The organism is Ancalomicrobiaceae bacterium S20 (assembly GCA_040269895.1).
Taxonomy (GTDB): Bacteria; Pseudomonadota; Alphaproteobacteria; order Rhizobiales; family Ancalomicrobiaceae; genus Methyloraptor; species Methyloraptor flagellatus.
Window position 1 is genome coordinate 1303449 of sequence record CP158568.1, and the last position, 114236, is coordinate 1417684.

Below are 114236 nucleotides of genomic sequence, written 5' to 3' on the forward strand. Positions count from 1 at the left end.
TGGTCGCGTCCTCGCTCTCGCCGAGGCGGGTAAACAGTTTCGAGGTCAGCGGCAGCGCTTCGGCCTTGAACTTGTCGCCCATGACCTTGTCGAACATCACATAGATGGTCTCTTCGGCGTCATGCTGGGCGAGCGCGACGCGCTCCGGGCCCGCGGCCTTCTGGGCGGCGACCACGGCGGCGCGATCAGCCATGTCCTCGGCGCTGCCGGCGACGGGCGGCGGCGGCAGGAAGTTCATCAGGTCGAGCGTCTTGGCGGTGATGTAGGGCTCCTCGCCCGCGCGCGCCGCCGGGGCGGGCAGGGCGGCGAACAGGGCGAAGGCAGCGGCGGTCGCGAGCAGGGTGCGGCGGGCGATCATCGGGCGGATCCTCAGGGCGGTAGGTGAAACGAGCGGCGCCGGCTCCGCCCGGCGCTGAGGCCCCGGCGTTCCGACGGTCCGGCGATCCGCGCGGCGGTCGCCGTGCGGATGCGGTCGCGCTCTAGCATCGGCTTCGTGGCGCTCTCGTGAAGCTCTTGTCACACTTGTCATGTTGGAGCGTCACGCCGCGTATTCCTCGCATTTTTCTTGCGAAGCCCGGCCGGATGGATCGGAATGCGCTGCGAGCCCGTGCCGACGCGACCGATCGGCGGGCCTGTGGATGCCGCCGACCAGACGCCGGCGAAGGACTTGCCCCGCCGGTCGAACACCCCTATAAGGCCCCCGTCAGCGCCCTTCGTCTATCGGTTAGGACGGCAGCCTTTCACGTTGCAGAGACGGGTTCGACTCCCGTAGGGCGCGCCACAGACACTTCTTCCTGCACGATTTCGCTTCTGGACGATGTCCGCTCGACCGCGCCTCGCCAAGACGCGCTCGCGGCCTCGCTCACGTATCCACCCGTAGCGTCAAACTTCCCGAGGGCAGCACCGCCGTGCCGAGCAGGATCGGCGTGCCGGTCGCGTCGCTGTCGACATAGCTCATCACCATGACCGGCTGGTCGGTGGGCACGCCGAGGGCCTCGGCCTCGATGCGGCGCGGCATGCGGCAGTCGATCCAGGTCGAGGTGCGGAAGAAGCGCGGGATGCCGAAGGACGTGATCGCGGCGGTGAAGCTGCGGCGCTCGGCGAAGCGGGCGCCGATGCCGTCGAAACGGGCGGCTTCGAAGGCGTGATAACCGTAGGTCGTCACGCGCGCGGTGGCGCTGCGGACCGATTCGAGCACGATCAGCTCGGTGCCCTCGGCAAGGTGCAGCTGCGCGGCGATGCGGCCGGTCGCCTTGCGGCGGTATTCCGCGATCAGACGCCCGGCCGGCTCGGCCGCCATCGCGGCCTCGATCTCGCTCCACTTGGTGTCGCGGTTGATCGCGTATTCGGGCGGGCGTTCGGCGACGAACACGCCGGCGCCCCGCCGGGCGACGACCAGCCCCTGTTCGGCGAGCCGCGCGAAGGCGGCGCGCACCGTGTGGCGGTTCACGCCGAAACGCTCGGCCAGCTCGTGTTCGGACGGCAGTTTCGCGCCGACGCCGATCAGGCCGGAGCGGATCTCGTGTTCGAGCTCCATCCGGATCATATGCCAGACCGGCATCGCCGCTGGGCCGCGCGAGCCGCTGCGGCGGACGGGTGCCTCGTTTTCCTCTTCGGTCATGCGAGCGGGTCCGGATTGGGCCAGTGGTCGACAGGTTGGTGGTCGGATTCACGAGACGGGCGGGATCCATCCGTCTCGACCGAACCACCGGGGCGGGCACACACGCCGGTGCGGCCGAGGGCGGCGCGGCCGCGGGCGGCGGGGCCGCGAAACTGCCCGACTTCGATGTCCGGCGGAAGACAGTCGCGCTTCTCTGGCATGCCACCGGGCGGCTCCTACCACCGGGAGTGCCGCGCGGGCTGCCGCTGCCCGCGACCCGTGTTCATGGCGCTGTTATCGAGGCGAACTAGACAACTCCGGCCGAGGGATGGCCGAAAGCGGGAAACTGCCGGGTGCCGCCCGCCCAGCCGGGGACCAGTGCCATGCCGCATCCGATCGTCGTCACCGTGATCTGCGACGGCAACCGTCCGGATTTCGTCTCCGATGCGACCACGCCGACCATGGCGGCGCTGCGCCGCGCCGGCACCTGGTTCGCCGACCATCGCGGCATCTTCCCGTCGGCGACGCGCGCCTCGTCGGCCTCGATCGCGACCGGTTCGCATCCGGTTTCGCACGGCCTGCGCGGCAACTCGATCGGCCTGCCGATCCCCGGTGGCCACGCGTTCCACGACGTCGGCCTGCCGGAATTCTACGAGACCTACAAGCGCCAGTACGGCCGGCTCCTGACGCGCCCCGCGCTCGCCGAACGCGTCGCGGCCGTCGGCGGCGCGGTGCTCGCCTCCAACGTGTCGCCGGGGGCGGCCTATTTCCACGATGCCGGCGGCCACGGCCACCTGTTCCACCGCGAACTCTGCTACGGCCCCGGCCGGGTGCCGACCGGCGAGGTCGTGCGCGCCAGCAAGGACGCGGCCGGTGACATCGTGATGACGGACCGGTTCATCCGCGCGCTCGACGAAATGCGTCCTGCGGCGGCGACGCTGTGGCTCTGCGAGCCGGATACCTCGATGCACGCCGCGCCGCTCGGCGGCGACGTGCATCTGGCCGCGCTGCGCCATGCCGATAACCAGGTCGCGCGCGTCGCCGAGGCCGTCGACCGGCTGCGCGACGCGGGCCACGACGTGCTGTTCCTGATCGGCTCCGATCACGGCCACGAGGCGGTGACCGAGGTGATCCCGGTCGAGCGACGGCTCCACGAGGCCGGGTTCAAGCGCGAACTCGACGGTCCGGAGATCGTGGTCGCGCCGCAGGGCTCGGCCGCCTTCATCCATTTCGGCGGCGCCGCGCTCGATCGCATCGACGAGGCGGCCGCCTGGCTCGGCGAGCAGCGCTGGGTCGGCGCCGTGTTCCGCGGGGACGATCTGCCGGCGCTCGGCCAGATCCCCGGCGACGACGTGATCGCGATCGATCTCGCCAAGACCGAGGGGGCGAACGTCAACGGCGTGCCGGGCCTGACCGCCATGGCGGTGCGCTTCTCGGAGGCCGAGGACGACGTGCGCCGCGACTGCGGCATGCATGGTGGGCGCGGCGAGCGCGAGACCAACCCGACGCTGATCGCCGTCGGCCATGGCTTCGAGATGGGGCGGACGGTCAGCGAACGTTCCAGCATCACCGATATCGCGCCGACCGCGCTCGCCCATCTCGGCCTCGGCTGGGACGGGCTCGACGGCCGGCCGCTGCAGCCATCCTTGCGGGTGGCCTGAAGTCGAGACAAAGTTGCCGTGCGTCACTCAAGCGTAATGCAAGGGGCGTATGGTCTTGTTCAATCCCAATATTATGGTGGCATGATCATGTCGGAAGAACTTCCGGTAATTGGCGCGGCTCTCGCTTCGCGTATGCTCGAAATTCATCGTGATTGGATTCTGGAGCGCCAGCGCGATCTCGAGATCCAGGACTTCTTTTCCGCCGAAGTGCTCGATTCCGACTGGTCGCCGATCGCCGAGAAGATCAAGGGTCTGCTTGATGGCTACACCGGTCGCCTCGGCATCCACGGCCCGTTCTGGGGCTTCAAGATCGACAGCCAGGATCCGCTGATCCGCGCGGTCGTGACCAAGCGCCTGATGCAGGGCCTCGACGCCTGCGAGGCGATCGGCGCGACGCAGATGGTCGTGCATTCGCCCTACACGACCTGGGACTACCAGAACCTCGACAACAATCCCGGCTCGCGCGATCAGCTGATCGAGCGCGTGCACCAGACGCTTGATCCGGTCGTGGCGCGCGCCGAGGATCAGGGCGTCGAGCTGGTGATCGAGAACATCGAAGACATGGATCCGAACGATCGCGTCGAGCTGGTCTACAGCTTCGACAGTCAGGCGGTCCGCGTCTCGATCGACACCGGCCACGCCCATCTCGCCCATTCGACCCATGGCGCGCCGCCGGTCGACTACTATGTCGACGCCGCCGCCGAGATGCTCGCCCATATCCATGTCCAGGACGTCGACGGCTACGCCGATCGTCACTGGCTGCCGGGCGAGGGCACGATCAACTGGCGCGCGGTGTTCCGCGCCGTCGGTCGGCTCAAGGTGAAGCCGCGCCTGATCATCGAGGTCAAGGATCAGGTGAACCTGCGCCGCGGCGCGGCGCATCTCGAGGCGCTCGGTCTCGTCGTCTGAAGGCTCACGGGGCGGCGCGATCGGATCGCGCCGCCCCGCTCGCATCTCGACCCGTTCTCGTCGTTCGAAACAAACCCGTCGGTCCCGCCGCGCCGGGACGTCCGCTGGAGGATCATCCATGATTCCGGTGTCGCGTCGTCATGTCCTCGGGGCCGGTCTTGCCGGCGCCGGTTCGCTCATCCTGCCGCGTTTCGCCATTGCGCAGGCGGACAACCGGCCGTCGATCAACATCGCGGTCCAGAAGGTCGCCAACTCCAACACGCTCGATAACCTGCGCGAGCAGTCGAACGTCGGCGAGCGCGTGTTCTTCTCCTCGATCTGGGAGCCGCTGATCGGCAAGGACTGGATCGGCGGCCTGAAGCGCGTGCCGCAGCTCGCGACCGAGTGGCGCCGCATCGACGCCCAGACGGTCGAGCTGAAGCTGCGCCAGGGCGTGAAGTTCCACAACGGCGAGGAAATGACCGCCGACGACGTGGTCTTCACCTTCTCGCGCGAGCGCATGTTCGGTGCGACCGAGGCCAAGAACCGGTCGACCCTGAAGGCGAGCGAGAACATCCCGTCGCCGCGGCCGGGCAAGGAACTGCCGCCCGAAGTCTCCGCCACCGCCCGCCGCGCCTGGCCGGACCTGATCCGCGTCGAGGCGGTCGACAAGTACACGGTGCGCTTCGTCAACGCGACGCCGGACGTCACGCTCGAGGGCCGCCTGTCGCGCTACGGCTCGGACATCATGAGCCGCAAGGGCTGGGACGATGCGGCGTCCTATCTCGACTGGGCGCGCAAGCCGATCACCACCGGTCCCTACAAGATCGTCGAATACAAGCCCGACACCTATCTGGTGCTCGAGGCGCATGATGAATATTGGGGCGGCCGGCCGCCGGTGAAGCGCATCCGCTTCGTCGAGGTGCCGGAGGTCGCGAGCCGCGTCAACGGGCTCCTGTCGGGCGAGTTCCAGTTCGCCTGCGACATCCCGCCGGACCAGATCCCCGGCATCGAGAAGAACGCCGGCTTCGAGGTGCAGGGCGGCACGATCCTGAACCACCGCCTGACCGTGTTCGACAAGAACTTCCCCGTGCTCGCCAACCCGCTGGTCCGCCGCGCCATGACGCATGCGATCGACCGGCAGGCGATCGTCGAGAGCCTGTGGGCCGGCCGCACCAAGGTGCCGAAGGGCCTGCAGTGGGACTATTACGACGACATGTTCATCGCCGACTGGGATGTCCCGGCCTACGATCCGAAGGTCGCGCAGGATCTCCTCAAGCAGGCCGGCTACAAGGGCGATCCGATCCCGTACCGACTGCTCAACAATTACTACACCAACCAGGTGCCGACGGCGCAGGTGCTGGTGGAGATGTGGAACGCGGTCGGTCTCAACGTGAAGATCGAGACCAAGGAGAACTGGACGCAGATCATGGAGCGCTCGCCGACCCGGGCGGTGCGCGACTGGTCGAACTCCGCGCCGTTCAACGATCCGGTGTCCTCGATCGTCGCCCAGCACGGGCCGAATGGCCAGCAGCAGCAGATCGGCGAATGGACCAACGAGGAGGCCAACAAGATGGCCGAAGTCCTCGAAACCTCGACCGATCACGCCACGCGCCGCAAGGCATTCCGGCGCATGCTGGAGATCTGCGAGCGCGAGGATCCGGCCTACACGGTCCTGCACCAGAACGCGACCTTCACCGCCAAGCCGAAGTCGATCAAGTGGAAGGCCGCCCCGGCCTTCGCGATGGACTTCCGCGCCGGCAATTTCGCGCTCTGATCCGAAGCTGGCCCGGCCCGGCGAGGGCGGGGCGCACGCGACCGACGATCGGGCCGCTCGCCGCGGCCCGATCGAACGACGTGACCTCGGAACGATCCCAAGACGGAGACGCGGCGATGAGCAGTGGCACGACGGCGTTCACGCGACGCGATGCGTTCAAGCTGGCGGGCGGCGCCGTCGCCGGTCTCGCGATGGCGACTTCGGCGCGGTCCGAGGCGCGCGGCCGCCGCGTCGTGGTGGCGATGCCGAATTCGCCGCAGGTCGCGACGCTCGAACCGGTGCGCGACTACGGCAATGTCTCGTTCCGGATGGGCTACAATCTCTACGACAACCTGTTGCGCGTCGACTATCGCGACGGCGGCAAGCTCCTGCCGGGTCTGGCGACGCGCTGGGAGCGGGTATCGGATACCGCGGTCGACTTCGTGCTGCGCGAGGGGGTCGTCTTCCATGACGGCAGCGCCATGATCGCGGAGGACGTCGCGTTCAGCTTCGGGCCCGAGCGCATGTCGTCGCCGGAGGCGCCGGGCTACAAGCAGAGCCGGCCGTTCCTGCCGACGATCGAGCGGGTCGAGGCGACCGGGCCAATGACCGTGCGGGTGACGACCAAGGGCGCCGATCCGCTGCTCCTGAAGCGGCTGGCCGGCTGGGCCGGGCAGATCGTCTCCAAGCGCGCCTTCCTCGCCGCGCCGAGTTTCGCGGCCTGGGAGAAGGCGCCGGTCGCGACCGGGCCGTTCAAGGTCAAGGAATTCTCCTACGACCGCCGTTTCGTCTTCGCCGCTCATGACGCCCATTGGGCCGGGCGGCCGGTGATCGACGAGTTGGAGTTCCGCATCGTGCCGGAGCTCGCCGGCCGTATGAACCAGCTCGCCACCGGCGAGGCCGACATCATCACGGAAGTCTCGCCCGATCAGCTCGGCCCGATCGCCGCCATGACCGGCCGCGAGGTCGCCGGCGGGCCGATCCAGAATGTCCGCGTGGTGCTGTTCAACAAGTTCGATCCCGCGCTCGCCGATCCGCGCGTGCGCCGGGCGCTCGCCCTGTCGATCGACCGGCAGGCGATCGTGGACAGTCTCTACGGCGGGCGTACCTGGGTGCCGAACGGCCATCAGGACAAGAGCTACGGCGACCTCTACCTCGCCGACTACGCCGGTCCGGGCTACGACCCCGACGCGGCGAAGGCGCTCTTGAAGGCCGCCGGCTACGACGGCCGCCGGATCGCGTACCGCGTTCTCAACAACTACTACACCTTGCAGATCCAGACCGCTCAGATCCTTCAGGAAATGTGGCATGCGGTCGGGCTGAAGGTCGAGATCGAGACCAAGGAGAACTGGGCGCAGGTCTACGAGCCGGGCCTCGGCATCTTCGACGGCTCCGACACGATCTTCTGGCAGGATCCGGTCGGCGCCATGGTCCGCCGCTATGGTCCGGCCGGCAACGTGCAGGCGGTCGCCAAGACCTGGGCCAACGACGAATTCAACAAGCTCGGCCCGGTGTTGCAGACCTCGCTCGATGCCGAGGAGCGCAAGCGCACCTTCCGACGCATGCTCGAGATCTACGACCGCGACGATCCGCCGGGGACGGCCCTGCACGACCTGACCATGTTCTACGGCAAGCGCAAGGATCTCGCCTGGAATGCCTATCCGGCCGAGTTCATGGACTTCCGGGCCGACAACATGAGGGCGCTGCCGTGAGCGCCTCGGACATGAAGGTGCCCCTCGTCACGATCGAGGGCCTCAGCGTCGCCTTCGACGGCGTGACCGTGCTGCGCGGCATCGATCTCGCGGTCGGCCGGGGCGAGGCGGTCGGGCTCGTGGGCGAGTCCGGCTCGGGGAAATCGGTGACCTGGCTCGCCGCGCTCGGCCTCCTGCCGGGCCATGCCGCGATCGGCGGCCGGGTGCTGCTCGACGGCCAGGATCTGCTGACCGCCTCGAAGCGCACGCTCGAAGACGTGCGCGGCGGGCGGATCGCGATGATCTTCCAGGATCCTGCGTCGAGCCTCAATCCGGTGCTGTCGATCCGCCGGCAACTCGCCGAGAGCCTCGCGCTGCATCGCGGCCTGTCGGGGACCGCGATCAAGGCCGAGGCGAAGCGGCTGCTCGACCTAGTCGGCATTCCCGACGCCGAACGGCGGCTCTCGGCCTTCCCGCATGAGTTCTCCGGCGGTCAGAACCAGCGCATCATGATCGCCATGGCGCTCGCCGGCCGGCCGGATCTGCTCGTCGCCGACGAGCCGACGACCGCGCTCGACACCACGATCCAGTCGCAGATCCTCGATCTGTTGCAGTCGATCCGGCGCGAGATGGACATGGCCCTCGTGCTGATCAGCCACGATCTCGGCATCGTGGCGGAGAACTGCGACCGGGTCGCGGTCATGTATGCCGGCCGCATCGTGGAAGAAGCGCCGGCGACGACGCTGTTCGACGATCCGCGCCACCCCTACACGCGCGGCCTCCTCGGCGCGCTGCCGCCGATCGACGGGCCGCGCCGGCGGCTGACCGCGATCCCGGGCGTCGTGCCGGATCCGCGCGATATGCCGGCCGGCTGCGCCTTCGGGCCGCGCTGCCTGCACGCCGACCGGCGCTGCCAGAGCGCGATGCCGGCGCTCGACCGCATCGGCGAGGGGCGGCGCGTCGCCTGCGTGCTCGACGGCGCGCGCGCCGCCGCGCCGACCCTGCCGGCCACCGCCACCTCGATCGGAGCCACCGCATGACCGAACCGCTCGTCACGGCCACGGGCCTCGTCCGGCGCTATCGCGGCCGGGCCGGCATGTTCGGCAAGGAGACCGAGGTGCGCGCGCTCGACGGCGTGTCGCTGGCGCTCATGCGCGGCGAGACGCTCGGTCTCGTCGGCGAATCCGGGTCGGGCAAATCGACAACCGGCCGCATCGTGCTCGGGCTCGACCGGGCCGACGAGGGCGAGGTGCGTTTCGACGGCGCGCCGATGCCGGCCTTCGCGACGCCGGCCTGGCGCGCCTCGCGCCGGCGCATGCAGATGATCTTCCAGGACCCGCTCGGCGCGCTCGACCGGCGCATCGCGGTCGCCGAACAGATCCGCGAGCCGCTCGACATCCACGAGATCGGCGCCGCATCCGAACGGGCGAAGCGCGTCGAGACGCTGCTCGATGCGGTGGGCCTCAGCCGTGCGCAGGGGGCGCGTTTCCCGCATGAGCTCTCCGGCGGTCAGCGCCAGCGCGTCGTGCTCGCGCGGGCCCTGGCGCTCGGGCCGGAGCTGCTCGTCTGCGACGAGCCGGTCTCGGCGCTCGACGTCTCGATCCAGGCGCAGGTGGTCAATCTGCTGATCGACCTGCAGGCCGAACTCGGGCTCGCCATGCTGTTCATCAGCCACGACCTGCGCGTCGTGCGGCAGATCAGCCGGCGCATCGCGGTCATGTATCTCGGCCGCATCGTGGAAGAAGGCGACGCCGACGACCTGTTCGCCGCGCCGCTGCACCCCTACACGCGTGCGCTCGTCTCGGCCTCGCCGGTGCCGGGCCATCGTGGCCGCGAACGCATCGTGCTTGTCGGCGATCCGCCGAACCCCGCGATGCGGCCGGCGGGCTGCGCGTTCCATCCGCGCTGTCCGATGGCGATGGCGCGCTGCCGGGTCGAGGCGCCGGCGCTGGTCGCGGTCGCCGGGGCGGGGCAGGGCACTGCGGGGCAGGGCGCTGCCGGTGAGGGTGCTGTCGGCGAGGGTGCTATCGGGCAGGGCCGCTCCGTTGCCTGTCATCTGGTCGATCAGACCGCGAACCGTCCGGCCCAAGGTGCACGAGGGGAGGCCGCCTGATGCTGCGCTATTTCTCGATCCGGCTCCTGCGCGCGTTCATCACGATCGCGCTCGTCGTGACCTTCGCCTTCGTCGTGCTGCGCATGTCGGGCGATCCGGCCCTGATCATCATGGGACCGGAGGCGCCGCCCGAGGTGATCGCGGCCTTCCGCAAGGCTTGGGGGCTCGATCAGCCGATTTGGCTGCAATACGTGCATTATTTCGGCGCCATCGCCGAGGGCGAGCTCGGCCGTTCGATGCGCGACGGCCGGCCGGCGATCGATCTGGTGCTCGAGCGCGTGCCGGCGACGCTGGCGCTGACCATTCCGGCGCTGTTGATCAAGGTCGGCATCGGCGTACCCTCGGGCATCTATGCCGCGCTCCATCGCGGCAGCGCCATCGACCGCACGGTCATGGCGCTCGCGGTCGCCGGCTTCACGGTGCCGAGCTTCGTGCTCGGTCTCGTGCTGGTGCTGATCTTCGCCGTGCAGCTCGGCTGGCTGCCGTCGGGCGGTCAGGACTCGTGGCGCCACGCGATCCTGCCGATCGTCACGCTCGGCGTCGGCGGCGCGGCGATCCTCGCCCGCTTCACCCGTTCCGCCATGCTCGAGGTGCTCGGCCAGCCCTATATCCGCACGGCCTCGGCCAAGGGCCTCGCCTGGGCGCGCGTCGTCGCCGACCACGCGCTGCCGAACGCGGCGATCCCGACCGTCACCATCGTCGGCTTCATGGTCGGCTCGCTGATCGCCGGCGCGGTCGTGGTCGAGAGCGTGTTCTCCTGGCCGGGCGTCGGGCGCCTCCTGGTCGTCGCGGTCGCCAACCGCGATCTCGCGGTCGTGCAGTGCATCTTGCTTCTGGTCGCGGCGACCATGGTCGTGTCGAACCTGATCGTCGACTTCCTCTACGGCTTCCTCGACCCGCGGCTGCGCACCGGCGCGGCGGCCGGCGCGCATTAGAGCAAGGCCCGCTCGGAGGATCGCTCCGAGCGGAGAAGACTTGCGCAAACAGGAAACACAGCGCGTGTCGCCGACCCGATCGGCGAGCGCTGACGGAGACAAGGGCCATGGCCGACATCGCCGCTTCCGCCCCGGCCGCACCCGGCGCCGCGCCTGGCGCGGCCCCACGCCGGAGCCGCCGTATCCCGACGGGTGTGACGATCGCGCTCGTCTGGCTCCTTGCCATGCTGGCGATCGCCGCGCTCGCCGATGTCGTCGCGCCCTATGCGATGACCAAGATGGACCTGCGCGCGCGTCTCGCCGCGCCCGGCACCTGGGCGCACTGGCTCGGCACCGACGAACTCGGCCGCGACGTGCTCTCGCGGCTGATCTTCTCGATCCGGATCTCGCTCGCGATCGCCTTCGGGGCGACGGTGATCTCGGCCGTGCTCGGCACCGCGCTCGGCTTTCTGGCCGCGCATTTTCGCGGCCTTGTCGAGCAGGCGGTGCTGATGCTCGCCGACTTCCAGGCCAGCATGCCGTTCCTGATCATGGCGTTGGCGGTGCTCGCCTTCTTCGGCTCGTCGCTACCACTGCTGATCATGCTGATGGGCTTCTTCGGCTGGGAGCGCTATGCCCGCATCGCGCGCGGCCTCGCCATCGCCGCCCAGGCGCAGGGCTATGCCGCCGCGATCCGCCAGCTCGGCGCGCGGCCGTCGCGGCTCTATTTCGCGCACATCCTGCCGAACATCGCCTCGACGCTGATCGTGTCGATGACGCTGGTGTTCCCGGAGATCATCCTGCTCGAATCCGGCCTGTCGTTCCTCGGTCTCGGCGTGCAGCCGCCGATGACCAGCCTCGGCAACATGGTCGGCTACGGCCGCGAGTACCTGACCAGCGCCCCCTGGATCATGCTGGCGCCGGCCTCGACGATCGTGCTGACGACGCTGTCGGTCTCGGTGGTCGGCGATTACTTGCGCGACCGGCTCGATCCGACGCTGCGGTGAGCCGGTCGGCCGGATCGAGCGGCCGGGTTCAGCCGGCCGGGTTGATCTCGATGAGCCCGGCGGCGCCCATGCCGCCGGCGATGCACATGGTCACGACCGCATAGCGCACGCCGCGACGGCGGCCTTCGAGAAGCGCGTGGCCGACGAGCCGCGCGCCGCTCATGCCGAAGGGGTGGCCGATCGCGATGGCGCCGCCGTTGACGTTGACGATCGCCGGATCGATCCCCAGCGTCTCGATGCAGTAGATCGACTGCGAGGCGAAGGCCTCGTTCAGTTCCCAGAGGCCGATGTCGGCGATCGTGAGCCCCTGCCGCTTCAGGAGCCGGGGCACGGCGAAGACCGGGCCGATGCCCATCTCGTCGGGCTCGCAGCCGGCGGTGGCGAAGCCGCGGAAGATGCCGAGCGGTTCGAGACCCCGCCGCGCGGCCTCGTCGGAGGCCATCAGCACGCAGGCCGAGGCGCCGTCGGAGAGCTGGCTCGCATTGCCCGCGGTGACGAAGCCGCCCTCGCGCACCGGCTTCAGCCTGGCGAGCGCCTCGAGCGTCGTATCGGGGCGGTTGCCCTCGTCGGCGGCGAGCGTCGTCTGCTCGGTCGAGGTGGCGCCGGTCGCCTTGTCGGTGACGGCGCGGGTGGTGGTGATCGGCACGATCTCGTCGTCGAAGCGGCCGGCCGCTTGCGCGGCCGCCGTGCGGCGCTGGCTTTCGAGCGAGAAGGCGTCCTGCGCCGCGCGCGTCACGCCGTAGCGCTCGGCGACGATGTCGGCGGTCTCGATCATGCTCGTGTAGATCGTCGGCTTGTGGGCGGTCAGCCAGTCGTTCTTGTAGAGCGCGCGGTCGACCGTCGGCTGGACCAGCGAGATCGACTCCACGCCGCCGGCGATCGCGACCGGCACCTTGTCCATGACGATCCGCTTGGCGGCACCGGCGATCGCCTCGAGCCCCGAGGCGCAGAAGCGGCTGACCGTCACGCCCGCCGCGGTCACCGGCAGGCCGGCGACGAGGCCGGCGTGGCGGGCGACATTGCCGCCGGTCGCCGCCTCCGGATAGCCGCAGCCGAGCACGACCTCTTCAACAGCCTCGGCCTCGACTTTGGCGCGGGCGAGCGCGTGGCGGATCGCGTGGGCGGCCATGTCGGCGCCGCGGGTCAGGTTCAGCGCGCCGCGATGGGCCTTGCCCACGGGCGTGCGCGCGGTGGAGACGATCACGGCGTCGGTCATTCGGGGGCTCTCCGGGCGGGATTGGCGGGGACGGGGCGGGGCTGACGGTAGGAGGACCGGGGGCGCTTGAGATCAGCCGGTGAAGCCGCCACCCTCGGCGGCGCGCTTCGCCAGGAGGGACGCGGGGCGCAGCGTTTCGTCGCCGGTCTCGGCGGCGAGCCGGTCGAGCGCTTCGACGATGACGGGCAGGCCGATCCGGTCGGCCCAGTACATCGGGCCGCCGCGCCAGGCCGGCCAGTTGTAGCCGGCGAGCCAGACGACATCGATGTCGCTCGCTCGGAGCGCGATCTTCTCTTCGAGAATGCGCGCGCCCTCGTTGACCATCGGGTAGAACAGCCGCGCGATGATCTCCTCGGCCGAGAAGGCGCGGCGGGCGATGCCGGCCGCGGCGGCAGTCTCGGCGATCAACGCCTCGACCTCTGGATCACGGACGCCGGCGCGCGCACCTTCGGGGTAGAGATAGAAGCCGCGACCGGTCTTTTGGCCGAAACGGCCCTGTTCGCACAAGGCATCGGCGATCGGCGCGCTGCCGCCGGTCGCCTTGCGCACACGCCAGCCGATATCGAGGCCGGCGAGATCGAGCATGGCAAAGGGGCCCATGCGAAAGCCGAAGCCGGTCACGGCGGCATCGACCTCGTGCGGCAAGGCGCCGTCGAGCAGCAGGCGTTCGGCGGCGCGGCCGCGGCGGGCGAGCATGCGATTGCCGACGAAGCCATGGCAGACGCCGACGGTCACCGCGAGCTTGCCGATCTTGCGGGCGAGGTCGAGTGCGGTCGCCAGCACCTCCGGTGCGGTCTTCTCGGCGCGCACGACCTCGATCAGGCGCATGACATTGGCCGGGCTGAAGAAATGCAGGCCGAGCACGCGCTCGGGCCGGGTCGTGGCGCGGGCGATCTCGTCGATGTCCAGATAGGACGTGTTGGTGGCGAGGATCGCATCCGGCGCGACCCGGTCGAGCGTGCCGAAGATCTCGCGCTTGACGCCCATGTCCTCGAAGGCCGCCTCGATGACCAGATCGGCGGCGGCGGCGCGGTCGAGGCCGATCGCGCCCTCGATCAGGGCGACGCGCCGGTCGCGGGCTTCGGCGGTCAGCGAGCCGCGCTTGACCGAGCCGTCGTAGAGGCCGCGGATGCGATCGAGGCCGCGGGTCAGCGCCGCTTCCTCCTGTTCGATCACGGTCACGGGGATATCGGCGTTGGCGAAGCACATGGCGATGCCGCCGCCCATGGTGCCGGCGCCGATCACTGCGACGCGGGCTATCGCGCGCCGGGGCGTGTCCTTGGCCAAGCCGGGCACGCGCGCGGCCTCGCGTTCGGCGAAGAAGGCATAGCGCAACGCCTTGGAGCGCGGATCGTCGAGGAGGGTGCGGAAACGGGTGCGTTCGAGCGCCTGACCCTCGTCGAAGGGCAGGTCGAAGGCGGCGCGCAGGGTATCGGCGAGTGCCGCGAGGTTCGGCATGTCCGGGTCGCGGCGCAGCGCTTCGGAGGCGGCCGCCTTGACGGCAGCGCGGGCGTCGGCCGTCAGCCGGTCCGTGCGGTCGCGCGTGCGCGGCGGGGGGCGGCCGCGGCCAGCGCCTTCGCCTTGGTCACGGCAGCCGCGATCAGATCGGCGCCGTCGGTGCCCTCGGCGAGGCCGAGCGCGACCGCCTCGGCCGCGTCGATGGGTGTGCCGTCACGCATCATCGCGAAGGCGCGGGCCGGATCGATCAGGCGCGGCAGGCGCTGCGTGCCGCCGGCGCCCGGGATCAGCCCGAGCTTAACCTCCGGCAGGCCGAGGCTCGCGGCGGAGCCGACGACGCGGGCGTGGGCGGCGAGCGTCAGTTCAAGGCCGCCGCCGAGCGCCGCACCGCCGATCGCGGCAACGATCGGCTTCGGGCTCGCTTCGATCGTATCGAGCAGGTCGGGCAGGGCGGGCGGCAGCGGCGGCTTGCCGAACTCGGTGATGTCGGCGCCGGCGACGAAGACCTTGCCTTCGGCGGCGATCACAATTGCCGAGACGCCCGGATCGGCCATTGCGGTCGCGATCGCCTCGGCGAGGCCGGCGCGCACGGCGGCGCCGAGCGCGTTGACCGGCGGATTGGCGATGGTGACGATCGCGACCGTGTCGCGCTGCTCCGTTCGCACCGAGGTCATGGCTCCGCTCCCGCTCGCTCGCCCGCACGGCCCGTCCGGCCGCGATCCGGCTCCGAGGTGGTCCGTGCCGGGCGGGCTTGTCAACGAGGGGCGGGCCATTTCGGGCCGAACTTCATCCGATGGTCGGAGGATCTCGGCCGTCGCGAGCCGCGATGCGGCCGGTCGCGACCGCCGAGGAGGATCCGGTCCGGCCCGTCACTGCGCCCGCAGGATCGCGGCGATGCGCTCCGCCGTCGGGGCGAGGTCGCGGGACGGCAGCCAGACCAGCCACAGCGGCAGCCAGACGTCGAGCGCCAGCCATTCGATGTCGCCGCCGATGCCGTTGACCGAGGGCTGCGGCAGCACCGACACGAAGCCATGGTCGCGGATCAGATTGATGATCACCGGCAGCGAGTCGACCTCGCTGAAATTGGCCGGCGTCCGGTCGAACCGCGTGCCGTCCGGCATCGGACCGCCATGGCCCGGCCGGAGACCCTCCAGCATCGACCGGACCAGCGAGCGCAAGCCGCTGCGGGCGCTCGGCACCGCGACGCGCTCGTCGAGCAGGATGTCGAGCGGCTCGCGGCCGCGGGCGAAGCCGCGCGGGCCGACGAGGCAGAGCGGCGAGGCGCCGATCGGGATGCCGGCGAGGCCCATCGCCTCGGCGGAGGCGTCGACCAGCGAGAAGTCGAGCCGGCGCGCCTTCAGGTCCGCGACCAGCTCCTCGGCCGTTCCCGAACTCAGGAACAGCGGCCGCTGCACCTCGGCCGGCCGGCCCGGACGGGGCGTGGCCGCCGGCGTCGCCGATCCCGCTTTCGACGACCCGACCGATCCGGCGGCGCCGTTCTCCCAATGGGCGAGTAGATTGGCGAGCATGCGGGCGATCTGGCTCTCGTGGCCGAGGGGCACGATCGAGCCGAAGCGGATCGTGCGGTCGCGGCGCCGGAAGTCGCGCGCGGCGGTGGCGATCAGTCCCTGCCATTCGGTCAGCAGCTCCGCCGCGAGATCGGCGATGCGCCGGCCTTCGGGCGTGGCGCGCGAGCCGTCCTGATGGCGTTCGACCAGGTCGCGGCCGAAATGCTGTTCGAGGCGCTTCAATTGCCGGGCGAGCTGCGGCTGGCCCATGCCGATCCGCAGCGCCGCACCCCGGATGCTGCCGGCCTCGATTGTCACGCAGAGGTGCCTCAGCGCGGCGAGCGGCACGGCGGTCGCCGCCGCCCGGCGCAGAGGGGCGTCGGGCGCGGGGTGGCGCCGTCCTCGGTGCCGAACATGGTCAGAACCCCGTCGCGAAGGCGCGCGAAGGTGTCGGCCAGCCGGCGGGCTTCGAGCGTGATCGACAGACTGTTGCCCTCGCCCTGGACGAGGTCGACCGAGAGATCCGCCTCGATCCGGCGCACCGCGCTCGCGACCGTCGCCACGGGTCGGCCGAGTTTCCGCGCGGCGCCGCGGAACGATCGCTCGGCGAGCACGATATCGCAGGTAACGAGGGCAGCGGTGTCCATGCGGGCGGGATCTCCTTGCTCAATGGATGAGCAGGCGCGTTGCGGATGCATAAGGTGTACAGAATATGGGATATCCTGCCAACGCGACGGCTCCGCTAAGGTCTTCCCCGGATCGACCTCCCACTCAACCGCCAGTCGGACCTCCGATGAAGCCGCGCACGACCGTCATTCTCGAAGGCCAGCCGCTCGACTACCGGACGCTCGCGCGCATCGGCCGCGGCGACGTCGAGGTGGTTGCGGCGCCGGAGGCGCTGGAGCGCGTGCGGCGGGGCCGGGCGGCGCTCGATGCGGCGATCGCGGCCGGCGTGCCGGTCTACGGCGCCAACACCGGCGTCGGCGCGATGCGCGACGTGACCTTCACCGCCGACGAGCTCGATGCCTTCAACGCCGGTCTCGTGCGCGCCCATCACTTCGGCACCGGCGAGCCCTTCGCGCCGGAAGTCGTGCGCAAGGCGATCGCGATCCGCATCAACAGCGCGCTCGCCGGCCGCACCGGCTGCACGGAGACGCTGGTCCGCGGCTATCTCGATCTTCTCAATCGTTCGGTCGTGCCGATCGTGCACCGGACCGGCTCGATCGGTTGCGCGGACATCGGGCTCATGGGCCAGATCGGCGCGGTGCTGATCGGTGTTGGCGAAGCGATGCACGGCGGTCGCCGGCTTCCGGCGGCCGAGGCGCTCGCGGCTGCTGGGCTGGCGCCGATCCGCCTCAGGCCCAAGGACGGGCTCGCGGCGGTGTCGAGCAACGCGGTCGGCTTCGCGGCCGCCGGGCATGCACTCCGGCGCGGCGCCGGCGCCTTGCGCACGCTGATGGCGAGCGCCATGGCCAACGCGACCGCGATGGGCGCCTCGCGGGCGCCCTGGCTCGCGGCCGAGGTGGTCGGCACGCCGGTTCAGCAGGTGGTCGCGCGCTGGCTCGTGCATCAGGCGACCGAAGCGAATGTCGCGGTCGACCGGGTCGTGCACGATCCGCTGTCGCTCCGGATGATGGCGCAGGTGTTCGCGGCCGGCGTCGATGCGCTGACCCGCGCGGCCGAGACCGGGCTCGCGATGACCGCGCTCGTCGACGACAATCCGGTCGTCGACGGCGAATGCGTGCTGACCTCCGGCGGCTCGCTGCCGCTCGACATCACGATCGCGCTGCAGGCGGCGGGGCTCGCGTTCGCGCATCTCGCCCGCAACAGCTTCAATCGCTGTGTCCTGATCGGCAACGGCCGCCGCCGCGACCTGCCGATCAATCTCGTGGCGCCGGACGTTCCGGCGACGGGTTTCGGCCCGATCATGAAGCTCGCCGGCGAACTCTTCGCGCGCACGCTGTCGCTCGCCCAGCCGATCTCGGCGCAGTCGCTGGTGGTCGCCGACGGAATCGAGGACGAGGCGGCGTTCCTGCCCCTGGTCGTCGAGCGGTTCGAGCGGCAGGTCGAGGCGGTCCGCCGCTTGGCCGCGCTCGAAAGCCTGCTCGCCGCGCAGGCGCTCGATCTGATGGGGGACAGGCCGGGCGGCCTTGTTTCGCTCGTGCATGAGATCGTTCGGCGTCATTCCGCGTTCTATCGCGAGGACCGGCCGCTCTCGGCCGAGGTCGAAGCGATCGAACAGGCGTTGTCGTCGCCGCCGGTGATGCGGCGCCTGCTCGAAGCCGCGCCGCTCGCGGAATTCGATGCGTTCTTTTCGCTCGACCTCGGCTTTTGAGAAAGCCGGTTCTCTCGGCGCGTGATCGCGCGCCGTAGCATCGCAGTCCTTCGAACCGGCCGCGGCAAGGCGGCCCGACAGCAAGGGGAATTCGCCATGCGTCTACCGGTTTTCATCGCCGCCGCGCTCCTGGCCGGCACGCTCGCCACGGCCGCTTCCGCGAAAGTGGTCGTCTCCTCGAAGATCGACACCGAGGGCGGCGTGCTCGGCAACGTCATCCTGCTCGCGCTCAAGGCCAACGGCGTCGAGGTCGAGGATCGGACCCAACTCGGCGGCACGCCGGTCGTCCGCAAGGCGATCGCCGCCGGCGAGATCGACATCTATCCAGAGTACACGGGCAACGCGGCGTTCTTCTTCTCGAAGGCCGAGGACCCGGTCTGGAAGGACGGCGCCAAGGGCTACGAGGCGGCCAAGACGCTCGACTACGACGCCAACAAGATCGTCTGGCTGACGCCGTCGCCGGCCAACAACACCTGGGCGATCGCGCTGCGCAAGGAGGTCGCGAGCTCGGCCAAGCTGAAGACGCTGTCGGACTTCGGCAAGTGGGTCTCGGGTGGCGGCAAAGCGAAGCTCGCGGCGTCCGCCGAGTTCGTGAACTCCGCCGCCGCGCTGCCAGCCTTCCAGGCGACCTACGGCTTCAAGCTCACGCCTGATCAGCTGATCGTGCTCTCGGGCGGCGACACCGCAGCCACCATCAAGGCCGCGGCCGAGCAGACCAACGGCGCCAATGCCGCGATGGTCTACGGCACCGACGGCGCGATCCAGCCCTCGGGTCTCGTCGTGCTCGACGACGACAAGGGCGTGCAGCCGGTCTATCGCCCGGCGCCGATCGTGCGCGAGGCGGTGCTGAAGGCCAATCCGAAGATCGCCGAGGTGCTGAAGCCGATCTTCGAGAGCCTGACGCTCGAGACGCTGCAGGATCTCAACGGCCGCGTGCAGGTCGGCGGCGAGCCGGCCAAGGCGGTCGCCGAAGACTATCTGAAGTCCAAGGGCTTTCTGAAGTGAGCGTCTGAACCCGCGATCCGGCGGGGCTGACGTGCCGCCGGATCGCCGCCGATCGATCTTTCGCTCCGACTTTTTGCAGCCGCCATGCCGGACAAGCGCTTGTCGCGCCGGTCCGTGCCGGGAGCATGCCATGACAGCCTCTGCCGTCCGGACCGCACGTCTCGCGAGCCTCGGCGTCGACAAGCTCGGCGTGGTGGTCGCGGCGCTGATTGCGATCGGCGCGGGATCGCCTTTCGTGGTGTTCCGCGCCAACCGGATCGTCGCCGGCGAGGCGAGGGCCTTCCATGAGGCGTTGCCGCTGCCGCTCGCGGCCGCCTTGGTCGCGGTGGTGCTCGGCGCGGCGCTAATCGCGCTGTTCCGGACGCCGGAACGGCTGCGGCTCGTCGCGGCGATCGTCATGGCGCTGGCGCTGGCCTTCCTTGTCGGCGCGGCGGCGGATCACCTGACGCCACCCGGCAACCGCTATGCCCGCGTCGCGCCGGCCTCCGGCTTCTGGGTGCTGACCTTCGCGACGACGATCCTATTCGCCGACAGCGTCGTGCGGCTCAGGCTCGGGCCGCTCGCCCGGATCCTGGCGCTCACGATCGGCGCCGCCGTCTTCGCGCTGGTGCTCTGGTCGGGGATTTGGAACGGCCTGTCGATCCTCAAGGAATACGCCACACGCTCGGATGTGTTCTGGCGCGAGGCGGGCGCGCACATGATGCTGGCGCTCGGGTCGCTTGCGGCGGCGGTCGTGGTCGGCCTGCCGCTCGGCATCGTGATCGAGCGCAAGGCGAGCCTGCGCGCCCCGGTGCTGAACACGCTCAATGCCGTGCAGACGATACCCTCGATCGCGTTGTTCGGCATCCTGATCGGCCCGCTCGGCTGGCTGGCCGCGCATGTGCCGGGCGCGGCGGCGCTCGGCATCCGGGGCATCGGCATGGCGCCGGCCTTCATCGCGCTGTTCCTCTATTCGCTGCTGCCGATGGTCGCCAACACGGTCGTCGGGCTCACCCAGGTGCCGCGCGACGCGGTCGAGGCGGCGCGCGGCATGGGCATGACCGACCGCCAGCGGCTCGTCTCGGTCGAGCTGCCCTTGGCGCTGCCGGTGATCCTGACCGGCGTGCGCATCGTGCTCGTGCAGAACATCGGCCTCGCCACGATCGCCGCGCTGATCGGCGGCGGCGGCTTCGGCGTGTTCGTCTTCCTCGGCATCGGCCAGACCGCGCCGGACCTGATCCTGCTCGGCGCCGTGCCGACCGTCCTTCTCGCCTTCGCCGCCGCCGTCGTGCTCGACGCGGCCGTCGACCTCGTCACCGGAGCGCGGCCATGATCGAGATCGAGCATCTGACCCGGACCTACGGCCCGTTCACCGCGGTCGACGACGTCAGCCTCACCATCGAGGCCGGCACGATCACGGTGATCGTCGGCACCTCGGGCTCCGGCAAGTCGACGCTGATGCGCATGGTCAACCGGCTGGTCGAGCCGACGGCGGGCCGCGTGCTGATCGACGGCGAGGACACCGCGACGCTCGCCGTCCACGAACTGCGCCGCCGCATCGGCTACGCGATCCAGAACCACGGTCTGTTCCCGCATCGGACCGTCGCGCAGAACATCGCCACCGTGCCGGCGCTGCTCGGCTGGGACAGGGCCCGCATCGCCGCCCGCGTCGAGGAGCTCCTCACGCTGTTTCAGCTCGATCCGGCCCAGTTCGGTCGGCGTTATCCGCACGAGCTCTCGGGCGGCCAACAGCAGCGCGTCGGCGTCGCCCGCGCGCTGGCGGCCGAACCGAAACTGATGCTGATGGACGAGCCGTTCGGCGCGCTCGATCCGGTCATCCGCGCCAAGGCGCAGGACGATCTCAAGGATATCCAGCGCAAGCTCGGCACCACGATCCTGCTCGTCACCCACGACATGGAGGAGGCCATCCGGCTGGGCGACCGGATCGCGGTGATGGACGGCGGCAGGCTCCTGCAATGCGCGCCGCCGGCCGAGATCCTGATCCATCCTGCCACGGCCTTCGTCGGCGAACTGATCGGCACCGGCGACCGGCCGTTCCGGCTCCTGTCGCTCGCGACCGCGGCCGAGATGGTCGAGCCCGGCGCGGCGGAAGGCACGGCCGTGGCGGCGAGCGCGGACCTGCGCGACGTCTTCGCCGAACTCCTGTGGTCGCGCCGGCCGGCGGCGCCGGTCGTCGATGCGGCCGGCAACGGGCTCGGCCGGGTGACGCTGGAGGCGCTGATCGCGCGCGCCGGGAGGCCGGCATGACCCGCGCCGACGTCTCTGCCTGGCTGCCGACGATCGTCCGCGCGGCTGTGGTCGCCGCGCTCGTGACCTTCCTCGTCGCGCCGGAGCTGTTCCGGCCGTTGCTCGCCCCGCTCGCCGAGACGGGGCAGCCGGTGATCTACGATCGCGCGAGCCTCTTCGACCTGACCGTCTCGCACCTGACCACGGTGACGATCGCGATCGTCGCCGCCACGGTCGTCGGCGTCGGGCTGGCGATCCTGGTGACGCGGCCGATCGGGGCGGAGTTTCTGCCGCTCTCGCGCTCGATCGTGAACGTCGGCCAGACGTTCCCGCCGGTCGCGGTGCTGGCGCTCGCGGTGCCGATCGTCGGCTTCGGCGAGAAGCCGACGCTGATCGCGCTGTTTCTCTATGGCCTCTTGCCGATCTTCGAGAACGCGCTGACCGGGCTGACGCGCCTGCCGCCGGCCGTGGTCGAGGCGGCGCGCGGCATGGGCATGACCGATGCGCAGCGGCTCGTGAAGGTCGAGCTGCCGCTCGCGCTGCCGGTGATCCTCGAAGGTGTCAGGCTGTCGGTCGTGATCGCGCTCGCCACCGCGACCATCGGCTCGACGGTCGCCGCCAAGGGCCTCGGCGAGGTCATCGTCGCCGGGCTCCTCTCGAACAACCTCGCCTACATCGTGCAGGGCGGCCTCGTCGTCGCCGTGCTCGCCGTCACCCTCTACGACGCGCTCTCCGCCCTGGAACGCGTCCTGGCCCGCCGCGCGGGTCGCATCGAGCGGGAGAACGCCTGATGTCCGATTTCGATCTCGTGCTCGCCGGCACCGTCGTGCTGCCGGATCGGGTGGTGCCGCAGGGGTTCGTCGCGGTGCAGGGGGGCAAGGTCGCGCTGGTCGGGCAGGGCGAGCCGCCGGCCGCGCGCGAAAGGCATCTGCTCGGCCGCGCGCTGATCCTGCCCGGCGCGATCGACGCGCAGGTCCATTCGCTGTCGCAGAAGAACCAGGAGGACTTCGTCTGGTCGACGCGCTCGGCGGCGGCCGGCGGCGTCACGACCATCGTCGACATGCCCTATGACGAGGGTAACCTCGTCTGCTCGGCCGCCGCGGTCGAGCGCAAGGTCGTCCATGCGAGCGGCCAGGCGCGGGTCGATTTCGCGCTCTATGGCACGATCGACCCCGAGGAAGGATCGGCGCGGATCCTCGAACAGGTCGAGGCCGGCGTCGCGGCGTTCAAGTTCTCGACCTTCGGCACCGATCCGAAGCGCTTCCCGCGCATCCCGCCGCATCTGCTCAACGCCGTGTTCGCCGCGATCGCGCCGACGGGCCTGACCGCCGGCGTCCACAACGAGATCCACGAGATGGTCGACGCCTACCTCGCCGAGGTCCGCGCGGCCGGGATCACCGACTGGCGCGCCCACGGCGCCTCGCGGCCGCCGATCACCGAAGTGCTCGCCATGGCCGAGATCTACGAGACCGGTGCCGCCACCGGCTGTCCCGCCCATGTCGTGCATTGCTCGGTCGGGCGCGGCTACGAACTCGCCGCCCGCTATCGCGGCGAGGGCCACGCCGCGACGGTGGAGGCCTGCATCCACTATCTGACGCTCGACGAGGAGCACGACGTCGCCCGGCTCGGCGGCAAGGCCAAGATCAACCCGCCGATCCGGCCGCGCGCCGAGGTCGAGACGCTCTGGCGCCATGTCGCGGCGGGCAACGTGACGCTGGTCTCGACCGACCATGTGTCGTGGTCGGAGGACCGCAAGACCGATCCGGAGATGCTGAAGAACGCCTCCGGCGTGCCGGGGCTGGAAGTCATGGTGCCCCTGTTCGTCAAGGGCGCGCTCGAACGCGGCGTGCCGCTGACATGGGCGGCGCGGCTGATGGCGGAAAACCCGGCGCGGCATTTCCGCATCGACCACGTCAAGGGCGCGCTGACCGTCGGCCGCGACGCCGACATCACCGTGCTGACGCCCGAGCCGCTCGTCTACGACGCGGCGGCGAGCGGGCACAACGTGGTCGGCTGGTCGCCATACAACGGTATCCGGCTGCCCTGGCGCACGGCGGGCACATGGGTGGGCGGCCGGCAGGTGTTCGACGGGACGCGCGTCCTCGCCGAGCCCGGCTCCGGCGCCTTCGTGCGACCGCCTGTCACCCGGCCGATCGCGGAGCGCTCGGCATGAGCGCGAAGCCCCGCAACCTATCGCCCCGCAATCTCTCGGTCAGCGGCCCGCGCATCGCCGCCGACATCGACGCATTGGCGCGGCTCACCGATCCCGACCGTCCCTGGACGCGGCGGGCTTTCACGCCGCGCTTTCTGGAGGGCCGCACCTGGGTCGCCGAGGCGATGCGGCGCGCGGGGCTGGAAACCCGGATCGACGCGGCCGGCAACCTGATCGGCCGGCGTGCCGGCCGCGACCCGGCCAAGGGCGTCATCGCGATCGGCTCGCATTCCGACACGGTGCCGGACGGCGGCCGGTTCGACGGCATCGCCGGCGTGGTCGCCGGCCTCGAGATCGCCCGCGCGCTCGCCGATCGCGGCATCGCCCTCGACCACGACTTCGAAGTGATCGATTGCCTCGCCGAGGAAGTGTCGATCTTCGGCGTCTCCTGCATCGGCTCGCGCGCCATCGCCGGCGTGCTCCCGGCCGACTGGCTCGACCGCATCGCCGCCGACAAGACGCTGCGCGCCGGAATCGCCGAGGTCGGCGGCGCCCCTGATAGGCTCGCCGAGGCGAAGCGCGAGGATATCCGCGCGTTTCTGGAGCTGCACATCGAACAGGGACCGGTGCTCGAAGCCGAGCGCATCGACGTCGGCGTCGTGACCGCGATCTCGGGCATCACACGGATCGAGATCGAGGTCGACGGCCGCGCCGACCATGCCGGCACCACGCCGATGGGGCGCCGCGCCGACGCGCTGGTCGCCGCCAGCGTCATCGTCGGCGCGGTCGAGCGGCTCGCGACCGAGCGCGCGGCGCGGGGCGAGGGCCATTTCGCGGCCACCGTCGGCGAATTCCGGATCGAACCCAACGCGGCCAACGTCGTGCCGTCCCACGCGCGGCTGCTGATCGACGCGCGTGCCGAGCGGCGGCCGGCGATGGACGGCTTTCTCCACGACATCAGCGCCTTAGCCGGCGAGGGCGTGCGCGGGCTGCCCGCGCCGCCGCGGCTGCGCGTCGTCTCCGATAACCCGCCGACGCCGTCCGATCCGCGTCTCCTCGCCGAAATCGAGGCGGCGGCGGACGGCCTCGGCATCTCGCACCGGCGCATGGCGTCGGGGGCCGGCCACGACATGGCGTTCTTCGCCCGTGTGGCGCCGGCCGCGATGGTGTTCGTGCCGTGTCGCGACGGGCGCAGCCACGCGCCGGACGAATGGGCCGAGACCGACGCGCTCGCGCTCGGCACCGAAGTGCTGCTCGAAACCGTGCTGCGCCTCGATCGCGCCGCGACCGGCAAGGACGCAGCCGCCGAGGGTGCACAGACCTGATCACGAGTTCTCGTCCCGGGTCCGTCACGGCCGGGACGCCACATTCACGAAGGAGACCTCACGGATGGGCCGGATTCTGACCGAAAAGGACGTCGAGGCCGCGGTGCGCGGCGGTTCGGTCTATGCGGCGGGCGGCGGCGGCTGGGCCGATCACGGCCGCATGCTCGGCGGCGCGGCGGTGCGCATGGGCCGGCCGGAACTCGTCTCGGTCGACGAGCTCGATCCGGAGGCGATCGTCGCGACCGCCGCCGCGATCGGCGCACCGGCCGGCACCACCGCCTGGGAGATGCAGGGCATCGACTATGTGAAGGCCGCCCGCCTGCTCGCCGAGGCGCTGGGCAAGCCGATCGCGGGCTTCATGGTCGGCCAGAACGGCCGCTCCTCGACGCTCAACGGCTGGCTGCCGGCGGTCGCGCTCGGCGCCAAGGTCGTCGACGCGGTCGGCGACGTTCGCGCGCATCCGACCGGCGACATGGGCTCGATCGGCCTCGCCGCACTGCCCGACGAGACGATCCAGACCGCCGTCGGCGGCAACCGCGCCGAAAACCGCTACATCGAACTCGTCGTGCGCGGCGCGACCGCCAAGGTCTCGCCGATCCTGCGCACGGCGTCCGATCAATCGGGCGGCTTCATCGCGAGCTGTCGTTCGCCGGTGACCGCGGCCTACGTCAAGGCCAACGCCGCGCTCGGGGGCATTTCGCTGGCGCTGACCCTCGGCGAGGCGATCCTCAAGGCCGAGCCGAAGGGTGGCACGGCGATCGTCGACACGATCTGCGCGACCACCGGCGGCACGATCCTCGCCGACGGCGTGATCTCGGCCAAGAACGTCGTGTACACCAAGGAAGCCTACGACATCGGCACGATCACGGTCGGCACCGGGCCGAAGGCGATCACACTGCATCTCATGAACGAGTACATGGCCGTCGATGACGCCGACGGACGCCGGCTCGCGACCTTCCCGGACGTGCTGACCACGCTCGACCCGAGCGGCGAGCCGCTGTCGGCCGGGCAGCTGCGCGAGGGCATGCGCATCCTCGTGCTGCACGTGCCGAAGACGATCATCCCGCTCGGTGCCGGCGTGCTCGATCCGGCCGTCTATCCGCCGGTCGAGAAGGCGCTGGGCATCGAGATCGCCCGGTACGCGCTCGGCACCGCCGCCTGACGTCCTCGAACGGGAGAGATCCGATGCCCAATGCCCGTTTTCCCGTGCCCGGCGGGCCGGCGCTGCGCGCGCGGCTGGCGCCAGGAGGCGCTGCTCCGGCTGCTCGAGAATGTGCTGTCGGTCGGCGAGAACCCGGACGATCTCGTCGTCTACGCCGCGCTCGGCAAGGCGGCGCGGAACTGGGCCGCGCACGACCGCATCGTCGAGACGCTGAAGACCATGGCCGAGGACGAGACGCTGCTGATCCAGTCCGGCAAGCCGATCGGGCTCATCAAGACGCATGTCGACGCGCCGTTGGTGATCATGGCCAACTGCAACATCGTGGGGCAGTGGGCCAAAGCGGAGGTGTTCTACGAACTGGAGAAAAAGGGTCTGATCTGCTGGGGCGGGCTCACCGCCGGCGCCTGGCAGTACATCGGCAGCCAGGGCGTGATCCAGGGCACTTACGAGATCTTCATGCGCATCGCCGAAAAGCGCTACGGCGGCACGCTCGCCGGCCGCTTCGTGCTGACGGCGGGGCTCGGCGGCATGGGCGGCGCCCAGCCGCTCGCCGGCCGGATGGCGGGCGCGGCGATCCTGTGCGTCGAGGTCGATCCGGAACGCGCCGAGAAGCGCCGGGCGATCGGCTATCTCGATGCGGTCGCGCCGGATCTCGACGCCGCGCTCGCGATGATCGACGAGGCAAAGTGCGCGGGCCGGGCGCTGTCGGTCGCGGTGATCGGCAACGCCGCCGAGATCTATCCGGAGATCGTCCGGCGCGGCATCGTCCCCGATGTCGTCACCGACCAGACCGCCGCGCACGACCTCGTCTACGGCTACGTCCCCAAGGGCTTTTCGCTCGACGAGGTGCGGAGCTTGCGCAAGACCGACCCGGCCCGGCTGATGGCCGAGAGCCGGGCGTCGATCGTCGACCATGTTCGCGCGATGCTCGCCTTCCAGGCGGCCGGCGCGGAGGTGTTCGACAACGGCAATCTGATCCGCACCCACGCCCGCGACGGCGGCGTCGCGAACGCCTTCGACATTCCGATCTTCACGGAAGCCTATCTCAGGCCGCTGTTCGCGCGTGCGATCGGGCCCTTCCGCTGGATGGCGCTATCCGGCGATCCCGAGGACATCAGGAAGATCGACGAGCTCGTGCTGGAGCGTTTCCCGGACAACCGGATCGTCACCAACTGGATCCGGCTCGCGCGCGAGAACGTGCCGTTCGAAGGCCTGCCGGCGCGCATCGCCTGGCTCGGCCACGGCGTGCGCACCGAATTGGCGATCGCCGTCAACAATATGGTGCGCGACGGCACGCTCGCCGGTCCGGTCGCCTTCTCGCGCGATCACCTCGACGCCGGTGCCATGGCGCACCCGAACATCATGACCGAGAACATGCGCGACGGTTCCGACGCCATCGCCGACTGGCCGCTGATCGACGCGATGGCGCTGTGCGCGTCGCGGGCGGATCTGGTCGTGGTGCATTCGGGTGGCGGCGGCTATGCCGGGTTCATGACCTCGGCCGGCGTCACGCTGGTCGCCGACGGCACCGATGCGGCCGACCGTCGGCTCAGCTCGGCGCTGACCAACGACACTTCGATTGGTGTCATGCGCTATGCCGACGCGGGCTACGAGGAGGCGGCCGACGAGGCGCGCGCCAAGAGCATCGGCTGGTTCGACCTGCGCTGATCGCGGGGACGGCCGGAACAGGCGAGGACGGACCCGGGCAGGTGACCCAGGGGCTCAGCCGGCGCGGCGGAGCGCGTAGACCTTCTGGATCCTGCGCAGGTTGTCCAGGCTCGACTGGACATGCGCCCGCGCCGCGGCCGCCGCCCGCACGGGATCGCGGGCATAGATCGCCTCGGCGATCGCCGTGTGCTCTGTGATCGCCAGATCGCTGAGTTCGACCCAGACGATTTCCAGAAGCAGGGCGACTTGCAGTTGTTCGTAGATCTGGTCGATGAACCGGATCAGCGCGACGTTGCGGGTCGCCTCGGCGATCACGCGGTGGATCAGCAGCCCGAGTTCGAGCTGCTTGACGGCTTCGACCGGCTGTGTCGAGGCCGTCGCGGTCAGTTTTTCCATCTCGGTGATGATGGCGCGGATGCGGGCGAGATCGTCGTCGGTCGCGGTCTCACAGGCGATCTCGGCCGCCTTGACGTCGAGCGCCTCGCGCACCACGAGCAGATCGCAGATGGTCTGCAGATCGAAATCGGCGACCGAATAGCCGACGTTGCGCTGGCCGACGACCAGCCCTTCCTTTTCGAGCTTCATCAACGCCTCGCGCAGCGGCGTGCGGCTGACGCCGATTCGCTCGGCGAGGCGGCTCTCGGAAATGCGCTCCGACGGCCGCAACTGTCCGGTCAGGATCAGATCCTTCAGTTCCTGATAGGTCTTCTGCCGAATCGACGGGGTTTCGGCCGCCTTCCGGGTCAATGCTCTCGCCACGCTCAATGCTCCTGCCGGGCTCGCCCGTTGCCCTCTGATTATCGCTGCCCACGATCAAGGCACAAGTGCGCTTGTCGTGGAATGCGATATTGGATACAATTTTATATCCATTTAGAAACGGCACAAAAAATCACTATGTACCAGTAGGTTGGATCGATATCGGAAGAGGTTTCCGATCCTGTGGTGCCGCGCTGCCCCAGCCCGTTGACGAGAGGCTCTGATGTTCAGACATGTGATTGGCGCCCTCGGAATCATGTTTGTCGGGATGACCGCGGCGGCGGCCGACGACAAGCCGACGGCGATCACCATCGCCACGGAAGGCGCTTACGAGCCGTGGAACTTCACCGGGCCGGGCGGCAAGCTCGAAGGGCTCGAGATCGATCTCGCCAACGATCGCTGCGCCCGCATGAAGGTGAAGTGCACCATCGTCGCGCAGGACTGGGACGGGCTGATCCCGTCGCTCAACGCCAAGACATTCGACGCGATCATGGCCTCGATGATCGTGACCGAGAAGCGTTTGGCGGTGATCGCCTTTAGCGAGCCCTACGTGCCGACATCCGCCGCGATCTCGCGGCGCGCATCGAGCGCGCTCGACGACACGATGACCTGGCCCGCCGAGACCGACGCGGCGCGCTGAGCGCGCCAACCCTCCTTCGAACGAACGCCTATCCGGCCCGGTGTCGTCGCCGACGCAGGGCCCATGCGGAGACCATCATGCGGGATTTCGAACAGCCGGGGCGCTCGGTCGCCGTCGCCCGGAACGGCATGGCCGCCACCTCCCATCCGACCGCGACGCTGACGGCGGTCGAGATCCTGAAAGCGGGCGGCAATGCCGTCGATGCGGCGATCGCGGCCTGCGCGGTGCAATGCGTGGTCGAGGCCGGCTCGACCGGCATCGGCGGCGACTGCTTTGCGATGATCGCCCCGAGGGGCGGCACCGAGATCATTGCATACAACGGCTCGGGTCGGACGCCGGCCGGGCTCACGCTCGACCGGCTGCGCGCCGCCGGGGTCGAGACGATCGGCCGCTCGTCGCCGCATGCGGTGACCGTGCCGGGCGCGGTCGACGCTTGGTGCCGGCTCAATGCCGATCATGGCCGGATGCCGATGATCGACATCCTGGCGCCGGCGGTCGCGATCGCGCGCGAGGGCTATGCGATCACGCCGCGCGTGGCGGCCGATCTCGGCAAGCAGGTCAGTCTGCTCGCCGCCGATCCCGCCGCGCGCGCGACCTTCCTCATTGATGGCGCGGCGCCCGCCGTCGGCGATGTCCAGCATCAGCCGGCGCTCGCCGAGACGCTGGAGGCGATCGGCCGCGACGGGCGCGACGCCTTCTATCGCGGGCCGGTCGCCGACGACATGCTGGCGCGGTTGCGTGAGGCCGGCGGCTTCCACGAGGCGGCCGATTTCGCCTCGGCTGTCGGCGAGTATGTCGTGCCGATCCACGCGACCTATCGCGGCCGTACCGTCTACGAGATCCCGCCGAACGGGCAGGGGATCGTCGCGCTGTTGATCCTGGCGATCCTGTCGCGTTTCGAGATCGGCCGCCATCCTGCGGATGCGGACGAGACTCATTCCTCGTCGAGGCGACCCGGCTCGCCTATGCCGCGCGCGACGCCTATGTCGCCGATGGCGGCACACCGGCCGCGGCGACGGCGCATCTGCTGGCGCCGGCCTTCGTCGACCGGCTCGCCGCCAGCATCGATCCGGCACGCGCGAGCCCGCCTCAGGCGGTGGCCGAGACGGTCGAGCACAAGGACACGGTCTATATCGCGGTCGTCGATCGCGATCGGACCGCGATCAGCTTCATCAACTCGATCTTCCATCCCTACGGCAGCGGCCTGATGGCGCCGCGTTCGGGCGTCCTGTTCCACAATCGCGGCCAGAGCTTCTCGTTGGTCGCCGGGCATCCGAACGCGATCGGTCCGGGCAAGCGGCCGATGCACACGATCATTCCCGGCATGGTCGCCGAGGGAGACCGGGTCGTGATGCCGTTCGGCGTGATGGGCGGCCACTATCAGGCGATGGGCCACGCCCATTTCCTGTCGCGGCTCTACGATCATCACCTCGATCTGCAGAGCGCGATGGACCTGCCGCGGCTGTTCCCGCTGCCGGGGACGGCCACGATCGAGGCCGAGGCGCGGATCCGCGCCGATCTCGGCCCCCAGCTCACACGCCGCGGCTTCTCGGTGAAGCCGCCGCAATGGGCGATCGGCGGGGCGCAGGCGATCGAGATCGACTGGACGTGCGGCGTGCTCGTCGGCGCCTCCGACCACCGCAAGGACGGCATGGCCCTGGGCTACTGACGTCGCTTCCCTCGATCCGGCCTTTGCGCCCGGAACCGGCACGCCGGAGGTCGGCGGGCTGACCTCACTGCAGGCGCTGACCGTCCTGTGCGGCCTCGGCGGTCTCGACGTGATCGGCGGCGACGTGGTCGAGGTCGCGCCGCAATACGATCCGACCACCAGCAAGGCCCAGATCGCCGCGCAGGTTCTGTTCGAGATCCTGTGCCTAATCGGAGCGGCCGGGTGACCGCCGGGGGGCGGTCAGGCGCTGCCGGCGAGGGCGAGCGTCAGCGCGTGGTCGAGGATGACCAGTTTCAGGGCCTGTGCGCGGGCGTATTCGTCGACGAAGGCCTGTGAGATCCAGATCGGCGACCGGCCGCGCTTCTCGGTCCAGCCGAGGCCGCCGATCGCTTCCGCGGCGGCGAGCTTGCCGCTCGTGTGGGCGCGCGACAGGTGGACGTGCTCGGCGAGATGGGTGATCGCGACGACGTCGGTCAGGTAGCGGCCCCTGTCCAGCGGCGCGTCGAGATCCGCTCCGGCGACGAGGCGGTCCATGATCAGGCCGCCGGCGTCGGCCCAGGTGAAGATCGCATAGTGCGGCCCCGGCACCCGGACCAGCGGGTCGCTGAGCAGATGGTCGGCGACGATCGGCTGCGCCAGCGGCAGGATCTCCATCGGCCCGGCCATGAAGCGCGTCGCGCGGTCGCCAGCGTCGATCAGGTCGAATGCCTGCAGATGCAGTGCGTACCATTGGCCGACCAGGGTCAGGATCTCGGGCGTCGGCTCGACCACGTCGCGGGCGGCGGTCTTTGCCGCCATCGCATATTTGACCACCTCCTCGAAGAAGGCGATCGCGGTATTGCGGCTGGCGATGCCATGCGTAACCGCCAGCTTCCAGAACTCCTGCCGAGAGATCGACGGCCGGCCCTCGCGGGCGGCCCGGAAATAGTGCGCCAGCGCGGCGTGGCAGAGCAGCCAGCGCTGCTGGGTCGCGAAGAGGGCCGCCGGCCGCGGACGCAACTCGTGAATGCCCACGAAGCTGCGGGCGAGATACTGCGCCACGCGCGGCAGGGCGCCCGAGCGCGCGAGAGCTTCGACCGCCGGTCCCAACGCGAGCGCGCGTTCCGTACCCTGCATCGCCGTTCTGCCTCGATCTCGATGGTTCCGCGCGAGCTTTAGCACGACTGCCGACTCCAACAATCGTCGCTGTATGACGCATATTGCGCATATATATTCTTTTTGTGAAACACGTCGGTGTCGAGCGCATGGTCGAGATCCGGGAGCGCGCGTCGTCGCTGGTCCGCACCGGGAAGCACCTGACCGCGGAGGTCGGCCACGAGGAAACGCAAGTGGTCCGGAAGCCGCCGGCGCGCAAAATGCGAGCGCGCAGCCCGAGCGTCTGGCTGCGGCCGGATCTTGTCCGCCGACCGTGCCGTGCCGGTGTCGGCCGACACAGTGGGTTCATCTCCGGTCCACACCGCTTGACGGCGGCTCGATCCGGCGGGAAGGGAGAGAGCCGCCGTGACGGACCGGTCGGCGGATGAGATCGAGGGACGAGACCGTGACCGATGCCGAGCGCGCCGCGAGACTGCGCACTGCCAATCTGCTCGGCGCCCTCGCGCTCGAAGTCACGCAGCGCGCCGAACAGAGCGCGAAGCGGCATCCGAACGAGACCCTGTCGTCGTCGGCCGCACTCAACGTGATCGGCTTCTACGACGGCTGCTCGAACAACACGCTCGCCCAGGCGCTCGGCCTGTCGCATACGGCGACCGTCCGGCTGGTCGACAAGCTCGAGGCGGCCGGGCTGGTGACCAGCGAGACCGGCACCGACCGGCGCTCGGTCGCGCTGAAGCTGACGACGAGCGGGCGGGAGCGCGCCCGCGACATCGTCGCGGAGCGCTGCCGCCAGATCTGCGATGTGCTCGACATGCTGCCGGAGGCGGACCTCCAGCATCTCGAGCGGATCACCGAGACCCTGCTGCGCGGGATGGTCGATGCCGCCGGCGACGCCGACCATATCTGCCGGCTCTGCGACGAGACCGTCTGCGTGCCCGACCGCTGCCCGGTCCATGGCCGCGCGATGGTGCTGAAGGCCACGGACCGGGTCTGAGCGGCGCGCGCTTGCCCGATACCCGGAGAATGCACCGCGCCAGCGGGAATTTCCGGTCGTTCAGGGCACCAGCACGATCTTGCCACGCGTCTCGCGCGCCTCCAGTGCGCGATGCGCCTCGGCTGCCTGCGCCAGCGGATAGGTGCCGCCGATCGTTACCTTGAGGCGGCCGCTAGCGACCGCGGCGAACAGATTGTCGAGGCTCTGGCGCAGCGTTTCGGCGCTGAGCAACGGCACGGCGGCGAAGCCGGTGAGGCTCTGGTTGCGGAAGATCAGGCCGAGCAGGTCCGGCACGCCGAGCTCGAAGTCGAGAATGTTCAGCGAACCGTAGAGGACGATCTGCCCGAGCGGAGCCAGCGCCGTCAGCGCCTGCCGGGTCACCGCGCCGCCAACGGACTCGAAGATCACATCCGCGCCGTGGCCGCCCGTCAGCCCGGCAAGGGCCTGCGGCCAGTCGGGGGCGGTGTAGTCGATGGTCGCGTCGGCGCCGAGCGTGCGGGCGAAGTCCCGCTTCTCTGCCGTGCTCGCGGCCGCGATCACGCTTTGCGCTCCGGCGGAACGAGCGAGTTGGACGAGCAGGCTGCCGACACCGCCCGCCGCGGCCGAGATCAGCACGATCTTGCCCGCGACCGGGGCGCGTTCGACCAGCAACGCGGCCGTCAGACCTTGCACCATCAGCGCCACGGCCTGTTCGAATGAAATTGTCGCCGGGATTCTTGTCACGAATGCCGCCTCGCAGACGACAAACTCAGCATAGCCGCCGAAATGGCGTCCGGCGGCGAACAGCGCTGCCGCGACCCGGTCGCCGACCGTGAAGCCTTCGACGCCGGGGCCGATCGCCTCGACGGTGCCGGCGACCTCGCTGCCGAGCACGCTCGGCAGCGGCGGGGTCATCGCATAGCGGTTCCGGCGCATGGCGGTCTCGGCGAAGTTCACGCCCGAGGCGGCGACCCGGATCCGGATCTCGCCGGCTGCGACGGCGGGAACCGGTATGTCGACCAGTTGCAGAACGTCGGGGTCTCCGAATGTCGAGAGTTGTACGGCCTTCATGGCGATCTCCGATGCATCGAATTGGGTTCTGGGGGGCTAAGTGAAAGTCGGCTTCGATGCGTGCGGGGTTCCTGCCAGAGGAAGTCCAGACGGCGATACAGACAAGTTTCTCCCATACTGACCGGGAGGTGTGCATGAACACCGTGATGAAAGATCTTCCCGCCTTGCCGGCGGAACGGGCGTTGAGGGTGATCTCCGGGCGTTGGAAGCCGGTCATTCTCTATCATCTGTTGTCCGGACCGCTCAGACTGTCGGAGCTGAACCGGCTGATGCCGGCGATCTCGCAGAAGGTGCTGATCCAGCAGCTGCGGGAGATGGAGGCGCATCGGATCGTGCGGCGGACCGTGTTCGCGCAGGTGCCGCCGCGCGTCGATTACGCGGCGACCGAGCTCGGGCAGAGCCTCGCGCCGGTGCTCGCCGCCCTCTGCGAGTGGGGTCGGCGGCATGCCGCCGAACTCGACGAACTCGACCGGCTCGCCGATTGCGCCCGGGTTTCGATCACCGACCGCGTGGAGGGCGCACACGTAGAGACGCACGCGGCCACGGCTCCGCTCACGGCAACTTGACTGGTCGTTGCGCGGCGATCGCTTAGATATATGCGTGCAACACGCACTTAAAATAAGGAGCGCCACCATGAAACCCTTTGCCTACGTCCTCGCTGCTGCCGTCCTGGTCGGCGCCGCGGTGCCGGCCTTCGCGGGCGATGCCCAGAACCTCATCGACGGCGTCGCCATCCACGGCTTCGATCCGGTCGCCTATTTCGTGCAGAAAAAGCCGCTCAAGGGCGATCCGGGCATCGTCGCCACCTACAAGGGCGCGACTTACGAGTTCGCGAGCGCCGAGAACAAGGCGTCGTTCGAGAAGGATCCGGAGAAGTATGTGCCGCAGTACGGCGGCTTCTGCGCCTTCGCGGCCGCCAATGGCGCCAAGGCCGACGTCGATCCGCATGCCTATGTGGTGCGCGGGGGCAAGCTCTACCTGAACTTCAGCGAGGCCAAGAACCAGGTCTTCTCTGAGAAGTTCGGCGAGCTCAGCGTCGCGGCCGATCGCAACTGGTCGAGCGTCAAGGGCCAGGACAAGGTCTACCGCTGATCGGCATCGATCGGCAGGGCCGTCGCCCAGCGTCTGTGCAACGCGTTGCGCCTGCGCGACGTGCTGCGGGCCGGCGATCCTGCCCACCTGCGACGTCCCGGCTTCCGTCCCGACCTCTCCGGGACGGGTCCGGGGCGTCGTCCGTTTCGGGGCTCATTCGTAGAGCGGGGCCTCGCGCAGTCGCGGCACCGCGAAGTCGACGAAGGCGCGCACCTTGGCGGCCGCGAGTCGCGCTTCGGGGTAGACGAGATGCACCGGCATCTCCGGCGGCTCGAAGTCGCGCAGCAGCACGACCAGCCGTCCGGACCGGACGTGGTCGGCGATCTGGTAGGACAGCACGCAGGTCACGCCCTTGCCCTCGAGCGCGGAATCGATCGCCGCTTCGGCGCTGTTGACGGCGAGACGGGTGCGGATCGGCACCTGGGCCCGGCCTTGCGGCGCGGGAAAGCCCCAGGTCTGGCCATCCGCGATCTGGCCGAAGGCGATGCACGGCACGGTGGTCAGATCCTCCGGCCGCTCGATCGCCGGTGCGTGCGCGAGGAAGTCCGGCGAGGCGCAGACCACGCGCCTGATCCGGCCGACCTTGGTGGCGATCAGGGTCGAGTCGGGCAGGTGGCCGATGCGCAGCGCGACGTCGATGCCTTCGTCGACGAGGTTGACCACCCGATCGAGCAGCAGCAGCTTCGCCTGCACGGTCTGGTGCGCGTCGAGAAAGGCGTCGATGACCGGGCGGACATGACGGCGGCCGAATACGGCCGGCGCCGTCACGGTCAGAATACCGCGCGGCACCGACTTTTCGCCGGCTGCGAGTGCATGGGCCTCGTCGAAGTCGGCCAGGATGCGCCGGCAGCTCTCCAGGAAGCGTTCGCCGGCCTCGGTCGGGCTCGAACTGCGCGTCGTTCGGCGCAAGAGCCGGGTGCCGACCTGCTCCTCGAGAAAGGCGATGGCGCGCGTCACCGCGGCCGGAGAGCGGCCGAGCCGGCGGGCAGCGGTCGCGAGCCCGCCGCCGTCGACCGCCAGCACGAAGGCCCGCATCGCATCGATCCTGTCCATGGCCGCTCCTGTCATTGCATTTAATGAAACAATCTCTTGCACAGTATCGCCGTTCTGCGCAACGGCGAACCGGCTTATCTCCAGGGGCCCGCGACGGGGCACCCAGACAATGGAGAACAACATGTCCCGTATTCCCGCCCTCGACCCCGCCGCCGTTCAGGGCAAGGCCGGCGATCTGCTCGGCGCCGTGCAGAAGAGCCTCGGTCTGACGCCGAACCTGTTCCGCGTGCTCGCCAACGCCCCGGCGGCGCTGGAAGGCGTGCTCGGCCTCAACGGTGCGCTGAGCGGCGGCCGCCTGCCGGCCCGGTCGCGCGAGGCGATCGCGATCACCGTCGCCGAGATGAACGGCTGCGACTACTGCCTGTCGGCCCACACCGCGATCGGCAAGAACCTCGGCCTCGGCGAGGCCCAGGTCTCGGCCGCCCGCCAGGGTCTGTCGGAGGATCCGAAGCTGCAGGCCGCGCTGGTCTTCGCCCGCACGGTCGTGCTGTCGAAGGGCCGCGTCAGCGATGCCGAGGTCAACCGCGTTCGGGCCGCGGGCCTCGATGACGGCGCGATCGTCGAGATCGTCGCCCATGTCGCGATGAACATCCTCACCAACTACCTCAACAACGTCGCCGAGACCGAGATCGACTTCCCGGTCGTGCGGGCCGGCACCGTCCACGCCGCCTGAGACGGGTCGCCGCGTCACGATGCGGGGCGGCGGCCATCGGTCGCCGCCCCGTCGTTCCCACGGGACCCGAGCCGCTCCCGCTCCGGAGACTTGCCATGAGCCAACGATCTCACCCCTTCCGCCCGAGCGATGTGGCCTTCACGCCCTCGGTCAAGGCCGAGCAGAGCCGGCGCGGCTCGCGCGCGCACTATGCCCGTTTCGAGGAGGCCGGCGGCTTCCAGACCGGCCTAGCCGAGTTCCCGGTCGATTTTCTCTCCCGTATCGACACGGCCTATCTCGGTACGGCCAATGCCGACGGCCAGCCCTACATCCAGCATCGCGGCGGCCCGCGCGGCTTCATCCGGGTCGTTGGACCGCGCACGCTGGCCTTCGCCGACCGGCGCGGCAATCGCCAGTACATTTCGACCGGCAATCTCGCCGACAATCCCAAGGCGTTCCTGTTCCTGATGGATTACGAGGCGCGAGCGCGCATCAAGATCTGGGGCGAGGCGCGGTTCAGCGACGACGTCGCCGCCTTCGCCGGGCCGCTCGACATCGCCGCCGACGACCGGACGGTCGAGCGGATCGTGCTGTTCGATGTGGTCGCCTGGGACGTCAACTGCCCGAAGTACATCCCGGTCAAGATCGACGCCGCGCAGGTCGCGGAGGTGGTCCGCGACCTGCGCGAGCGGATCGCCTGGCTCGAGCAGGAAAACGACCGTTTGCGGGGCGGTCCGACGGGCGGTGGGCCAACGCGTGGCGGGCGGTCATGAAACCGATCGCCGCCGCGCGTCCCGTGGTCCGGCCGTCACGACACCGGTCGGACGTATCGTTGCAGGAGGCGCGCCAGCGCCTCCGGGTCGTCGGTGTGTGGGATCAGCGTCGCGAAGCTGCCGTCCGGCCGCATGAGGAAGGTCAGCGTGCCGTGGTCGACGATGTAGGCGCCGGCCACGTTGCGCAGCGGCGCCGCCTCGGGACTGTCGAGCGGCAGCTTGCGGCGGTGGACCTTGTAGGCCGCCGCCATCTTGGCGATCGCGGCATCCGGTCCGGTCAGGCCGACCGTGCCGGTCCGGAAGCCGGAGAGGAACTCCTTCAGCACCGCCGGCGTGTCGCGTGCTGGATCGACCGTCACGAAGATCGACACGACCTTGCTTGCGTCGGCGCCGAGCTTGTCGATCGCCGCGCCGTGGAGCGTGAGATCGAGCGGGCAGACGTCGACGCAATGCGTGTAGCCGAAATAGACCAGCATGAACCGGCCGCGGAAGTCGCGGTCGGTGACGGTCTTGCCGTCCTGGTCGACCAGTTCGAACGGACCGCCGAAGCGACCGGCGAGCGGATCGGCCGGGCTGGACGGCGCCGCCGCGGCGGCCGCGGCCGGATCCTCTGCCGCCGCGCCGTGATGATCGTGGCCCGGCCCGTGGGCGCGGGCGCCCGGGGCCGCCAAGAGGCTCGCGGCGAGAAGGCCGAGCGCGAGCGGGCCGGCGAGGCTGCGAAGGCGGGACCGTTTGGTCATTTCGCCGGCTCCAGTCCCTTGATGCCGAACACGCCGTCGGCGGCGATCACGGTCTTCACGTCCGGATCCTTGCGGAACCATTCGTCCGCCTTGCCATGCTTCTTCGTCCATTGGTCGCCAAAGGCCTCGGCAGCCTTGAACTCCTTGTCGCCCGGACCCTTCAGCTTCTGCACGAACAGCAGACGCATGCGCGGGCTCTCGATGACCAGCGCATCGGCCTCGACGGTCTTGCCGCAGAACGGCAGGAGGTCGACGACCGCGCCGGCGAACAGCGTGTTGCTCTTCGCGGCCGGCAGGAGCTTGCCGTCGGCGTCGATGAGGCCGAGCTGGCGGGTGCCGCCGCCGCAGTCCGGGGCGCAGCGGCCGGAGATCTCGCACAGGAGATCGACGACCTTGCCCTTCACGATCGCGGCGCGCTCGCCCTCGATGCCCCAGCTCTCCGCGCCCTGGGCGCGGGGCGCTGCGAACACGGCGAGCGCGCTCGCGAGCACGGCGGTCGTTATCGTACGGGGGGCGGAGAGCACTCTCGGAGCGTCGAGCGCCGGCGTGCTCGCGGCGTTTTGCGGCCGGCGGCCGATCCTTGCGAAGTCGCGTGTCATCGGCTCACTCCCCGAACGGCACGATGCCGTTGTCGTCATGGGTCAGGTTCACGATGCCCTTGTCGTCGGCGACCTTGTCGACGAGCAGGTAGCGGACGCCGTCGCGCTCGATCAGCTCGCCGTCGACGGTCACCTGGTGGGTCTGGATCTTGACGATCTTCGGATTGGCGACCGAAACGTCGTCGTCGCCGACCCTGAGGACGAGATAGGTCTTGTCGTCCTTGTCCTTGATGCTGACCGGGATGCCGCCGACGGCGCACCAGATCGCGCATTGGTGATGGGCGGTGCCGGTGGCGAACATGATGCCGGTGACCGAGCACCAGGTATCGACCAGTTCGCCTTCTACGGTGACGCGCTGGCCGGCCTTGGTCTCGGCGGCGGCCGGCGAGGGACTGACGCCGAGCGCGAAGCCCGACAGGATCAGGGACGTGGAAAGCACGATACGGCGGAACATCGCGGCCTCCGGTTCGGTGGACGGGGCGGCGCGCCGTCCGGCCGGCCGGGTTCGGCTCCGGGTCCGCGATCACGCCGCGGCGATCGCGGATTGCGGGCGATCACCTACTCTTTAGTTTCGGCTTGCGCCGGTTCGTTACACGGTGCGTCATCGGTTTTGACTGACGCGGCGGTATTGCAATGTCGGCTCGGGGCTCGCGTGTGGGGACGCGGGCCTGCGAGAGACGTGCGGGGGACAGGTTGATGCTTTCGTTTTCCTTCTGGTTCGCTGCGGCGGGCTTCGGCGCGCGCATCATGCTCGATCGCGCCTTCGTCGACCGGCTCAAGGCCAAGGAGCCGGCGGCGCTGCGCGATCTGGTCGCCAAGCACCACGGCGCGCTCGTCGGTCTCGCCGGCACGATCGTGAAGAACCGGGCGCTGGCCGAGGATGTCGCGCAGGAAACGTGGATCGCGGTCATGGCCAACATCGACCGCTTCGACGGGCGGGCGGCGCTGTCGACTTGGATCATCGCGATCCTCATGAACAAGGCGAAGACCGCGCTGCGCAAGGAGAAGCGCTTCGTCCAGCTCGACATCGACGGGTCGCTGGAGAGCGGCGAGCCGGTGGTCGAGGCCTCGCGCTTCGCCGCCGACGGTCACTGGGCGACGCCGCCGGCCGAGCTCGACGGGCTCGACCCCGAGCGGATTGTGGTCGGCCGGCAGCTCTGGCGCACGGTCAAGGACTTCATCGAGACGCTGCCCGACGGACAGCGCGCCGTCGTACTCATGCGCGATGTCGAGGGGTTGAGCGCCGAGGAGACCTGCACGGCGCTGTCGATCTCGGCCGAGAACCAGCGGGTGCTCCTGCACCGCGCCCGCTCCAAGCTGCGCAACTTCGTCGAAGCGACACTGTCGCGCGAACCGCAGGGCGGGATGGCGCTCGCGAAATCGTGAACAGCATACCGGGTAACATCGGGCGGGGCCGGCGACTCCCACGGGCAGACCCACCGGTCCGAACAAGCTGTGAGACGCGAACCCATGCTTCAGTGCCGTGACATCCCCGACCGGGCGAACGCCTACATCGACCGCGAAGGGTCGATGGCCTCGCTCGCCGCGGTGGCGCTGCATCTGACGGCCTGTACGAACTGCCGACGCTATATGCGTGGTCTTCGTGCGGTCCGTCGGCTGGCGGCGGCGAGCTTCCGCGCGGAATCCCCCGATGCGGCCCTTGCGGCGCTCGGACTCGGTGATCGTTCCAACACCGAGCCCGACCAGGGGGCGTGACACATGAGCCATGACATTTTCGGCCTCGACTCTTCGGTCGAGGATGCGAACGCGCGCGCCGCGTTTGAAGAAGCGGTCCACGGGGTCGGCGCTCACGGGCCGAATGTCGGTGCCGCGCTCGGCCGCAGCCTCGCCGCCGATCCGCTCAATGTGCCGGCGCTGGCTCTGAGGGGCTTCGCCAACCTGATCCTTGCCCGCGAGGAGCTCGAACCGCCGGCCGCGGCGGCTTGCGTCGAGGCGGAGCGGGCGCTCGGCCTCAGGGACGGCGGCACGCGCGACGAGCGGATCCTCGTCCGGGCCTTGCGCGCCGCGGTCGACGGCAGCTTCCGGCGGGCGATCGACATCCTCGACAATGGCTTCATCGACCGGCCGGCGGTGTTCCTGCCGTTCAAGCTCGCGCATGCGCTGCGCTTCATGGCCGGCGACGGCGCCGGCATGCTGCGCGCCTCGGAGCGCATGCTGTCCGGCTGGGACGAGGCCAATCCGGCCGCCGGTTTCCTGCTTGGCTGTCACGCCTTCGCGCTCGAGGAACATGGCCAGTACGAGGCGGCGGAGCACTACGGCCGCCGCGCGGTCGCGCTCCAGCCGGACGATTCCTGGGGGCTGCACGCGGTCGCCCATGTGTTCGAGATGCGCGGCGAGACGCGGCAGGGCATCGAATGGCTCGAAGCCGGACGCCGGCACTGGTCGCGCTGCAACAATTTCTCGTTCCACATGGCCTGGCACATCGCGCTGATGCGCCTCGAGTGCGGCGAGCACGACCGGGTGCTCGACCTCTACGACGCCGAGGTCCGGCCGCGGCAGACCGACGATTTCCGCGACATGGCCAATGCGGTGTCGCTGCTCTGGCGGCTCGATCGCTCGGGCGTCGATGTCGGCGAGCGCTGGTCGGATCTCGCCGAGATCGCGCGGCGGCGCCGGACGGATTCGACACTGATCTTCGCCATGCTGCACACGCTGGTGGCGTTGGTCGCGCTCGAGGACGCCGACGGGGTGCTCGACCTGATCGCGACGCTGGAGGCCAAGGCCGCCAGCATGGGCGACCAGGCCGAGGTGGCGCGGGCCGTCGGCCTGCCGGTCGCCCGCATCATCGCCGGGCTCGGCAATCGCGGCGGCACTGAAGCGCTCGACCGGCTGGCGCTCGACCTGCCGCGGATCGGCGGCAGCAACGCGCAGCGCGACCTCTTCATGCTCCACCTCGCCGAGATCGCGTCGCGTCAGGGCGACGAGCGGGCGCGGGCCAGCATCCACATGACGCGCCACCGCCTCAAGGCGGAGGACCACCTGATCGCCGCCGTCGACCGCCGTGCGCGGGCGGGACGGTCCGCCGGTGTGAACTTCTGATCCGAACCTTTTCAGAATACGGAGATTTTCGATGTCCGCGATGCATGACATGCCGGGGCAGATGGCCCGGCCGAACCTGTTGCCGACCTTCGATGCGCGTCTCGCGATCACAGCCGTGCTCGCCGGCGTCGCGGCCGACGCGTCCTGGGAGATCTGGGCGCGGCTGATCACGCCGCTCCTGGTCGGCGGGCCGCTCGAACCGGCGGCGCTGGTCCAGTCGGTGTTCGGGCTCCAGAGCCGGTTCCTGGCCGAGGTGATCCATGGCGCGGTCGGCGTCTTCGCCTATCCGATCGGCTATCTCTACATCGCCCGGCCGCTGCAGCGGCTCATCCTGCCGAGCCTGCCGCTGGTCCTGACCGGCGCCGGCTTCGGAGTCGGGCTCTGGGTGTTCGCTCTCTATGTGATGGCGCATCTCTTCGCCGGCCTCGAACCGTTCCTCGGCTTCGAGCCGATCGCCTTCGCCTCGCTCGGCGGCCACATTCTGTTCGGCCTCGTGGTCGCGTTCGTCGTCGCGTTCCGGGAGCGGACCGATGAACGCTGAGCCGGGGCGGATGGTCGGCCTCGTCCGCACGGCCGATGTGGTCGCGGCAGCGCTTGCCGCGCAGGGTGTGCGCCATGCCTTCGGCATGCCGGGCGGCGAGGTGGTCGAGATCCTCGATGCGCTCGGGCGGGTCGGCATCGCCTTCACGCTGGCGCGGCACGAGACCGCCGCGGCGGCGATGGCGGCGGGATCCTGGCTCGCGACCGGCCGGCCGCCGCTCCTTCTCACCACGATCGGACCGGGGCTCGCCAATGCGATCGACGGCATTGCGGATGCCTCGCAGGAGCGGGTGCCGCTGATCGTGCTCTCCGGCGTGGTCGATCGCGCCTTGCGCGGTCGGTTCACGCATCAGGTGGTCGATCACGCGGCGATGCTCCGGCCGTTCGTGAAGGCGAGCTTCGAGATCGACGCGGCCGCGCCGGGCGCGACCGTCGCCCGCGCGATCGGGCTTGCGACCGCCGGTCTCTGCGGCCCGGTGCATCTCGATCTCGCGCCGGGCGTCGCCGCCGCGGCTGCCGGCGATACGGCGGTGCCGGGCCCTGTCCTGGTCAAGCGGCCTGTGCCGTCGCCGCGTGATCCGGCGATCGAGGCGCTCGCGGCACGGCTCGCCAACAGCCGTCGGCCGCTGATCCTCGCCGGCTTCACCGCGGCGCGTTGTCCGCGCTCGACCGGCATCGTGCGGCTCGCCGAGCGGCTCGGAGCGCCGGTCGTGACCACCTACAAGGCCAAGGGCGTGATCCGCGAGGATCATCCGCTCGCGCTCGGCGGCGCCGGCCTGTCGCCGGCGGCCGATCACATCCTGCAGGGGGCCGTGCGGCAGTCCGATCTCGTGCTGACCTTCGGCTACGACCCGATCGAGATGCGTGCCGGCTGGCTCGATGTGCCGGGCTTGCAGGACCAGGTGGTCGACATCACGCCGGTGCCGATCGATCACGGCATGTACTTCCCCAGCCTCAGGATCGAGGCCGAATGCGGCGCGACCGCCTTTGCGCTCGCCGAGGCGCTGGACAGCCATGAGGGTTGGCCGCCGAGCGTGGTCGCCTCGATCCGCACCGCGCTCGCCGAGCGTTTCGCCTCGCCGCCGGGCTTCGGCCCGCACGCGATCATCGACGCGCTGCAGGCCCATGTCGGGCCGGAGGATCTGGTCACCGTCGACAGCGGCGCGCACCGGATTCTGCTGTCGCAGAAGTGGGTCGCGCGGCGGCCGCTGTCGCTCGTCCAGTCGGCCGGGTTCTGCACCATGGCGACGGCGCTGCCGACCGCGATCGGTGCCAAGATCGCGGTGCCGGGGCGGCGCGTGGTCGCCGTGCTCGGCGACGGCGGCCTCGAAATGGGCCTCGGCGAGCTCGCCACGCTGCGCGACAGCGGCCTGCAGGTGACGGTCGTGGTGTTCCAGGACCAGAGTCTCGCGCTGATCGAGCTGAAACAGGCCGCGGCGCGGTTGCCGCGGGCCGGCGTCACGCTCGGCGAGACCGACTTCGCCCGCATCGCCGAGGCGTTCGGCGGTCATGGCGTCAATGTCGAGACGCTTCCCGATCTCGAACGCGAATTCGTCGCCGCGGCGTCCCGCCCGGTCTTCTCCCTCATCGCCTGCCGGTTCTCGTCCCATGAATATGACGGTGCGTTCTGACGCCGTGGTGCCGGCGGTGACGGTCGCGGCGCCCGCGAAAGCGCGGGTCCGCGACCCGCGGCTCGATTTCTTCCGCGGCTACGGCATGTACGTGATCCTGATCGCGCACATTCCGCTCGACCCCTGGGACTTCTGGATCCCGCCGCGGTTCGGGTTCAGCGATTCCACCGAGATCTTCGTGTTCCTGTCGGGCATAGCCTCGGCGATCGCGTTCGGCTCGACCTTCGACCGCCGCGGTTTCTGGCTCGGGCTGGCGCGGGTCGCCTTCCGGATCTGGCAGGTCTACTGGGTGCATGTCGGGGTATTCGTGGCCGGCGTCGCGGTGCTCGCGGCCGCCGGAACGATGCCGGGCGGCATCTCCTACCTGCACGACCGCAATCTCGACTTTCTGACAGCGAGCCCGGGTGCGGCGATCGCGCAGTTCCTGGCGCTCGTCTGGGTGCCGAACTACTTCGACATCCTGCCGATGTATCTGGTCCTGCTCGCGATGATGCCGGTCATGCTGGCGCTCGAGAAGCTCGATCGCAAGCTGCCGATCGCCGTTTCGGCCGCGCTCTGGCTCGCGGTCCAGACCGGCGCGCTCGACCTGCCGGGCGAGGGCGGCGAACAGCAGAACTGGTTCTTCAACCCGTTCGCCTGGCAGGTGCTGTTCTACACCGGCTTCTTCCTCAAGCGCGGCGCGATCCCGGCGCCGCCGCGGAGCCGGGCGCTGCTCGTGGCGGCGGGCGTCTTCCTGGTCGGGTCGATCCCCTTCGCGTGGAAGGGAATCGTCGACGGTTCGGACTTCTTCGGCGCCGTGTTCGAGGCGCTCGAGCCGATCACCGACAAGACGCGCTTCGCCGTGCTCCGGCCGCTGCACTTCGCCGCGATCGCCTATCTCGCCTACCACTTCGTGCCGCCGACGAGCCGGCTGTTGCATGCGCGGTTCGCCGGCGTAGTGCGCACGGTCGGCCAGCAGTCGCTGGCGGTGTTTGCGTCGAGCATCGTGCTCGCCCAGATCCTCGGCGTCGCGCTGGACCTGACCGGCCGGACCGACGTCGCGGCGGTCGCGGCGGTGAACATCGCAGGTCTCGCCGTCCTCACCGCGGTCGCCTTCACGGCCGCATGGTTCAAGTCCGCACCGTGGAAGGCGTGAAAGCCATGTCCCTGGCTTCGACGGCGACGTTCTGGCGGCCGACCCTGTCGGTGCGGCTGCCCCGAGCCCTGAAAGTGGCGGCCGTGATCACGGCCGGGTTTCTGGCGGCGATGCTGTCGGATCTCGCCTTTGCCGCGGAAAGACCGCAGCCGGCATCCTTCGCGGCGGCTGCGTCGCGACCGGCCTGCGGCGGCGAGGTCGCGTGCACGGTGCCGCTCGGCGCCTACCGGATCGCGCTACCGCCCGACGGCCGCGTCGAAGGTGCCTATGTCTTCTTCCATGGCTATCGCAGTTCGGCTGCAGAGCAGATGGGCGCGACCGATCTCGTGGCGGTGGCGCATGCCCACCATCTCGCCTTCGTCGCCCCGGACGGGCTGAACGGCACGTGGTCGCACGACAATGCCGTGCGCCACGACCGCGACGAGACCGCGTTCGCCCGTCAGGTGTTCGACGATCTGACCGGTCGTTGGCACGTGCCGGCCGATCGGCTGATCGTCGGCGGCTTTTCGCAGGGCGCCTCCACGGCCTGGCACGTGGTCTGCCACGCCGGCGACCGGGTCGCCGCCGCGGTGACCTTCTCGGGCGTGTTCTGGAATCCGCTGCCGGCACCCGCCGACTGCGCGACGACCCCGCCGCCGATGATCCATTTCCATGGCACGGCCGACCAGACCTTTCCGCTCGCCGGCCGGGCGATCGGCGATCGCTGGCATCAGGGCGACATGTACCTGAGCCTCGACATCGTCCGCGCCCGCGCGGCGTGCCCGGTGGCCCCGCGCGTGCGCCGGATCGTCGCCGGCATCGACTGCATCGAGACCGACGGCTGCGATCGCGGTCCGATCCTCGCCTGCGTTCACGACGCCGGCCACGAAGTGCGCGCCGGCTGGCTCGCCGGCGCGCTCGACACCTTGCTTGCCCCTCCGGTGCCCTGGCGCGTGTCAGCGCCGGCCGCGCCGTGAAGACCGCCAATCCCGCATCCTCGCCCGATGGAGCGACCCGATGACCAGACTGTCGACCCTCGCACTCGCTGGCGCCGCCTTGCTCGGCGCCGTCGCTCCGGCCGCCGCCGAGCGGCCGGTGGTGGTCGAGTTGTTCACCTCGCAGGGCTGCTCGTCCTGCCCGCCGGCCGATCGGTTCCTGACCGAGCTGTCGCGGGAGCGGTCGGACGTGCTGCCGCTCGCCTTCCACGTCACCTACTGGAACGGGCTCGGCTGGACCGACCCGTTCTCTTTCGAGGCCGCGACGCGCCGGCAGGCCGCCTACGGTGCGCGCTTCGGCGACGGATCCTACACGCCCGAGATGGTCATCGACGGCCGGCTCGGCGTCGTCGGCTCCGACCGTCTGCGGGCGACGGCCGCGATCGAGGCGGCGCGGGCAGCGCAATCGGCCGCGCCGGACATCTCCGTCCGTCGCGGCCGGACCGGTGTCGAGGTGCGCGTCGGCGCCGGTGAGGGCGCCGGTCGTGTCGTGCTGGTCGGCTACGACCGTCAGCATGAAACCTCGATCGGACGCGGCGAGAACCGCGGCCGCACGCTGACCGAATCGAACATCGTCCGCTCCTTCGTGCCGGTCGGCACGTGGACCGGCGCCCGCGCCGCCTTCGAAGTGCCGGTGCCGCCGGGCGAGGCGTTCGCCGTGCTGGTCGAGCGCGACGGTGGCGGCATTCTCGGCGCCGCACGTGCCGAACCGGTCGCGGGTCACTGAGCCGACCGCCTCGATCCGTCGACATCGCTCACAACCCGCCGGCCCCCGCCGGCGGCGATCCACCGACCGCAGGTCGCCGTCTCGGCCTGCAGGCGGTTCCCCCGCGCGCGCTGATGACCCGCGCCCCATCCGGGAGAGATCCTTGATCCGCTTCTATTTCCACCCGACGCCGAACCCGGCGAAGATCGCGCTGTTTCTCGAGGAGGCCGGGCTCGCCTACGAGGTCGTGCCGGTCGATACGAGCAAGGGCGAGCAGCACGCCCCTGAATTCCGGGCGATCAACCCGAACGGCAAGGTGCCGGCGATCGTCGATACCCACGGTCCCGGCGGCCGGTCGGTCCGTGTCTTCGACTCGACCGCGATCCTGCTCTATCTCGCCGAGAAGACCGGCCGTTTCGACGTGGCGGTCGAGGATCGCGGCGAGCTCCTGTCGTGGCTCCTGTTCATCGCCTCCGGCCTCGGGCCGTTCTCCGGGCAGGCGGTGCATTTCCAGTACGCCGCGCCGGACGGGCTCGACTATGCCGTGAACCGCTACCGGCGCGAGGTCGAGCGCCACTATCAGGTACTCGACACGCATCTCGCCGGTCGCGACTGGATCGTCGGTGACGAGTATTCGATCGCCGACATGTCGGCCTGGGGCTGGCTCGGCCGGGCGAGCCGTGTCCTGAAGGGCGCGGAAGATCCTTTCGCCGCCTATCCGAACCTGAAGCGTCTGATGGCGGCGATCGATGCGCGGCCGGCGGCGGCACGCGCCCGCGCGGTCGGCGCCAGTCACCCGTTCAAGACCATCAACGACGAGGAGACCAAGCGCGCGCTGTTCCCCTCGAACTATCCGCCGGCGGCGTGAGGGAGGGCAGCATGCAGATGGAAGGCAAACGGGTTCTGGTGACGGGCGGATCGAGCGGCATCGGCCGCGAGATCGCCCGCTCGCTCCTGAAGCGTGGCGCCAAGGTCGTGATCAGCGGTCGTCGGCAGGGCATGCTCGACGAAGCCCTCGCGGACCTGCGCGCGGTCACGCCCTCGGTCTGGGCGGTCGCGGCCGACGTCGTTTCGGCCGAGGGGCGCGAGGCGACCTTGCGGGCGGCGGTCGATTGCCTCGGCGGGCTCGACATTCTGGTCAACAACGCCGGCGGCGTGCGCGCCGGCCGGCTGGAACGGACGGGCGAGGACGAGATCCTCGCCATGATCGCGGTTGATCTGACCGCGCCGATCCTGCTGACCCGCGCCGCGCTGCCGGAGCTGCGCCGGTCCGGCGATGCGGTGGTGGTCAACGTGACCTCGGGCATCGCGCTCGTCGGGGTGCCGTTCTATGCGACCTATGCCGCGGTCAAGGCCGGGCTCGCCCATTTCGGCGAGGCGCTGCGGCGCGAGCTGAAGGGCGAGGGCGTCCATGTGCTGACCGCCTATCCGACCGGCACCGACACGCCGATGATGCGGACCAACCGCGCCGGCCCGGACATCGGCTTTCCGCGCGAGAATGCCGGCGACGTCGCCGAGGCGATCGTCGGCGGCATCGAGGCGCGGGCGGTGTCGGTCATCCGCGGCGGCGAGGCGCGCGTGCAGACGATCGCGCTCAATCGGCACGATCCGCTCGCGCTCGACGAGCGCTTCCTCGGCCTGAAGCCCGCGCTCGAAGCGGCGGTCAGCGACCACGCTGCGCTCTGAGCGAAAAGGGCCGGGTCGCCGTCCGGCGACCCGGCCGGATACGGTTCGGGGGCCTCGGCCCCGGTGCGCGCGAGGCCGTCGCGCCTTGGCCCTGAGCGATCTCAGTCGCGGGCCGCGCGGCGCAGTTCCTCGAGCAGGTCCGACACCTCCCGGGCGAGGCTCTCGGACCGGGACGACAGATCCGCGGAGGCGCGCTCGAGGTCACCGGCAGCCTCGACGCCGGTCCGGACCGTGGCCGGCAGTGCCGCGATCGTCTCGCGCGCCTGTGCCGCACCGGTCGCGACCCGCGAGACGCTGGAACGCATCTCCGCCGATGACCGGTTCTGTGCCTCGACCGCGGCGGCGACGGCCTTGGCGGCGAGGTTGATCCGGTCGATCAGGCCTCCGATGCCGTCGATCGCCTTGGCGACTTCGTCGGCGATCTCGCGCGACGCCTTGAGGTTCTCGTCGATCTCCTCGGTCGCGCGGGTCGTCTGGGTGGCGAGCTGCTTCACCTCCGATGCGACGACCGCGAAGCCGCGGCCGGCTTCCCCGGCACGCGAGGCTTCGATGGTCGCGTTGAGGGCGAGCAGGTTGGTCTGATCGGCGATCTGGTTGATGACCTCGGCCATGCCGGCGATGCGTGCGGTCTGCTCGACCAGCCGGCCGGCCAGCGTGCGCGCGCCCGTCGCCTGGCCCGCGGCGAGCTCGGTGTCGCGCGTGGCGCTGACTGCCTCCTCGGCGACCCGGCCGATCGCGCTCGTCAGCGTCTCGATCTCGGTCCGGACGGTGTCGAGGTGATCGGCGACGCGGGCGAGCTCGGCGGCCGCGCCATCGGCATCGCCAAGCGTGGTGGTCGCGGCGCGGGAGACCGTCCCGACTGTGCCGCCGATATGGGCGATGGCCGAGCCGAGCGCCTCGACCACGCCGCCGACCGAACGATCGATCCGATCGGAGACGGATTCGAGCGTCCGGCGCTGGCTCGCGCCGATCGCGCGCTCCTTGTCCGTCTCGAAGCGCTTCGCGCAGCCGCTCGCCGGTGCGGCGGTTGTAATAGCCGACGGCGCGGGCGATCCGGCCGATCTCGTCGCCGGCCTCGTCCTGAAGCGCCTCCGCCGCCGGCTGGTCGGCGAGGTCGTGGATTCGGCTTTCGAGGCCGACGATGCGGACCACGATCGACCGCGACAGCGAGACCGCGAAGCCGACGGCGCCGAGGGCGACCAGCAGCGCGAGGCCGACCGACAGGGTGAGGTCGCGGACCAGCATGGCATGGCGCGCATCGAGGTGATCGCGATAGGCGGTCGCCGCTTCACGCCAGACGGCATCGATCGCTGCGGTGAAGGCCTTGTAGCGGGTATCGAAGGCGTCGCGGTCGGCCGCGGTCGACGCGCGACCGGCGGCCATCGCCTCGACCAGGGCCGCGGCGCGGTCCTGATAGGCGACATTGGCGCCGGCCAGCGTATCGAGCAACGGCTTCAACGTCTTGGCCGCGGTCGGGCCGACGATCATGTCGAGCCGGTCGTCGTCGAGCTGGTCGATCCCGTCGGCGAGGAACTTGAACGCGCCGGCATCGACCAGGAAGCCGAGCGACTGATCGAAGCCGACCCGCTCCGACTGTGCCACCGCATCGCCCTTCGCCTTCATCGACACGAGCTGGACGAGCAGGTCGGGCAGCCGGCGCACGAGGATGTCCGAGAGGTAGCTGCCGGCGACATCCGGGTTCGAATTGAGCTGACCGGCGTCGGCGACGACCCGGATCGTCTCGCGCAGCGCGCCGATCCGCGCCGTACCCTGCGCCTTGCGCAGATCGGCGACCGGATCGGTGTCACCGTGGTTCGCTTTCAGAAACGCCTCGATGGCATCGACAGCGGCCGCTTCGGGGCGGACGGCCGCACCGGTTTGCGCGCCGGTACCGGTTGTGGCTTCCGCCAGGCCCGGCCACGTCGAGGTGAGCCGATCGAGCCCGGCACGGGCGCGGTCGGTCATGCGGACCTCGTCGACCGCGCGGCGGGCGGCCAGTGCCGACAGGCCGACGATCGGGACGAGAAGAAGCGCGGTGATCGCGCCGAGTTTGGATCTGATCGACCACCGCACCGCCATGGGCCGTTTCCCCTTTTTCGTCGTTTAGGTGCCCGTCGCGCCCCCGCGGCGCCGACGGGCGGTTGTCACCGCCGGACGTCCTCGGCGATGGCCATTTCGTGGGCGACCGCCGTGACCGAGGCGGGCGGATCGCCGGACGGCATGTCGGGCATGACCCATGGCGCGGTTGCCCAGCGCCGCAGATGGATGCCGACGCGGCTGCCGGCGAGGGCGGCCAGCGCCCAGATCCAGCCGGACATGCTGCCGGACGCGATCGCGCTGAAATAGGCGCCGATGTTGCAACCGTCGGCGAGCCGGGCGCCGTAACCCATCATCAAGCCGCCGAGCGCCGCCGCCGCCCAGGCGCGTGCGTCGCCGCCGAGCGTCGGCCGGAATCGGCCGACGATCACCGCCGCGGCGAAGGCGCCGAGCAGGATCGAGAAATCCATGAGCGAGGTGATGTCGGCGAAGATGCTCGCCCTGAGCCCGTCGCCGCCGCGCCAGAACGCCCAGGTCTCTGGCGTAAAGCCCAGGTGCGCGGCGATCTTGGAGCCCCACAGCGCGAAGCCGTAGGTCTCCGACCACGGCCGGCCGGCGACCACGAGCGTCGCGGTGTTGAGAAGGGCGAGCCCGACCGCACCGAGCCAGAGCGCGCGCGGAACCGGCCGGGCGCGCGGCAGCGCGAGGGCGGCAATCAGCAGCAGGCAGATTTCCTGCGTGAGCAAGGTCGGCCACTTGTCGGCATCGGACAGGACCACGGGCTCGAAAGCGGGCAGGGCGCGCCAGAATGCGATGTGGGCGGCGCCGATCGTCGAGCCGACGATGAAGAAGAGCAGCGTGGCGGCGAACTTCATATCGCCACCGCCGAGCATGAACAGCGTGCCGGAGGCGCAGCCGCCGGAGAGTTGCATGCCGATGCCGAACAGCGCGCCGCCGATGACGAGCGCTATGCCGATCGGGGTCGCGAAGCCATAGACCTCCTGCCCGAAGATCGAGCCGGCCGCGATGACCGGCACCATCAGGGCGCTGGCGATCGCGAACATCAGCGCGTGGGCGCGGTAGACCGAGAAGTCGCCCTCGGCGGCGCGGCGGAACGCCGAGGCGAAGCCGAAGCGGGTCGAGAACAGCACGGCGCCGATCGCGACACCGATGCCGACGATCCCGACGCGGCGCAGGCTGCCGTCACCGGCCGCGAAGGCGGCGACGCCGAGCGCGATCACCCCGAAACACGCCAGCGCGATCGCGATCGGCCGGCCGGGTCGCATTGCCATGGTCCGCATCAGAGCCTCGCATCGGACGGTTCGCTTCCGGTGCTTGGACGCGCGGGTACGCGGCTTCGTTACAGCTGAAACGGCGCGCAGACGGCCTTCGCATCCGTTCGGGAGAAAAATCGAAAAGCGCGGGAATAACCCGCCGCCGGGTCGCGTCTCGGCCTGTGTGGGGCCTGTGGCGCTCCACGCCGAACCAGTGGCGGGTGCGGATCATGCCCGCCGGGAAACGAGGTTGCCGAGATCGGGGCCGTCGCGGATCGCGTCGGGCGCACGATCGAGAAGCGGAGCGAGACCATGCGAAATCACGACGATGAAGCGCCGCGGCCGGATGCCGACGGCATCGACCGGCGCGGCTTTCTGGAGTGCATGACCTGGGCCGGGACAGGCGTCCTGTGGAGCCTCGCCGGCGGTCTGCCGAGCGCCGTCGGCCTCGGCACGGCGCTCGCGGCCGAGACGCCGGCCGCCAAGCCCTTCACCTTCCTGCAGATCTCCGACAGCCATGTCGGCTTCGACAAGCCGGCCAATCCGGACGCGTTGTCGACGCTGCGCGAGGCGGTGGCGCGGATCAAGACCCTGCCGGTGAAGCCGGCCTTCATGATCCACACCGGCGACATCAGCCATCTCTCGAAGGACAAGGAATTCGACGATGCCGACCAGATCATCCGAGAGGCCGGCATCCCGGTGTTCTATGTGCCAGGCGAGCACGACCTGCTCGACGAGGGCCAAGGCAAGGCCTACCTCGACCGGTACGGCAAGGGCAGCCGCGGTGCCGGCTGGTACAGTTTCGACCTCAACGGCGTCCACTACGTCGGTCTCGTCAATGTCGTGAACCTCAAGGCCGGCGGCCTCGGCAACCTCGGGACGGACCAGCTCGAATGGCTGGAGAAGGACCTGGCCGGCCTGTCGTCGTCGACGCCGATCGTGGTCTTCGCCCATATCCCGCTGTGGACCGTCTATCCGGAGTGGGGCTGGGGCACTGCCGACGGAGCCGAGGCGCTCGGCTACCTGAAGCGCTTCGGCTCGGTGACGATCCTGAACGGCCACATCCACCAGGTCATGCAGAAGGTCGAGGGCAACATCGCCTTCCACACCGCCCGCTCGACCGCGTTCCCGCAGCCGGTGCCGGGCACGGCACCCTCGCCGGGACCGATGAAGGTGCCGGCCGGCGACCTGCGCAAGTATCTCGGCATTGCGACGGTCGACTTCGTCCGCGGCACCGAGCCGCTCGCCATCATCGATCGGCCGCTCGCCGGCTGACCCCCGGCGGCGGCCGCCCGGGAGCGACGGTCCCCACGCGGCGTTCCTGGAAAATTCTTCGTCACGGATCGGGATGTCGCGTGTCCAACCCATGACGTTGCGTCTCCCGATCCTCACACAAGGTCTTTCGTCGTGTCCGAATTCGATCTCTCGTCCGCCATCGCCGGCGCCGTGTTCCGCTTGTCCCTGCTCGCCGCCGGCGCCTGCCTCGCGCCCGGACCACTCGCGGCAATGGATGCGGCAGCGCATGCCGCCGCGCATGGCGTGTTCACCCAGACAGAACCTGCCCAGACCCGCACGGCCGAAGCGCCGGCCGTCGCGATCCCTGTCGCCGCCGCGCAGACCATGGTCAGCATCGACAATTTCACCTTCGGTCCGGCCGAGATCACGGTCGCGCCGGGGACGACGGTGACCTGGGTCAACAACGACGACATTCCGCACACGGTCGTCGCCACCGACAAGAGCTTCAAGTCCAAGGTGCTCGATACCGAGGGGGCGTTCTCCTACACGTTCACCTCGGTCGGCGAGTTCCAGTACTTCTGCTCGCTGCATCCGCACATGACCGGCATGGTCCGGGTGAAGGTACCTTGAGCGGGTCGGTTGCGGCCGGGCGGGTGAGCGGGAGCGACAGGCAATGTCCAACGGGCAGGCGATCCTCCGGATGATGGTGCGGCCGATCGGTTTCGGGCGATCGGTGATGCCGGTGCGCGTCGACGCGATGGACGCCGCTGTGCCGCGAGACCGGGCGGGGAGGAGCCTTTCCGCAACCGCGTGGACGACCCGGGTCGAGCCGTTGGTCGCGCCTCTGGTCTACGCCATGCGCGCCTTCGCGGCGCGGCTGCTGCCCGGCCGCACCACCGCCGAGACGGCGGAGACCGAGCCGCGGCGTGGCTTCGAGGCGGAGATGCTGCCGCATCTCGACGCCGCCTATCGTCTGGCCCGCTATCTGGCGCGCAGCGAGGATGCGGCCGAGGACATCGTGCAGGACGCCTATCTGCGCGCGTTCCGGGGCTTCGAGACGTTCCGGGGCGACAACGCCAGGGCCTGGATCCTGACCATCGTCCGCAACTGCCACCTGAACTGGCGCCGGCAAGCGGCGCAGGGGCCGCGCGGCGGTGCCGACCGGCGCTGGCGGCCTCGACATCGAGGACGATACCGATCCGCTGGCGATGATCGCGGCCGAGGGCGATCCGGAACAGGATCTGATGCGGCTCAGCGAAGCGGAGGCGGTCCGGCGCGTGCTCATGACGCTCGAAGAGCCGGTCCGCGCGATCCTCGTGCTGCGCGATCTGGAGGATTGCAGCTACCGCGACATCGCCGAGATCCTGGACGTGCCGCTCGGCACGGTCATGTCGCGGCTGGCGCGGGCGCGGAAGCGCTTCGAGGTGGCGTGGATCGCCGCCTTCGGGGAAGGAGAGGGACAATGACCGACCGGACCGCTTCGGACGACGGCTGCGCGGATTGGCTGCCGCTGCTGGCGGCCTACCTGGACGGTGAGCTCGATGCCGTGCATGCGCGCGACTGCGAGCGTCATGTCGCGACCTGCGCGGCCTGTGCGCGGGATTTCCAGATCATGGCGCGGGTGCGCCGGCGGCTCGCGATCCCGGAGGTGGTCGAGCCGGCGCCGGACCGGCTGCGAGCCCGGGTGCTCGCGAGCCTCGCGGCCGAGCGGCGCGGGGCTTCGGCGCTCGCGTCGGATCGTCTGCGGCCGGTCGCGACCGTGCGCCGGCTTTTCGATCGCATGGGGCAGTGGGCGGTGCTGCCGTCCCTGGCCGCGGCTGCGCTGGCGGTCGTGCTGTTCGTGGCGCCGCGCGGCGAGGACGAATTGCGCGGCGATCTGGTCGGCAGCCATGTCCGCTCGCTGCTCGCCACGCACCTGACCGACGTCGCGACTTCCGACCGGCACACGGTCAAGCCCTGGTTCGCCGGCAAGGTCGATTTCTCCCCGCCGGTGGTCGATCTCGTCGATCGCGGCTTTCCGCTGGTCGGCGGCCGGCTCGACTATGTCCGCGGCCGGGTGGTCGCGGCGCTGGTCTACCGGCGCCACGACCACATCATCAACCTGTTCGTCTGGCCGGGCAGCGAGCCGGGCCACGAGGCGGCGACGCGGGACGGCTACAATCTGATGCGCTGGGGCCAGACCGGCCTGGTGTTCTGGGCAGTGTCCGACCTGAACCCGGTCGAGTTGCGTGAGTTCCAGGAGGATTTCTCGGAGGCGGCGCCGCGCTGAAGGGCCGGCGGCGTGGATGGGCGAGGGGAGGCAGAGGATCACGCGAATGCGATCTGGCGTGGGGCGGGGCGGCGAAACGCCGGCGACGTTGCCCACGTCCAATCGGTGACGGCGGCCGGAGCCTCGGCCGCCCCTCTCATCCGATGGAGCCAATATGTCGCCGAAGTCTCTGCCTCTGATTGCCTCGAAGCCCGTTCCCGCGATCGTCGCCGCCGTCCTGCTCGTCGCCTCGACCGCTGTCGCGCGTACCGAATCCAGCCGGCAGGTCATTCTCCCGGCCGCGGATGGCGTCGCCGTGTCGGCGACCTTGTCCTCGGCCGAGGTCGGAGCGGGCAACAGCGGCGGCGGGCGGCCGATCGTGGTGCTGTTCCATCAGGCGGGCGGCAGCGGCGCCGAATATGATGCGATCGTGCCGCATCTCCTGAAGTCGGGGTTCGAGACGCTCGCCGTCGACCAGCGTTCCGGCGGCTCCGGCTTCGGGCGCGCGAACCGGACGGCGGAGCGGCTCGGCCGGCCCGCCAGCTTCCTCGAAGCGCTGCCGGACCTGAAGGCGGCGGTCGCCTGGGCCGAGGCCCGCGCCGCCGGGCGCCCGGTGGTGATCTGGGGCTCGAGCTATTCGGCCTCGCTGGTCTTCCTGGTCGCGGCTGCCGATCCGAAGGTCGCCGGCGTGGTGTCGTTCTCGCCGGGCGAATATTTCGGTCGCTCCGCGCCGGTCGCAGAGGCGGCCGCGCATGTGTCGCAGCCGATCTTCGTGTCCTCGGCGAGCGATCGCGGCGAGGTCGCCGCCGCGCGGGCGATCCTCGCGGCCGCGCCGGCCAAGGACAAGGTGCAGGTGGTGCCGAAGAATGCCGGTCACGGCTCGATCGCGCTCGCCGGCAGCGGCGGCGCCGACGTCTGGCCGGCGCTCGACCGGTTCCTCGCCCGCTTCCGCTGACGTTCGAAAGTCGTCCCGGCCGTGGATGGCTCAGCCGTCCCGGCCGTGGCGGGAGCGGAAGCGCGCGACCTTGTCGCGGTTGCCGCAGAGGCTCATCGTGCACCAGCGGCGCCGGTTGTTCTTGCCCTGGTCGTAGAACACCATCGAGCAGGCGGGATTGGCGCAGCGCTTCAGGCGTGGCGCCTCGTAGTCGCAGACGAAACGGGCGAAATCCACGGCGAGCGCGTCGAGCGGGCCGCCGTCGAGCCGCTCGACGACCTTCAAACCATCCTCGCTATGGACGAGATCGAGACCGAGCCGGACATCGGCGAGGCTCCGCTCGACCGTGTCGAGCGCTGCACCTTCAGGAGGACCGCCGGCGCTCATCGTCTCGAACAGCGTGTCGAACGCGGCGCGCAGCTTGTGCGACCGGGCATGGTCGGCCTCGCCCGGCGTGCCGATGCCGGCAAGCGCGGTCCAGCGCGCGAAGTCCGCCGGGGTGGCGATCAGGTCGACGGGTTCGGGCGGGCTGCCGAGCACCGGGCGCGTGTTGACGAGGTCGATCCAGAGCCGGCCACCGAGAAACGGCACGCCGTCGCGGAAGTCGCCGCGCGCAGGCTTTTCGTCTGGTTCGTCCGTGGTCGCAGTCGATGCGGCAGCTGTCGTCACGGCGGTTCCTCGGGGGTTGGCGAGAGGGGGGCTGCGCCATTGGCGCGTAAGCACTGTCGAAGTGTAACCGCGAAAATAAGGCGTCACCAGTTTCGCGACAAGCGGGACGGCGCGAGGAGGCGAGCGGTTAGGGTCGGAACGACGATCACATTCGCGTATAACCGATGAATTTCATTTTCATAGGTTACGATCTCGGGCTATGCCAATGGACATCACCCCTTCAAGGAGTTTCATCGTGATCAATCTCTCCACCACCTCCTCCTCCACCGTCGCTGCCCCGCAGTCTCGCCGCCGCTCGATCCGCCGCCTGTGGCGCGGACCTGCGGTCGCCGCCGCGACGGCGCTGCTGCTCGGCCTGCTCGATCAGGCGGCCGAGGCGCAGGTCCGCCGGTCCGGCTACGACCTGCCCGCCACGCTCGCCGTCGAGGCGGCATCGGAAGCGGTACGGGTCTGCGCCGAGCGCGGCTACCCGGTTTCGGCCGCGGTGGTCGATCCGAGCGGCGAGATCAAGGCCTTCGTGAAGGGCGATCACAGCACGGTCCACACCAAGACTTCGAGCTTCCGCAAGGCCTACACGGTCGTCACGCTCGGGCCGGTGTTCGGGTTCGAGGCGCTCGGTGCCTTCGTCGAGAAGACGCGCGGCGGTCCCAACACCGCCGCGCTCGCCTCGCTGCCGGACGTGCTCCTGCTCGCCGGCGGCGTGGCGATCCGGGCCAAGGGCGAGACGATCGCCGCGATCGGCGTCGGCGGTGCGCCGGGCGGCGAGAAGGACGAGGTCTGCGCCGCGGCCGGGGCCGCGAAGATCGGCGATCGCCTGCCGCAGTAACAAGAAGGAGGGGCGGATCGCTCCGCCCCTCCTCGTTTCTTTGCTTGTGGTCTTGCTATCGGTGCCGGCTCAGCGCGGCGCCTTGGCGAGGAAGGTCAGCATCGCCTCGGCGATCTCGTCGACATGGGTCTCGAGCGCGAAGTGGCCGGCATCGTAGAGATGCACCTCGACGCCCGGCAGCAGCGACTTGAAGTACTCGACGCCATTCAGGGTGAAGAACGGATCGTTCTTGCCCCAGACGATCAGCATGCGCGGCTTGTGGGTGGTCAGATAGGTCTTCCAGGCCGGGTACTGCGCGACGTTGTCCTGGTAGTTGTACAGGTACTCGAGCTGGATCGCGACGTTGCCCGGCTTGTCGAGATTGGCCTGGTCATGGACCCAGGCATCGGGCGACACGCGCTCGGTGCGGTTCGCCCCGTGCGTATACTGGAACTTGGTCGTCTCGGCGGTCAGGATGCCGCGCACCGGCTTTTCGGTCTCGGCGTTCCGGTTCTGCCAGTAGGGCGCGAACTGCTTGACCACGTCGGGGTTCCAGCTCTCGACGCTGGCGACGGCGTTCTGGACCACGATGCCGCGGACGCGTTCGGGGTGCTTCACGGCCAGGCGGAAGCCGACCGGGCCGCCGTAGTCCTGCATGAAGATCACGTAGTCCTTGGCGCCGACGGCGGTGGTGAAACCGTCGATCAGGTCGGTCAGCGCCGCGAAGGTGTACGGGAAGGCGCCGATCGCCGGGGCGGCGCTGGCGCCGAAGCCCGGATAATCCGGCGCGATGACGCGATACTTGCCGGCGAGCGCCGGGATCAGTTCGCGGAACATATGCGAGGACGACGGGAAGCCGTGCAGCAGCAGCACGACCGGGCCGTCCTTCGGGCCGGCTTCGCGATAGGCGATCTCGATGCCGTTGACGACGACGCTACGCGACAGCGTGCGGGTCGCGGCGGCGGTAGAGGCCGACGGCGTCGACTGGGCGGCATGGGTGGGAACGGGCATGGAAGCAACTCCGAAAGCGAGGGTGGCGGCGGCGAGGCCGGCGCGCAGTTGGGGCCACATGATGATCTCCTGACCGGTTATTGGCGCGATCATTGGTTACAGGTGAATACGTAACCGATCAACGCGTATTTTATCGGCGCAGGGGCGGCCGCGCTGGGCGGAACGGTGGTCATGAGCGCAGAGAAGCGGCGCCGGAGAGCGACGAGCTGATTTCGATAAGTATTGGAAAAAATTGAATTTTCACGGACTTCCGTCCGACTTGGTGCAGCCTCTCGTTTCATCGGCCGAGGCCGCTCGGCGGCGATTGTTGCAGCCGGCGAAAGGCTGTCTTTTGCGACCCGCCGGTATCGGGCGCTCGCGCCGATCTCTAAGCCTGCCGTCAAGGTAGACAGCGCGCCCGGCGGGTTGGCCGGCGGCGCAAGCACGAAGGAGATCCCGCCATGACCGCAGCCATGCCCGAGCAGCGCCCGCCGTTCCCGCCTTTCGACGAGGCGGCCGCGACCGTGAAGGTCCGCATGGCCGAGAACGCCTGGAACACGCGTGATCCCGCGCGGGTCGCGCTCGCCTATACGCCCGACAGCGTTTGGCGCAATCGCGCGGAGTTCTTCGAAGGCCGGGCCGCGATCGAGGCGTTCCTGACCCGCAAGTGGGGCGCCGAGGGGGAGTACCGACTGATCAAGGAGCTGTTCGCCTTCGGCCCGGACCGGATCGCGGTGCGCTTCGCCTACGAGTGGCGCTCGGACAAGGGCTCGTGGTTCCGCAGCCACGGCAACGAGCTCTGGCGCTTCGACGGCAACGGCCTGATGCGCCGTCGCGAGGCGTCGATCAACGATCTGCCGATCCTGGAGACCGAGCGGCTGTTCCGCTGGGCGCTCGGCCCGCGGCCGGAGGATCATCCGGGATTGACCGACCTCGGTCTCTGACGGGACCGGTGCTCGGCGCCGGTGCAGCGGCACCGGCGAGCCCATTCGAACGGCGCAGGCGGCGCGGCCTGCGCCGGGCCGGGTTGCGGTTCGAACCGGCGCTGCCGTGATAACCGATCCCTATAGGCCAAGTCCTATTTTTCATTATCTCATTATCGCGCGCCGCATTATTGGTTTCCTCCAGTCACAACCAGATAACGACGACCGCGATGGTCCCGATCACGGGCCAATCGTCGGCGGTGGAGGAAAGCTCATGAAATTGTTGCGTTTCGGCGCTGCCGGCGCCGAGCGGCCGGGCATGCTCGATGCCGAGGGCCGGATCCGCGATCTGTCGGGCGTCGTCGCCGATATCGCCGGCGCCGCACTGACGCCGGACGGGCTCGCGCGGCTCGCCGCGGTCGATCCCGCGACGCTTCCTCTCATTGAAGGCACGCCGCGCATCGGACCCTGCGTCGGCGCGGTCGGCAAGTTCGTCTGCATCGGCCTCAACTATTCCGACCACGCGGCGGAATCCGGGCTGCCGGTGCCGAGCGAGCCGGTCGTGTTCATGAAGGCGACGAGCGCGATCACCGGTCCCAACGATCCGGTCGAGATCCCGCGCGGCTCGGAGAAGACAGATTGGGAGGTCGAGCTCGGCGTCGTGATCGGCAAACCGGCCAAGTATGTCACCGAGGTGCAGGCGCTCGACCATGTCGCCGGCTATTGCGTGATCAACGACGTGTCCGAACGTGCCTTCCAGATCGAGCGCGGCGGCACCTGGGACAAGGGCAAGGGCCACGACACCTTCGGCCCGATCGGCCCCTGGCTCGTGACCCGCGACGAGGTTCCGGACCCGCAGGCGCTCGACCTCTGGCTCGAGGTCGACGGCCGCCGGTTCCAGAACGGGTCGACGGCGACCATGATCTTCACGGTCGCGCATATCGTCTCCTACGTCAGCCAGTTCATGAGCCTGCAGCCCGGCGATGTGATCTCGACCGGCACGCCGCCCGGCGTCGGCATGGGGCAGAAGCCGCCGCTCTACCTGAAGGCCGGCCAGACCATGCGCCTCGGCATCGCCGGTCTCGGCGAGCAGCGGCAGACCACGATCTCGGCTTGAAGGTGAGGGCGACGTCATGAACACCATCGATCTTGCCGGTCGCGTCGCGATCGTCACCGGCGGCGCGCGCGGCATCGGCTATGCGGTCGCCGAGCGCATGCTGAAGTCGGGCGCCTCGGTCGCGCTCTGGGACATCGACGCCGGGCGCCTCGCCACGGCGGCTGCGGACCTCGGCGCTTTCGGCCGCGTGACCACCGCCGCCATCGACCTGACCAGCGAGGCCGCGGTCGCGGCAGCCACGGCGGATGTCGTCGCGGCCCATGGCGGCGTCGACATCCTGGTCAACAACGCCGGCATCACCGGCGGCAACGGCAAGCTCTGGGAGCTCGAACCGGCCGTGTGGCGGCAGGTCGTCGAGGTCAACCTGATCGCGCCGTACCTGACCTGCCGGGCGATCGTGCCGGAGATGTTGAAGCGTGGCTACGGCCGCATCGTCAACGTCGCCTCGATCGCCGGCAAGGAGGGCAATCCGAACGCCTCGCACTATTCGGCCTCCAAGGCCGGCCTGATCGCGCTGACCAAGTCGCTCGGCAAGGAACTGGCCACCGCCGGCATCCTGGTCAACTGCATCACGCCGGCGGCCGCCAAGACCGAGATCTTCGACCAGATGAAGCAGGAGCACATCGACTTCATGCTGTCGCGGATCCCGATGGGCCGGTTCCTGAAGGTCGACGAGGTCGCCGCCATGGTGGCCTGGCTCGCCTCGGAGGATTGTGCCTTCACGACCGGCGCGGTCTTCGACATTTCCGGCGGCCGCGCGACCTACTGATCGGCGGTTCGCCGCTTCCAGCCATCCCGACTGCCCGACCGAACGCGAAGCCGCGTCCGGAATGCCCCGTCGTGCGCCTTCGCGCGCCCGGCGGGGCGAAAAAGAACGGCAGCGGACCTCATTCTCCACGGGAGGAGACCATGACTGCCATTCCGACACCGGCGGACGATCTCGCGACCACCGTCGCCAAGGTCACGCGCCGCCTGCTGCCGTTTCTGCTGCTGATGTATGTGCTGGCTTTTCTCGACCGCGCCAACATCGGCTTCGCCAAGAAGGCGTTCCAGGCCGATGCCGGCATCGGCGATGCCGCCTTCGCCTTCGGGGCGGGCATCTTCTTCATCGGCTACGCGCTGTTCGAAGTGCCGTCCAACCTGATCATGCACCGTGTCGGCGCGCGCGCCTGGATGTGCCGGATCATGGTGACATGGGGGCTCGTCTCGGCGGCGATGATGTTCGCCCGGGGCGAGATGGCCTTCTATGTCCTGCGCTTTCTGCTCGGCGTGGCGGAGGCCGGGTTCTTTCCCGGCGTGATCCTCTACCTGACCTACTGGTTCCCGAACGCCATGCGGGGCAAGGCGATGGGCCTGTTCTATTTCGGCGCGCCGCTGGCCTTCATCTTCGGTGGTCCGCTGTCGGGCCTGCTGCTCGAACTCCATGGCAGCTTCGGTCTCAACGGCTGGCAGTGGATGTTCCTGGTTGAGGGCCTGCTCGCGACCATCGTCGGCATCTGGGCCTATTTCTATCTCGACGATCGTCCGGCCGACGCCCGCTGGCTCGACGCGGCCGATAAGCGGCGCCTCGCGGCGGCGATCGGTGCGGAGGAGACGCACAAGGCCGCGCACGGACCGACCGGCACGCTCGCCGCGCTCGCCAATCCGAAGGTGCTCTATTTTTCCGCGATCTACTTCGTGATCCAGATGAGCGTCTACGGCCTCGTGTTCTATCTGCCGACGCAGGTTGCCGGGCTGCTCGGCAAGTCGGTCGGGTTCGAGGTCGGTCTGGTCACGGCGGTGCCGTGGATCGCCGCCTTGGCCGCGGCCTTCGTTCTGCCGCGGCTCGCCGATGCGACCGGTCGCCAGCGCTCGGTCGCTGCCGCCACCCTCGCGATGGCCGGCCTCGGGCTCGGACTGTCGGTCTCGACGGCGTCGCCGCTGATCTCGCTCGTCGCGCTGTGCGTCGCGGCGGCCGGCTTCATCGCGGTGCAGCCGATCTTCTGGACGTTTCCGACCAGCTATCTCGGCGGTGTCGCGGCCGCCGGCGGGCTCGCGCTGATCAACTCGCTCGGGGCGCTCGGCGGTTTCGTTGCGCCGAACGTCAAGACCTGGGCCGAAACCGCCTTCGTCTCGAAGACGGCCGGCCTCTACCTGCTGACCGGCACGACGTTTCTCGGCGCGGCGATGATCCTGGCGATCGGCGTCGCGGGCCTGCGGGCTGCGGCCCCCGTGGCCAAGCGCTCCGGCGCGGCGATCTGACCCGCATCTCGGCAGCCGCGATCCGGCACGGACGCGGCTTCCTCCTCCATCAACCAACGAGACCTGCCATGACCATGCCGACCATCAAGCATGTCCGCGCCTTCACCGTTCGTGGCGGGGGGGCCGACTATCACGACCAGCAAGGCTATCACTGGATCGACGATCACATCGCGACCCCGATGGCGCGCTATCCGGAGTATCGCCAGAGCCGGCAGAGCTTCGGCATCAACGTGCTCGGCACGCTGGTGGTCGAGATCGAGGCGAGCGACGGCACCGTCGGCTTCGCGGTGACGACCGCCGGCGAGATCGGCGCCTACATCGTCGAGAAGCATTTGGCGCGCTTCCTCGAGGGGCGCCCGGTCACCGAGATCGAGAAGATCTGGGACCAGATGTATTTCTCGACCCAGTATTACGGCCGCAAGGGCGTCGTGCTCAACACGATCTCCGGCGTCGATCTCGCGCTCTGGGATCTCCTCGGCAAGATCCGCGACGAGCCCGTCCATGCGATGATCGGCGGCCCGGTGCGCGACGAACTGACCTTCTACGCGACCGGCGCGCGCCCGGACCTCGCCAAGGGCCTCGGCTTCGTCGGCGGCAAGCTGCCGCTGCACCATGGTCCGGCCGAGGGCGTCGAGGGCTTGAAGAAGAACCTCGAGGAGATCGCCGAGATGCGATCGCGGGTCGGCGACGACTTCTGGCTCATGCTCGACTGCTGGATGAGCCTCGACCTCGATTATGCGACGCGGCTCGCCAAGGGGGCAGGGGAGTTCGGCCTGAAGTGGATCGAGGAGGCGCTGTCGCCCGACGACTACTGGGGCTATGCCGCACTGCGCAAGGCGGTGCCGGCCGGCATGCTGGTGACCACCGGCGAGCACGAGGCGACGCGCTGGGGCTTTCGCATGCTGCTCGAAATGGGCTGCTGCGACATCATCCAGCCGGATGTCGGCTGGTGCGGCGGCCTGACCGAGCTGATCAAGATCTCGGCGCTCGCCGACGCCCATGGCGCGCTCGTCGTGCCGCACGGATCGAGCGTCTACAGCTACCATTTCGTCGTCACGCGGACGAACAGCCCCTTCGCCGAGTTCCTGATGATGGCGCCGGAGGCCGACAAGGTCGTGCCGATGTTCACGCCGCTGCTGCTCGACGAGCCGGTGCCGGTCAATGGCCGGATCCGCACCAGCGCGCTCGACAAGCCGGGCTTCGGCGTGCGGCTCAATCCGGATTGCACGCTGGTGCGGCCCTACGCGCGCTGAGCTCCCTGCCTGACCGACTTGGCGCCTGTCGCGGCCCCTCGCGGCGGGCGTCCTTCTTTTTGGGGTCGGCCGTTGGCCGCCCCGGCGCATGAGGGGGCCTCAGACCGCCTTGGCGGCAGCCTCCCGTTCCAGGTCGCGCGTGGTCTCGCGCAGGATGGCGGCGAACAGCTTGGTGTTCTCGCTCGGCGCGTCGCCGCGGCGGGTGACGATGCCGTAGTTCTCCAGGCTGCGCGGCAGCCTGACCGGCAGGCGGACAAATTCACCGGCGACGACGCCCTCCTCGACGATGGTCTTCGGCAGCGCCGCCAGCATGTCGGTGTGGCCGACGATCTTGAGCGTGGCATAGACCGAGGTCGTCTCGATCCAGTTCGGCAGCGCGCCGATGCCGCCGTCCGCGAACGAGGCCTGCAAGAGCTGGCGCAGCGGGCTCATCGGCGATTGCAGCACCCAGGGCTCGTCGGCGAGTTCGGTCAGTTCGATCGCCTCGCGCGACGCCAGCGGATGCCCGGCGCGGGCGAAGATCCAGATCTCCTCGTCGACCAGCGGTTCGAACTCGAACACGCTGTTCTGCTGCGGATCGATCAGGCGGGCGAGCGCGAGGTCGATCGTGCGGTTGTTCAGCGCCTCGAGCAGCTGGTCGCTGGTCGCGGCGATCAGATGGATCGTCATGAGCGGCCGGCGCGCCTTCAGCGTGCTCAGCGCGCGCGGCACGATCGAGCTCATGCCGGCCATCAGCGCGCCGAAGGCGAGGCTGCCGTAGCCGCCGAGCTTCAGGTTGGTGACGAGCCCCGCCAGCCGCTCGACGTCGCTGACGCTCTTGCGCGCGAAGTCGATCACCGCGCGGCCGATCGGTGTCGGCGTGATGCCGGTGGAGCGGCGCTCGAACAGCGACACGCCCAGGATGTCCTCGATGTCCTGCAGGATCTTCGTGACAGCCGGCTGAGTGAGGTTCAGCTCCTGCGCCGCCGCCCGCATGCTCTCGACCCGCCCCAAAACTTCAAGCGTGCGCAAATGCTTGGCGCGCAGCCTGAGCAGCAGTGTGTTGGAGAGTGGGTCCATGACGGCGATAACCGATTGGAATTAGGCCTGCACGTTATTTCATTTTCGGGAAATGTCCAGTTAGGGCAGACTGCCCCTCGTGAACAAAGCACGCTCGTTCAAGAGGCCGTGCGAAAAGGGTTGGAAACTCTGGTCAGACCGGTGCCGGTCGGACCAGCCGGAGGGATTCCCGATGAGAACCAGTTTCGCCGTGGCGACCGCCACGGCCGTGATCTCGTGGCTCGGCGCCAGCGCGGCCTTGGCCGAGAGCGCCGCCGACCGCGCCGTCGAGGCCGCGAAGAAATATTCCGGCACGACGATCACCGTGCTCTACGAGGCCGGTCTTCAGCCGCTCGATCCGAAGAACTTCTCCGGGCCGATGTGGGAGAAGCTGACCGGCATCAAGGTCAACGTCGTCGAGGCGCCGATCGATCAGATCTTCACCAAGACGATGCTGGCCCACAAGGCCGGCACCGGCGCCTACGACATCCTGAACGTGATCCCGAACCAGATGCCGGACCTCGCGTTCTCCGGCGCGCTCGAGCCGCTCGACGCCTATGTCGACAAGTACGGCTACCGCAAGGAGCTGGAGACGATCGCGCCGGTGTTCCGCGACAACTGGATGAAGGTCGAGGGCAAGATCTACGGTCTGCCGGACGATGGCGACGCGCTGATCCTCTATTACCGCAAGGACGTTTTCGATAACGCCGACAACAAGGCGGCGTTCAAGGCCAAGTACGGCTACGATCTCGCGCCGCCGAAGACGTGGAAGCAGTTCTACGAGATCACCCAGTTCATTACCGAGAAGTTCGGCCCGACCATGTACGGCGCCGGCATGCTGCGGCAGCCCGGCAATGCGCAGTACATGTTCCAGGAGCGCTTCCGCGTCGAGGGCGGCAAGTTCTTCGATCCGGAGACGATGAAGGCGACCGTCAATTCGCCGATCGGCGTCAAGGTGTTCGAGGCCATGCGCGCCGAGAACAAGCTGATGCCGCCGGGCGTCGAGCAGTGGGGCTTCATCGAGGCGTTCAACGCCTTCCTGTCCGGCCAGATCGCCATGACGATCTCCTGGCCGCCGGTCGGCCGCTGGGCCGCCGGCTACGGCAAGGGCACCGAGGCGCTGTCGTGGATCCCGGAGACCAAGGTGGTCGACAAGGTCGGCTATGCGCTGCCGCCGGGCGGCCATCCGGAACTCGCGGTCGGCTTCTCGCTGTCGGTTTCTGCGGACAGCAAGAACAAGGAAGCGGCCTATCTGTTCATGCAGTGGCTGAACAGTGAGGACATCTCGGTCCAGCGCGTGCAGCTGCCCTACACGCTGCGTGACCCGTTCCGCGCCAACCACTATTCGAGCGCCGAATACCGCGGACGCTGGAAGGATGCGCCGGCCTATCTCGACACGCTGAAGCTCGCCGGCGAGACCGGCATGCTCGACCTGTCGCTGATCCAGACCGACCGTTACGAGGAAGCCCTGCGCCAGGCGATCAGCCGGCTGTGGGCGGGCGAGGACGCCAAGAAGATCCTCGACGATCTCGCCGCGCAGTGGGACCAGCTGACCGATCGCATCGGCCGCGACAAGCAGAAGCGCGCCTATCTCGACTGGTCGAAGAAGCCCAACGCCTATCCGGCGCCCTGAGGCGATCCCGACATGGGGTCTCCGCCGGCCGCTCCGGCGGGGGCCCTTCTTCCCTGAAGACATGATCGCTCGATCCTGGCCGGCCGGGTCGCCGCCGACCGGATCGCCGCCCCCGCCGCATCGCGGACGTCCGTCCGTGGCCGGGTTCATTCGCGCGGTCCGCGCGTTGCGGCCGCCCATTTCGCCGAGGATCTTCCCTTGCAAGCGACACCCGAGACGATGCCGCTCCGGATCGCGCGGCGCCGGCCGTCCGGCCATGCGGCCCTGCGCTACGGCCTCGTCGCGCCGGCCGTGTTCATCCTGCTGCTGATCGGCCTCTATCCGTTCGTGAAGCTGCTCGTCACCAGCGTCCAGAACATCTCGATGATGGACGACGACACGAGCTTCCAGGGCCTGATGCAGTTCCAGCGCCTCGCCGGCGACGGGCGGCTCTGGTGGTCGCTCGTCCGGACGCTCCTGTTCGCTGCGGTCGCGCTGCCGCTCGAGCTCCTGTTCGGCTTCGTGCTGGCGTTGATGTTCCTCGGCCGCGTGCCGCTGCGCCAGCTCTTCATCGGCATCATCCTGATGCCGACCATCATCTCGCCGATCGTCGCCGGCTCGACCTGGCGGCTGATGTTCGATCAGCGCTTCGGGCCGATCAACCAGATGATCGGCTGGGTCGCCGGCGCCGACTTCAAGCTCTTGTGGACCATCGATCCGACCTTCGTCTGGCCGGCGGTGATGGTCGCCGAGGTCTGGCAGTGGACGCCCTTCATGTTCCTGCTGCTGCTCGCGGCGCTGTCGAACCTCGATCGCGAGCAGCTCGAATCCGCCGCGCTCGACGGCGCGCCGATCACCATGGTGTTCCGTCGCATCGTGCTGCCGGCGATCCTGCCGGTCATGTTCATCGCGATCCTGATCCGCGCGCTCGATCTGGTCCGCGTCTTCGACGTGATCTGGACCATGACGCAGGGCGGGCCGGGCACGATGACCGAGACGCTGTCGATCTATGCCTATCAGCTGGCGTTCCGCGAGTTCGACGTCAGCTATTCGGCGGCGATCGCGCTCCTGGTGATCGTGGTGCTGACCGCGCTCGTGATGTGGGTTCTCTCCCGGGTGGAGGTCGCGCGATGAAGAACTGGGAACGCGGCTGGCGCCATGGCCTGCGGATCGCGGCGATCGTCCTCGCCGCCGTCATGTTCGCCTTTCCGATCTACTGGCTCGCCGCCATTTCGGTGAAGTCGCCGGACGAGGTCTTCGCCTATCCGCCGGTGTGGGTGCCCGCGCATCCGCAGCTGTCGAGCTACATCACGCTGTTCCGCGACGGCGACGTCGTCTCGATCCTGAACAGCCTGATCGCGGCGACCGGCAGCACCGTGCTCGCGGTCGTGCTCGGGTCCGCGGCGGCCTATTCGATCGTGCGCTACAAGACCGGCGGCTCGCACCTGACCACCTGGATCATCTCTCAGCGCATGGTGCCGCCGATCACGATCGCCTTTCCGGTGTTCCTGCTGTTCACCGGCGCGAAGCTCGTCGACACGCACGTCGGCCTGATCATCCTCTACACGGCGTTCAACCTGCCGTACGTGATCTGGATGATGCGCGGCTACATCCAGGAAGTGCCGATCGAGCTCGAGCAGAGCGCCATGATCGACGGCCTGTCGCGCTGGCAGGTGCTGCCGAAGGTGGTGCTGCCGATGGTCAAGGGCGGCCTGTTCGCGACCGCCGTGTTCACCTTCCTGTTCGCCTGGAACGAGTTCCTGTTCGCCCTGGTGCTGACCCGCTCCGAGGTCGTCACCTATCCGGTCCAGGTCACGGGCTATTTCGGTTCGCAGTCGACGTTCTGGTCGAAGATCGGCGCCATGAGCATGCTCGGGCTCATCCCGATCGCGATCGTCGTCGGCACCATGCAGCGCTTCATCGTGCGCGGCATTTCCATGGGCGCGGTCAAGGGCTGACCGGCGCCGGAACAACGATCTCCGAGGTACTTGGGCGATGGCCGATCTGGAAATCAACCGTCTCGAAAAATACTACGGCGCCTTCCACGCCGTGAAGGGCGTCGACCTGAAGGTGACCGCCGGCGAGTTCCTGGTGCTGGTCGGCCCGTCGGGTTGCGGGAAGTCGACGCTGCTCAGGATGATCGCCGGCCTCGAGGACGTCTCGTCGGGCGACATCGTGCTCAAGGGCCGCGGCATCACCCATGCCGAGCCCAAGGACCGCAACATTGCCATGGTGTTCCAGAGCTACGCGCTCTACCCCTATCTGACGGTCTACGAGAACATCGCCTTCGGTCTGCGCGCCCGGCGCGTTCCGGCCGAGGAGATCGACCGGCGCGTCCGGCAGGCGGCGGAGACGCTGCACATTTCGGCCGTGCTCGATCGGCATCCGCGCGCGCTCTCCGGCGGTCAGCGCCAGCGCGTGGCGATCGGCCGGGCGATCGTGCGCGATGCCGATCTCTACCTCTTCGACGAGCCGCTCTCCAACCTCGACGCCAAGCTGCGCGACGGCATGCGCGAGGAGCTGAAGCGGCTGCATCAGGAGATCGGCAAGACCTTCATCTATGTCACCCACGACCAGATCGAGGCGATGACGCTCGCCGACCGGATCGTGCTGCTCAACGACGGCGTGATCGCGCAGTCGGGCGCGCCGCTCGACTTGTTCGAGCGGCCGGTCGATCGCTTCGTCGCCGGCTTCCTCGGCTCGCCGCAGATGAACATCTTGCCGGTCACGGTCACGTCCGACCGCGAGGGCGTCGCGCTCGCCGACGGCCGCGTCGTTCCGTTCGGCTCGAGCCATCGGCTGTCGCGACCGGAACCCGGCCGGCGCTGCCAGCTCGGCGTCCGACCGGAGCATTTCCGGACCGGCGGCGCCGATGGCTTCGACGTCACGGTGGAGGTCGTGCAGCCGACCGGCTCGCGCAGCTACGCGAGTTTCGGGCTCGCGGGAACGCCTGTCGTCGCCGAGCTCGATGCCCATGCCGTGGCCCGGCCGGGCGAGCGGCTGCCGCTGACGATCGCGATGGAGCGCACGGTGCTGTTCGATGCCGCGAGCGGGCGCGCCGTTTCCCACGGGTCCGCGGGCGGGGAGCGCTGATCCCATGACCGAGCAAACCGGACTCACGGCGGCGCGACCCCTCGATCGCGAACCGCGGATCTTCGAGACCGGCACGACCGAGATCGCAGCCGCGCCGCTCACGTTCCGGACCGGCGCGATCAGCTTTTCGATCGACGGCGGCGCGCTCCGGCGATTGGCGCTCGGGGCGGTCGAACTCGTCCGGCAGATCGACTTTCCGATCCGCGATCGCAACTGGGCGACGCTGCCGCCCGAGGTCACCTACGAGGGCCAGGAGGAGACCGAGACCGGCGTCCGTTACGAACGGCGCTTCTCGGTCGACGAGGGCGCGCTCGTCTGCCGGGTCGTCTACGAGATCGACCGTGCGGGCCTGATCACCGCAACCGGCGAGGCGCGGGCGACGCGCGATTTCGTCACCAACCGCAGCGGATTCACGGTGCTGCATCCGATCGCGGGCGTCGCCGGCCGGCCGGTGCGCGTCACCGCGCCGGACGGCGGCGTGCGCGAGACCGTGATGCCGGAGCTGATTTCGCCGGCGCAGCCGGTGCGCGACATCGCGGGCCTCGCCTTCGAGATCGAAGGCATCGCGGTCGAGCTCGGTTTCGACGGCGAGGTCTTCGAGATGGAGGACCAGCGCAACTGGTCCGACGCCTCGTTCAAGACCTATTGCCGGCCGCTGGTCGAGCCCTTCGCCTACGTGATCGCGGCCGGATCGACGATCCGTCAGCAGATCCGCGTCAGCGTTGCGGGCGACGGGGTCGGGAAAGCGGCTCGGGCGGAGGCAGCGGTCGCGATCGGCGCCGCGACGGGCGAGGCGCTGCCGGAACTGCTGCTGGCAGGCGAGGGCGGTTGGCTGCCCGATGCGGCGGGCGCGGCGCTCGTCGCCGAGAGTGGCGTCCAGACCCTGCTGCTGCGCGTCACGCCGGATGACGTGGCCGCGCGCCTCGATGAGGCCGCGCCGCTGCTCGCTGCGACCGGCGGCATGCTCGATCTGGAGATCGTGCTCGGCGACGACAGTGCGGCGGAGCCGCAGCTCGCCGGTGTCGCGGTCGCGTGCCGGGCGGCCGGCGTGGCGCCACGCCATGTCATCGCGCTGCCGGCCGCCTACCTGGCGAGCTACCAGCCCACGGGCCGGTGGCCGAGCGGGCTCTCGCCGGCCGCGGCCTTCGCGGCGGCGCGGGCGGCGTTCCCCGAGGCGCGGGTCGGCGCGGGCGTGCTGACCAACTTCACCGAGTTCAACCGCTGCCGGCCGGATGGGCTCGCCTGCGACTACGTCAGCCACGGCACGGCGGCGACCGTGCACGCGGCGGACGATCTCAGCGTCGTGCAGACGCTCGAGGCGCTGCCGGACATTTTCCGCAGCGCGCGGGCGATCGGTGGCGCGGCTGCGTATCGGCTCGGCCTTGTGGCGATCGGCATGCGCTCGAACCCCTATGGCGACACGGTCTCGGCCAATCCCGACCAGCGCCGCCTGACCATGTCGACGTGGGATCCGCGCGCCCGCGGCCTGCTCGGCGCCGCCTGGGCCGTCGGCGCCTTGGCTGCGACCGAAGCCTGCGGCGTCGAGGCGATCGCGCTCGCCGGTCCGGCCGGTCCGTTCGGCATCATCGCGACGCCGGGCGCAGTCGCGCGGCCCTGGTGGGACGCGCATGCCGAAGCGCGGGTCTATCCGATCTTCCATGTGCTGCGCGCATTGGGCGGCGCCGGTGTGCGGCATCGCCTGTCCGGATTGCCGGACGGCGTCGTCGGGCTCGCCTTCGCCACCGAGCGCGGTCTGCGGCTCGTCGCCGCCAACCTCGGCCCCGAGACGCAGCGCCTCGGGCTCGCGCCGGGCGACCGGCTCGCCGTGCTCGACACGACCACCTTCGCGGCGGCCGCGGCCGATCCGCGCTGGCTCGATCATGCGCTGACGCCGGTGGCGGCGCCGGCCGCGACGCTCGATCCGGCCGCCATCCTGTTCCTGGATCGATCGCTCTGATCCGCAACGCCCGTTCCGAGATTTCCATGTCCGATCCGACGCGTATCGAAGCCGACTATCTGATCGAAACGGCGGCCGAGCCGGCCGCCGCGGCCGAGGCCATGGCCGGCGAGCAATCGTCCGGCACCTTCGTCGCGGTGCCCGGCGAGACGCCCGAGCTCAAGGCGCGCGCCGCCGCGCGGGTCGAGGCGCTCGAGGTCGTCGGCACGGTCGATGCGCCGTCGCTGCCGGGGGCGGTCGCGCCCAAGGCCGGCGGCGGCTGGCAGCGCGCCCGGGTGACGCTGTCCTGGCCGCTCGACAATATCGGCCCCTCGCTGCCGAACCTCGTGGCAACAGTCGCCGGCAACCTGTTTGAACTGAGGGCTTTCTCGGGGCTGCGTCTGCTCGATCTGCGCCTGCCGACGGCTTTCGCGGACCGCTATGCCGGGCCGAAGTTCGGTGTCGCCGGCACGCGGCGCCTCGCAGGCGTCGAGGGCCGGCCGCTGATCGGCACGATCGTCAAGCCGAGCGTCGGCCTCTCGTCGGCGGCGACCGCCGAACTGGTCGGCACGCTCGCCGACGCCGGTATCGACTTCGTCAAGGACGACGAGCTGCAGTCCGACGGGCCGAGCTGCCCGTTCGAAGCGCGGGTCGAGGCGGTGATGCGCGTGGTCGAGCGCGCCGCCGACCGGCACGGCCGCAAGTGCATGGTCGCCTTCAACCTGACCGGCGACATCGACGAGATGCGGCGCCGGCACGATTTCGTGTTCGCCAAGGGCGGCACCTGCATCATGGCGAGCCTCAACGCGGTCGGCTTCGCCGGTATTGTCGAACTCGCCCGCCACACCGCGCTGCCGCTGCATGCCCATCGCAACGGCTGGGGCGCGCTCAGCCGCGCGCCGGCGCTCGGCTGGTCGTTTCCGGCCTGGTCGAAGCTCTGGCGGCTCGCGGGCTGCGACCACATGCATGTCAACGGCCTCGCCAACAAGTTCAGCGAGAGCGACGACAGCGTGATCGTCTCGGCGCGGTCGCTCGGGGATTCGCTGTTCGAGGCATCGCCGATGCGCGCCATGCCGGTGTTTTCGTCCGGCCAGACGGTCCGGCAGGTCGCCGGCACCTGGGCCGCGCTCGGCTCGCCGGATCTGATCTATGCGGCCGGCGGCGGCATCGTGGCTCACCCGCACGGGGTTGCCGCGGGCGTCACGGCGCTGCGCGAGGCGTGGGACGCGGCGATGGCCGGCATCCCGATCGAAACCCATGCCCAGACGCGGCCGGCGCTCGCCGCCGCGCTCGGCGCCTACAAGGCGTGAGGCGCGCCATGGCCGCGCCGCTCCTGTCCTTCTACGGCGACGACTTCACCGGCTCCTCCGCCGTGATGGAAGTCCTGACCTTCGCCGGCGTTCCGACGGCGATGTTCCTGGCGCCGCCGTCGCCGGAGACCTTGTCTCGATTTGAAGGGCTGCGCGCGATCGGCATCGCCGGCGTCGCCCGCTCGCGCGATCCGGACTGGATGGCGGCGAACCTGCCGGCGGCCTTCGCCGCGCTCGCGCGGTTCGGCGCGCCGGTCGCCCACTACAAGGTCTGCTCGACCTTCGATTCCTCGCCGGCCTGCGGCTCGATCGGCAAAGCGATCGATCTCGGGGCGCCGATCCTCGGCGGCGCCTGGCATCCGCTCGTGGTCGGCGCGCCGGCGATCCGGCGCTATCAGGCGTTCGGGCATTTGTTCGCGGGTACGGACGACGGCGTGTTCCGGCTCGATCGGCATCCGGTCATGAGCCGGCATCCGGTGACGCCGATGGACGAGGCCGACCTGCGTCTGCATCTCGGCCGGCAGACCGATCGGCCGATCGGCCTCGTCGATCTCGCGGCGATCAAGGCCGGGGCGGCCGATGCGGCGCTCATACGTGCCCGCGCTGCCGGGGCCGAAATCGTCGCGATCGACACGATCGACGAGGAGACCGTCGCCGAGGCGGGCCGACTGATCTGGAACGGCGGACGCGGTCCGGTGTTCGCGATCGGATCGCAGGGGGTCGAATATGCGCTGGTCGCGCATTGGCGGCGGATCGGACTTTTGCCCGAGACTGTCGCTGTGCCGCGCGCGCGCCGGGTCGAGCGGCTCGTCGGCGTCTCCGGCTCCTGTTCGCCGATCACGGCGCAGCAGCTCGCGGTCGCCGAGGCGCAAGGTTTTGTCCTGGTCGATCTCGATGCCGCGGCCGCCGTCGACGAACGGTCCTGGAGCGCGGCACTCGCCGCGGCCGAGACTGCGGCGCTTCAATATCTGGGCGAAGGCCGCGACGTGATCGTTGCAACCGCCCGCGGTCCCGACGATCCGGCTGTGGCGCGGTTGCGCGCGGCCGTGAGCGTCGCCGGCGTGCCGGCCGGCGTCGTCAACGACCGGATCGGCGACGGGCTCGGCCGGCTGGTCGGCGCGGTCCGGCGCCGGACGGGGATTGCGCGCGCGGCGATCGCCGGGGGCGACACGTCCGGTTACGCGATGACCGCGCTCGGGGTCGAGGCGCTCGCCGCCATCGCGCCGCTCGCGCCGGGCGCACCGCTCTGCCGCGTCCACGCCCGCGACGCCGCGATCGACGGCTTCGAGGTCGTGCTCAAGGGCGGCCAGATGGGCGCGCCCGACTTCTTCAACACGGTCAAGACCGGTCCGGAATGACCGTGCCGCGCCCCCGAAGCCGGGGGCGGCACCTGTCCAATCACAAGGAGGAAAGACATGACCACGATCGCGCTGCTCGGAGCCGGCGGCAAGATGGGCGTGCGGCTCGCCACGAACCTCAAGGGTTCGCCCTATACCGTGCTGCACACCGAGGTGAGTCCGGAGGGGCGGCAGCGGCTCAAGGACGCGACCGGGCTCATCTGCGTCGAGCAGGCCGAGGCGCTCGCGGCGGCCGACGTCGTGATCCTGGCCGTGCCGGATCGCCTGATCGGCCGAGTGCTGACCGGCTTCGTCGACGAGTTGAAGCCCGGCACGGCGGTGATCATGCTCGATGCGGCGGCGCCGCATGCGGGGCAGCTGCCGAAGCGCGACGATGTCACCTATTTCGTCGCCCATCCCTGCCATCCGCCGCTCTTCAACGACGAGACGGATCCCGTTGCGCAGAAGGACTATTTCGGCGGTATCGCGGCTAAGCAGCACATCGTCTGCGCGCTCGCGCAGGGGCCGGAGGAGCACTATGCGCTCTGCGAGGCGATCGCGCGGACGATCTACAAGCCCGTGATGCGCGCGCATCGCTGCACGGTCGAACAGATGGCGATTCTCGAGCCGGCACTGTCGGAATCGGTCGGCGCGACCTTCTCGATGGTGCTGGCGGAAGCGACCGCCGAGGCGGTCCGGCGCGGCGTGCCGAAGCAGGCGGCGGAGGACTTCCTGCTCGGTCACCTGACCATCCTGCTCGCCGTCGCGTTCGGCCTGCAGCCGGGCGGGCGCTTCTCCGACGGCTGCCTGCTCGCCATCGAGGAAGCGCGGCCGGTGATCTTCAAGGAGGGCTGGCTCGACCGGATCTTCGATCCGGCCGCGGTGCGGGCGTCGGTGGAAGCGATCTGCCGCTGAGTGTCCTGAGGGCGATGCCTGGAGGGGCGAGGCACGGTGGATTCCGGCCTCGCCACCGGGAGGCGATTCTTATCTGGATCGGCCTGGCGATGACGCCCTCGTTGCGTGAGTTTACGAGCTAGGTCGGGCCGGGCGTGACAACCCTGGCCCGGACGTGGATGCGTCGGTCGTTCCGATCGACGCTGCTTTCATGCCGATCCCGGCGCTATCGGGATCGAGTGCCCACAATTGCTCAGATCTGCCATACCGCGCGCTCCATCCACTAAAATTACTTCCGGTTTATTTCTGCTGCGCTTGCATTCTAACGGAATGTTAACTAGCGTTCCCGTGCGTCGGCTGCTCGCTTTAGTTGGTCTCTGGTCTCGTGATTCCGCGAGATGACCGTCTCGGGCGCAGCATGCAGCACGGCCGGAAGACCGTGGCGGAATGTCGGGGGAGTGGGGGCTGTGACAGTTCAAGTGCGTCTTTCGGCAAGCGAATGTTTGCTGGAAACCCGGTTGCGCGGATCGGATGCCGTTTATCGGTCGCCGTTCGTGCGTCATGACCGGGTCCGGCGGTCGGACCGATCCGGCGTTTTCATTTCGCTATCTTCGTCTTCTTTCGCGCATGCGCGATTTTATTCCGACTGAGACCGAAGTTATTCCGATCCATTGCAAGCCTCTCTGGTCGAGAATTCACGCGACCAGACGCACCCGATCGGTTTGCCGTTTCGGCCATACGCTCACGCTGCAGCTCCGCCAGGAACTGTGCTCATCAGAATAACGTGTCGCGACGCCCCGGGTGGGGTCCTCATGCAGCGATCTTATCGATCGAGTGCCGGTGGGATTGTCGTTGTTCGTAGATTTCTTGGGATGGAAATAAGATGAAGCTCTTCGGATCGACGCTGCTCACCTCGACCGCGCTGTGCTCGATTCTGGTCGGTGTCGGAGCCGTCCCTGCGTCAGCCCAGTCTCTTCCGGACCTGAGTGTTTCAGCTCCCGCACCGGGCGCGACCTCGACGCCCTCAGGCAATCTTTCGATCAACCACCTGTTTGTCGGCAATGGCAACGGCGAGAGCGGTACGCTCAACATCGGCAGCGGCATCACCGTCAATGCCGCGTCGTATGGCGTGATCGGCAATCAGACCGGGGCGGTCGGAACGGTGAACGTCACCGGCAGCGGCGCGATCCTCAACGTCAGCACCTCGCTCAGGGTCGGCGACGCGGGCAGCGGTACGATGACGATGAGCGGCGGCGCCACCGGCACCGTCACCGGCTATGTCTATGTCGGCGGCGCCGATACCGGCAGCCTGTCGCTGAGCGGCGTCGGTACGATGCTGACGATGGACGGCCTCTCGATGCGCACCTCCGGCGCCGTCACGAGCAGCATCAGCATCACCGGCGGGGCGGTCCTCAACGACACGCTCGGCTTCTACGCCGTCGGCCCTGCGTCCATCACCGTCAGCGGTGCGGGTTCGGAACTGCGGGTCGGCACGCGCTCCAACCAGCAAGTCACCTGGGCCAATACGGACGGCTGGTTCTCGCCCGACAGCCGCCAGATCGAGATTTCCAACGGCGCGTTGCTCGACGCCGACGGCAGCTACATCGGCGGCGACGGCACCGCCACCATGGTCGTGACCGGCACGGGCACGCGCTGGCTGAACGGCCTGCCGCTCTATATCGGCGGCACCGGCAACGGCAATCCGGGCAACGGCACGGTGACGGTCTCGGCCGGCGCCTATGTGCGCTCGGCCACCAGCGCGGTCGGCGTCGACCCCGGCGCGACCGGCACGCTGACCATCACCGGCAGCGGCACGATCTACGAAGTCGTGCCCAACGCGGCGCAGAGCTCGCCCGGCAACTTCCGCGCCGGCTTCAACGGCACCGGCACGGTGACGGTCTCCGACGGCGCGCTGCTCAAGGCGGCGAACCAGATCAACATCGCGACCAACACCGGTTCGGTCGGCGTGATCAACATCGGTGCGGCCGAAGGGACCGCGGCCGCGGCGGCGGGCACGCTCAACGGCGGAACGCTCGGTGTCGTGTTCGGCGACGGCGCCGGTACGCTCGTCTTTAATCACACGGACACGAACTACGTGTTCGACCAGAAGATGAGCGGCCCCGGCGCGACCATCAAACATATCGCCGGCGTGACGCACCTGACCGGGGATTCCTCCGGCCTGACCGCGAACGCCGCGGTCTCGGGCGGGCAGCTCTACGCCGACGGCAATCTCGGCGGCACCGCCTTCAACGTCACCGGCGGCTCGCTCGGCGGCACCGGCACGGTCGGCGCCGTGACGATCGGGAACGGCGCTAGCCTCAACGGCACGCAGGGCTCCGGCCTGACCTTGAGCGCGCTGACCCTGAACGCCGGCGCCAGCATGAACGTCACGCTGGGCGCGCCGTCGACGACGGGTGTCTTCACCGTGAACGGCAACGTCACGCTGAACGGCACGCTGAACGTCACCGGGTCGACGGGCTTCGGTGCGGGTCTCTACCGGATCATCAACTACACCGGCTCGCTGACCGACAACGGTTTCGCGCTCGGCACGCGGCCGAGCGGCTTCGTCGGTGCGCTGCAGACCGCTGTGGCGGGGCAGGTGAACATCGTCGTCGACAGCGCGAATGCCCCGACCCTGTTCTGGAACGGCAGCACCACCAGCCCGACCGGGACGATCGTCGGCGGCAGCGGCACCTGGACCGCCGGGGCGACGACCAACTGGATCAATCAGGCCGGGACGATCTCCCAGGCCTGGAACAGCGCCTTCGCAGTGTTCCAGGGCGCGGCCGGAACCGTGACCGTCGACAGCACGGCCGGCTTGGTCTCGGCGACCGGCATGCAGTTCGTGACCTCGGGCTACACGGTCACGGGCGGCCCGGTCACGCTGACCGGTTCCGCGCAGATCCGCGTCGGCGACGGCACCAATGCCGGGGCCGCGACCACGGCGCGGATCGACAGCGTGCTCGCCGGCTCGGCCGGCCTCGAGAAGACCGACCTCGGCACGCTGATCCTGACGGGAACCAACACCTACACGGGCGGCACGACGATCTCGGCCGGCACGCTGCAGATCGGCAATGGCGGCGCCACGGGCTCGATCCAGGGCAACATCGCCAACAACGGCACGCTCGCCTTCAACCGCTCCGACGCCGTCACCTTTGCGGGCGCGATCTCCGGCACCGGCGCCGTGGTCCAGAATGGCGCGGGCACGCTGATCCTGACCGGCGACAGCACCTATACCGGTGGCACCACGGTGTCGGCCGGCACGCTGCAGATCGGCAGCGGCGGCACCACAGGCTCCATCGCTGGCGATGTGGTCAACAATGCCAGCGTCGCGTTCCGCCGCGCGAACGATGTCACGTTCGGCGGGGCCATGTCCGGTACCGGTTCGCTCACGCAGCAGGGCGCAGGAACGCTGATCCTGACCGGTGCGAATACCCATACCGGCGGCACGACCATCGCCAGCGGCACGCTGCAGATCGGCAACGCCGGCAGCACCGGCTCGCTCGCCGGCAACGTGACCAATAACGGCACGCTCGCGTTCAACCGGTCCGACGCGACGACCTTCGCGGGCGTGGTCTCGGGCACGGGTTCGCTGGTCCAGAAGGGCGCCGGCACCGTCGCCCTGACCGCCGCCAACACCTACACCGGCGGCACGACGATCGCGGCCGGCACGCTGCAGATCGGCAACGGCGGCACGACGGGCTCGATCCAGGGCAACGTCACCGACAATGGCACGCTCGCGTTCAACCGCTCCGACGCCATGACCTTCGCGGGCGTGGTCTCGGGCACGGGTTCGCTGGTCCAGAGGGGCGCCGGCACCGTCGCCCTGACCGCCGCCAATACCTACACCGGCGGCACGACGATCGCGGCCGGTACGCTGCAGATCGGCAACGGCGGCACGACGGGTTCGATCCAAGGCAACGTCGCCAACAGTGGAACGCTCGCGTTCAACCGCGCGGACGACGTGATTTTCGCCGGCGTCATCTCCGGAACCGGCTCGCTGGAGCAGAAGGGCACCGGCACGCTGATCCTGACCGGCGACAACACCTATACCGGCGTCACCACCGTGTCGTCCGGCACCCTGCAGATCGGCAATGGCGGCACCACCGGCTCGATCGCCGGCAATGTCGTCAACAACGCAAACCTGGTGTTCAACCGCTCGGATACGTACCGCTTCGGCGGGACGATCACCGGCGCGGGTTCGGTGACGTTCAAGGGCGGCACGGTGCTGTTCTCGGCGCCCTACAGCGGCTCCGTCACGGTCGATACCTCCATGGTGCAGCTGCAGCCGGGAACGACGACCACGTCGCCGTTCACGGTCGGCTCCGGCGGCCTGCTCGGCGGTTCGGCGAACATCGGCAGCCTGACCGCGAACACGGGCGGCACGGTGGCGCCTGGCTATTCGCCCGGCACGCTGACCGTGAACGGCCCGGTGGCCTTCAATGCCGGCTCGGTCTATGCCGCGGACGTGGCGCCGAATGGCGATCACGACCTCATCGCCGCCACCGGGAGCGCGACGATCACCCAGGGCGCCGTCCTGCGCGTGTCGAAGTATGGCAGCGGCGCCTATCCGGTCGGTGCGAGCTACACGGTGCTGACCGCCGCCGGCGGCGTCACCGGCCGCTTCATCCTGACCGGCGACACGAGCGTCTCGGCCTTTTACGCGCTGGCCGACGAATATTCGGCCAATGCGGTCACGCTCCGGAGCGTCCAGACCCGATCCTTCGCCTCGGTCGCGCAGACGCCGAACCAGATCGCCACGGCCGGTGCGCTCCAGGGCCTCACCGCGGGCAACAGCCTGCGCGACGCGGTCGCGGCCTCGACGACCGAAGCGGCCGCGCGCGCCAGCTTCGATCAGCTGTCCGGCGAGGTCTATGGATCGGTCAAGACTGCGCTGATCGACGACAGCCGCTTCGTCCGCGAGGCGACGGCGGCGCGTCTGGAGGCGGCGGGTCGCGGCGCACCGGCCGTCTGGATGCGCGGATATGGCGTGTTCGGTTCCATGACCGGCGACGGCAACGCCGTCGGCGCGGACCGGACCAGCCGGGGCGTGTTCATCGGCGCGGATGCGGCCGTGAACGACACGTTCCGTCTCGGCTTCATCGGCGGCTACGGCCGCCTGAACCTGCGTCTCAACGAGGGCCGCGGCTCGGCGAGTGCCGACACCTACAGCTTCGGCGTCTACGGGGCCGGCCAGTGGGACGCGCTCGGCGTCAGCTTCGGCGCCAACCACGCCTGGCATGATCTGACGGCGAGCCGGTCGGTCAGCCTCTCCGGGTTCGGCAACGCGCTGTCGTCGACGTCCAGCGCCCGCACGACGCAAGCCTATGGCGAGGTCAACTACACGGTCGCGTTCGCCGACATGGCGTTCAAGCCCTTCGCGGGGCTCGCCTATGTCAACGTGAACAGCGGCGGCTTCGGCGAGACCGGCGGTTCCGCCGCGCTCACCGTGCGCGGCTCGACCACGGATACGGTGTTCACGAACATCGGCATCCGGGCGAGCCGGACGTTCGATCTCTACGGGACGGCCATCACCGCCAACGGCATGGTGGCGTGGCGCCACGACCTCAACAAGACCGTGCCGACCAGCATCAACGCCTTCTCCGGCGGCGGCGCCTTTGCCGTCTCCGGGCTGCCGGTGGCGCGCGATGTCGCGGGCATCGAGGCGGGCTTCAGCGCCGCGCTCAGCCCGTCCGCGACCTTCAGCGTCAACTTCAGCGGTCAGTATGGCTCGGGCGTCGCCAATCAGGGCGTCAATGCGAGCCTGAGCATCAAGTTCTGAGTGGAAGCATCGCCGTGCCCGGCCGGGCACGGCGATCCTCCAATGAGGCCTTGGCCGGGGCGCGAGCCGACAACGAACGCGGTCGCGCCGCGCCGGCAGGCGTCGGCATTCAGGCCGTATGGCCCGATTCGCGAGTGACCGCTTCGGGTCGAGCCAGGTCGCTCGGCTCGGCGATCGTCGGTGCGGGCCACTTGGCGAGCGCCGTACGGCCCGGCTCTGTCAGTCCGTAGAGACCTCGTTCGATCCGCTCGAACCAGCCATAGACATTGCTCTGTAGGATCTTGGCGGCGTCAGGGGCGAGGCTGCGGAGATCGCGGGGACGGGCCGGGGCGTCGGCGAGGGCGTTGGCGACGACGAGCGCCTGCTGGCGATAGGCCGTCATCTGGGGCGTTCGCGTCGAGCCGCCCATGTTCGGATCGCCGGTGCGCCGACGATGCTCCTCGACGAGGCGAGACCGTCGTTTCCCATCCCGCCGCGGCTTCCAGGCCTCCGGCTCGACGATGACGTCGACCCGACCGGAGGTCGCGACAACGAGCAGCCCGAAACCGAGAAACCGGCACAGCTTCTTGACCCGCGCATCGCTCTCGCGACCACGCCCGCGTTTGGAGGCGGCAACGGCGAGCCAGACTTCGTCGCAGGCGGATGTGCGTTCGACGCCCTGCAACACCAGCTCGAGCGTGAAGTTGCGCTTCAACTCGCCGATGACGACCAGTTCGGGTGTTCCGTCGGACAAGGCCACGAGATCGCAGCCGCGCACCTCTCCTTTGACCTCGAGGCCGAGGCCTTCGAGGTGACGCTTCACGGGAAGATAGAGGTCGGTTTCCAACGGGGACGCCCCTCGGCCGAGCAGACACACGGAAAATTTCGGGCGAGCTTGGCGAAGGGTCGTTAACAAAGCGACGGCAACGCGTCCACGACTTCGCACGCCGATCGGAGGCAGACCACGCGTCACTCCACTCCTGACGGAGCCACGTTCTCTCTGTCCGGATCCACCATCGATCGACGATCGAGCGCCCCCCAAGGGGTACGGAAAACGGCGGTCGCGAGACACCTCAGCGGTTCCGGCCTGCACTTGGGCGCCGAAGGGTGCTCGTAGTGCCACGCGGGATGGCGGTGCTGATAAGCCCCGGCAATATCAAACCAATTGGCACCCGAAAGCGCTTGGCTCGATTGTCGCGTCAGATCGATGGAGAATGGCGGAGTCGGAGGGATTCGAACCCTCGATACCTTTTTAGGGTATGCTCATTTAGCAAACGAGTGCCTTCAGCCTCTCGGCCACGACTCCGTGGCGGTCTCTATGCCTCACCGGGGACGGCATTTCAAGACGCCTGTCCGGAATGGCCGATCACCGTCCCCGATTGTTTCTGTCGAGCCTCTCCGGCCCGTCCCGGCGGGATGGGGTCTTTCGCGTCGCATGCCATGCCATGCCACACCCTCGGCCGACCGTCGTTGTGTCACGCTCGCTGTCGATGCCGCTCGGCCCCGCTTCGCCGCGGGGCGGGCGTGGTTCGGCATGCAAGGGGTTTCGGCGCGGACGCTGCGGCCGACGCGGCCTCCTCGGTGCCGATGTCGAGGATCCTGCACGGGGCCGCTGCGTGAGCGCGCCGATCGGCCGACTCGGGCTATGCTCGCATGCCTGTTCGCCCCGGCGCCGCCATGATCGGCGTGCAGGAGCGTCGCTCCCTTGCCGCCACCCTGGACATCCGCCGCCCATGCCGCGCCCGTCTCTGCCGTTCTCGCCCGTCCGCCGTCGTATCCTCGCGCTCGCCTCGACGGCGTCGCTGCTGCCGCTCGCCGGCTGTGGCAGCCTCGATTTTCTGTCCGGCGACAAGGCCAAGCTCGGCACCACCGTGTCGAGCAAGGCCTATCGCCCGGTCGACCCGGCGCAGGCGGTCGCGGCAATCAACGCCTATCGTGCGTCGGCCGGCTCGGGGCCGCTGACGCTCGATTCGACCCTCGGCCGCGCGGCGCGCGAATACGCCGAGCACATGGCCGCCGCGGGCAAGATGAGCCACGCGCTCGATCCGTACGGGCCGATCGACCGGCGCTTGAAGACCATCGGCTATGCCTATGCCACGGCGGGCGAAAACATCGGCGAGGGCTACCGCGATTTCCCAGAGGTGTTCGAGGGCTGGAAGCGCTCGCCCGCCCATGACCGCGGCATGAAGGATCCCGAGATGACCCATATGGGCATCGGCTCGGCCTATAATCCGAACGTGCCCTATCAGGTCTACTGGTGCCTGATCTTCGCCAAGCCGCGCGGCGCCGGCCAGCCGGCGGGGACGGGGCCGTTCGCCGTGCGCTGGTGATTTCAACAACCTTTGATGATATGTAAATCCGTGTCGTTGCGAGGCGAGCGGGTGCGGTCATGAATGGGTTCTACGCGGGATACTTTGCCGGCACGGCCGGAAACGGCATCGGGATGTTTATCCTGAACGACGGGGTCTTGACGGGCGCCGACGCATTGGGCGCTCTGTTCGATGGCAGTTATGTCATCCAAGTTGACGGTCAGCTTTTAGGGAAGGTAACCGTAACAATCCCACCGAACGTAGCCTTGGTGCAGGGCGTTGTCGTTGGATCGAACGGAATGAAGTATGATGTAGATGTCTCGACAAAAGTCGATCAAATTGAAAAAACGTTTTTGCGCCTTGAGACCCCTGTTGGCCCCGTGAATGTTGCGCTCAAAAAAATCAGGGGGTTGTGATGACCTCAAATTTCTATGATTTTCAACTAAAGGATTTGATAAATCTTGCGATCTTGTTGGTAACAATTTTTGCCGTGTACTTCGGTCCAATCAGGGCTGTTCAGGTTGCTAAAGAAAATGAGAAGCGAGATCGGTTGATTGGTCAACGCGCCGATCTCTTCGCTGTGCTCATGAAAACTCGTGCGTTTAGGTTGGGTCAGGAACACGTAAACGCGCTAAACCTTGTTTTGGTGTATTTTCGAGATTGTGCGAACGTTTTGGTTGCGTACAGAGCTTACATCAGCATGTTCAATGCGGAGAGGATTAATTTCACACAGGAGCGAGATGACAAGTTTATCGAACTTCTTGCTGCTATGGCGTCTGAGCTGGGGTACAATGCTGAAAAGCGCGATATTGAACAATTAGGTTATTCCCCGCAGGTGTGGTTTGATGATGAGAACAACACTAGGCGGCTGCGTAACCTGTTTATTGAGCTTTTAGAAAACAAGCGTGGCCTGTCAGTGATCAATTTCCTCCTAAGTGGCTCCGGCTCTGGGCCGTTTCCTCCGACTCCGAAGCAATAGCGGCGATCTAGATATCTTCTTTGCTTTTGATGTGACTGAGCAAAAAAAAGCCCCGACCTAAATCGGGGCTTTTCGAGATCAGTGGCTTCTTAGGCTATCAGCGGCGATGGCCGCGGCCTTCGCCACCCTTGACGAAGTTCGGCAGCGACTGGCCGTCGCGCGGGCCGCGGGCCGGGCGATCCGACTTGCGCTCGCCGGCCGGCTTGCCGCCGGCGTGGTCGCGGTTGCGGTGCTCGGGGCGGCCGGCCTGGGCGCGATCCCCATGGGGACGCTCGCCATGCGGACGCTCGGCGCGCGCCGGGCGGGCCTCGCGGGTCCGCTCCTCGTGCGAGGGGCGGGCGTCGGCGTGCGGCGACCAGCCGCCGCGGCCCTCGTTGGCCTGGCCGTTGCCAGCGAAATCGCGGGCCGAGGCCGGCGCGAAGGCCGGATGCACGTCACGGCCGTCCTCACGCGGTTCGGCGCGACGGCCGCGGCCCTGGCCACCGAAGCCACCGCCGTTGCCGCGACCCTGGCCGCCGAAGCCGCCACCATTGCCACGCGACGGACCGCGGCCGCCATGACCGCGCTCGTCGCCGTGCGACGGGCGGCGATTGCGGCCGACCTGCTCGGGACGGCCGTGGCCGTGATCGCGGTTGCGCTCGGCGTTCTCTTCCTCGAGACGGTCCTGGGCGGCATGTTCGGAGCGGAACGCCGCGGCGGTCGCGACGCCTTCCGGCATCGGGCGCACCGGGATCGGGCGACGGGTCAGTCGCTCGATCTGCTTGAGGAACGAACGCTCCTCGCCGTTGCAGAACGAAACCGCCTCGCCGGACGCGCCGGCGCGGGCCGTGCGGCCGATGCGGTGGACGTAGGACTCCGGCACGTTCGGCAGGTCGAAATTGACGACGTGGGTGACGCCGTCGACGTCGATGCCGCGCGCGGCGATGTCGGTCGCGACCAGGATCCGGCAATGGCCGGTCTTGAACGCGCCGAGCGCGCGCTCGCGCTGGCCCTGGCTCTTGTTGCCGTGGATCGCGGCCGACTCGATGCCGGCGCGGTCGAGATGCTTCACGACACGGTCGGCGCCATGCTTGGTGCGGGTGAACACGATCACGCGCTGCATGTCGACATTGCGCAGGATCGTCTCGAGCAGCGGCTGCTTGCGCGCGGTCTCGACGAAGATGACGCTCTGGTCGACGCGCTCGGCGGTCGAGGAGACCGGCGCGACCGCGACCTTGACCGGATTGGTCAGGAAGGTGTCGGCGAGGCTCGCGATCGGGCCCGGCATGGTGGCCGAGAAGAACAGCGTCTGGCGCTTCTTCGGCACGAGCGTCGCGATGCGGCGGAGCGCGTGGATGAAGCCGAGGTCGAGCATCTGGTCGGCCTCGTCGAGGACGAGGACTTCCGTGTCGCCGAGGAACACGGCGCTGCGCTCGACAAGGTCGAGCAGACGGCCGGGCGTGGCGACCAGGATGTCGATGCCGCCCGAGAGGCGACGCTCCTGCTTGCCGATCGGCACGCCGCCGACGACGACCGCGACCGACAGGCGCAGGTTGCGGCCGTAGGTGTTGAAGCTGTCGGCGATCTGGTTGGCGAGCTCGCGGGTCGGCGACAGCACCAGCACGCGCACGCGGCGCGGGCCGGCGCGCTTCGGTTCGCGGGCGAGACGGTCGATGATGGGGAGGGCGAAGGCGGCGGTCTTGCCGGTGCCGGTCTGCGCGATGCCGCAGATGTCGCGGCCCTGCAGCACTTCCGGGATGGCCTTGGCCTGGATCGGGGTCGGGGTGGTATAGCCTTCGGTCGCGAGGGCCTTGAGGATCGGTTCGGCGAGGCCGAGGCTTTCAAAATCGGTCAACGGGTGCTCTTTCGAAGCAAAGACCCGCGTGCCGCTTCGGGGACGCTCCCACGAAGACGGTCGCTCACGGGTCATGAGAATGACGACCCGCGTGATCTAGGGCAGTCGAGCGATTGATCGCGAACAAGAGGACCGGGGCAGGCTCGATTGAGGAAAGAGCCGATCACGCCACGCCGGTCTGCCGCAACTTGTTCGAAGCGGCGACGCGTGAGACGTATATGCGCGCTTCGATGGCCGGGGTCAAGGGCGATGCTGCAACGCCGCAAATCGTCTGAGCCGAAACGGTGAACGGTTTTGGACGCGCGTTTTGTCCGGCTCATTACGGAATGGCGGGCGCGCAGCCTGGCGGCACGCGACATTGGAGCGCGGACGAGGGGCTGACGGCGCGGGGAGTTGCGATGGACCAGGGATTGATCGAGCTGATCCGCGAACTGGCCGAGCCGATCGGCGGCGTCGCGATGAAGCGCATGTTCGGCGGCGTCGGGCTGTTTCGCGATGGCCGCATGTTCGGGATCGTCGTCGCCGACGTGCTCTATTTCAAGGTCGATGCCGAGAGCGCCCACCTGTTCGAGGCCGAGGCGCTGGAGCCGTTCGGCTATACGGCCAAGACCGGCGAGCGTGTCGTGATGAGCTATCGGCGCGCGCCGGAGCGGGTGTTCGACGACCCGGACGAGTTTCTGATCTGGGCCCGTCACGGCATCGGCGCGGCGATGCGCAGCGCGGAGAAGCCGACCCGCAAGCCTGCGAAGCCGCGGGCCAAGGCCGGGTCGGTGCGCAAGGCGGAGCCGCCGGACCTGTGAGCGGAGTGGAGGCTTCCGTTACGATCGGTTGCGGCTCCGCGCATTCGAGGGCATAACCGCGGCCTCGCCGCCGGGCTCGCCCGGCGCCCGAACGATCCGCCGGACAAAGCAATCCGGCCAGACGAGGACGTCCCATGACCGAGATCACGGATCCGGAAAACACGCTCGTGATGGAGACCACCAAGGGCCGCGTCGTGATCGCGATGCGCCCGGATCTCGCCCCGGGCCACGTCGACCACATCAAGAAGCTCGCGCGCGAAGGCTTCTACGACGGCATCGTGTTCCACCGCGTGATCGAGGGCTTCATGGCCCAGACCGGCTGCCCGCACGGCACCGGCACCGGCGGTTCGTCGTATCCGAACCTCAAGGCCGAGTTCAACGCCGAGCCGCACGTGCGCGGCACCGCCTCGATGGCGCGCGCGCAGAACCCGAATTCGGCGAATTCGCAGTTCTTCATCTGCTTCGACGACGCCCGCTTCCTCGACCGGCAGTACACGGTGTGGGGCAAGGTGATCGAAGGCATGGAGAACGTCGACAAGATCAAGCGCGGCGAGCCGGTGCGCGATCCCGACAAGATCATCTCGATGAAGGTCGCGGCCGACATCGCAGCCTGAAGTCAGGCTGAAATTATCTAGGGTTGTGATTGGCGCCCTGCTATCCTGTTTGTGTCTGAATTTTTGTGGTGACAAAAATTCGGATTTCGGGCAGGCTGGCAGGGCGTCGTCATGAGGATCTCCTACGATCCGGCGAAACGGGCGAAGACGATCGAGGAGCGTGGTCTCGATTTCGAGGATGCGCGCCACGTGTTTGACGGACCGGCGATCTCCGCGCCCGATCTGCGGTTCGACTACGGCGAGGAACGGTTCGTGACCTTCGGCTATCTGCGGGGCCGGATGGTCTCGCTGTGCTGGACGGCTCGGGAGGGCGGCCGGCGCATCATATCGATGAGGTACGCCAATGACCGAGAACAAGCGCGCTACCGAGGCCTTCTTGGCGGCCATTGAGGCTGAGGCGAAGCGTACCCGGAACGACGATCGCGTCTACGGCTCCGACTTCGCCAAGGCCGATGCCTACGTCAACAAGCCGGAGGACTACGAGGACAATCCGGAGTGGACGGAGGAAATGTTCGAGCGGGCGGATTGGTATATCGGCGACAAGCTGATCCGGCGCGGCAGGCCGCGCTCGGAGGCGCCGAAGCGGGCGGTCAACATCCGGCTCTCGCCCGAAGTGCTCGACCGCTTCAAGGCGACCGGCAAGGGCTGGCAGACCCGGATCGACGCGGCGCTCAAGGAATGGCTTGCCGCGCATCCGGAAGTCGGGCAGGGGTGACGACCATCCGCACCGGGCGCCGGACGGGCTGGTGACCGCCGCAGCCCGGGGTGCCTGCCGCCATTGGCGGCGCCCCGTCCTGCTCTTTCTTCGTCGTTGCCCGGCGCCCGCATACGCGCGGCCGGCCAAGACCAACCGAGTTCCTGATCCCGACATGCGCGTCGACCTGTTCGATTTCGACCTGCCGCCGGAGCGGATCGCGCTCCGGCCGGTCTCGCCCCGCGACAGCGCCAAGATGCTGGTCGTCCGTCCGGACGGCGCGCCGGCGCTGGAAGACCGCGTCGTGCGCGATCTGCCGGATCTGCTCGCGCCCGGCGATGCACTCGTCTTCAACGACACCAAGGTCATACCGGCGGAACTCCACGGCGTGCGCGTCCGCGACGACAATCGTACGGCGGTCACCTTCACGTTGATCCGGCGCGAGGCGGCGGATCGCTGGCGCGCCTTCGCACGGCCGGGCAAGCGCCTCAAGCCCGGCGACCGCGTGCTGATCGGCGAGGCCGGCCGCGCCTGCCTGCTCGGCGAGGTATGGGCGACGCTGGAGGAGAAGGCCGAGACCGGCGAGGTCGTCCTCAGGTTCGACTTCTCCGGCCCGGATCTCGATCTCGCGATCCATGCGGTCGGCTCGGTGCCGCTGCCGCCCTACATCTCGGGCAAACGGCCGACGGACGCGCAGGATCTCGCCGACTACCAGACCATCTACGCCCGCGAGGAGGGCGCGGTCGCTGCGCCGACCGCGGGGCTGCACTTCACGCCGGAGCTGTTCGCGCGGCTCGAGGCGTGCGGCATCGAGCGGCATTTCGTGACGCTGCATGTCGGTGCCGGTACGTTCCTGCCGGTGAAGGCAGAGGACACGGCCGAGCACAAGATGCATGCCGAATGGGGGTCTGTGACCGCCGAGACGGCTGCGGCGCTCAATGCGGTGCGGGCACGTGGGAACCGCATCGTGGCGGTCGGCACGACCTCGCTCCGGCTGATCGAGAGCGCCTGCGACGAGACCGGCCGCATCCATCCGTTCTCGGCGGAGACCGACATCTTCATCACGCCCGGCCGGCCGATCCGTTCCGCCGACGCGCTGATGACCAACTTCCATCTGCCGAAGTCGACGCTGTTCATGCTGGTCTCGGCCTTCGCAGGCTTCGACCTGATGCACCGCGCCTATGCGCATGCGATCGCCGAGCAGTACCGCTTCTACTCCTACGGCGATTCCTCGCTGCTCTTCCGTGCGGACGCCGTGCCGGGTATGGAACGCGCATGACCACGCTTCCAGACGAGATCCCGGCCTTCGGCTTCGAACTGCATGCGACCGACGGCATGGCCCGGCGCGGCACCGTGACGACGGCGCACGGGGCAATCCGCACGCCCGCCTTCATGCCGGTCGGCACGCAGGCGACCGTCAAGACCATGTATCCCGAGCAGGTCCGGGCGCTCGGCGCCGATGTCGTGCTCGGCAACACCTATCACCTGATGCTGCGCCCCGGCGCGGAGCGGGTCGCGAGCCTCGGCGGGCTGCACACGTTCATGAACTGGCCGCATCCGATCCTGACGGATTCCGGCGGGTTCCAGGTCATGTCGCTGTCGAAGCTCAGAAAAGTCACCGAGAAGGCGGTCACGTTCCAGAGTCACCTCGACGGCCGGCGCTATGAGCTCTCCCCCGAGCGGAGCCTCGAGATCCAGGGCCTGCTCGGCTCCAACATCCAGATGCAGCTCGACGAATGCGTCTCGCTGCCGAACACGCGGCCCGAGATCGATCGCGCGATGCGGCTCAGCCTGCGCTGGGCCGAGCGGTCGAAGCGGGCGTTCTTCGGCAAGCGCGGCCACGGCATCTTCGGTATCGTGCAGGGCGGCGATCTGGAGGATCTTCGGCTCGAATCGGCCAAGGGCCTCGTCGACATCGGCTTCGACGGCTATGCGCTCGGCGGCCTCGCGGTCGGCGAGCCGCAGGAGGTCATGCTGCGGGTGATCCAGGCGACGACGCCGGCACTGCCCGCGGATCGGCCGCGCTACCTGATGGGCGTCGGCACGCCCGACGACCTGATCGAGTCGGTCGCGCGCGGCATCGACATGTTCGACTGCGTGATGCCGACCCGCGCGGGCCGCCACGGCCTCGCCTATACGCGGCGCGGCAAGGTCAACCTGCGCAACGCCCGCCATGCCGATGATCCGCGCCCGCTCGACGAGGAGAGCGATTGCCCGGCCGCGCGCGACTACTCGCGCGCCTACCTGCATCATCTGGTCCGCACCGGAGAGGCGCTCGGCGCCATGCTGCTGACCTGGGTCAACCTCGCCTATTACCAGGATCTGATGGCCGGAATCCGCCGTTCGATCGAGGAGGGCCGGTTCGAGGCGCACAAGGCCGAGGTCAAGGCGGGCTGGGCCGCGGGAGACATTCCGGCGCTGTGACGCCAGGCCCGTGCTGCGGCCTGCGTATTTCTCCCTATCGTCATCACGCGAGCGAACCCGATGTGAAGCGTCGGCGTTACGGCGTCGGCCGTGAGGCTGTCATCATCGGTTCGTCCTTCGCCCCGATCCTCGGGCGCAAAGGACACCCGCCGGACAGGCCTTCGATGCATGCGGCATCGGGGTGCGGGCCGGCGACGCGAGGACGATCATGCTCGAAAACCTCGACGCGACGGTCCTGTCCCGAATCCAGTTCGGCTTCACCATCACGTTCCACATCATCTTCCCGGCTTTCACCATCGGCCTGTCGGCCTTCATCGCCACGCTCGAAGGGCGCTGGCTCTGGACGGGCGACGACCTCTACCACCGGCTCGCGCGCTACTGGACCAAGATCTTCGCGATCTCTTTCGCGATGGGCGTCGTCTCCGGCATCGTGCTCTCCTACCAGTTCGGCACCAACTGGAGCCGCTTCTCGGTCGTGGTCGGCAACGTCATCGGTCCGCTGATCGGCTACGAGGTGCTGACCGCCTTCTTCCTGGAGGCGACCTTCCTCGGCATCATGCTGTTCGGCTGGAACCGGGTGCCGCCGTGGCTGCACTTCCTCGCCTCGGTGATGGTGGCGATCGGCACGGCGATCTCGGCGTTCTGGATCCTGTCGGCCAACAGCTGGATGCAGTCGCCGGCCGGTTACGAGATGCGCGACGGCGTCGCGCACGCGACCGACTGGTTCGCGGTGATCTTCAATCCGACGTTCCCGTATCGCTTCGCCCATATGGTGATCGCGGCCTACCTGACCACCTCGATCGTGGTGCTGTCGGTCGGCGCAAGGCACCTCAGGCGCGGGCGCTTCGTGCCGGAATCGCGCGTCATGCTGCACATGGGGCTCGGGCTCGCGGCGATCCTGGCGCCCCTGCAGATCATCATCGGCGACTTCCACGGCATCGCCACGCGCGACCACCAGCCAGCCAAGCTCGCCGCGATCGAGGGGCACTGGGACAATGACGGTCCGGCGCCGCTCGTGCTGTTCGGCTGGCCGAACCAGCAGGCCGAGCGCAACGACTACGAACTCGCCATCCCGAAGCTCGGCAGCCTGATCATCACCCATGACTGGGAAGGCCGCTTCAAGGGGCTGAAGGACTTCGCCGCTGTGGATCGGCCGCCGGTCTGGCCGGTGTTCTGGGGCTTCCGCGTCATGGTCGGGCTCGGGCTCGCCATGCTGGCGCTCGCCTGGGTCGGCGTCTTCGCCTGGTGGCGCGGCCGGCTCGACAATTGGCGGCTCTATCTCGATGCGGCGACGGTCGCCTGGCCGGCGGGCTTCCTCGCCATCGTGGCCGGCTGGTTCGTCACCGAGATCGGCCGGCAGCCGTGGATCGCAACCGGCATTCTCAGGACCGCCGACGCGGCCTCGCCGGTGCCCGCGCATGTGGTGGCGACGTCGCTCGCGGCTTTCGTCGTCGTCTACGGCGTCGTGTTCGCGGCCGGCATCTACTACATCAACCGCATGATCGTGAAAGGCCCGGCGCCGGCCGTCACGGCCGAGGAGGAGGGCGTGCCGTCGCGGCCGCTCTCCGGCGCGCTCGGCGCGGCCGGTCATGCCGCCAAGACCACGGGAGGCGCGGCATGAGCGCGACGGCCGACCTGCTGCCGGTCGTCTGGGCCGTGATCATCGCGGTCGCCGTGGTGCTCTACGTCATCATGGACGGCTTCGATCTCGGTATCGGCATCCTGTTCCCGGGCTTGCGCGACGAGGGCGAGCGCGATCAGGCGATGAACTCGATCGCGCCCTATTGGGACGGCAACGAGACCTGGCTCGTGCTCGGCGGCGGCGGCCTGTGGGTCGCTTTCCCGAAGGCCTACGCGGTCGTGATGCCGGCACTCTACATCCCAGTCATCGCCATGCTGCTGGCGCTGATCTTCCGCGGTGTCGCGTTCGAGTTCCGCTTCGCGGCGAAGCCGAACCACCGGGCCTGGGATCTTGCCTTCATGCTCGGGTCGATGGCGGCGGCGTTCTTTCAAGGATGCGTGCTCGGCGGGCTCCTGTCCGGCATCAAGGTCGAGAACGGCGCTTTCGCCGGCGGGCCGCTCGACTGGCTTACGCCGTTCTCGGTCCTGTGCGGCCTCGGCCTGATGGCCGGCTACGCGCTGCTCGGCGCGGGCTGGCTGGTGCTGCGCACCCATGGCGACATCACCGAGAAGGCACGGCGGCTGATCGGGCCGCTGGCGATCGCGGTCGGCGGCTTCGTCGCCGCGGTCAGCCTGTGGACGCCGATCCACAGCCCGGCGATCGCGGCACGCTGGTTCTCGTTCCCGAACATCGCGCTGCTCTGGCCGCTGCCGGCGCTGACGGCGGCGTTCCTCTACTGGGTCTGGCGCCATGCCCGCAACGGCAACGACACGCTGCCGTTCCCGGTCACGATCGGCGTCTTCGTGCTCGCCTTCGCCGGTCTGGGCATCTCGGTGTTCCCGATGATCGTGCCGCCGTCGATGACGGTCTGGGACGCGGCGGCGGCACCTGAATCGCTCGTCTTCTTCCTGATCGGGACGCTCGTCATGATTCCGGTCGTGCTCGGCTACACCGCCTTCGTCTACTGGACGTTCCGGGGCCGGATCGGGGCCGGGGAGGGGTATCATTGAGCGCGAAAATGGCGCGCGCCATGCACGTCGAAAAAACGACGGCAGCGCGCGCCTTTTTGCGTCAAGGACTTGGAGTTATCCACGGCCCTGTCACGGGACTGAAAAAATCTCGCACACCCCGCGCTTGACTTCATCCGCGGGGGGCCGTAAACGACCCACACCTCGGCGGCGGACACGATCCGCTGCGCCAGAGGCGAGCGGGGGTGTAGCTCAGTCGGTTAGAGCGCCGGCCTGTCACGCCGGAGGTCGCGGGTTCGAGCCCCGTCACTCCCGCCACTTTCCTTCCCGATGGGAAGGTCTTCCGCACAATGAAGATCCGCCTGACCGGCGGCCTCGATCGAGAGGCCGCCGCAGGCTGGATTGTCGTCGCGTCTTGCATGCGTTGGCAAGCTGCAAAAACGCATGCGTTAACTTTTTGGCTTCAATCGATTTAAGGCTTCGCTCAGTTTTTGGTATTGAAATTTCAGTGTCGACCATCAAAGGAGGCGCGCCATGTTGCTCAGTCGCGTCATCTTCTACGCCCACAACAACATCCGCCCGAACGGGGCGCGGGCGAGCGATCTCGTCAAGGTCATCCTGTCGGCCTGTACGGCCTATGATGCCGCCTCGGGCCTGTCCGGGGCGCTGGCGTTCAGCGACCGGTACTTCGTGCAGGGCATGGAGGGCGAGCGGGAGCTGCTGACGCGGCAGTTCCTGAAGATCTCGCAAGACGAGCGTCTGAGCCATCTGACCCTGTGCCATTGCGAGGAGATCGCGGTGCGCCGGTTCGTCGGCTGGACGGTCGCCTTTGCGGGCCATAACAGCGAGGCGCTCGATCGGCTGTTCCTGCGCCATTCGGTCACCAACCACCTCGATCCGACCCGCATGACCGGCGAGGCGATCCTCGGCCTGCTCGCGGACGTGACGCAGCTCGACAGTCCCTATGTCCAGCGCGCCGGCGGCGCTGCGCGCCAGTCCGGCGGGCCCGGCCCGTCGGCGGGGGTGAGTGCGGCCGGTGGCGCGGACGTGCCGTTCCGGCCGGCTCGGATGCCGCATGTGCCCGCGGAGGTCGAGCGGAGTCCGGTCAACCGCAGCGCGCTCTGAGAATTCGTGTCGATTGTGGTCGTCCGAAATGACGCAGCTGCCCACCAGGGTCGGCGCGCTAATTCCATATCGATTTCGGAATATTCTGAAATGTCAAAAATACGACAATTGATGTAATTGTTGGTTGTGCGCGTATACGTGGTGAATTGCGACAATTGTACGCGCCAAAAACGATTTTGAACCGCATCTGAACCGATAACGGCGCGGGTGACAGCGATTATTGCCCAGATAGACTGAGGTTTCATCGGTTCAATAGACGAACCCTTAGGATTTTTGCAGATACTCGCAGGATGGAACTCTAGGAGCCTTCATGGCTGCGTTGTCTGAATTTCTCGGTCGGTTCGCCTGCGCTCGGCGCGGCTCGGTGATGGTGTGGTTCGCCCTTACCGTGCCGCTGCTGGCGGGGGCGGCCGCTGCCGCGACCAACTATGCCTGGCTCGTCCTGAAGCGCACGGAACTGCAATCGGTTGCCGATTCCGCCGCGACGGGCGCCGCGCGCGAGCTGGCACTCGCCGGGCAGGAGCGCGAGCGCGTCGTCGCGGTGGCGCGACAGCTCAGTTCGGCCGGCCTCACCCAGAAGAAGATCTCGGCCGAGACCGCGGTCGACGTGATCGACAAGTACACGGCCGTGAAGGTCGGCCTCAGCGCGACGGTCGATCTGCCGATCACGTTGCTCGCGTCGTCGAGCGTCGTCGATGTCACCGCGATCGCGCGCCTCGCCAATGCGGCGCCGGTCTGCATGATGTCGCTTGACCAGAAGGCGAACCGGGCGATGTATCTGCAGGACTTCGCCCAGGTGACCGCACCCGGTTGCGGCGTGTTCGACAACAGCGACAATGCGATGGCGCTGTGGGCACAGGGTCGGGCCGCGATGCGCGCGATGACGATCTGCTCGAGCGGCGGCGTCTTTGGCGCCAGCAGCTTCACGCCGACGCCGATCACCGATTGTCCGGTCGCCGAAGACCCGCTCGCCTACCGCAAGCCCCCGACGGTCGACCGGTGCGACCACACCGAGACCGTTCTCGTCACCAGCGGCCATGTCACGCTCAATCCCGGCTTCTACTGCGGCGGCATCCAGGTGCTGGGCGGCACGGTGAAGCTCAATCCCGGCATCTACGCGGTGCGCTTCGGCGTGGCCGTCAACGGCGGCGGCACGTTGATCGGCAACAACGTCAGCTTTTATCTGACCTCCCAGGCGCCGAGCAATGTCGACCGCACGAAAGACTTGCGTGCGGCGGCGCTGCCTTGGATGGAGCCGGAGCTCACCCGCGACGTGATCCAATCGCTCGGGTTGAGCGAGGTGACGGGCGGCAATGGCGCCGGTGCTCTCGTCAAGCAGGCGGGGGGGCAAGTCCTGTCGCTGGTCGACGGCAGTCCGCGCCTCTTTTTCGCGACGCTGTCGACGATCGATCTGTCCGCGCCCAAGGATGGTCCGCTCGCCGGGATCCTCGTCTTCGAGGATCGCCGCAATACCGAGCTGCTGCAGCACCAGATCACCAGCGACAACGCTCATAACCTGCTCGGCACCATCTACCTGTCGCGCGGAGCGCTGGTGGTCGCGGCAAACCGGAAAGTTGCCGACGGGTCCGCCTACACGATCATCGTGGCCCGGCGCCTCTACATGAGCCGCAATGCCAACCTGGTTCTGAACAGGGGGTACGACAAGACCGAAGTGCCGGTTCCGGAGGGCGTCGGGCCGTCGCGCAAGGTCTACCTGTCGAACTGACATCGTCGTTGCTCTGCCATTGACCGCGTCGCTGCACGGCGGCGCGGCGCGCATGCCGTTGTCAATGGTCTGGTGTAATTCAGTGCCTGCGCGGCAAAAACGGCGTCGAGGTTTGTCGCCTATGTTGATAGAGAAGGATATATCTGAATATTGATCCGGAAAAATTCCTGTTTGCGACAACTGTGATATCTTGAATTACGCGATTAAATAGGTATTGCGTTTTTTAGTTGTGGTGACAGTCTGGAATTTTATGTCATTTGACACAATCCGATCTTCGGTTGAAAGCCTTGATTAAGGGGTATTACCTAATTTGCCTTTGGGGAATTAAAGGTCTTAGGAAATGCGTTTCGACATCTGCCTCCAGCGCTTGGGTCGGGATCGGCGAGCGAGCGTCGTCGTCTGGTTCGCGCTCGCGGTACCGACGCTGGTCGTGCTGGCGGCGGCGGCCACCGACTACGGCTGGCTGGCGCTGAAGCGCGTCGAACTGCAGCAGATCGCCGATGCGGCGGCCACGGGCGCGGCCAAGGAACTCGCGCTGGCGGGGCGGGAGAATGAACGCGTCATCGTCGTCGCCCGCGAGATCGCGACAGCCGGCCTGTCGCAGGCGAAGCTCTCTTCCCAGATCGATGCCAAGGTGGTCGACAACTACTCGGGCGTCTCGGTCTCGCTGTCGGCCACCGTGACGTTGCCGATGCCGATCCTCGGGCAGTCGAGCGTGGTCGGCGTCAATGCGGTCGCCCACGTCGGCAAGGCGCCGCCGGTCTGCATGGTGTCGCTCGATCCGGACGGGTCGAAGGCGGTCAATTTGCAGGACGCGGCCATGGTGACGGCACCGGGCTGCGGCATCTACGACAACAGCAGGAGCAGCGATGGCCTGTCGGCCCAGGGGCGCGCGCAGATGCACGCGACCACCATCTGCACCGTCGGCGGCGTGACCGGCAGCGCCAGTTTCACGCCATCGCCGATCACCGATTGTCCGACGTTGGAAGACCCGCTCGCCGGTCGCAAGCAGCCGGCGCTCGGGCGGTGCGATCACACCGAGACCGTGGTCGTCCGCCGTCAGAGCGTCGTGCTCAATCCCGGCGTCTATTGCGGCGGCCTGATCGTCGAGGAGGGCGGTGTCGCGCGGCTCAACCCCGGCATCTACACGATCCGGTTCGGGCTCGCCGTCGCGGCGGGGGGAACGCTTCAGGGCACAGGCGTCGGCTTCTTCCTGACCGGCCAGTCGCCGAGCAACGTCAGTCCGTTCAGCGACAGGACGACCCAGGAAGTCAATTTCGGCGCGCCTTGGCTCGAGGCGGCGGTCCGCGGGGAAGGCTATGTCGTGCCGCGGATGGGGCAGGAGTGCGAGCTCGTCTCCGCGGTGCGAGGTCTGTTGCAGGGCGGGCAGGGGCTCGGCGGCGCGGTAAACGCCTACCGAAATCAGGTTCGGCGGCAGTCGCAGCCGCAGCAGGCTGCGGGGCGCGTCGATGCGAGCGCGCGGATCTACTTCGACGTGGATTCGACCATCGATCTCGCCGCACCGAAAGACGGCCCGCTCGCCGGTATCCTGTTCTTCGAGGACCGGAGCAACACGCTGCTGATCCAGCATCAGATCATCAGCGACAACGCCCGCAACCTGCTCGGCACCGTCTATCTGTCGCGTGGCCTGCTCGCGATCGCCTCGACCAAGCGCATCGCCGAGGGCTCGGCCTATACGATCATCGTCGCGCGGCGGGTGTTCATGAATCGCAGCGCGAACCTTTATCTGAACTCGAACTACAGCCGCTCGGACGTGCCGGTTCCTGAAGGGGTCGGGCCGATCGCCAAGGTCTATCTGACCCGCTGAGCCCGGCTCGTCGCGCTGCGGCCGCGGCGAGCAGACGAACCGCGCCGGAGTCGGGGCAGGGGCGTCGGCGGTGGGTTGCGATTCGTGTCGGTGACGTTGTTTTGCAGCGCCGATCCGCCCGCGTCCGGCGCGGAAGTCGCAACCTTGGTCAAAAGTCACTGAACAGCCACGCGCCGCAGGCCTGCGGCGACCGGTGGCGCGCGGTCCGCAGCCCGCTGTTACCGTGGCGCTCCAGTCCTGATTCGGTATTTTATTCAGCGAGATATGGACATTGCGCGGCGGCGTGCCCATCTCTCGTTCCCCAGCCCGGACATGCCACCATAGAACCTTCCCAAGGTGCTTGCGTCCGTTCGGCCACTGGGCTAAGCGTGCCTTCATTGCGGTGCCGCATGACCGGCCGCGCGGATCTGTCGCGTGGGTCGGTCGCCGCACGGGGCGTTCCGGCCGACGAAACCGGTCTCGCACCCTGTGCCGCGGTGTCGCCGTCCCTTATCCCCGGCCGTCCGGCCGGACGAGAGGTCGATCGATGCAAGGCCTGCTCAGCGAATATCTGCCGATCGTCGTGTTCATCGGCATCGCCGCCGTGATCGGTCTGGCGCTCCTGGTGGCCCCGTTCCTCGTGGCCTACAAGAACCCCGATCCGGAGAAGCTGTCGGCCTACGAATGCGGCTTCAACGCCTTCGACGACGCGCGCATGAAGTTCGACGTCCGGTTCTATCTGGTGTCGATCCTGTTCATCATCTTCGATCTCGAGGTCGCGTTCCTGTTTCCGTGGGCGGTCGCCTTCGGTGATGTGGGCTGGGTCGGCTTCTGGTCGATGATCGTGTTCCTCGGTGTGCTGACGATCGGCTTCGTCTACGAATGGAAAAAGGGAGCCCTGGAATGGGACTGAGCCCTGCCACGTCGCCGCTCGTCGCGCCGAAGCCCAAGGGGATCATCGATCCCTCGACCGGCAAGCCGGTCGGCGCGACCGATCCGTTCTTTCTCGAGGTGAACGCCGAACTCGCCGACAAGGGGTTCCTCGTCACCGCGACCGACGATCTCATCAACTGGGCGCGCACCGGCTCGCTCATGTGGATGACCTTCGGTCTCGCCTGCTGCGCGGTCGAGATGATGCAGCTCTCGATGCCGCGCTACGACGTCGAGCGCTTCGGCTTCGCGCCGCGCGCCTCGCCGCGCCAGTCCGACGTCATGATCGTCGCCGGCACGCTGACCAACAAGATGGCGCCCGCGCTCCGCAAGGTCTACGACCAGATGCCGGAGCCGCGCTACGTCATCTCGATGGGCTCCTGCGCCAACGGCGGCGGCTACTATCACTATTCCTATTCGGTCGTGCGTGGCTGCGATCGCGTGGTGCCGGTCGACATTTATGTCCCCGGCTGCCCGCCGACCGCCGAGGCGCTGCTCTACGGCGTGCTTCTCTTGCAGAAGAAGATCCGCCGCACGGGTACGATCGAACGCTGATACGGCCGATCGGCGCGGTTCTCCGCGCCGGCGCCCGCCGTCCGGGCTCGGCTCGTTCGGTGCGAACATCGCGGGTCCTCCCGGACCCGATCCTTCCGGCCGGGTGCGCTCGCATCCGGGTGTCGTCCCGAACCGGGCTCTGTCGAGCCCGGATGTCGTCGAAGAGGGGCAGTCGACCCATGACTGAGGCCACCACTGAGGCCGCCGATCTCGGACAGCACATCGCCGCGGCGCTCGGGCCGAAGGTCCGCGCGGTCGCCCTGGGCGTCGACATGCTGACCGTCGAGGCCGAGGCGGCGGCGATCCTCGACGTGCTGGCGTTCTTGCGCGACGACGCGGCCTGCCAGTTCGTCAACATCACCGATATCGCCGGTGTCGACTACCCGAACCGCGAGAAGCGCTTCGATGTGGTCTACCATCTGCTGTCGCCGAAGAAGAATCGGCGTATCCGGGTGAAGGTGGAGACCGACGAGGTCACGCCGGTGCCGTCCGCGACGTCCCTGTTCAAGGGGGCCGACTGGTTCGAGCGCGAGGCCTACGATCTCTACGGCATCCTGTTCACCGGGCATCCGGATCTGCGTCGCATCCTGACCGACTACGGGTTCGACGGGCATCCGCTGCGCAAGGACTTCCCGCTCACCGGCTTCGTCGAGGTCCGCTACGACGAGGCGCAGAAGCGGGTGGTCTACGAACCGGTCCGGCTCGTGCAGGAATTTCGCAATTTCGACTTTCTTTCGCCTTGGGAAGGCACCGACTACGGGCTGCCGGGCGACGAGAAGGCGAGGGGCAACTGATCGGAGGGGGTCTTGGACGGTCGCGGCTGGGAAACGGTTCTCGCTCTCGCCGCGCTGTTCGCGATCCTCGTCGTGCCGGTCCTGACGGGCGCGGCACAATGGTTCGAGCGGACGATCCGGTTCAACTGGAACTGGCTCGTCCACATTCTGGTCGGCCTGGGGATCGGATATCTGATCGCCTGGCATAGTCTGAGCCTCCGTCCGGGTACGGAGACGGCCGCAACGGAAGCGGACGGCTCCGAGATCCGGACCGGATCGGTGAAGGCGACGGGTTCGAGGAAGTGACGCGATGGGCGCTGAAGCTCAGGTCCGCAACTTCAACATCAACTTCGGCCCGCAACATCCTGCGGCGCACGGCGTCTTGCGCCTCGTGCTCGAGCTCGACGGCGAGGTCGTGACCCGCGTCGATCCGCATATCGGCCTGCTGCATCGCGGCACCGAGAAGCTGATCGAGGTCAAGACCTATACCCAGGCGCTGCCCTATTTCGACCGGCTCGACTATGTCGCACCGATGAACCAGGAGCACGCCTGGTGTCTGGCGGTCGAGAAGCTGCTCGGCATCACGGTGCCGAAGCGCGGCCAGCTCATTCGCGTGCTCTATTCCGAGATCGGGCGTCTGCTGTCGCATCTCCTCAACGTGACGACCCAGGCGATGGACGTCGGCGCGCTGACCCCGCCGCTGTGGGGGTTCGAGGAGCGCGAGAAGCTCATGATGTTCTATGAGCGCGCCTCGGGCAGCCGCATGCACGCCGCCTACTTCCGCGTCGGCGGCGTCCATCAGGATCTGCCGCAGGCGCTCGTCGAGGACATCGGCGCGTTCTGCGATCCGTTCCTGAAGGTGGTCGACGATCTCGACGCGCTCCTGACCGAGAACCGCATCTTCAAGCAGCGCAACGTCGACATCGGCGTGATCAGCCTGGAGGAGGCCTGGAACTGGGGCTTTTCGGGCGTGATGGTGCGCGGTTCGGGCGCGGCGTGGGACCTGCGCAAGTCGCAGCCCTACGAGTGCTATTCCGAGCTCGACTTCGATATTCCGATCGGCAAGAACGGCGACTGCTACGACCGCTATCTCATCCGCATGGAGGAGATGCGCCAGTCGGTGAAGATCATGAAGCAGTGCGTCGAGCGCCTGCTCGGGTCGGAGAAGAAGGGCCCGGTGTCGTCGACCGACGGTAAGGTGGTGCCGCCGAAGCGGGGCGAGATGAAGCGCTCGATGGAAGCGCTGATCCACCACTTCAAGCTCTATACCGAGGGCTTCCATGTGCCCGAGGGCGAGGTCTATGCGGCGGTCGAGGCGCCGAAGGGCGAATTCGGCGTCTATCTGGTCGCGGACGGCACCAACAAGCCGTATCGCGCCAAGATCCGGGCGCCGGGCTTCGCCCACCTGTCGGCGATGGACTACATGAACCGCGGTCATCTGCTGGCCGACGTGTCGGCGATCCTCGGGTCGCTCGACATCGTGTTCGGCGAGGTCGATCGGTGAGATTGTCCGGCGGACGGGCGACCGTCCGCCGATCCCGCGCGCCGAACGGGTTCGGCTGGTGCGGGCGAGGTACGAACGCGCGAGCGTGAAGGCGAGAGAGAGCGATGGCAGTTCGCAGACTGGCTCCGGCCGAGGTTCAACCGGCGACGTTCGCGTTCAACGCTGAGAACGCGGCGTGGGCCGAGGCGACGATCGCCAAGTATCCTGCCGGCAAGCAGGCGAGCGCGGTCATTCCGCTGCTCTTCCGCGCGCAGCAGCAGGAGGGCTGGGTGTCGAAGGCGGCGATCGAGACGATCGCCGACAAGCTCGGCATGGCCCATATCCGCGTGCTCGAGGTCGCGACCTTCTACACGATGTTCCAACTCGCGCCGGTCGGCAAAAAGGCCCACGTCCAGGTCTGCGGCACGACGCCGTGCATGCTGCGCGGCTCGGACGCGATCATCGACATCTGCAAGCATCGCATCGCGCATCACCCGCACGAGATCTCCGCCGACGGCGACTTCTCGTGGGAAGAGGTCGAGTGCCTCGGCGCTTGCGTGAACGCGCCCATGGTGCAGGTGTGGTCGGACGTCTACGAGGATCTGACGCCGGAGAGCTTCAACGCCGTGCTCGACGCCTTCGCGCGCGGCGAGACGCCGAAGCCGGGCCCGCAGTCGGGTCGGCACGGCGCCGAGAACGCCGACGGCCAGACCACGCTGACCGATCCGGGCCTCTACAACGGCGCCTACCGCGTCAATGTCGCGCTGCAGACCGGCGAGACGGCGGTCGCCGAGGCACCGGCCCCCGCGCCGCAGCCGGCTCCGGCCGCTCCTGCCCCCGTTGCGCCGGCCCCCGTGGCTGCAGCGCCGGCTCCGGTCGCGGCTCCGGAAGAGAAGGTCTCCGACGAGTTCAAGCCGGAACTGCTGTCCGGCCCGCGCGACGGTGCGAAGGGCGACGACCTGAAGCTGATCTGGGGCGTCGGACCGAAGCTCGAGGCGATGCTCCACGACATGGGCGTCTACCATTTCGATCAGATCGCGGCGTGGAGCGAGATGAACCTGAAGTGGGTCGACCAGAACCTGGGCGCGTTCAAGGGCCGCGCGGTCCGCGACAAGTGGATCGAGCAGTCCGCCAAGCTCGCGACCGGCTGGCGGCCGTCCTCGGAAGCCGGCGACAAGCCGCCGGCGGAGTGAGGGGACATGGCAACGACAACCACCGTCACGAACGAACTGATCTACGACGTGCTCAAGGCGGTTCAGGGCCGGTTGGGCAACATCGAGCAGAAGATCGGTGAAGTCGAATATCGCCTCGGCGCGATGGACGGCCGGGTCGCTGCCGTGCGGCATGAAATCGGTGCGTCGCAGACCGACGTTACCAACATCTATGGAACTCTCGGGCATATCGATGGCCGCCTGACACGCATCGAGCGGCGTCTGGATCTCTTCGAACCCCCGGCGGCATAGCGGAACCGATCATGTTGAAAGACAAGGACCGCATTTTCACGAACATCTACGGCCTTCAGGACCGGAGCCTGAAAGGCGCGATGGCGCGTGGGAACTGGGACGGCACCAAGGCGATCCTCGATCGTGGCCGCGACTGGATCATCGAGCAGATGAAGGCCTCGGGCCTGCGCGGCCGCGGCGGCGCGGGCTTTCCGACCGGCCTCAAGTGGTCGTTCATGCCCAAGCAGTCGGACGGCCGTCCGCACTATCTGGTCGTGAACGCCGACGAGTCGGAGCCGGGCACCTGCAAGGACCGCGAGATCCTGCGCAACGATCCGCATCACCTGGTCGAAGGCTGCCTGATCGCGTCCTTCGCGATGGGCGCCCACGCGGCCTACATCTACGTGCGCGGCGAGTTCATCCGCGAGCGCGAGGCGCTGCAGCGCGCGGTCGACGAGGCCTACGAGGCCCGGTTGATCGGCAAGGACAACATCCACGGCTATCCGTTCGATCTCTACGTCCATCACGGTGCCGGCGCCTACATCTGCGGCGAGGAGACCGCGCTGCTCGAGAGCCTCGAGGGCAAGAAGGGTCAGCCGCGTCTGAAGCCGCCGTTCCCGGCGAACGTCGGCCTCTACGGCTGCCCGACCACGGTCAACAACGTCGAGAGCATCGCGGTCGCGCCGACGATCCTGCGCCGCGGCGGCGCCTGGTTCGCCGGGCTCGGCAAGCCGAACAACACCGGCACCAAGCTCTTCTGCGTCTCCGGCCACGTGAACAAGCCCGCCACCTTCGAGGAGGAGATGGGCATCACGTTCCGCGAGATGATCGAGAAGCACTGCGGCGGCATCCGCGGCGGCTGGGACAACCTGCTCGCGGTGATCCCGGGCGGCTCGTCGGTGCCGGTCGTGCCGGCGGCGCAGATGATCGACGCCTCGATGGATTTCGACACGCTGCGCGGGCTCGGCTCCGGCCTCGGCACGGCGGCGGTGATCGTCATGGACAAGTCGACCGACATCGTGCGGGCGATCGCGCGGCTCTCGTATTTCTACAAGCACGAGAGTTGCGGCCAGTGCACGCCGTGCCGCGAGGGCACCGGCTGGATGTGGCGCGTCATGGAACGGATGGTTCGCGGCGACGCGGAGATCCGCGAGATCGACATGCTCCAGCAGGTGACCAAGCAGGTCGAGGGTCACACGATTTGCGCGCTCGGCGATGCCGCTGCGTGGCCGATCCAGGGCCTGATCCGGCATTTCCGCCCGGAGATCGAGGCGCGCATCAACGCCCGCAAGGCCGCGACGCGTCCGCTGGTCGCGGCGGAGTGAGGTGAGCGATGGCTGAGCCGGAGAGTCTGGTGCTGGTCTACCTCAGGCGGATCGACGAAAAGGTCGATCGGCTGATCGACGACGTGCACGACTTGAAGGTTCCGGTCACGAACGTGGAAGAAGGGCTCGCCGGCATCAACCGGCGGCTCGACCGACTTGAAACGCGTATGGACCGTGTCGAGCGCCGGCTCGATCTGGCCGACCATCCGCACTGAGAGCTGAAGCATGGCCAAGATCAAGATCGACGGCATCGAAATCGACGTCGCACCGGAGTCGACGCTCCTGCAGGCCTGCGAGGCCGCGGGTGCCGAGGTGCCGCGCTTCTGCTTCCACGAGCGGCTCTCGATCGCCGGCAATTGCCGCATGTGCCTCGTCGAGGTGAAGGGCGGTCCGCCGAAGCCGCAGGCCTCCTGCGCCATGGCCGTGCGCGACCTGCGCCCCGGCCCGAACGGCGAGCCGCCGGAGGTCTTCACCAAGACCCCGATGGTCAAGAAGGCCCGCGAGGGCGTGATGGAATTCCTGCTGATCAACCATCCGCTCGATTGCCCGATCTGCGATCAGGGCGGCGAGTGCGATCTGCAGGACCAGGCCATGGCCTATGGCGTCGACAGCTCGCGGTTCCAGGAGAACAAGCGCGCGGTCGAGGACAAGTACATCGGCCCGCTGGTCAAGACGATCATGACGCGCTGCATCCAGTGCACGCGCTGCGTCCGCTTCACGGCCGAAGTCGCCGGCGTCGGCGACCTCGGCCTGATCTCGCGCGGTGAGGACGTCGAGATCACGACCTATCTCGAAACCGCGATGCGGTCGGAGTTGCAGGGCAACGTCGTCGACCTCTGCCCGGTCGGCGCGCTGACCTCCAAGCCCTATGAATTCGCCGCCCGCCCGTGGGAGCTCGGCAAGACCGAGTCGATCGACGTGATGGATGCGGTCGGCTCCAACATCCGCGTCGACACCCGCGGCCGCGAGGTCATGCGCATCCTGCCGCGCCTCCACGAGGGCGTGAACGAGGAGTGGATCTCCGACAAGAGCCGCCACGTCGTCGACGGGCTGAAGACCCAGCGCCTCGACCGGCCCTATGTCCGGGTCGGCGGCCGCCTGCAGCCGGCTTCCTGGGCCGAGGCGTTCCAGGCGATTGCGGCGAAGGTCAAGGGCACCGCGGGCAGCAAGCTCGGCGCGATCGCGGGCGATTTCGCCAGCGTGGAAGAACTCTTCGCGCTGAAGAGCCTGATGACCGCGCTCGGTTCGGCGAACATCGACGCCCGCCAGGACGGCACGGTGCTGTCGCCGACCCATGGCCGCGGCTCGTACCTGTTCAACAGCACGATCGAAGGCATCGAGCAGGCCGACGCGGTGCTGATCATCGGATCGAACCCGCGCAAGGAAGCGGCCGTGCTCAACGCCCGCATCCGCAAGCGCTGGCTCAAGACCGGCATGAAGATCGGCGTGATCGGCGAGGCGGCCGATCTCACCTACGCGACCGAGCATCTGGGCAACGGCCCGGAGACGCTCGAGGCGCTGGCGAATGGCCAGATCGCCTTCAAGTCGGTGCTCGACGATGCCAAGAACCCGCTGATCATCGTCGGCCAGGGCGCGCTGGCGCGGCCCGACGGTCTCGCGATCCTGTCGACGGCGGCGAAGCTCGCCCAGTCGGTCGGTGCGGTCTCGGAGGCCTGGAACGGCTTCTCGGTGCTGCACACGGCGGCGAGCCGCGTCGGCGCGCTCGACGTCGGCTTCGTGCCGGCCGAGGGCGGCCTCGACACAGCGGGCATGGTCGCCGCGGCGGGGCAGGGGCGCTCGACGTCCTGTTCCTGCTCGGCGCCGACGAGATCGACATGAAGGGGCTCGGTTCGGCCTTCGTGGTTTATATCGGCACCCATGGCGACGCCGGCGCGCACCGCGCCGACGTGATCCTGCCGGCGGCCGCCTATACCGAGAAGTCCGGCACCTATGTGAACACCGAAGGCCGTGTCCAGATCGGCAACCGCGCCGGCTTCCCGCTCGGCGAGGCGCGCGAGGACTGGGCGATCCTGCGGGCCCTGTCGGCCGTGCTCGGCAAGACGCTGCCGTTCGACAGCCTGAACGAACTGCGCAAGGCGCTCTATGCGGCCTACCCGCATTTCGCCCGGCTGGACGTTCCGGCGAGCGGCGGTCACGAGGATGTCGCCAAGCTCGCCGATATCGGCGGGGCGGTCGACAAGGCGCCGTTCCGGAGCCCGACCACGGACTTCTATCTGACCAACCCGATCGCGCGGGCGTCCGCGGTGATGGCGGAATGTTCCGCGCTCGCCAACGCCCGCGTCGCAGCCGCCGCGGAATGAGGGCCGACACGCGATGACCGGTTTCTGGACCGATACCCTCCTGCCGCTGATCATCATCGTGGCGCAGTCGCTGCTCCTGATGGTGGTGCTGCTGCTCGTGATCGCCTACGTGCTCTACGCCGATCGCAAGATCTGGGCGGCGGTGCAGATGCGCCGCGGTCCGAACGTGGTCGGCCCCTGGGGCCTGTTCCAGTCCTTCGCCGATCTCTTGAAGTTCGTGCTCAAGGAGCCGGTGATCCCGTCGGGCTCGAACAAGGCGATGTTCCTGCTCGCGCCGCTGATCACCGTGATCGTGGCGCTGGCGGCCTGGGTGGTGGTGCCGTTCGCGCCGGGCTGGGTGATCTCCGACATCAACGTCGGCATCCTCTATATCCTGGCGATGTCGTCGCTGAGCGTCTACGGCATCATCATGGGCGGCTGGGCGTCGAACTCGAAGTATCCGTTCCTGGCCGCGCTGCGGTCGGCGGCGCAGATGGTGTCCTACGAGGTCTCGATCGGCTTCGTGATCATCACGGTGCTGCTCTGCGCCGGTACGCTGAACCTGTCGGGCATCGTTCATGCGCAGGAGACCCGAGGGCTCGCGACCGCGATCGGCCTGCCGTGGCTCAGCTTCCTGAACTGGTACTGGCTGCCGCTGTTCCCGATGTTCGTGATCTTCTTCATCTCGGGCCTCGCCGAGACGAACCGTCCGCCGTTCGACCTCGTCGAAGCGGAATCGGAGCTGGTCGCGGGCTTCATGGTCGAGTACGGCTCGACGCCGTACATGATGTTCATGCTCGGCGAATACGTGGCGATCGCGCTGCAGTGCGCGATGACCGCGATCCTGTTCATGGGCGGCTGGGCGCCGCCGCTGGCCATCGCGCCGTTCACCTGGGTGCCGGGCATCGTCTGGTTCCTGCTGAAGAGCCTGCTCGTGTTCTTCATGTTCGCCATGGTGAAGGCGATGGTGCCGCGCTACCGCTACGACCAGCTCATGCGGCTCGGCTGGAAGGTCTTTCTTCCGATCTCGCTGGCGGCGGTCGTGATCGTGGCCGGCGTTCTGAAGGCGACCGGCTGGGGTCCGTGATGCGTTTCAGGCGGGGGCTCCCCCTGCCGGGCTGTGACGCCCGGGGCGGCGTCACAGAAGTTCGCGCGACGCCGGATGGCCGGCGTGCTTGAAATTTCCGACGCCGGAGGGCCGGCGTCGGATGCATTCGAGACCGGGAAGCGGTGGGGCACCGTGGTCCCGGTGGAGACGTGAGATGGAACTGTCGCTGCCCGGACTGGTCGGTGCCGCTTTCGGCGTCGGTGTCGGCGTTCTCGATTTCGGGATCGTCGCGAGCCTGGTCCGGCGGGCGATGGAGAAGCGGGGGAACCGGCCGGATGCGGTCCGCAAGGACGGCAAGGGTTCGGGCGAGGGGCTGTTGAAAGTGTTGTTCGTGATCAACGCACTGGTATTCGCCGGACTGGGCTACTGGTTCGGCGCGAAAATCGGCGGATGAGGGCCACCATGAGACTGGACCAGGCTGCGAAGTCCTTGTTCCTGAAGGAATTCGTGTCGGCTTTCTTCCTGACGATGCGATACTTCTTCGCGCCCAAGGCGACGATCAACTACCCGTTCGAGAAGAACCCGGTCAGCCCGCGGTTCCGCGGCGAGCATGCGCTGCGCCGGTATCCGAACGGCGAGGAGCGCTGCATCGCCTGCAAGCTCTGCGAGGCGATCTGCCCGGCGCAGGCGATCACGATCGAGGCGGGGCCGCGGCGCAACGACGATACGCGCCGCACCACCCGCTACGACATCGACATGGTGAAGTGCATCTACTGTGGCTTCTGTCAGGAAGCCTGCCCGGTCGATGCGATCGTCGAGGGACCGAACTTCGAGTTCGCGACCGAGACGCGCGAGGAGCTCTACTACGACAAGGAGAAGCTCCTCGCGAACGGTGAGCGCTGGGAACGCGAGATCGCCCGTTCGATCGCGCAGGACGCGCCGTACCGCTGATTTCCGCCGCCCGCGGACCTGTTCCGCGGCGCCTGGACGATCGTCGCGGGGCAGCCCGCGACGGACGTGACGACGAGGAACTAAGGACCGATCCGGCGGGCATCCGCGGGATCGGGGACCGGGGAAAAGACCGATGGTCGTGCAAGCCCTCTTCTTCTATCTCTTCGCCGCGATCACCGTGGCCTCGGCCGTGATGGTGATCTCGGCCAGGAACCCGGTCTATTCGGTCATGTTCCTGATCCTCGCCTTCTTCAACGCGGCCGGGCTGTTCGTGCTGCTCGGCGCGGAGTTTTTGGCGATGCTGCTGATCGTGGTCTACGTCGGCGCGGTCGCAGTGCTGTTCCTGTTCGTGGTCATGATGCTCGATGTCGACTTCGTCGAGCTGCGCGAGGGCTTCCTGCAGTATCTGCCGGTCGGTGTCGTGATCGGCGGCATCCTGCTGGTCGAGCTCTTCATGGGGCTCGGTGCCTGGGTGATCGATCCGGGCGTGCTGGCGAAGCCGGTGGCGCCGATCCCGGCGGCGGACAAGGTCTCCAACATCGTGGCGATCGGGCAGGTGCTCTACACCCGCTACGTCTACTTCTTCGAGGCGGCCGGCATGGTGCTCCTGGTGGCGATGATCGGCGCGATCGTGCTGACGCTGCGCCACAAGGACTTCGTCAAGCGCCAGGACGTCGCCCGTCAGGTCGCGCGGCGGCCGGAGACGGCGATCGAGCTGGTCAAGGTCGAGCCGGGTCAGGGTCTCTGACAAGGCTTCGGCGCCCGGGGCCGGGTGCCGGATACGGAATGGTCGGGTCGCGCGACTGTCGCGGCTCTGGTTGGAAGACGGAAGCGGGTGTTGCGGCGGGCAGGGGTTCGTCGGCGGCATCCGGTGGTGAGAAGGCTCGGGGGTGACCCATGGAAATCGGATTGTCGCACTACCTGTCGGTGGCCGCGATCCTGTTCACGATCGGCATCTTCGGGATCTTCCTGAACCGTAAGAACGTGATCGTGATCCTGATGTCGGTCGAGCTGATCCTGCTCGCCGTCAACATCAACTTCGTCGCCTTCTCGAGCTTCCTCGGCGATCTGGTGGGCCAGGTGTTCGCACTCTTCGTCCTCACCGTCGCCGCGGCGGAGGCCGCCATCGGGCTTGCGATCCTGGTGGTGTTCTTCCGCAACCGCGGCTCGATCGCGGTCGAAGACATCAACATGATGAAGGGTTGAGGACGCCCATGTATTCCGCCATCGTCTTCCTGCCCCTTCTCGGGTTCCTGATCGCCGGCGCGATCACGCTGTTCCGGCACAAGCTGCCGGCGGGCGGCGGCCACGGCCATCACGGTCACGACGACTACGCGCATGGCCATGATGCGCATGGTCACGATGCGCATGCCCATGCGGCCCATGACCATGGTCACGATGCGCATGGTCATGACGATCACGGCCACGGCCACCATGAGGATCCGCCGATCGTGCGGTTCGCGCAGCTCGCCACCGCCGGCCTGATGGTGGTCGCGGCGGCGCTGTCGTGGATCGTGTTCTTCAAGACCGCGACCTCCGGCGCCCACGAGGCGGTGCGCATCCCGCTGATGACCTGGATCCAGTCCGGCGCGCTCGACGTCGCCTGGGCGATCCGTGTCGACATGTTGACGGCGGTCATGCTGGTCGTCGTGAACTCGGTCTCCGCGCTCGTCCACATCTACTCGATCGGCTACATGGCGCATGATCCGCACAAGACGCGGTTCTTCGCCTACCTGTCGCTGTTCACCTTCGCCATGTTGATGCTGGTGACGTCCGACAACCTGCTGCAGATGTTCTTCGGCTGGGAAGGCGTCGGCGTCGCGTCCTATCTGCTGATCGGGTTCTGGTATCAGAAGCCGTCGGCGAACGCGGCCGCGATCAAGGCCTTCGTCGTCAACCGCGTCGGCGATTTCGGCTTCATCCTCGGCATCTTCGGCGTGTTCTGGCTGTTCCAGTCGATCGACTACGCCACGATCTTCGCCAACGCGGCAGCGATGAAGGGCAAGACGATCCACTTCCTGAGCTGGGACGTCGATGCGCTGACCACGATCTGCCTGCTCCTGTTCCTCGGTGCGATGGGCAAGTCGGCGCAGTTCCTGCTGCACACCTGGTTGCCGGACGCGATGGAAGGCCCGACGCCGGTCTCCGCGCTGATCCACGCCGCGACCATGGTGACCGCCGGCGTGTTCATGGTGGCGCGGCTGTCGCCGCTGTTCGAGCTGGCGCCGACCGCGCTCGCCGTCGTGACCTTCATCGGCGCGACCACGGCGTTTTTCGCGGCGACGATCGGTCTCGTGCAGAACGACATCAAGCGCGTGATCGCCTATTCGACCTGTTCGCAGCTCGGCTACATGTTCGCCGCGCTCGGTGTCGGCGCCTATGGGCCGGCGGTGTTCCACCTGTTCACGCACGCCTTCTTCAAGGCGCTTCTGTTTCTCGGCGCCGGCTCGGTCATCCATGCCGTGTCGAACGAGCAGGACATCCGCAAGATGGGCGGGCTGAAGAGCCACATCCCGCTGACCTACACCATGATGCTGATCGGCACCCTGGCGCTGACCGGCTTCGGCGTGCCGATGAGCTCGCTCGGCTTCGCGGGCTTCAACTCGAAGGACGCGATCATCGAGGCGGCCTATGCCGGCACCAATGTGTTCGCGCCCTACGCCTTCGGCCTTCTGGTCATCGCGGCGCTGTTCACCTCGTTCTACTCCTGGCGTCTGGTGTTCATGACCTTCTGGGGGAGCCCTCGCGCTCCGAAGGAGGTGATGGATCACGTGCACGAGAGCCCGAAGGTGATGACCGTGCCGCTGATCCTGCTCGGCATCGGCGCGATCTTCGCCGGCATGCTGTTCTCGCCCTGGTTCATCGGCGCGGGCGCGGAAGGCTTCTGGAAGGGCGCGGTCGTGGTGGCGCATGCCGCCGAGGGCCACGAGCATCACCCGCCGGTGTGGGTCATGTTCGCGCCGTTCGTGGCGATGGCCGTCGGCTTCGTGGTGGCGTTCCTGTTCTACGTGGTCGATCCGAGCCGGCCGGCCGCGCTCGCCAAGGAACATGACGCGCTCTACCAGTTCCTGCTCAACAAGTGGTACTTCGACGAGCTCTACGACTTCCTGTTCGTGCGCCCGGCCAAGTGGCTCGGCCGCACGCTGTGGAAGAAGGGCGACGGGGCGGTCATCGACGGCCTCGGGCCGGACGGCGTCTCGGCCCGCGTGATCGACATCACCCATCAGGTGGTGCGGCTGCAGTCGGGCTACGTCTACCACTATGCCTTCGTGATGATGATCGGGGTCGCGGCCCTGGTGACCTGGATGATGTTCGGGGGAGCCCACTGATGTCGAGCTGGCCGCTCATTTCGATCGTCACCTTCCTGCCGCTGGTCGGGGCGTTCTTCATCCTCCTGGTGCGCGGCGACGACGCCGTCGCCAAGCGCAACATCCGCGTGACCGCGCTGATCACGACCGTGTTCACCTTCCTGGTGTCGCTCCTGATCCTCGCGCGCTACGACGCCTCCAACCCGGGCTTCCAGCTCGAGGAGAAGGCGCCGTGGCTGGGCGGCCTGTTCAGCTATCACATGGGCGTCGATGGCATCTCGGTGCTGTTCGTGATCCTCACGACCTTCATCATGCCGTTCTGCATCCTGGCGAGCTGGGAATCGGTCGACAAGCGGGTGCGCGAGTACATGATCGCGTTCCTGATCCTCGAGACGCTGATGATCGGCGTGTTCACCGCGCTCGATCTGATGCTGTTCTACGTGTTCTTCGAGGCCGGCCTCATTCCGATGTTCATCATCATCGGTGTCTGGGGCGGACCGCGCCGGGTCTACGCGTCGTTCAAGTTCTTCCTCTACACGCTGCTCGGCTCGATCCTGATGCTGATCGCCATGATCGCGATGATCTGGCAGGCCGGGACCGCGGATATCGTCCAGCTCATGGACCATCAGTTCCCGAAGGCGCTGCAGATGTGGTGCTGGCTCGCCTTCTTCGCCTCGTTTGCGGTGAAGATGCCGATGTGGCCGGTGCACACCTGGCTGCCGGACGCCCACGTCGAGGCGCCGACGGCCGGATCGGTGATCCTGGCCGGCATCCTCCTGAAGATGGGCGGCTACGGCTTCCTGCGCTTCTCGGTGCCGATGTTCCCGCTGGCGTCGGAGTATTTCGCGCCCTTCGTGTTCACCCTGTCGGTCGTCGCGATCATCTACACCTCGCTGGTCGCGCTGATGCAGGAGGACATCAAGAAGCTGATCGCCTATTCATCGGTCGCCCACATGGGCTACGTGACGATGGGCATCTTCACGATGAACGTACAGGGCGTGCAGGGCTCGATCTTCCAGATGGTCAGCCACGGTTTCGTCTCGTCGGCGCTGTTCCTCTGCGTCGGCGTGATCTACGACCGCATGCACACCCGCGAGATCAAGGCCTATGGTGGGCTCGTCAACCGCATGCCCTGGTATGCGGTGGCGTTCCTCCTGTTCACCATGGGCAACGTCGGCCTGCCGGGCACCTCCGGGTTCATCGGCGAGTTCCTGACGCTCATGGGCGCCTACAAGGCCAACACCTGGGTGGCGTTCTTCGCCGCGACCGGCGTGATCCTGTCGGCCGGCTATGCGCTGTGGCTCTACGCCCGCGTCATGAACGGCAAGCTCGACAAGCCGTCGCTGCAGGGCATTCTCGATCTCAGCCTGCGCGAGCGGTTCATCCTGATCCCGCTCTTGGTCGCGACGATCTACTACGGCGTCTATCCGCAGCCGCTCCTGCACGCCACGGCGGCGTCGGTCGACCGGCTGGTGACCAAGTATCAGGCCGCCGTCGAGGCGGCGGTCAAGACGGCGATGGTCGTCACGCAGTGATGTCTGCCGCGCCGGGGATCGCCCCGGCGTGGCGAATGCCTGCACCAAGACAGTGGCCGGCGCGGGGGAGGGCTCCCGCGCCCGGCGAATGAAACGATGGACGTGAATGCGGCCGCCGCCGGCCTTTCGGCGACGGCGGCCAACCAAGGGGTCGACCTCCGTGCTCGCAGCTCACCTTGCGCCGGTCCTGCCGGAAATCATCCTCGCCGTCGGCGCGATCGTGCTCCTCATGGTCGGCGTGTTCGCCGGCGGGCGGCCGACCGGGATCGTCACGGCCGGCACGGTCGCGGTCATTCTGGTTGCCGGGCTGGTGGTCGCGTTCAGCCCGCGCACCGGCACGGCCTTCGACGGCGTCTGGATCAACGACGGCTTCGGCAATTACATGAAGCTCCTGTCGCTGGTCGGCGCCGGCGTGACGCTGCTGCTTGCAGCCCGTCCGGCGGTGCA

At 68.6% G+C, this 114236-nt stretch carries 101 protein-coding genes, 3 tRNA genes and 7 pseudogenes (2 of these 111 cut by a window edge); 90 read left to right on the top strand and 21 right to left on the bottom strand.

Annotated elements, in window-relative coordinates; all coding sequences use genetic code 11:
• On the bottom strand, positions 1–358 hold the 5' portion of the coding sequence (locus ABS361_06085) for a phosphatase PAP2 family protein (protein ID XBY45824.1). The gene continues 356 nt to the left of window position 1, outside the view; 358 of the gene's 714 nt are visible here — the first part of the coding sequence; it begins with the start codon at positions 356–358; the stop codon falls past the left edge of the window.
• Positions 359–706: 348 nt separating this feature from the next.
• Between ABS361_06085 and ABS361_06090 the strand changes: the two genes are divergently transcribed.
• A tRNA-Glu gene (locus tag ABS361_06090) sits at positions 707–781 on the top strand.
• Between the two features lie 81 nt (positions 782–862).
• On the opposite strand, the gene phnF is transcribed toward ABS361_06090, so the two are convergent.
• Positions 863–1621 carry a phosphonate metabolism transcriptional regulator PhnF gene (gene phnF, locus ABS361_06095; protein ID XBY45825.1) on the bottom strand — a complete coding sequence of 253 codons (759 nt, stop codon included), beginning with the start codon at positions 1619–1621 and terminating at the stop codon, positions 863–865.
• A 362-nt stretch (positions 1622–1983) separates the two neighbouring features.
• Between phnF and ABS361_06100 the strand changes: the two genes are divergently transcribed.
• From ABS361_06100 to ABS361_06135, 8 genes are all read left to right on the top strand, one after another.
• Positions 1984–3261, top strand: coding sequence for an alkaline phosphatase family protein (locus tag ABS361_06100; GenBank protein XBY45826.1), 1278 nt, complete (start codon positions 1984–1986; stop codon positions 3259–3261).
• A gap of 87 nt (positions 3262–3348) precedes the next feature.
• Positions 3349–4170 (top strand): sugar phosphate isomerase/epimerase family protein, encoded by an 822-nt coding sequence (locus tag ABS361_06105; protein XBY45827.1) that lies wholly within the window; start codon positions 3349–3351, stop codon positions 4168–4170.
• A gap of 118 nt (positions 4171–4288) precedes the next feature.
• Positions 4289–5926 (top strand): ABC transporter substrate-binding protein, encoded by a 1638-nt coding sequence (locus ABS361_06110; GenBank protein XBY45828.1) that lies wholly within the window; start codon positions 4289–4291, stop codon positions 5924–5926.
• Positions 5927–6042: 116 nt separating this feature from the next.
• Complete coding sequence (locus tag ABS361_06115; protein XBY45829.1) at positions 6043–7617, top strand: ABC transporter substrate-binding protein; 1575 nt, start codon at positions 6043–6045, stop codon at positions 7615–7617.
• 11 nt (positions 7618–7628) lie between these two features.
• The gene (locus ABS361_06120; protein ID XBY45830.1) at positions 7629–8636 is read left to right on the top strand and encodes an ABC transporter ATP-binding protein; all 1008 of its coding nucleotides are present in this window, start codon (positions 7629–7631) and stop codon (positions 8634–8636) included.
• Positions 8633–9709 (top strand): ABC transporter ATP-binding protein, encoded by a 1077-nt coding sequence (locus tag ABS361_06125; protein XBY45831.1) that lies wholly within the window; start codon positions 8633–8635, stop codon positions 9707–9709. The genes ABS361_06120 and ABS361_06125 overlap by 4 nt, the downstream gene beginning before the upstream one ends.
• Positions 9709–10644, top strand: coding sequence for an ABC transporter permease (locus ABS361_06130; protein XBY45832.1), 936 nt, complete (start codon positions 9709–9711; stop codon positions 10642–10644). The genes ABS361_06125 and ABS361_06130 overlap by 1 nt, the downstream gene beginning before the upstream one ends.
• 107 nt (positions 10645–10751) lie before the next feature.
• On the top strand, positions 10752–11630 hold the full coding sequence (locus ABS361_06135; protein ID XBY45833.1) for an ABC transporter permease: 879 nt from the start codon (positions 10752–10754) through the stop codon (positions 11628–11630).
• 28 nt (positions 11631–11658) lie between these two features.
• Here the strand turns inward: ABS361_06135 and ABS361_06140 are convergent, their stop codons facing one another.
• The 4 genes and pseudogenes from ABS361_06140 to ABS361_06155 form a co-directional block, all read right to left on the bottom strand.
• A complete protein-coding gene (locus tag ABS361_06140) occupies positions 11659–12846 on the bottom strand; it encodes an acetyl-CoA C-acyltransferase (protein ID XBY45834.1) in 1188 nt (395 codons plus the stop codon).
• A 72-nt stretch (positions 12847–12918) separates the two neighbouring features.
• A pseudogene (locus tag ABS361_06145) lies at positions 12919–14978 on the bottom strand (3-hydroxyacyl-CoA dehydrogenase NAD-binding domain-containing protein).
• 195 nt (positions 14979–15173) lie between these two features.
• Positions 15174–16130: a LysR family transcriptional regulator gene (locus tag ABS361_06150; GenBank protein ID XBY45835.1), complete on the bottom strand. Its 957-nt coding sequence runs from the start codon at positions 16128–16130 to the stop codon at positions 15174–15176.
• An 11-nt stretch (positions 16131–16141) separates the two neighbouring features.
• Positions 16142–16459 carry a LysR family transcriptional regulator gene (locus ABS361_06155; GenBank protein XBY45836.1) on the bottom strand — a complete coding sequence of 106 codons (318 nt, stop codon included), beginning with the start codon at positions 16457–16459 and terminating at the stop codon, positions 16142–16144.
• 146 nt (positions 16460–16605) lie between these two features.
• On the opposite strand from ABS361_06155, the gene ABS361_06160 reads away from it, so the two are divergent.
• The 9 genes and pseudogenes from ABS361_06160 (at position 16606) to ABS361_06200 (ending at position 27685) form a co-directional block, all read left to right on the top strand.
• Positions 16606–18147, top strand: coding sequence for an aromatic amino acid lyase (locus ABS361_06160; protein XBY45837.1), 1542 nt, complete (start codon positions 16606–16608; stop codon positions 18145–18147).
• 96 nt (positions 18148–18243) lie between these two features.
• On the top strand, positions 18244–19152 hold the full coding sequence (locus ABS361_06165; protein ID XBY45838.1) for an ABC transporter substrate-binding protein: 909 nt from the start codon (positions 18244–18246) through the stop codon (positions 19150–19152).
• A gap of 130 nt (positions 19153–19282) precedes the next feature.
• A complete protein-coding gene (locus ABS361_06170; protein XBY45839.1) occupies positions 19283–20464 on the top strand; it encodes an ABC transporter permease in 1182 nt (393 codons plus the stop codon).
• Positions 20461–21399 carry an ABC transporter ATP-binding protein gene (locus ABS361_06175; protein XBY45840.1) on the top strand — a complete coding sequence of 313 codons (939 nt, stop codon included), beginning with the start codon at positions 20461–20463 and terminating at the stop codon, positions 21397–21399. Before ABS361_06170 ends, ABS361_06175 begins: the two co-directional genes overlap by 4 nt.
• A complete protein-coding gene (locus ABS361_06180; protein XBY45841.1) occupies positions 21396–22169 on the top strand; it encodes an ABC transporter permease in 774 nt (257 codons plus the stop codon). Before ABS361_06175 ends, ABS361_06180 begins: the two co-directional genes overlap by 4 nt.
• The gene (locus ABS361_06185; protein ID XBY45842.1) at positions 22169–23551 is read left to right on the top strand and encodes an amidohydrolase family protein; all 1383 of its coding nucleotides are present in this window, start codon (positions 22169–22171) and stop codon (positions 23549–23551) included. The genes ABS361_06180 and ABS361_06185 overlap by 1 nt, the downstream gene beginning before the upstream one ends.
• Entirely contained in the window at positions 23548–24855 is a 1308-nt protein-coding gene (locus ABS361_06190) for a Zn-dependent hydrolase (protein XBY45843.1), read from the top strand. Before ABS361_06185 ends, ABS361_06190 begins: the two co-directional genes overlap by 4 nt.
• A 64-nt stretch (positions 24856–24919) precedes the next feature.
• Positions 24920–26017 carry a DUF917 family protein gene (locus ABS361_06195; GenBank protein ID XBY45844.1) on the top strand — a complete coding sequence of 366 codons (1098 nt, stop codon included), beginning with the start codon at positions 24920–24922 and terminating at the stop codon, positions 26015–26017.
• 23 nt (positions 26018–26040) lie between these two features.
• Positions 26041–27685: pseudogene (locus ABS361_06200) on the top strand (urocanate hydratase).
• Positions 27686–27739: 54 nt separating this feature from the next.
• Here ABS361_06200 and ABS361_06205 read toward each other — a convergent pair.
• Positions 27740–28444 (bottom strand): GntR family transcriptional regulator, encoded by a 705-nt coding sequence (locus tag ABS361_06205; GenBank protein ID XBY45845.1) that lies wholly within the window; start codon positions 28442–28444, stop codon positions 27740–27742.
• Between the two features lie 220 nt (positions 28445–28664).
• Between ABS361_06205 and ABS361_06210 the strand changes: the two are divergent.
• The 3 pseudogenes from ABS361_06210 (at position 28665) to ABS361_06220 (ending at position 30976) form a co-directional block, all read left to right on the top strand.
• Positions 28665–29018, top strand: a pseudogene (locus ABS361_06210) (transporter substrate-binding domain-containing protein).
• Positions 29019–29158: 140 nt separating this feature from the next.
• Positions 29159–30750 (top strand): annotated as a pseudogene (locus tag ABS361_06215) (gamma-glutamyltransferase family protein).
• A pseudogene (locus tag ABS361_06220) lies at positions 30749–30976 on the top strand (arginase family protein). Before ABS361_06215 ends, ABS361_06220 begins: the two co-directional pseudogenes overlap by 2 nt.
• Before the next feature lie 14 nt (positions 30977–30990).
• Here the strand turns inward: ABS361_06220 and ABS361_06225 are convergent.
• Positions 30991–31866: a hypothetical protein gene (locus ABS361_06225; GenBank protein ID XBY45846.1), complete on the bottom strand. Its 876-nt coding sequence runs from the start codon at positions 31864–31866 to the stop codon at positions 30991–30993.
• Between the two features lie 424 nt (positions 31867–32290).
• Here ABS361_06225 and ABS361_06230 point away from each other — a divergent pair, with 424 nt between their 5' ends.
• Positions 32291–32839: a MarR family transcriptional regulator gene (locus tag ABS361_06230; protein XBY45847.1), complete on the top strand. Its 549-nt coding sequence runs from the start codon at positions 32291–32293 to the stop codon at positions 32837–32839.
• Positions 32840–32899: 60 nt separating this feature from the next.
• On the opposite strand, the gene ABS361_06235 is transcribed toward ABS361_06230, so the two are convergent.
• A complete protein-coding gene (locus ABS361_06235) occupies positions 32900–33889 on the bottom strand; it encodes a zinc-binding dehydrogenase (protein ID XBY45848.1) in 990 nt (329 codons plus the stop codon).
• Between the two features lie 134 nt (positions 33890–34023).
• Here ABS361_06235 and ABS361_06240 point away from each other — a divergent pair, with 134 nt between their 5' ends.
• Together ABS361_06240 and ABS361_06245 are read left to right on the top strand one after the other, a co-directional pair.
• Positions 34024–34455, top strand: a complete 432-nt coding sequence (locus tag ABS361_06240; GenBank protein XBY45849.1) for a helix-turn-helix domain-containing protein — start codon at positions 34024–34026, stop codon at positions 34453–34455.
• Positions 34456–34522: 67 nt separating this feature from the next.
• Positions 34523–34981, top strand: a complete 459-nt coding sequence (locus ABS361_06245) for a YHS domain-containing (seleno)protein (GenBank protein XBY45850.1) — start codon at positions 34523–34525, stop codon at positions 34979–34981.
• Positions 34982–35134: 153 nt separating this feature from the next.
• On the opposite strand, the gene ABS361_06250 is transcribed toward ABS361_06245, so the two are convergent.
• Complete coding sequence (locus tag ABS361_06250) at positions 35135–36034, bottom strand: LysR family transcriptional regulator (protein XBY45851.1); 900 nt, start codon at positions 36032–36034, stop codon at positions 35135–35137.
• A 121-nt stretch (positions 36035–36155) separates the two neighbouring features.
• On the opposite strand from ABS361_06250, the gene ABS361_06255 reads away from it, so the two are divergent.
• Both ABS361_06255 and ABS361_06260 read left to right on the top strand, forming a co-directional pair.
• Positions 36156–36707 (top strand): carboxymuconolactone decarboxylase family protein, encoded by a 552-nt coding sequence (locus tag ABS361_06255; GenBank protein ID XBY45852.1) that lies wholly within the window; start codon positions 36156–36158, stop codon positions 36705–36707.
• A 95-nt stretch (positions 36708–36802) separates the two neighbouring features.
• Complete coding sequence (locus tag ABS361_06260) at positions 36803–37459, top strand: pyridoxamine 5'-phosphate oxidase family protein (GenBank protein ID XBY45853.1); 657 nt, start codon at positions 36803–36805, stop codon at positions 37457–37459.
• A 35-nt stretch (positions 37460–37494) separates the two neighbouring features.
• Here ABS361_06260 and ABS361_06265 read toward each other — a convergent pair whose 3' ends face one another.
• From ABS361_06265 to ABS361_06275, 3 genes are all read right to left on the bottom strand, one after another.
• Positions 37495–38199 carry an SCO family protein gene (locus ABS361_06265; protein XBY45854.1) on the bottom strand — a complete coding sequence of 235 codons (705 nt, stop codon included), beginning with the start codon at positions 38197–38199 and terminating at the stop codon, positions 37495–37497.
• On the bottom strand, positions 38196–38690 hold the full coding sequence (locus ABS361_06270; protein XBY45855.1) for a hypothetical protein: 495 nt from the start codon (positions 38688–38690) through the stop codon (positions 38196–38198). The genes ABS361_06265 and ABS361_06270 overlap by 4 nt, the downstream gene beginning before the upstream one ends.
• Before the next feature lie 112 nt (positions 38691–38802).
• Positions 38803–39252 (bottom strand): hypothetical protein, encoded by a 450-nt coding sequence (locus ABS361_06275; protein XBY45856.1) that lies wholly within the window; start codon positions 39250–39252, stop codon positions 38803–38805.
• Positions 39253–39494: 242 nt separating this feature from the next.
• Here ABS361_06275 and ABS361_06280 point away from each other — a divergent pair, with 242 nt between their 5' ends.
• The 10 genes from ABS361_06280 to ABS361_06325 all read left to right on the top strand — a co-directional run bounded on the left by ABS361_06280 (position 39495) and on the right by ABS361_06325 (position 48530).
• Positions 39495–40184, top strand: coding sequence for an RNA polymerase sigma factor (locus ABS361_06280; GenBank protein ID XBY45857.1), 690 nt, complete (start codon positions 39495–39497; stop codon positions 40182–40184).
• 84 nt (positions 40185–40268) lie between these two features.
• The gene (locus tag ABS361_06285; protein ID XBY45858.1) at positions 40269–40514 is read left to right on the top strand and encodes a zf-HC2 domain-containing protein; all 246 of its coding nucleotides are present in this window, start codon (positions 40269–40271) and stop codon (positions 40512–40514) included.
• 3 nt (positions 40515–40517) lie between these two features.
• A complete protein-coding gene (locus ABS361_06290; GenBank protein XBY45859.1) occupies positions 40518–41858 on the top strand; it encodes a tetratricopeptide repeat protein in 1341 nt (446 codons plus the stop codon).
• 61 nt (positions 41859–41919) lie between these two features.
• Positions 41920–42399, top strand: a complete 480-nt coding sequence (locus ABS361_06295; GenBank protein XBY46828.1) for a hypothetical protein — start codon at positions 41920–41922, stop codon at positions 42397–42399.
• Positions 42389–44029 carry a thiamine pyrophosphate-binding protein gene (locus tag ABS361_06300; GenBank protein ID XBY45860.1) on the top strand — a complete coding sequence of 547 codons (1641 nt, stop codon included), beginning with the start codon at positions 42389–42391 and terminating at the stop codon, positions 44027–44029. Before ABS361_06295 ends, ABS361_06300 begins: the two co-directional genes overlap by 11 nt.
• On the top strand, positions 44019–45164 hold the full coding sequence (locus ABS361_06305; protein XBY45861.1) for an OpgC domain-containing protein: 1146 nt from the start codon (positions 44019–44021) through the stop codon (positions 45162–45164). The genes ABS361_06300 and ABS361_06305 overlap by 11 nt, the downstream gene beginning before the upstream one ends.
• A gap of 5 nt (positions 45165–45169) precedes the next feature.
• A complete protein-coding gene (locus ABS361_06310) occupies positions 45170–46120 on the top strand; it encodes a poly(3-hydroxybutyrate) depolymerase (protein ID XBY45862.1) in 951 nt (316 codons plus the stop codon).
• A gap of 40 nt (positions 46121–46160) precedes the next feature.
• Positions 46161–46865, top strand: coding sequence for a DUF1223 domain-containing protein (locus ABS361_06315; GenBank protein XBY45863.1), 705 nt, complete (start codon positions 46161–46163; stop codon positions 46863–46865).
• Between the two features lie 142 nt (positions 46866–47007).
• Positions 47008–47712 carry a glutathione S-transferase C-terminal domain-containing protein gene (locus ABS361_06320; protein ID XBY45864.1) on the top strand — a complete coding sequence of 235 codons (705 nt, stop codon included), beginning with the start codon at positions 47008–47010 and terminating at the stop codon, positions 47710–47712.
• Between the two features lie 11 nt (positions 47713–47723).
• Positions 47724–48530 carry an SDR family oxidoreductase gene (locus tag ABS361_06325; protein XBY45865.1) on the top strand — a complete coding sequence of 269 codons (807 nt, stop codon included), beginning with the start codon at positions 47724–47726 and terminating at the stop codon, positions 48528–48530.
• 101 nt (positions 48531–48631) lie between these two features.
• Here ABS361_06325 and ABS361_06330 read toward each other — a convergent pair whose 3' ends face one another.
• The gene (locus ABS361_06330; GenBank protein ID XBY45866.1) at positions 48632–49435 is read right to left on the bottom strand and encodes a methyl-accepting chemotaxis protein; all 804 of its coding nucleotides are present in this window, start codon (positions 49433–49435) and stop codon (positions 48632–48634) included.
• 1239 nt (positions 49436–50674) lie between these two features.
• The gene (locus ABS361_06335; GenBank protein XBY45867.1) at positions 50675–51868 is read right to left on the bottom strand and encodes a YeeE/YedE family protein; all 1194 of its coding nucleotides are present in this window, start codon (positions 51866–51868) and stop codon (positions 50675–50677) included.
• 285 nt (positions 51869–52153) lie between these two features.
• Here ABS361_06335 and ABS361_06340 point away from each other — a divergent pair, with 285 nt between their 5' ends.
• The 6 genes and pseudogenes from ABS361_06340 (at position 52154) to ABS361_06365 (ending at position 56280) form a co-directional block, all read left to right on the top strand.
• The gene (locus tag ABS361_06340) at positions 52154–53116 is read left to right on the top strand and encodes a metallophosphoesterase (protein XBY45868.1); all 963 of its coding nucleotides are present in this window, start codon (positions 52154–52156) and stop codon (positions 53114–53116) included.
• A 231-nt stretch (positions 53117–53347) separates the two neighbouring features.
• Complete coding sequence (locus ABS361_06345) at positions 53348–53707, top strand: cupredoxin family copper-binding protein (protein ID XBY46829.1); 360 nt, start codon at positions 53348–53350, stop codon at positions 53705–53707.
• A gap of 313 nt (positions 53708–54020) precedes the next feature.
• Positions 54021–54152, top strand: a pseudogene (locus ABS361_06350) (sigma factor).
• 79 nt (positions 54153–54231) lie between these two features.
• Positions 54232–54543 (top strand): sigma-70 family RNA polymerase sigma factor, encoded by a 312-nt coding sequence (locus ABS361_06355; GenBank protein ID XBY46830.1) that lies wholly within the window; start codon positions 54232–54234, stop codon positions 54541–54543.
• Positions 54540–55346 carry a zf-HC2 domain-containing protein gene (locus ABS361_06360; GenBank protein XBY46831.1) on the top strand — a complete coding sequence of 269 codons (807 nt, stop codon included), beginning with the start codon at positions 54540–54542 and terminating at the stop codon, positions 55344–55346. The genes ABS361_06355 and ABS361_06360 overlap by 4 nt, the downstream gene beginning before the upstream one ends.
• Before the next feature lie 154 nt (positions 55347–55500).
• On the top strand, positions 55501–56280 hold the full coding sequence (locus ABS361_06365; GenBank protein XBY45869.1) for an alpha/beta fold hydrolase: 780 nt from the start codon (positions 55501–55503) through the stop codon (positions 56278–56280).
• A gap of 30 nt (positions 56281–56310) precedes the next feature.
• On the opposite strand, the gene ABS361_06370 is transcribed toward ABS361_06365, so the two are convergent.
• Positions 56311–56928: a CGNR zinc finger domain-containing protein gene (locus ABS361_06370; GenBank protein XBY45870.1), complete on the bottom strand. Its 618-nt coding sequence runs from the start codon at positions 56926–56928 to the stop codon at positions 56311–56313.
• Between the two features lie 235 nt (positions 56929–57163).
• Between ABS361_06370 and ABS361_06375 the strand changes: the two genes are divergently transcribed.
• Positions 57164–57754, top strand: a complete 591-nt coding sequence (locus ABS361_06375; protein XBY45871.1) for a heme-binding protein — start codon at positions 57164–57166, stop codon at positions 57752–57754.
• 69 nt (positions 57755–57823) lie between these two features.
• Here the strand turns inward: ABS361_06375 and ABS361_06380 are convergent, their stop codons facing one another.
• The gene (locus ABS361_06380) at positions 57824–58744 is read right to left on the bottom strand and encodes an alpha/beta hydrolase (protein XBY45872.1); all 921 of its coding nucleotides are present in this window, start codon (positions 58742–58744) and stop codon (positions 57824–57826) included.
• 452 nt (positions 58745–59196) lie between these two features.
• Here ABS361_06380 and ABS361_06385 point away from each other — a divergent pair, with 452 nt between their 5' ends.
• The 5 genes from ABS361_06385 (at position 59197) to rhmD (ending at position 64257) form a co-directional block, all read left to right on the top strand.
• Entirely contained in the window at positions 59197–59667 is a 471-nt protein-coding gene (locus ABS361_06385) for a nuclear transport factor 2 family protein (GenBank protein XBY46832.1), read from the top strand.
• Positions 59668–59920: 253 nt separating this feature from the next.
• Positions 59921–60763, top strand: a complete 843-nt coding sequence (locus ABS361_06390; GenBank protein XBY45873.1) for an ureidoglycolate lyase — start codon at positions 59921–59923, stop codon at positions 60761–60763.
• Positions 60764–60779: 16 nt separating this feature from the next.
• Positions 60780–61532 carry an SDR family NAD(P)-dependent oxidoreductase gene (locus ABS361_06395; protein ID XBY45874.1) on the top strand — a complete coding sequence of 251 codons (753 nt, stop codon included), beginning with the start codon at positions 60780–60782 and terminating at the stop codon, positions 61530–61532.
• Between the two features lie 140 nt (positions 61533–61672).
• A complete protein-coding gene (locus ABS361_06400; GenBank protein ID XBY45875.1) occupies positions 61673–63004 on the top strand; it encodes an MFS transporter in 1332 nt (443 codons plus the stop codon).
• Between the two features lie 68 nt (positions 63005–63072).
• Positions 63073–64257 carry an L-rhamnonate dehydratase gene (gene rhmD / locus ABS361_06405; protein XBY45876.1) on the top strand — a complete coding sequence of 395 codons (1185 nt, stop codon included), beginning with the start codon at positions 63073–63075 and terminating at the stop codon, positions 64255–64257.
• A gap of 99 nt (positions 64258–64356) precedes the next feature.
• Here rhmD and ABS361_06410 read toward each other — a convergent pair whose 3' ends face one another.
• A complete protein-coding gene (locus ABS361_06410; GenBank protein ID XBY45877.1) occupies positions 64357–65316 on the bottom strand; it encodes a LysR family transcriptional regulator in 960 nt (319 codons plus the stop codon).
• A 172-nt stretch (positions 65317–65488) separates the two neighbouring features.
• On the opposite strand from ABS361_06410, the gene ABS361_06415 reads away from it, so the two are divergent.
• From ABS361_06415 to ABS361_06455, 9 genes are all read left to right on the top strand, one after another.
• A complete protein-coding gene (locus ABS361_06415; GenBank protein ID XBY45878.1) occupies positions 65489–66928 on the top strand; it encodes a sugar ABC transporter substrate-binding protein in 1440 nt (479 codons plus the stop codon).
• 198 nt (positions 66929–67126) lie between these two features.
• Positions 67127–68041, top strand: a complete 915-nt coding sequence (locus ABS361_06420) for a sugar ABC transporter permease (GenBank protein XBY45879.1) — start codon at positions 67127–67129, stop codon at positions 68039–68041.
• Positions 68038–68865 (top strand): carbohydrate ABC transporter permease, encoded by an 828-nt coding sequence (locus ABS361_06425; GenBank protein XBY45880.1) that lies wholly within the window; start codon positions 68038–68040, stop codon positions 68863–68865. Before ABS361_06420 ends, ABS361_06425 begins: the two co-directional genes overlap by 4 nt.
• A 37-nt stretch (positions 68866–68902) precedes the next feature.
• Complete coding sequence (locus ABS361_06430) at positions 68903–70000, top strand: ABC transporter ATP-binding protein (GenBank protein XBY45881.1); 1098 nt, start codon at positions 68903–68905, stop codon at positions 69998–70000.
• Between the two features lie 4 nt (positions 70001–70004).
• A complete protein-coding gene (locus tag ABS361_06435; GenBank protein ID XBY45882.1) occupies positions 70005–71957 on the top strand; it encodes a hypothetical protein in 1953 nt (650 codons plus the stop codon).
• 26 nt (positions 71958–71983) lie between these two features.
• The gene (locus tag ABS361_06440; GenBank protein XBY45883.1) at positions 71984–73246 is read left to right on the top strand and encodes a ribulose-bisphosphate carboxylase large subunit family protein; all 1263 of its coding nucleotides are present in this window, start codon (positions 71984–71986) and stop codon (positions 73244–73246) included.
• Positions 73247–73254: 8 nt separating this feature from the next.
• Positions 73255–74604: a four-carbon acid sugar kinase family protein gene (locus tag ABS361_06445; GenBank protein XBY45884.1), complete on the top strand. Its 1350-nt coding sequence runs from the start codon at positions 73255–73257 to the stop codon at positions 74602–74604.
• Between the two features lie 57 nt (positions 74605–74661).
• Positions 74662–75498, top strand: a complete 837-nt coding sequence (locus ABS361_06450; protein XBY45885.1) for a phosphogluconate dehydrogenase C-terminal domain-containing protein — start codon at positions 74662–74664, stop codon at positions 75496–75498.
• Between the two features lie 862 nt (positions 75499–76360).
• Positions 76361–81259 carry an autotransporter domain-containing protein gene (locus tag ABS361_06455; protein ID XBY45886.1) on the top strand — a complete coding sequence of 1633 codons (4899 nt, stop codon included), beginning with the start codon at positions 76361–76363 and terminating at the stop codon, positions 81257–81259.
• Positions 81260–81368: 109 nt separating this feature from the next.
• Here ABS361_06455 and ABS361_06460 read toward each other — a convergent pair whose 3' ends face one another.
• Together ABS361_06460 and ABS361_06465 are read right to left on the bottom strand one after the other, a co-directional pair.
• Positions 81369–82085: a DUF2161 family putative PD-(D/E)XK-type phosphodiesterase gene (locus tag ABS361_06460; protein ID XBY46833.1), complete on the bottom strand. Its 717-nt coding sequence runs from the start codon at positions 82083–82085 to the stop codon at positions 81369–81371.
• Positions 82086–82453: 368 nt separating this feature from the next.
• Positions 82454–82544, bottom strand: a tRNA-Ser gene (locus tag ABS361_06465).
• A 427-nt stretch (positions 82545–82971) separates the two neighbouring features.
• Between ABS361_06465 and ABS361_06470 the strand changes: the two genes are divergently transcribed.
• The 3 genes from ABS361_06470 to ABS361_06480 are packed head-to-tail and all read left to right on the top strand — an operon-like array spanning position 82972 to position 84526.
• Positions 82972–83568, top strand: a complete 597-nt coding sequence (locus ABS361_06470) for a CAP domain-containing protein (GenBank protein XBY45887.1) — start codon at positions 82972–82974, stop codon at positions 83566–83568.
• A gap of 59 nt (positions 83569–83627) precedes the next feature.
• Positions 83628–83963: a hypothetical protein gene (locus ABS361_06475; GenBank protein ID XBY45888.1), complete on the top strand. Its 336-nt coding sequence runs from the start codon at positions 83628–83630 to the stop codon at positions 83961–83963.
• Positions 83963–84526 (top strand): DUF6680 family protein, encoded by a 564-nt coding sequence (locus ABS361_06480; GenBank protein ID XBY45889.1) that lies wholly within the window; start codon positions 83963–83965, stop codon positions 84524–84526. Before ABS361_06475 ends, ABS361_06480 begins: the two co-directional genes overlap by 1 nt.
• A 97-nt stretch (positions 84527–84623) precedes the next feature.
• Here ABS361_06480 and ABS361_06485 read toward each other — a convergent pair whose 3' ends face one another.
• A complete protein-coding gene (locus ABS361_06485; GenBank protein ID XBY45890.1) occupies positions 84624–86360 on the bottom strand; it encodes a DEAD/DEAH box helicase in 1737 nt (578 codons plus the stop codon).
• 398 nt (positions 86361–86758) lie between these two features.
• Here ABS361_06485 and ABS361_06490 point away from each other — a divergent pair, with 398 nt between their 5' ends.
• The 30 genes and pseudogenes from ABS361_06490 to nuoN form a co-directional block, all read left to right on the top strand.
• Entirely contained in the window at positions 86759–87160 is a 402-nt protein-coding gene (locus tag ABS361_06490; protein ID XBY45891.1) for a TfoX/Sxy family protein, read from the top strand.
• Positions 87161–87294: 134 nt separating this feature from the next.
• Positions 87295–87774, top strand: coding sequence for a peptidylprolyl isomerase (locus ABS361_06495; protein XBY45892.1), 480 nt, complete (start codon positions 87295–87297; stop codon positions 87772–87774).
• Between the two features lie 111 nt (positions 87775–87885).
• A complete protein-coding gene (locus ABS361_06500; GenBank protein ID XBY45893.1) occupies positions 87886–88164 on the top strand; it encodes a BrnT family toxin in 279 nt (92 codons plus the stop codon).
• Entirely contained in the window at positions 88118–88489 is a 372-nt protein-coding gene (locus tag ABS361_06505; GenBank protein ID XBY45894.1) for a BrnA antitoxin family protein, read from the top strand. Before ABS361_06500 ends, ABS361_06505 begins: the two co-directional genes overlap by 47 nt.
• 154 nt (positions 88490–88643) lie before the next feature.
• Complete coding sequence (gene queA, locus ABS361_06510; protein ID XBY45895.1) at positions 88644–89747, top strand: tRNA preQ1(34) S-adenosylmethionine ribosyltransferase-isomerase QueA; 1104 nt, start codon at positions 88644–88646, stop codon at positions 89745–89747.
• Positions 89744–90892 (top strand): tRNA guanosine(34) transglycosylase Tgt, encoded by a 1149-nt coding sequence (gene tgt, locus ABS361_06515; protein XBY45896.1) that lies wholly within the window; start codon positions 89744–89746, stop codon positions 90890–90892. The genes queA and tgt overlap by 4 nt, the downstream gene beginning before the upstream one ends.
• A 208-nt stretch (positions 90893–91100) precedes the next feature.
• Positions 91101–92513 (top strand): cytochrome ubiquinol oxidase subunit I, encoded by a 1413-nt coding sequence (locus ABS361_06520; GenBank protein XBY45897.1) that lies wholly within the window; start codon positions 91101–91103, stop codon positions 92511–92513.
• On the top strand, positions 92510–93523 hold the full coding sequence (gene cydB, locus ABS361_06525; GenBank protein ID XBY45898.1) for a cytochrome d ubiquinol oxidase subunit II: 1014 nt from the start codon (positions 92510–92512) through the stop codon (positions 93521–93523). The genes ABS361_06520 and cydB overlap by 4 nt, the downstream gene beginning before the upstream one ends.
• Before the next feature lie 199 nt (positions 93524–93722).
• Positions 93723–93799 (top strand) — tRNA-Asp (locus ABS361_06530).
• A 216-nt stretch (positions 93800–94015) separates the two neighbouring features.
• The gene (locus tag ABS361_06535) at positions 94016–94606 is read left to right on the top strand and encodes a BLUF domain-containing protein (protein ID XBY45899.1); all 591 of its coding nucleotides are present in this window, start codon (positions 94016–94018) and stop codon (positions 94604–94606) included.
• A 310-nt stretch (positions 94607–94916) separates the two neighbouring features.
• On the top strand, positions 94917–96332 hold the full coding sequence (locus ABS361_06540) for a pilus assembly protein TadG-related protein (protein ID XBY45900.1): 1416 nt from the start codon (positions 94917–94919) through the stop codon (positions 96330–96332).
• Between the two features lie 340 nt (positions 96333–96672).
• The gene (locus ABS361_06545) at positions 96673–98160 is read left to right on the top strand and encodes a pilus assembly protein TadG-related protein (protein ID XBY45901.1); all 1488 of its coding nucleotides are present in this window, start codon (positions 96673–96675) and stop codon (positions 98158–98160) included.
• Positions 98161–98686: 526 nt separating this feature from the next.
• Positions 98687–99052, top strand: a complete 366-nt coding sequence (locus ABS361_06550; GenBank protein ID XBY45902.1) for an NADH-quinone oxidoreductase subunit A — start codon at positions 98687–98689, stop codon at positions 99050–99052.
• A complete protein-coding gene (locus ABS361_06555) occupies positions 99043–99624 on the top strand; it encodes an NADH-quinone oxidoreductase subunit B family protein (protein ID XBY45903.1) in 582 nt (193 codons plus the stop codon). The genes ABS361_06550 and ABS361_06555 overlap by 10 nt, the downstream gene beginning before the upstream one ends.
• A 179-nt stretch (positions 99625–99803) precedes the next feature.
• Positions 99804–100418 (top strand): NADH-quinone oxidoreductase subunit C, encoded by a 615-nt coding sequence (locus ABS361_06560; GenBank protein XBY45904.1) that lies wholly within the window; start codon positions 99804–99806, stop codon positions 100416–100418.
• A gap of 12 nt (positions 100419–100430) precedes the next feature.
• Entirely contained in the window at positions 100431–100703 is a 273-nt protein-coding gene (locus ABS361_06565) for a hypothetical protein (GenBank protein ID XBY45905.1), read from the top strand.
• A 4-nt stretch (positions 100704–100707) separates the two neighbouring features.
• On the top strand, positions 100708–101901 hold the full coding sequence (locus ABS361_06570) for an NADH-quinone oxidoreductase subunit D (GenBank protein ID XBY45906.1): 1194 nt from the start codon (positions 100708–100710) through the stop codon (positions 101899–101901).
• Positions 101902–102005: 104 nt separating this feature from the next.
• Positions 102006–103073, top strand: a complete 1068-nt coding sequence (nuoE, locus tag ABS361_06575) for an NADH-quinone oxidoreductase subunit NuoE (protein XBY45907.1) — start codon at positions 102006–102008, stop codon at positions 103071–103073.
• Between the two features lie 6 nt (positions 103074–103079).
• Complete coding sequence (locus ABS361_06580; protein XBY45908.1) at positions 103080–103343, top strand: hypothetical protein; 264 nt, start codon at positions 103080–103082, stop codon at positions 103341–103343.
• An 11-nt stretch (positions 103344–103354) separates the two neighbouring features.
• Positions 103355–104647, top strand: a complete 1293-nt coding sequence (gene nuoF / locus ABS361_06585) for an NADH-quinone oxidoreductase subunit NuoF (protein XBY45909.1) — start codon at positions 103355–103357, stop codon at positions 104645–104647.
• An 8-nt stretch (positions 104648–104655) separates the two neighbouring features.
• Complete coding sequence (locus ABS361_06590) at positions 104656–104862, top strand: hypothetical protein (protein ID XBY45910.1); 207 nt, start codon at positions 104656–104658, stop codon at positions 104860–104862.
• Positions 104863–104872: 10 nt separating this feature from the next.
• Positions 104873–106968, top strand: a pseudogene (gene nuoG, locus ABS361_06595) (NADH-quinone oxidoreductase subunit NuoG).
• 13 nt (positions 106969–106981) lie between these two features.
• Positions 106982–108034, top strand: a complete 1053-nt coding sequence (nuoH, locus tag ABS361_06600) for an NADH-quinone oxidoreductase subunit NuoH (GenBank protein ID XBY45911.1) — start codon at positions 106982–106984, stop codon at positions 108032–108034.
• 175 nt (positions 108035–108209) lie between these two features.
• Positions 108210–108449 carry a hypothetical protein gene (locus ABS361_06605; GenBank protein ID XBY45912.1) on the top strand — a complete coding sequence of 80 codons (240 nt, stop codon included), beginning with the start codon at positions 108210–108212 and terminating at the stop codon, positions 108447–108449.
• 8 nt (positions 108450–108457) lie between these two features.
• The gene (nuoI, locus tag ABS361_06610) at positions 108458–108946 is read left to right on the top strand and encodes an NADH-quinone oxidoreductase subunit NuoI (protein ID XBY45913.1); all 489 of its coding nucleotides are present in this window, start codon (positions 108458–108460) and stop codon (positions 108944–108946) included.
• Between the two features lie 133 nt (positions 108947–109079).
• Positions 109080–109694, top strand: coding sequence for an NADH-quinone oxidoreductase subunit J (locus ABS361_06615; GenBank protein XBY45914.1), 615 nt, complete (start codon positions 109080–109082; stop codon positions 109692–109694).
• A 149-nt stretch (positions 109695–109843) separates the two neighbouring features.
• Positions 109844–110152, top strand: coding sequence for an NADH-quinone oxidoreductase subunit NuoK (gene nuoK / locus ABS361_06620; GenBank protein XBY45915.1), 309 nt, complete (start codon positions 109844–109846; stop codon positions 110150–110152).
• A gap of 8 nt (positions 110153–110160) precedes the next feature.
• On the top strand, positions 110161–112275 hold the full coding sequence (gene nuoL, locus ABS361_06625; protein XBY45916.1) for an NADH-quinone oxidoreductase subunit L: 2115 nt from the start codon (positions 110161–110163) through the stop codon (positions 112273–112275).
• Positions 112275–113789 carry an NADH-quinone oxidoreductase subunit M gene (locus tag ABS361_06630; GenBank protein XBY45917.1) on the top strand — a complete coding sequence of 505 codons (1515 nt, stop codon included), beginning with the start codon at positions 112275–112277 and terminating at the stop codon, positions 113787–113789. The genes nuoL and ABS361_06630 overlap by 1 nt, the downstream gene beginning before the upstream one ends.
• Positions 113790–113949: 160 nt before the next feature.
• Positions 113950–114236: the beginning of an NADH-quinone oxidoreductase subunit NuoN gene (gene nuoN / locus ABS361_06635; protein XBY45918.1), read on the top strand. 1141 nt of this gene lie beyond the right edge of the window; the window shows 287 of its 1428 coding nt (coding positions 1–287); it begins with the start codon at positions 113950–113952; its stop codon lies off the right edge, out of view.

Excerpts from the sequence above, each read along its gene's own strand:
- ABS361_06170 (XBY45839.1), top strand. The coding sequence starts at position 19,283 with ATGACAGCCTCTGCCGTCCGGACCGCACGTCTCGCGAGCCTCGGCGTC.
- ABS361_06450 (XBY45885.1), top strand. The coding sequence starts at position 74,662 with ATGACCACGATCGCGCTGCTCGGAGCCGGCGGCAAGATGGGCGTGCGG.
- ABS361_06325 (XBY45865.1), top strand. The coding sequence starts at position 47,724 with ATGCAGATGGAAGGCAAACGGGTTCTGGTGACGGGCGGATCGAGCGGC.
- ABS361_06235 (XBY45848.1), bottom strand. The coding sequence starts at position 33,889 with ATGAAGGCCGTACAACTCTCGACATTCGGAGACCCCGACGTTCTGCAA.
- ABS361_06140 (XBY45834.1), bottom strand. The coding sequence starts at position 12,846 with ATGACCGACGCCGTGATCGTCTCCACCGCGCGCACGCCCGTGGGCAAG.
- nuoI (XBY45913.1), top strand. The coding sequence starts at position 108,458 with ATGAGACTGGACCAGGCTGCGAAGTCCTTGTTCCTGAAGGAATTCGTG.
- ABS361_06155 (XBY45836.1), bottom strand. The coding sequence starts at position 16,459 with ATGGACACCGCTGCCCTCGTTACCTGCGATATCGTGCTCGCCGAGCGA.
- ABS361_06130 (XBY45832.1), top strand. The coding sequence starts at position 9,709 with ATGCTGCGCTATTTCTCGATCCGGCTCCTGCGCGCGTTCATCACGATC.
- ABS361_06190 (XBY45843.1), top strand. The coding sequence starts at position 23,548 with ATGAGCGCGAAGCCCCGCAACCTATCGCCCCGCAATCTCTCGGTCAGC.
- ABS361_06135 (XBY45833.1), top strand. The coding sequence starts at position 10,752 with ATGGCCGACATCGCCGCTTCCGCCCCGGCCGCACCCGGCGCCGCGCCT.
- ABS361_06160 (XBY45837.1), top strand. The coding sequence starts at position 16,606 with ATGAAGCCGCGCACGACCGTCATTCTCGAAGGCCAGCCGCTCGACTAC.
- ABS361_06175 (XBY45840.1), top strand. The coding sequence starts at position 20,461 with ATGATCGAGATCGAGCATCTGACCCGGACCTACGGCCCGTTCACCGCG.
- ABS361_06495 (XBY45892.1), top strand. The coding sequence starts at position 87,295 with ATGACCGAGATCACGGATCCGGAAAACACGCTCGTGATGGAGACCACC.
- ABS361_06110 (XBY45828.1), top strand. The coding sequence starts at position 4,289 with ATGATTCCGGTGTCGCGTCGTCATGTCCTCGGGGCCGGTCTTGCCGGC.
- ABS361_06490 (XBY45891.1), top strand. The coding sequence starts at position 86,759 with ATGGACCAGGGATTGATCGAGCTGATCCGCGAACTGGCCGAGCCGATC.
- ABS361_06185 (XBY45842.1), top strand. The coding sequence starts at position 22,169 with ATGTCCGATTTCGATCTCGTGCTCGCCGGCACCGTCGTGCTGCCGGAT.
- nuoF (XBY45909.1), top strand. The coding sequence starts at position 103,355 with ATGTTGAAAGACAAGGACCGCATTTTCACGAACATCTACGGCCTTCAG.
- ABS361_06280 (XBY45857.1), top strand. The coding sequence starts at position 39,495 with ATGCTTTCGTTTTCCTTCTGGTTCGCTGCGGCGGGCTTCGGCGCGCGC.
- ABS361_06260 (XBY45853.1), top strand. The coding sequence starts at position 36,803 with ATGAGCCAACGATCTCACCCCTTCCGCCCGAGCGATGTGGCCTTCACG.
- ABS361_06430 (XBY45881.1), top strand. The coding sequence starts at position 68,903 with ATGGCCGATCTGGAAATCAACCGTCTCGAAAAATACTACGGCGCCTTC.
- ABS361_06365 (XBY45869.1), top strand. The coding sequence starts at position 55,501 with ATGTCGCCGAAGTCTCTGCCTCTGATTGCCTCGAAGCCCGTTCCCGCG.
- ABS361_06545 (XBY45901.1), top strand. The coding sequence starts at position 96,673 with ATGCGTTTCGACATCTGCCTCCAGCGCTTGGGTCGGGATCGGCGAGCG.
- ABS361_06560 (XBY45904.1), top strand. The coding sequence starts at position 99,804 with ATGACTGAGGCCACCACTGAGGCCGCCGATCTCGGACAGCACATCGCC.
- ABS361_06265 (XBY45854.1), bottom strand. The coding sequence starts at position 38,199 with ATGACCAAACGGTCCCGCCTTCGCAGCCTCGCCGGCCCGCTCGCGCTC.
- ABS361_06165 (XBY45838.1), top strand. The coding sequence starts at position 18,244 with ATGCGTCTACCGGTTTTCATCGCCGCCGCGCTCCTGGCCGGCACGCTC.
- ABS361_06225 (XBY45846.1), bottom strand. The coding sequence starts at position 31,866 with ATGCAGGGTACGGAACGCGCGCTCGCGTTGGGACCGGCGGTCGAAGCT.
- ABS361_06540 (XBY45900.1), top strand. The coding sequence starts at position 94,917 with ATGGCTGCGTTGTCTGAATTTCTCGGTCGGTTCGCCTGCGCTCGGCGC.
- ABS361_06475 (XBY45888.1), top strand. The coding sequence starts at position 83,628 with ATGAATGGGTTCTACGCGGGATACTTTGCCGGCACGGCCGGAAACGGC.
- ABS361_06335 (XBY45867.1), bottom strand. The coding sequence starts at position 51,868 with ATGCGGACCATGGCAATGCGACCCGGCCGGCCGATCGCGATCGCGCTG.
- ABS361_06425 (XBY45880.1), top strand. The coding sequence starts at position 68,038 with ATGAAGAACTGGGAACGCGGCTGGCGCCATGGCCTGCGGATCGCGGCG.
- ABS361_06310 (XBY45862.1), top strand. The coding sequence starts at position 45,170 with ATGTCCCTGGCTTCGACGGCGACGTTCTGGCGGCCGACCCTGTCGGTG.
- tgt (XBY45896.1), top strand. The coding sequence starts at position 89,744 with ATGACCACGCTTCCAGACGAGATCCCGGCCTTCGGCTTCGAACTGCAT.
- ABS361_06275 (XBY45856.1), bottom strand. The coding sequence starts at position 39,252 with ATGTTCCGCCGTATCGTGCTTTCCACGTCCCTGATCCTGTCGGGCTTC.
- nuoE (XBY45907.1), top strand. The coding sequence starts at position 102,006 with ATGGCAGTTCGCAGACTGGCTCCGGCCGAGGTTCAACCGGCGACGTTC.
- ABS361_06480 (XBY45889.1), top strand. The coding sequence starts at position 83,963 with ATGACCTCAAATTTCTATGATTTTCAACTAAAGGATTTGATAAATCTT.
- ABS361_06590 (XBY45910.1), top strand. The coding sequence starts at position 104,656 with ATGGCTGAGCCGGAGAGTCTGGTGCTGGTCTACCTCAGGCGGATCGAC.
- ABS361_06290 (XBY45859.1), top strand. The coding sequence starts at position 40,518 with ATGAGCCATGACATTTTCGGCCTCGACTCTTCGGTCGAGGATGCGAAC.
- ABS361_06120 (XBY45830.1), top strand. The coding sequence starts at position 7,629 with ATGAAGGTGCCCCTCGTCACGATCGAGGGCCTCAGCGTCGCCTTCGAC.
- ABS361_06400 (XBY45875.1), top strand. The coding sequence starts at position 61,673 with ATGACTGCCATTCCGACACCGGCGGACGATCTCGCGACCACCGTCGCC.
- ABS361_06440 (XBY45883.1), top strand. The coding sequence starts at position 71,984 with ATGTCCGATCCGACGCGTATCGAAGCCGACTATCTGATCGAAACGGCG.
- ABS361_06505 (XBY45894.1), top strand. The coding sequence starts at position 88,118 with ATGACCGAGAACAAGCGCGCTACCGAGGCCTTCTTGGCGGCCATTGAG.
- ABS361_06390 (XBY45873.1), top strand. The coding sequence starts at position 59,921 with ATGAAATTGTTGCGTTTCGGCGCTGCCGGCGCCGAGCGGCCGGGCATG.
- ABS361_06435 (XBY45882.1), top strand. The coding sequence starts at position 70,005 with ATGACCGAGCAAACCGGACTCACGGCGGCGCGACCCCTCGATCGCGAA.
- ABS361_06395 (XBY45874.1), top strand. The coding sequence starts at position 60,780 with ATGAACACCATCGATCTTGCCGGTCGCGTCGCGATCGTCACCGGCGGC.
- ABS361_06345 (XBY46829.1), top strand. The coding sequence starts at position 53,348 with ATGGATGCGGCAGCGCATGCCGCCGCGCATGGCGTGTTCACCCAGACA.
- ABS361_06455 (XBY45886.1), top strand. The coding sequence starts at position 76,361 with ATGAAGCTCTTCGGATCGACGCTGCTCACCTCGACCGCGCTGTGCTCG.
- ABS361_06550 (XBY45902.1), top strand. The coding sequence starts at position 98,687 with ATGCAAGGCCTGCTCAGCGAATATCTGCCGATCGTCGTGTTCATCGGC.
- ABS361_06555 (XBY45903.1), top strand. The coding sequence starts at position 99,043 with ATGGGACTGAGCCCTGCCACGTCGCCGCTCGTCGCGCCGAAGCCCAAG.
- ABS361_06315 (XBY45863.1), top strand. The coding sequence starts at position 46,161 with ATGACCAGACTGTCGACCCTCGCACTCGCTGGCGCCGCCTTGCTCGGC.
- ABS361_06285 (XBY45858.1), top strand. The coding sequence starts at position 40,269 with ATGCTTCAGTGCCGTGACATCCCCGACCGGGCGAACGCCTACATCGAC.
- ABS361_06570 (XBY45906.1), top strand. The coding sequence starts at position 100,708 with ATGGGCGCTGAAGCTCAGGTCCGCAACTTCAACATCAACTTCGGCCCG.
- ABS361_06240 (XBY45849.1), top strand. The coding sequence starts at position 34,024 with ATGAACACCGTGATGAAAGATCTTCCCGCCTTGCCGGCGGAACGGGCG.
- ABS361_06340 (XBY45868.1), top strand. The coding sequence starts at position 52,154 with ATGCGAAATCACGACGATGAAGCGCCGCGGCCGGATGCCGACGGCATC.
- ABS361_06100 (XBY45826.1), top strand. The coding sequence starts at position 1,984 with ATGCCGCATCCGATCGTCGTCACCGTGATCTGCGACGGCAACCGTCCG.
- ABS361_06255 (XBY45852.1), top strand. The coding sequence starts at position 36,156 with ATGTCCCGTATTCCCGCCCTCGACCCCGCCGCCGTTCAGGGCAAGGCC.
- ABS361_06115 (XBY45829.1), top strand. The coding sequence starts at position 6,043 with ATGAGCAGTGGCACGACGGCGTTCACGCGACGCGATGCGTTCAAGCTG.
- ABS361_06180 (XBY45841.1), top strand. The coding sequence starts at position 21,396 with ATGACCCGCGCCGACGTCTCTGCCTGGCTGCCGACGATCGTCCGCGCG.
- ABS361_06470 (XBY45887.1), top strand. The coding sequence starts at position 82,972 with ATGCCGCGCCCGTCTCTGCCGTTCTCGCCCGTCCGCCGTCGTATCCTC.
- ABS361_06300 (XBY45860.1), top strand. The coding sequence starts at position 42,389 with ATGAACGCTGAGCCGGGGCGGATGGTCGGCCTCGTCCGCACGGCCGAT.
- ABS361_06445 (XBY45884.1), top strand. The coding sequence starts at position 73,255 with ATGGCCGCGCCGCTCCTGTCCTTCTACGGCGACGACTTCACCGGCTCC.
- ABS361_06410 (XBY45877.1), bottom strand. The coding sequence starts at position 65,316 with ATGGACCCACTCTCCAACACACTGCTGCTCAGGCTGCGCGCCAAGCAT.
- ABS361_06580 (XBY45908.1), top strand. The coding sequence starts at position 103,080 with ATGGCAACGACAACCACCGTCACGAACGAACTGATCTACGACGTGCTC.
- ABS361_06380 (XBY45872.1), bottom strand. The coding sequence starts at position 58,744 with ATGCCCGTTCCCACCCATGCCGCCCAGTCGACGCCGTCGGCCTCTACC.
- ABS361_06415 (XBY45878.1), top strand. The coding sequence starts at position 65,489 with ATGAGAACCAGTTTCGCCGTGGCGACCGCCACGGCCGTGATCTCGTGG.
- ABS361_06535 (XBY45899.1), top strand. The coding sequence starts at position 94,016 with ATGTTGCTCAGTCGCGTCATCTTCTACGCCCACAACAACATCCGCCCG.
- ABS361_06615 (XBY45914.1), top strand. The coding sequence starts at position 109,080 with ATGGTCGTGCAAGCCCTCTTCTTCTATCTCTTCGCCGCGATCACCGTG.
- ABS361_06295 (XBY46828.1), top strand. The coding sequence starts at position 41,920 with ATGGCCCGGCCGAACCTGTTGCCGACCTTCGATGCGCGTCTCGCGATC.
- phnF (XBY45825.1), bottom strand. The coding sequence starts at position 1,621 with ATGACCGAAGAGGAAAACGAGGCACCCGTCCGCCGCAGCGGCTCGCGC.
- ABS361_06630 (XBY45917.1), top strand. The coding sequence starts at position 112,275 with ATGTCGAGCTGGCCGCTCATTTCGATCGTCACCTTCCTGCCGCTGGTC.
- ABS361_06500 (XBY45893.1), top strand. The coding sequence starts at position 87,886 with ATGAGGATCTCCTACGATCCGGCGAAACGGGCGAAGACGATCGAGGAG.
- ABS361_06195 (XBY45844.1), top strand. The coding sequence starts at position 24,920 with ATGGGCCGGATTCTGACCGAAAAGGACGTCGAGGCCGCGGTGCGCGGC.
- ABS361_06385 (XBY46832.1), top strand. The coding sequence starts at position 59,197 with ATGCCCGAGCAGCGCCCGCCGTTCCCGCCTTTCGACGAGGCGGCCGCG.
- ABS361_06250 (XBY45851.1), bottom strand. The coding sequence starts at position 36,034 with ATGGACAGGATCGATGCGATGCGGGCCTTCGTGCTGGCGGTCGACGGC.
- queA (XBY45895.1), top strand. The coding sequence starts at position 88,644 with ATGCGCGTCGACCTGTTCGATTTCGACCTGCCGCCGGAGCGGATCGCG.
- ABS361_06605 (XBY45912.1), top strand. The coding sequence starts at position 108,210 with ATGGAACTGTCGCTGCCCGGACTGGTCGGTGCCGCTTTCGGCGTCGGT.
- rhmD (XBY45876.1), top strand. The coding sequence starts at position 63,073 with ATGACCATGCCGACCATCAAGCATGTCCGCGCCTTCACCGTTCGTGGC.
- ABS361_06105 (XBY45827.1), top strand. The coding sequence starts at position 3,349 with ATGTCGGAAGAACTTCCGGTAATTGGCGCGGCTCTCGCTTCGCGTATG.
- ABS361_06245 (XBY45850.1), top strand. The coding sequence starts at position 34,523 with ATGAAACCCTTTGCCTACGTCCTCGCTGCTGCCGTCCTGGTCGGCGCC.
- nuoH (XBY45911.1), top strand. The coding sequence starts at position 106,982 with ATGACCGGTTTCTGGACCGATACCCTCCTGCCGCTGATCATCATCGTG.
- cydB (XBY45898.1), top strand. The coding sequence starts at position 92,510 with ATGAGCGCGACGGCCGACCTGCTGCCGGTCGTCTGGGCCGTGATCATC.
- ABS361_06360 (XBY46831.1), top strand. The coding sequence starts at position 54,540 with ATGACCGACCGGACCGCTTCGGACGACGGCTGCGCGGATTGGCTGCCG.
- ABS361_06520 (XBY45897.1), top strand. The coding sequence starts at position 91,101 with ATGCTCGAAAACCTCGACGCGACGGTCCTGTCCCGAATCCAGTTCGGC.
- ABS361_06125 (XBY45831.1), top strand. The coding sequence starts at position 8,633 with ATGACCGAACCGCTCGTCACGGCCACGGGCCTCGTCCGGCGCTATCGC.
- nuoK (XBY45915.1), top strand. The coding sequence starts at position 109,844 with ATGGAAATCGGATTGTCGCACTACCTGTCGGTGGCCGCGATCCTGTTC.
- nuoL (XBY45916.1), top strand. The coding sequence starts at position 110,161 with ATGTATTCCGCCATCGTCTTCCTGCCCCTTCTCGGGTTCCTGATCGCC.